We start from the raw sequence: 115,343 nt of genomic DNA, 5'->3' as shown, positions 1-115,343 counted from the left end.
TGTCGACGTATTTATCAACATATTCATTTTAAAAATCGGATCACTTTGAAAAAAATGGTCTAGACAAATGGGTGCATTATACTTGTATGCGTTTTACAATATGAGGAGTAACTAAATACCCTCCAATATCATTGTCATCTCCACTTAGGGTTTTGTGTGATAACCTGTTTTCCATTCCTTTGCGAATATAATCAGAAAAATATTTATCACCTGTATTAAAATCTGTGCTAATCTCTGGGCGTTGAGCTGAAGTTTCAATAAAATCTAAGCGCTCTTTGCAATTATCAATATTACTATTTATCTTGCATAGCTGCTCAGGCCCTTTGCTTTCGATTTCTTTTAGTTTGCGATCATTTATTAATTTAAATTGCTCCCATGATGAAGCGAGTTCATTAACACGGTGAGCGATATCAGTAAGTGACATAATAGCCTCCTTTAAAAATAAAATTAGAATAGTTATTGTAATTTGAAGGTAATCTTTATCAGTAATCTCAGTACCTTTTTGTTGTCATGCAACCTGCATTCAGAAAAAAGACCGGTGAATGGCAGCTTAGTATAACTCAAACGCTTGTTTACAATATGGATCCCAGTGCTGGGAGGCGCCCCCTCATGGTAAACAACGTTCATACAACTGTGACCGTATAATGCTCGTACCTGCCATTCACCGGTCTTTTTTCTGGATTCTAGCATTGGCTTCATGGTAGATACAAATGAACGTAAGCTGCTTGGTAACGGGAGAAAAATGATAATGATTACTTGTTGAAGTAAAAAAAGCAGTGTAGCATTACACCACGCTAAGTATTATACTTAATTGTCAGTACCATACAGCATCCATTTTTTTGTGTCAAGCACTTTTTTTCACTGAGTATCTATTCAGGAGAATGTGCAAATAAAGTACGTAGCCGTATAAAGCTGGGATCCATTTTTCTATCATCACCAGAAACGTTGATTACTTTTATACCTGTAAATTTAACTGGATCCCAGTTTCAGGGCACTGGGATGACAGAAGAAAAAGGCCTGTATCGGCTACTTCGATGACACTCACAGCCCTGTCATTCCAGTGCGTGACGCTGGAATCCAGAAAAAAAAAGAAAAATGGTCAAGCACTGGGATGACACCCATTTAGTTATCTTTTCTCGTCTACCTTGTTTTGCCACCCTGCTGAACGGATACATACCGTTTGTTGCTTTTACCCTATGCTACCTTATCTGCCCTGCTTCAATCAATAAAAGATTTCAATATTAATTCTGCACTACTTGCGGGATCACCACTTTTTATGATTGGTCTACCAATTACGACATAATCAGCTCCTGAATTTATTGCTTCTTTTGGTGTTGCTGTCCTTTTTTGATCATCATGACCTCGATTCATACGGATTCCTGGAGTAATAATTTTAAAGTCTTTACCACATTCTTGGTGCACCTCTTGAGCCTCTAGTGCAGAGCAAACTATTCCATGTAGACCAATCTTTTTTGCAAGCTTTGCCAGCAAAATTACCTGTGATTTTGTTTCTCTTGCCACTCCAAGCTCACTTAGATCTTTATTACTCATGCTAGTTAATACTGTTACTCCAATTAGCTTTATTTTAGTGCCTTGCACTATACTTAGCGCTTCTTGAAGCATTTTTGTTCCACCACTGATATGCAATGTTAGCATTTCAACATCTAGAATCTTGATTGCTTCAATCGTTCTAGCAACAGTGTTTGGAATATCATGCAATTTCAGATCTAAAAAAATTGGTATATTGCATTTTGCAACTTCTCTCACTCCAGAAGGGCCATGTGCAGCAAAAAATTCTAACCCAAGCTTTACCATGCCAACCTTATCACGCAGAGCATTAGCTAAAGATATAGCTTTATTCAAATCTTGTGTATCCAGTGCGCATATTATTGGGTTCATTATCTTGTATAATTTTTTTTATAATAAGAGTAATTGTTGCATTTTACAATCCATATTCAGGGATTGGTCCACTTGCAATGCTTTGTACAGACACTGAACCCGATAATCTGGTCGGAGTGGGTGAACGACTGGCATATCCAAGATCTTCCTGTAAAGAATCAGACGTTTCCTCCGATGTTTTGGAACCGTTAACTGGAGTGAATTGTGCAAGTTCCCCTAATATAAATTTTATTTTCTGAGTCTCCCCTAATATTATTTTTTTGCTATAATCTTTAATTGTTTCATTTTCTCTTATCGATTCTTCTATCTTATCTATCACATATTGAAGTTGTTTTATTTGACTGTCTCGCTCTAAAAGTGAATTTCTTAAATTTTTCACTTCGTTATTACAATCTTGTCTTATTCTGTCTAACTCAAAAGACTGATTTTTAATTAAACCATCTGCTTTATCTAGCTCTTCAAATTTCCTTTTTAACTCTTGAGATAAGTTTTTATTTTTTTGATTAATTTCTTTAAATTTACATTGTAATTCACCTAATTCTACACAAAGTTCTTCTTGCCTTTTATATAATTCTTCTTTTTGTGTATATAGCATATGTTTCTCTTTACGTAATTTATCTATTTCCTTAGATAACTCCTCGTTTTCTTTGGATAATTTTTCTATTTCCTTATGCAATTCTTCATATTTATCATTATCTATTTTTCTTTTCAATTCCGTTATGCACTTTTCCCCCTCAGCTAGATTAGCTTCTTTTTCCTGTAACTGTTTACACAAATACGAGATTTTATGGAGTAGTTCTTTTTCTTGTGCAGCAAGCTCATCTTTCTCCTTTGTTACTTTTTCTAATTCGTCTGTTATTCCAATTATACGGTTCATTTTTGCTTCTAATACCAATTCTCATTGTTGTGGAGTCAAATAGGAAACAGAGCAGAGTTGTTTAATTGTAGAAGTAGCAAGAGAGGTAAGAAATTTGCATAAAGTGCTCTCAAGCAAAGCAATAGTACTGTATATTTTATTGCGCAAAATGTTCTGTTTTATATATAACCAAAGCCTCTCAACAGGATTAAGTTCAGGTGAATATGGAGGTAGGTATATAATCTCAATGTTTTTAGGTACCTTTAAATTTTTTGACTTATGCCAACTAGCACAGTCCATAACAAGAACAGCTTCTCTTGTCCCTAGATATTGCAACATTTGCTCAAGAAATATATTCATGCAATCAGTGTTAACATTTGGTGCAAATAAGCTAAAACTCTCTCCATTTTTAGGATTAACTGCACTGTAGAGATAAAAATTATGCCTACCTAACTTTATTTTAACCCGAGTTCTAGTACCTTTTTTAAACCATCCATGCCCAACTTTCGAATGTGTGCCAAACCTTGATTCATCAAAGAAAAATAGCTCTTTTTCAGGATACTTTCCAATAACTTCATTGAGATTTTTTTTTGAATTCCTCTTGTTTACTTTTATCTTGTACGTTGTGTACTGGTCTTGGTGTAATATATGAAAATTTCATCTTTTGCATATGGCGGTGTACTGTAGATTTGCTAATATTTAAGTCGAACTTTTCCTGTATTCTTATTCTCATTTCTTTAATGGTAATATTAGGGTTTTCTTCTATCCATGCTTCAATTTGCTGTAGTTGAGCCTGATTTAATTTAGTTTTTCTTCGGCGTGATCGAGGAGCAAACAGTTTTTCTTCTCTGCCAAATTTCAAGAGTTTTATCCACGAAGTTAGTGCCTTTCTTGAAATGCAATATATTTTTGCTACAGACGTTATACTGTACTTTTTTGCTGCAATTACAGCGTTTAGTTTTTTTGAAACATATGCATTATTCCTTACTTTCTTCAGCATCTCTTTTGCTGATTTTACTACTTCTTCATCCAATAATTTTGATCTGAGTGCCATTTATACCTAAACTATTTCACTTATTTCATTATGGCTTTTCTTCCATTATTGTCTATCTGTTTCCCGTGTAACGGGAATTGGTATAACCAAGCGAAAGAACGCTCGACAACCCATCTCTTTGGCAGTACAGCAAAAGAATGTAACTCAGTGCGCTTTAATGTGTAATAGTTTAGACTTGATCTGACAGATTAACAAAGTAAGATAAAAATATAAATAAATTTTAAAGGAGTGTCAGATATGAGTAAAACACAAGAAAAAATACTAAAACCAAAGTTGGGGTTGCTAGAACTTGTAAAGCAATTAGGAAATGTATCACAGGCGTGTAGAGTAATGAAGGGATACATTTTACCGCTTCAAAGAGCTGTATGAAACAGGAGGGGAAAAAGCATTATACGAGATAAACAAAAGCAAACCATTACTTGCCAATAGAGTACCAAAGGATACAGAAGAAGCAGTAGTTAGTAGAGTTTCCAGCATATGGACAAGAAAGAGCAGCTAATGAATTAAAGAAAAAAGGAATTCTAATATCTGCTAGCGGCATAAGGTCAATATGGCAAACTCGAAAATTTTAAAAAGAGATTGAAAGCCCTGGAAGCAAAGGTGGTCCAAGACGGTATAATTTTAACAGAGGAGCAAGTTGCTGCTTTAGAAAAAACTAAGGAACAAAAAGAAGCCAATGGCGAAATTGAGACACAACACCCTGGATACTTAGGTAGTCAAGATACCTATTATGTAGGCAATATCAAAGGTATTGTATCAACAAACTTTTATTGACACCTACTCTAGAGTGGCTTTCGCTAAGCTTTATACGGAGAAAACTGCTATCACAGCTGCAGATCTTCTCAATATACCATTTTTTGATGAACAGAAAGTTCCATTGCTACGCATTTTAACTGATAGGGGTACAGAGTATTGTGGCAAACCAGGGAATCATGCGTACCAGTTATATTTGGGAGTAGAAAATATTGATCATTCTAGAACCAAAGCTTATTCTCCACAGACTAATGGTATATGTGAAAGGTTTCATAGAACTATGCAAGATGAATGTTACAATATTATCTTCAGGAAAAAGATTTATAGTACTTTGGAGGAGCTTCAGTTAGATTGGCTGCATTCTTACAACAGAACTAGACCTCATTCCGGTAAGTACTGCTATGCAGACCTTTTTTGATAGTATGCATATTGCTTACCAAAAAAATGTGGAAGACCAACACTTAAAGCTGCAACTGGAGCTAAAAAACCAATGTAAGGAGCTACAGCAAATACTCCTGATGCCAATAAAGCTGCAGTGGCCAAAGTACCACTCACAAGATAAGGTGCATTAGCTTTATTAAATATACTTTTTATTATATACCTCTCTATAGTTAATTTACTATTTTAATAATAATATAAATAAAAATAGAATGCAATATTTTAAATTAATTAATAAACTAGACCTGCAAATTTAAAGAAAAACAGTTTCCATGATCTTTGGTTTTTATTGCTGTCAATGGTTATATTATTTGGGTTTTTACTAACGTACATTAAAGAGTTAATACTAATTCATTTGGAAATAATAGAAAAACTTATGATTATTTTATAATTTATTATAAATATATATTGATAAGTTATTTAGTTTTATGTATTATTAGAATATTAACATTGTATTTTAAGGGTAAAAACATGTTACATCCATCTACACAAATATTCACAAAATTTGATGAAAATTCAAAAAAGAGAAATATAGAAGGGCTAGAAAAGACTTACTTTGGGAGTCTGCTGTCAATTGAATTAAATAGCAAAACCTCTAAAATTGCGAAGGACATTAAAGAAAAAATAGAAAGTTTGTTGAGTAGCAATGAAGATGAAGTAAAGAATACAGTAAAAATAGGTGAAAGAGAAATTGGTGTAACTTTAACGAAGAAGGAAGAAGGTATATACAGTATTAAATTTGATGAAAGTGATCCTTCTTCGGTAGATATTAAAGATACGAAAGATTACACTGCCGAGGATCTACTTACTTTGTGCGCACAGCATGAGTTAATAATCAGCAGAGATAAGAAAGATAATCACCATTATAGTGTAACAATCAAAGGTAAAGAAAAAAGTGCAACAGTAGGTGGGCCTGGTAAAATTGTAATATTTCCACAACATTTATCTTACATCAAAGAAACAATAGAGCACTTGAAAGAAGGTAAGATTCCAACGAAAGAGTTTGCACTTGCAACAGGAACTGGAAAAACATTCATAGAACTACTTGTTGAATATTTGCCTGCTAGGCTAATGGGTGTACTTTATATATCCCTAGCACCTAATGAAGATCTTGTAACGCAGAAACGCGATGATTGGAAAAAAGTATTATCTGATTCCGATATTGAAGATATTGAGTTGAAAGAGATAAGCGGTAATAAAGGGTGCTCTATATTGAGTAGCGAAAGTTTGATGAAAAATTGGAGTCAATTTTTAGAGGCAATAGGTCTTCGACAGCTTCCTAATATTATAAAAGTTCTCAACATTGGAGATAAAGAATTTAAAATAAAAAATGGGAAAATAAATATAGATGGCAAAGATTTTTTAATTCTTACAGATAAAATTCAATTTGGAGATAAGGAATATAAAATTCAAGATGGTAAAGTTGCAATTGATGATCAAGAATTTGAGCTAAATATTGAAAAATCTATATCTCTATCCTTTGATGAGGAGCACCGAGTGGCAGAGCAGGAGTTGTATAAACACCGTATGGGAATCTTATCTGCACTTGTGCCTACGCTGTTTTTAAGTGCAACGCCTTCAATAAGCACTCATAGATATATTAGAGAAAATGATGGTTTACTTAAAACTCTTTCTTTGACAGATAAAATGAAGTCAGGTGTATATGGAGCTTTAAATCTACAAGTTCATACAAAAGTAAAAAGTAAGGATCTAGCAAAAGAATACTCTAATGGCGTTGAAGAGTATGTAGATTTTAAGCCGGAAGAAAACGACAAATATAGCAATGCAAATTTAACAGACGATGAGTTAAAAAAAGAAGTAGAGAATTATCTGTATAGAAATGTTCAAAGCGTAATTGGTGAACCAGCATTGATTTTAGCTGAGTCAAATAAGCAGATAGATAATCTAAAAAAAATATTGAAATATGGTAGAAACGAAACCTTACCGAACCCTGCTGGATCAAAGGTTCTTGATTTCTTAGAGCGAATGTTCGAACCCAAACCAGAATATAAGTTAATAACTCAATCAAAAAAGTTTGCTCTTATAACGGAGCAAGTTGCTAAGCGGTTCAATATTACAAAGGAAAAAGCATCTAAAATTGTAAAAGAATGTTATGACTTTAGTGGTATTGCTGATTATTCTGCATTTCGCGTAATGCATGGAATAATTGAGAATACACTTTCATGCTTAACGGGTCTAAACAGACACGAGCTTGATGAAAAGAGGTGTACAGATTTGAAAGGCTTAGTAGAAGAAGTTAAAGCAGCATTAGACAATAATTATGATTTAGAAACATACGTTAAAGACCAAGGTGTTCAAAGCGATAAATTGAAGAAAGAGCTTGTTCAGCATATGAAATGTGTAATTGATGCTCTAAAAGAAAATAAAGACTCTGATTTGTTTATAAGATTGATAAGAAACTGGAACCAAGATAAAAAACTTCACCTCTTGATGCCATCTAATACCAATTCCCGTTACACGGGAAACAGATAGACAATAATGGAAGAAAAGCCATAATGAAATAAGTGAAATAGTTTAGGTATAAATGGCACTCAGATCAAAATTATTGGATGAAGAAGTAGTAAAATCAGCAAAAGAGATGCTGAAGAAAGTAAGGAATAATGCATATGTTTCAAAAAAACTAAACGCTGTAATTGCAGCAAAAAAGTACAGTATAACGTCTGTAGCAAAAATATATTGCATTTCAAGAAAGGCACTAACTTCGTGGATAAAACTCTTGAAATTTGGCAGAGAAGAAAAACTGTTTGCTTCTCGATCACGCCGAAGAAAAACTAAATTAAATCAGGCTCAACTACAGCAAATTGAAGCATGGATAGAAGAAAACCCTAATATTACCATTAAAGAAATGAGAATAAGAATACAGGAAAAGTTCGACTTAAATATTAGCAAATCTACAGTACACCGCCATATGCAAAAGATGAAATTTTCATATATTACACCAAGACCAGTACACAACGTACAAGATAAAAGTAAACAAGAGGAATTCAAAAAAAAATCTCAATGAAGTTATTGGAAAGTATCCTGAAAAAGAGCTATTTTTCTTTGATGAATCAAGGTTTGGCACACATTCGAAAGTTGGGCATGGATGGTTTAAAAAAGGTACTAGAACTCGGGTTAAAATAAAGTTAGGTAGGCATAATTTTTATCTCTACAGTGCAGTTAATCCTAAAAATGGAGAGAGTTTTAGCTTATTTGCACCAAATGTTAACACTGATTGCATGAATATATTTCTTGAGCAAATGTTGCAATATCTAGGGACAAGAGAAGCTGTTCTTGTTATGGACTGTGCTAGTTGGCATAAGTCAAAAAATTTAAAGGTACCTAAAAACATTGAGATTATATACCTACCTCCATATTCACCTGAACTTAATCCTGTTGAGAGGCTTTGGTTATATATAAAACAGAACATTTTGCGCAATAAAATATACAGTACTATTGCTTTGCTTGAGAGCACTTTATGCAAATTTCTTACCTCTCTTGCTACTTCTACAATTAAACAACTCTGCTCTGTTTCCTATTTGACTCCACAACAATGAGAATTGGTATTAGGTGATCATCGAATCTATTGTGGTATAATGCACCCATTTGTCTAGACCATTTTTTTCAAAGTGATCCGATTTTTAAAATGAATATGTTGATAAATACGTCGACACACATTTAAAGTATTTATCAATATATTCATTTACTGTTTATGATAATAAAGATCAGCAGGAACTTTATAATGTAGAGTCTGATGTCGCCTTCTATAGTTATACCAAGCAACAAAATCATTTATTATAAGATTTAAATCTCTGATACTATTTGGTCTATAATAATATATAGCTTCTTGCTTTAAAGTTCTCCATAAGCGCTCAACAAATATATTGTCGAAGCAACGTCCTTTATGGTCCATACTGATTTTAATATTAGCACGCTCTAATTCCATAATAAAGTTGTAGCTAGTAAACTGCACCCCCTGATCACTATTAAAAATCTCAGGTTTACCTTGTTTTAGAGCTTCTTTGAGAGTATAAAGGCAAAATCCAGCATCGAGATATGGTGATAATGAATGAGCAATAATATAGCGACTATACAAGTCCATTATTGCCACAAAATAGATAAACTTACCTTCTACCATAATATATGTTATATCAGTAGCCCATACCTGATTAACTCTACAAATAATCAAATCTTTGAGTAAATAAGGATATATTTTATGCTTTTTTTCTTTAATACTTGTATTACATCTTTTTCTACAATACAGCCCACTAATCTTCATTTTTTTCATAATTCTTAAGATTTTTTTGTGATTGACTACTACTCCACTCGCTATGATTTCAGCAGTAATTTTACGATATCCATAACGGCAATCAGAAGCCAAATATACTTCTTGAATCAAATTTGCTACTTCACTTTCGTTATTAATTATAGGCCTATAATATAGGCTAGATCTGCAAATCCCCAATAAATCAGCCTGTTTCCTAATTGACAGATCAGAATCTTTTTCTATAAACCTTACTCTATCTTTTTTGCTTATTTCAGTAATTTTTTTTTCAAATAGCTATTTTCCACTGTCAATTCTCCTATTACTTTATGTAAACTTTCTATTTCTTGCGCTAAGATTCTTTGTTTTCTCGCACTTTCACTTTCTTCAACAAATAGGTCTTTTAACCTTGCCAATACTCTATCACGCCAATCATATAGATTTGTTGATGGTATTTTATATTCACTACATATCTCAGCTGTGCTTTTTTGATTTTTTATTGCTTCCAAAGCTATCTTTGCTTTTAACTCTGGTTCATATTTTTTTGTTGCCATACTTTTACCCCTTTACCTTCCTACTCGGATCAACCATTTTTTTTTGGTCTAGTTTATGGGGTGCATTATATGAATGAAAATGAAGTAACAACGATAATTCATCAAAATGGCTATAGGCTTTGGGGAAATAGAACATGTTCAAACGATTCGAAATGGGCTTTTCTATCAGTGAGAAGAACTGCAGATTTAATTAACGATAGTCTGCTGCGAGCTCATCTCTGGGCAGTTGATCGAAATATCACCAAAACTTACATAGATGATGTGATTGAGGGGGTGAATTCTTATTTGGCCAATTTAAAAGCGCAAGGAGCGATTATCAGTGGAAAATGTTATGCAACTTCAGAATTAAACACACCAGCAAATATTGCAAGTGGAAAAGTATACTTTGATTTTGAGTTTACACCACCATATCCAGCAGAACAGATTACTTTTCGTTCACGGCTGGTGAATAGTGAAATATCGTAAATTTTATTAAGGGAAAAAAGGAAGAAAGATGCTACCAAAGATTTTAAAGAATTTTAATGTGTTCGTAGATGGTCGGGGTTATGCAGGAAAAATAGATGAAATTACGCTGCCAAAGCTTACCATAAAAACTGAAGAATATAGAGCTGGTGGTATGGATATTCCAGTAAATATTGATATGGGCATGGAAAAGCTTGAAGCAGATTTCACTTTTTCTGAATACGATACAGAACTCTTTCGGCTATTTGGGTTGATAAATGGAAATTCAGTAGCTTTGACACTCAGAGGTGGAATGCAAGGGAGTGGTAGTAACGATATTGAAGGAGTAATAATCAACCTTAGGGGCATATTCAGAGAATTTGATTTTGGTAGCTGGAAACCTGCTGAAAAAGCAACGCTGAAGTGTACTGTAGCTGCTCATTACTATAAACTTACTATCGGTAGTAATGAATTAATAGAAATCGATGCTGAGAACATGATCCGTAAGATTAACGGTGTTGATCAAATGGCCTTGCTGCAAACGATTTTAGGGATTTAATGGAATAGATGGATGCCTTTTCATATAACCACTTTTTTATTGAAAAATTACTGATAATACTGTATAATTATTAATGTTTTTTAAGCATTTGTGCTATGGCTTTATCTAAATTTCTCGACCCTAAAAATGATATAGCATTTCGCCGTATCTTTGGTACAGAAAAGAATAAAGACATCCTCATTCACTTCCTCAATGATATTTTGAGCTTTACTGGCAAAAATGCAATACAGGATATAGAGTTTTTAAGTACTATTCAAGATCCCGAAATTGCCGCTAAAAAGCAAAGTATTGTTGATGTGCTATGTAAAGATTCAACAGGAGTACAATGGATAATTGAGATGCAGGTTGCTAAAACCAAAGGCTTTGAAAAACGTGCCCAATATTACGCTGCTAAAGCCTATTCAAGACAAGCAGATAAAGGTGATCAATACCATGACCTTAAGGAAATTATCTTTATTGCTATAGCAGACTGTATACTATTTCCGGATAAGTCTGAGTATAAATCAAAACACACCATTCGGGATGAAGATACTAATGAACATGATCTAAAAGATTTTTACTTTGTATTTATTGAACTGCCTAAATTTTCCAAAACTAAAGAAGATCAGCTTTCAAATATAGTTGAGAAGTGGGTGTATTTTTTTAAGTACGCTGATGAAACAAGTGAAGAAGAATTGGAAAGAATAACAGGAAGTGACGTAATAATCAAAAAAGCGTACGAAGAGCTAAACAGGTTTAACTGGTCAGAAAAAGAGTTTATAGCATATGAACAGGAGACCAAGCGTATTCGTGATGAACAGGCTGTCCTTGCTCAAAAACTTGATGATGCCAAAAAAGAAGGAAAGATTGAAGGAAAGATTGAAGGAAAGATTGAAGGAAAGATTGAAGGAAAGATTGAAGGAAAGATTGAAGGAAAGATTGAAGGAAAGATTGAAGGAAAGATTGAAGGAAAGATTGAAGTTGCAAAAGCGATGTTGACTAATAATGTTGATATTAGCACTATTGTCAAGTGTACAGGTCTTTCTGTCGATAAAGTTCAAGAATTAATTCAAGTTGAGGAAAAATAAACCCTACTATCATCTTTATATTGAGAAATTTAGTATGAAGGATCGTTAATCAAACACAAAAACTATAGTAAAAAAAATTAGTTATGTAAAAGCCGATATAGACTTTTATTTAATTAACTTTTTAAGGAGGAACATGCAAGCTATAACACTTAATAACCCAATAACAGTTGATGGAATTTCTGTTTCAGAACTTACCATTAGACGTCCAAAAGTTAGAGACTATTTGGCAATAGAACGCATTAATGGTAGTGACCTAAATAAGGAAGTGACTTTGACTGCCAACCTGACATCAGTTGCAAAAGAAGCAATTGAAGAGTTAGATATTGCTGATTATGTGAAAATTCAAGAGGTATTAAAGGATTTTTTTTCACCAATTATCCAAAAAACTTGAGATTAGAAGTACTCGTGCTTAGCTCTATCATAGGTGGTGGAGTTGAGCACATTCTTGATATGGAATTTAACGAATTTATCTTATGGGAAGAAACAGCAAAGAGGTCTAAATGTCAACGTTATCTATAAAAATCGGAGCAGTCTTAGATGGCAGTTTTAATACTGTAATAAAAGGAAGTAGCAGTCAACTTACTCGTCTTGGTGAGAATATAAGAAAGCTTGATTCATCTTTAAAATCAGTATCAAAATTTAAGCAGTTGGGTAGTGATGTTTTGACTAGCAGGGGGTCGTGGAAGGGCTTTGAAGATCAAGTAAAATCTTTAGCTAAACAAATGAAAGCAATAGAGAAACCAAGCAAAACTTTAAAAGCAGAATTTGACAAGGCCAAAACCTCCGCAATAAAAGCAAAAGAAGCATATTTGAAAAAGAGAGATGCTTTGCATTCATTTAATGAAGAAGTAAGAAAAAGTGGAAGAAATATTAAGTCATTAGTAAGCGACCAATATAAACTTGGCTCGTCCATTGAAGCGCTGAAAGGCAAGTATGGTAAGCTTGGATCTGCAATACGTAGTCACCAAAGTTTTTTAGCAAGCAAAGCACATTTTAAGTCACAAATTATAGAGACTATTGGACTAGGTCTTTCGCTTGCAGCGCCAATTAAAGTTGCTATTGATTTTGAATCGGCCATGGCTGATGTAAAGAAAGTAGTAAGGTTTGATAGTAAAAAAAATGAAGCTAGTAAATTTGCTCAAGAGCTCAAAAAGTTATCTCGTGAAATACCTTTGTCAGCTGCAGAATTAGCACAAATAGCTGCAAGCGGTGGTCAACTTGGTATTGACAAAAATGATCTTATGAAGTTTACAACAGTAGTTGCCAAAATGACCACAGCGTTTGATATGTCGGCAGAAGAAGCTGGTAATGCTATTGCAAAAATATCCAATGTCTATGGAATTAAAGTTGATGGTATGGAAAATGTAGGTAACATAATAAACCATCTTTCAGATAATACTGCTGCCAAAGCAAAGGAAATGGTTCTTACACTGAATAGAATTGGTGGTAATGCTAAACAGTTTGGTTTAGAAATTGATCAAGCAAGTAGCTTAGCAAGTGCATTCATAAGTTTAGGTAAACAACCTGAAAAAGCAGCAACTGCTATAAATAACTTTCTTAGTAAACTACAGACCGCAAGAGAGCAAAGTCCTGAATTTCACGATGCATTAGATGAGATGGGAACAAGTATAGAAGAGCTCGAACAAACTATTAAAAAAAATCCTCAAGAGGCAATATTGCAATTCCTTGAAACTTTAAAAAGAATAGACGATCAAGAGCGTGCTGGTATTCTTATGAATTTGTTTGGCTCTGGGTTTCAAGATGACATTGCTCTTTTAGTAGGAAGCTTAGACATTTACAAGAAAGCTATTGAACATTTAGCTGATAAAGAAAAATATAACGCTTCAATGCAGGACGAATTTAACAATCGGGCAAATACTACAGCTAATAAATTACAATTACTTAAAAATGCAGTATTTGAAGCTGGCATGAATCTAGGGTCAGTAATGTTGCCTACTTTAAATTATGTAGCTGGAAGTTTGAAAGCAATAACAGAGCGTATAGCTTCTTTTGCAGAAAAATATCCAACTTTAACTACGGCAATCATGAGTACTTTAGCAGCTTTGATAAGTTTGAAAGTCTTAGTAGTGGGATTAGGCTATGGAATTACTTTATTAGGAAGTACAATTTTTGGTCTTAAAGCAACAATACTGACAACATTTTCATCTTTATCAAGTATAGTTTTTCCTGCAGTAATAACAGGGCTAAGAGCAATAACACTAGCTGTAATGACTAACCCAATTGGACTTTTAATAGCGAGTCTTGTTTCTGGTGCAGCTTATGTTCTCACTAACTGGCAAAAAGTGAAAGACTTTTTCTCTAGCTTTTGGAAATCACTCATTGAACCTATAGGAAAAGCTTTTTCATGGATGAGAAATACAGTTAGTAGCATATTTGCTGAGAATAGCCCGATTAGAAAATTTGAAAATAATGGAAATGTTGTTAATAGGCTTTCTAAAAATAGCATTTTCAGTAACGGAAACCCATTGACAAGTAATAGTGCTATTAAACAATTTTCAGAAAATAGTAAAGGCAATTTTGAGAGTTTTAAAGTTAAAGGTGTTATAGAAGAAAAAAGAGCTATGGAACAAGAAGAAATTGAGAAAGCATTCAAGAAAAGTAGATATGAAAATAGGGAATCTAAAGTATATAACCAAGCATTCTATCAAACGTTTAATATCAACATTAAGTCTGAAGATGTCCGCAGCGTTGCTGATGCAGTAATAGAACGATTTAGAGAACAAGCACGTGGGGCACTTTTTGATATAGTTGAAGAGTTACATTGATGTTGCTTGGAAAATGTAAGCTTGAACCAATAAGCCTAAGATACAGTAAAGAAAAAAGGTGGTATACAATTGAATGTATTGAAAAAACGTCGCTACAAAACATTGGCTCAGGAATTGAATGTATTGATCTGACAGGAGTGATTTATCCACATTATCAGAGTAATGGCTTAGAACAGCTAAAAAATATACGTAACACTCAAGAACCACACGTTCTAGTTGATAATTCAGGAAATATACTTGGGAATTTTGTCATTATTAATGTAGAAGAAAAACAGATATTATTTTTTCCTGATGGAAAACCGAGAAAAGTTGAGTTTATTTTGAAGTTAAAAAGTTACAGTAAGTGATTTATTATTACACGAAAGAAAACGAAATGTTGGATTACATTTGCTGGAAACATTATGGATACAGTAGTGGAGCAGTGGAGGAAGTATTGCTTAAAAATCCAGGACTTGTAGAACATGGAAGTTTTTTGCCCGCTGGATTAAAAATTAAGCTTCCTAAAATTCAGAGAATATTGAAAGAATCTGTTATAAATATTTTAGATGAATGACACCAGATTTTGATATAGTAGCAAAAAATAACCCAGTAACAGAGGTTTTAAAAAAGAGTTTAATATCACTACGTGTAACTGATGGATCCGGTACTACAAGTGACGAAGCTGAGATATGCATTAATTATAGCTCTAGCGCTTTAGAACTTAAGGGTAATTTACAGGTTTTTCTAGGATATAAAGAAACAGGTTTATTACCTATGGGGGTATATAAGGCAAATCAAATTACAATACAAAGTCCACCACAAACTTTAAGAATAAAATGTGACGCTGCAAGTTTAAGAGGATCATTAAAGGAAAGAAAATCAAAGGAATGGAAAGACATTACCTTGGGAGATTTGATTAAAGAAATAGCACAAGAACATGGGTATGAAGGTAAAGTCGCTGAAAGATTTGAAAATATATTTATACCACATACCATTCAAGCAGATGAAAGCGACATGAGTTTTTTGGAAGGATTAGGCAAAAAATATGATGCACTAGTAAAACCAGCAGGAGGATATATAATTTTTATTCCGAAGGGAGAAGCAAGATCAGCGACTGGAAAGATGTTAGGTACAACAGTACTTACACCTAAAGATATTATAAATTGGGAGGTAAATTTTAATGTGCGTAACAAATATAGATCTTTTATTGCAAAATGGCACAGTTATGAAAAGGGAGAAACTATAGAAGAGAAAGTGGGAAATGAGGGTCCAAGTTATACCCTGCAAACGCTTTACTCTACCGCAGAATCAGCAATTAGTGCAGCAGCAGCTAAGTTAAAACAACTAAAACGTAGTACATCAAATTTAAATGTAACTGTTCCTGGTAATCCAGAATTATTTGCAGAAGCTAAGATCAGCCTTTCAGGATTTTGTCAGGAAATTGAAGGTGAATGGGTAATTAGCAAGGCAGAACATATTCTGAATAACAGAGGATATCAAACTATAGTAGAAGCAACAGTGAGCAAAGCTGTTTAAGTGAAACTTAAGCAAATGGTTATTTAATTCTAAAAAAATGTTAGACATGAACAAAATAAGTAAGAACATTAAGATAAATTTTCTATGGCTGATGATAACAGTTATATGTGTTGTCGTTACATGTTGTTATACAAAGAGTAAAGCTGTGAGTAATTATAAAACAGTACTACAAATTGCTTCTGAAAATTGTAACTTAGAGGTTGTAAAATTTTTGGTAGAAAATCTATTAGATGTTAATGTGCAGGTTCCTAAATTAACAGCATTACATTATGCTTCAGAGGCAGGTTGTTTAGAAGTCGTGAAGTTTCTAGTACAAAAAGGAGCTGATGTAAGTGCTTCTGACGGATACGAGCGATGGACACCGCTGCATTATGCTGCAGATCAAGGACGTTTGGAAATTGTTAAATTTTTATTAGACAAAGGAGCAGATCCTAGTGCTGTAGCTAAAGATGGAAGAACACCTAGAAGCATGGCTGTAATATCAGAAGAACGTAATAAAGATAAAAACAAGCAATACAGAGAAGTAATAAAACTACTTTCCAATGCAGAAGGCTCGCTAAAAAATAGCAAATAAGATCAAAGATATATTGGAGTCATAAGGATCTGCAGAAGAGCAATACGAATTCAAATAGTGACTACCACAGCAAAATATAGAAACTGAACATATTTCTTCTTTTATCAGTAATTTGCAATTATTTTATAACCAGTAAAAAATATGCTAAAAAAAATCCCAATTACAGTAATTATTACCATATTAATACAAACAGTAGCATTTATATGGTGGTTATCCAAGCTAGACTCAAGGGTACAATTTCACGATAAACTTATTGAATATGGTTTAATGGAAAAAGTGTTAGTACTTGAGGAAAGGGTAAAAAATCTTTCTGAGGAATTGGATGAGTTTAAATTACACGTTCTAAGCGGAAAAATTAAATCTTAATACCTTTACCCAAATTCACAATGATTAAATATATTTTATCCGTTGATGGAGGTGGCATTAGAGGCATCATACCAGCCATTATTCTAGCAGAAATAGAGCAAAGGACAAGAAAACCGATAGCTGAAATCTTTGATCTTATGGCAGGGACCTCAACCGGTGGAATTGTTGTAGCTGGATTATGTAAAAAAGATAAACCTCAATATTCTGCTAATGATTTAGTCGAGTTCTATCGGGAATATGGACCATATATTTTCAAGTCTTCATTTTTTAGGCGATCAATATTATCTTGGTTTAACTGTGCACAATACCCATATAAAAATATTGAATTTGTATTGGACAAATATTTTGGTGATGATACTCTACAAAACACTTTAAATAATGTACTGCTTACCAGTTACGACATTCAGAATAATTGCCCATTTTTCTTCAAAAGCTGGAAAGAAGGTAATATTAAGCTGAAAGATGCACTCAGAGCTGCAACGGCTGCACCTACTTACTTTGCACCTAAATATTTAAAAGTCAACCAAAAGGAAATGGTATTAGTGGATGGAGGGGTGTTTGCCAATAATCCAGCGGCTTGTGCATATGCAAGTGGTAAGAGATTATTTCCAAATGATGATATTCTACTGTTATCGGTAGGTACTGGCAGAACAGATAGAAGCATAGCCAATTCAAAGAGATTGGGAAAAATAGGCTGGATAAAGCCACTACTACATGTGATGTTTGCCTCAAGTTTAGATGCAGTAAATTACCAACTTGATCAAGTTATAGCTGATAAATATATACGCGTACAATCGCAACTAAAAATAGCATCACCTGACATGGATAATATTACATCAAAAAATATCAAATCTCTTCAGCAAGAGGCAAATGCAATGATAGAGGACAATCAGAAAGTGATAGAAAAATTCTGTATAGAAATATTAAATATATAACTATCTTTACTTACATCTTAATATATTGTTTAACACAATTCAATTTTCACACTCATCAGCAGTTAGGCCACTTGCTCGCAAAATAATATCAATAGCAACACCTTCCTTAACTAGATCTTTTGCAATTTTGATTTTCTCTGCTTTTTTAACCTTTTCTTTACCAGTTTGCATTCCTTCAGATAAAGATCTAGCTACCGTATCCAGTAATTCTTGATCCTCAATTTTTTCGCATTTACCTACAAATCTCAAAACTGGCTCATTTTCATGTTCTGTTAGTCCAAGAGCTTTAATGTTAACTGATAATGTCTTTGCTATCTTATATAATATTTCAATTGGAATGTCTGTATATCCTCGTTCATAGTCATGTATTTCTTTAGGTGTTGAACCGATTTTATTTGCCAAGTCCTCCTGAGTGTATTCCCGTATTAATCTCTCCTCTTTTATCCTTTTCCCTACTTTGTAGAGTATAGAATCAGTACAAATTTCTTTCTCTATATCATCATATTCATAAGTAGATAAGCGAGTCACTTGGGAAATAATATCAACTGAAACTCCTTCTTGCACTAGATTCTTTGCTACTTCTATTTTCGCTTCTTCTTGATTAATTTTTTCGCTAATATGAACAAACCTGACTAATGAAGGTACTATTTTGCCTAACTTTTGATTCTCGTATATTTTTGTTAGATAGAGTATTTCCTCATCTTCATCTTTATATTCTCTTACTACTACTGATTCAGGTAGTAGATCTGTAACACTAGCTGATAATGCTTTTGCTATTATATATAATACTTCAATTGGAATAGAAATATACCCATTTTCATAGCTGTTTACTTCTTGGTATGTTAAACCTATTTGACTTGCTAATCCTATTTGAGTATGCCCTCGCATTAACCTACAATTTTCTATTCTTTGCCCTATTCCGTAACTAACATTGCTTGCAGAAACAAACATTTATCCTCCATTTAAGAAAAAAACTTTATTGCTGTAATTTTTTTACGAGCTATCCATCTAAAACTACATCAACAGGTAAACCTACCGCTTGCAAAATAATATCAATAGAAATTCCACCTTTTACTAGATCCTTTGCAACTTTAATCCTTTCTATCTCTCTCACTTTCTCCTCACAAATACGTATTCCCTCAAACATAGATTTTATTAGTGCATTACGTAGTTCTTGATTTTCAATCTTTTTGTATTCTTCAATTAAATTCGGTAATTCATTTCCTACTCTTTCATCTGCATCTTCTGCTGGTTCAAGTAGATCCACGATATTAATCGATAACGCCTCTGCCATTTCATATAATTTATCAAGTGGAACAGCAACCCTTCCTTGCTCATAGTTATACCAATTCCCGTTATACGGGAAACAGATAGACAATAATGGAAGAAAAGCCATAATGAAATAAGTGAAATAGTTTAGGTATAAATGGCACTCAGATCAAAATTATTGGATGAAGAAGTAGTAAAATCAGCAAAAGAGATGCTGAAGAAAGTAAGGAATAATGCATATGTTTCAAAAAAACTAAACGCTGTAATTGCAGCAAAAAAGTACAGTATAACGTCTGTAGCAAAAATATATTGCATTTCAAGAAAGGCACTAACTTCGTGGATAAAACTCTTGAAATTTGGCAGAGAAGAAAAACTGTTTGCTCCTCGATCACGCCGAAGAAAAACTAAATTAAATCAGGCTCAACTACAGCAAATTGAAGCATGGATAGAAGAAAACCCTAATATTACCATTAAAGAAATGAGAATAAGAATACAGGAAAAGTTCGACTTAAATATTAGCAAATCTACAGTACACCGCCATATGCAAAAGATGAAATTTTCATATATTACACCAAGACCAGTACACAACGTACAAGATAAAAGTAAACAAGAGGAATTCAAAAAAAAATCTCAATGAAGTTATTGGAAAGTATCCTGAAAAAGAGCTATTTTTCTTTGATGAATCAAGGTTTGGCACACATTCGAAAGTTGGGCATGGATGGTTTAAAAAAGGTACTAGAACTCGGGTTAAAATAAAGTTAGGTAGGCATAATTTTTATCTCTACAGTGCAGTTAATCCTAAAAATGGAGAGAGTTTTAGCTTATTTGCACCAAATGTTAACACTGATTGCATGAATATATTTCTTGAGCAAATGTTGCAATATCTAGGGACAAGAGAAGCTGTTCTTGTTATGGACTGTGCTAGTTGGCATAAGTCAAAAAATTTAAAGGTACCTAAAAACATTGAGATTATATACCTACCTCCATATTCACCTGAACTTAATCCTGTTGAGAGGCTTTGGTTATATATAAAACAGAACATTTTGCGCAATAAAATATACAGTACTATTGCTTTGCTTGAGAGCACTTTATGCAAATTTCTTACCTCTCTTGCTACTTCTACAATTAAACAACTCTGCTCTGTTTCCTATTTGACTCCACAACAATGAGAATTGGTATTACTTATTTCATCACGTGTTGTAGTCATTTTCTCTGCTAAATCCTTTTGAGTGCACTCTCTTACCAGTCTCCATTCCTTTATCTTTTTCCCTATTTTGTAGTAGATAGAACCTATTTTTTCTTCAACACATTCATCAGCAGAGAGACCAATTGTTTTTGCAACAATATCAACAGAAACTCCTCCTTTAACCAGACCCTTTGCAATTTTTATTTTCTCTGCTTTTTTACTACTTTTCTCACTAATTTGAACAAACTTGGTTAGTAAACAAAATATCTTACGTAACTCTTGATCATTAATCTTTTTATATTCTCTTACTAGATTTAATATTTCCTCTCCCTTATCTTCAAAACAGATTTTTTCATTTGATACAGGAATGAGATCCGTAATAGGAAGTATGGATTTAAATGTTCTCAGAAAAAAGATCGCATCAATCTGTAAAAGATACAGCATAAAATGCATCTACATTGACTACTTGCAGCTACTCAGAGGATCAGGAAAAACGGAAAACAGAACTCTTGAGGTAACAGAAATCAGCAGAACATTAAAGAACATCGCCAAGGATTTTGAAGTTCCTGTTGTCGCGCTATCACAAATTAGTCGCAGAGTAGAAGAAAGGCAAAACAAAAGACCGCAACTAGCAGACCTGCGAGTATAATGCACCCATTTGTCTAGACCATTTTTTTCAAAGTGATCCGATTTTTAAAATGAATATGTTGATAAATACGTCGACACACATTTAAAGTATTTATCAATATATTCATTTACTGTTTATGATAATAAAGATCAGCAGGAACTTTATAATGTAGAGTCTGATGTCGCCTTCTATAGTTATACCAAGCAACAAAATCATTTATTATAAGATTTAAATCTCTGATACTATTTGGTCTATAATAATATATAGCTTCTTGCTTTAAAGTTCTCCATAAGCGCTCAACAAATATATTGTCGAAGCAACGTCCTTTATGGTCCATACTGATTTTAATATTAGCACGCTCTAATTCCATAATAAAGTTGTAGCTAGTAAACTGCACCCCCTGATCACTATTAAAAATCTCAGGTTTACCTTGTTTTAGAGCTTCTTTGAGAGTATAAAGGCAAAATCCAGCATCGAGATATGGTGATAATGAATGAGCAATAATATAGCGACTATACAAGTCCATTATTGCCACAAAATAGATAAACTTACCTTCTACCATAATATATGTTATATCAGTAGCCCATACCTGATTAACTCTACAAATAATCAAATCTTTGAGTAAATAAGGATATATTTTATGCTTTTTTTCTTTAATACTTGTATTACATCTTTTTCTACAATACAGCCCACTAATCTTCATTTTTTTCATAATTCTTAAGATTTTTTTGTGATTGACTACTACTCCACTCGCTATGATTTCAGCAGTAATTTTACGATATCCATAACGGCAATCAGAAGCCAAATATACTTCTTGAATCAAATTTGCTACTTCACTTTCGTTATTAATTATAGGCCTATAATATAGGCTAGATCTGCAAATCCCCAATAAATCAGCCTGTTTCCTAATTGACAGATCAGAATCTTTTTCTATAAACCTTACTCTATCTTTTTTGCTTATTTCAGTAATTTTTTTTTCAAATAGCTATTTTCCACTGTCAATTCTCTTATTACTTTATGTAAACTTTCTATTTCTTGCGCTAAGATTCTTTGTTTTCTCGCACTTTCACTTTCTTCAACAAATAGGTCTTTTAACCTTGCCAATACTCTATCACGCCAATCATATAGATTTGTTGATGGTATTTTATATTCACTACATATCTCAGCTGTGCTTTTTTGATTTTTTATTGCTTCCAAAGCTATCTTTGCTTTTAACTCTGGTTCATATTTTTTTGTTGCCATACTTTTACCCCTTTACCTTCCTACTCGGATCAACCATTTTTTTTTGGTCTAGTTTATGGGGTGCATTATAGTTTTACTATCTCTTCTACCTCTACTTTTTCTTTTTCTACTTTCCTCTTTTCTTTCTCTGCTACATCCCTTGCTTGTACTACTCTCGTTACTATGCTCAGCTTTAATCTATCAATCTCTTGGTCTTTGCATTCTGGTACATTCTCTCTTTCTTTCTTCTCGCCTTCAATAAAACTTCTGCTTAGCTTCTCAAACTTATCTACAAGCTTTGATAATCTTTCAAAGTCAGGCTCTTTTATTTCTCTCTTCAACTCTCTATACTCTTTACATAGGTTCTTAAATTTTGTTGTATAACCTTCATTTAAAACCAGAAAAGTATATTGGCACTCTAAAAACTTCTGCACTTCCTTATTTTGTTTTATTCTTTTTCTTGATATGTCTTGATCATCTGCTTCATCGTATAGTAGATTAAGAGCTTTTGTTTTTGCTTCTGCTTCTTCTGCTCTTCTTTCTGATATTTCATTCTTACTTCTTAACTGCTCAATTTCTTTTCTAGTTTCTACTGATTTTTTCTTTATACCAATTCTCATTGTTGTGGAGTCAAATAGGAAACAGAGCAGAGTTGTTTAATTGTAGAAGTAGCAAGAGAGGTAAGAAATTTGCATAAAGTGCTCTCAAGCAAAGCAATAGTACTGTATATTTTATTGCGCAAAATGTTCTGTTTTATATATAACCAAAGCCTCTCAACAGGATTAAGTTCAGGTGAATATGGAGGTAGGTATATAATCTCAATGTTTTTAGGTACCTTTAAATTTTTTGACTTATGCCAACTAGCACAGTCCATAACAAGAACAGCTTCTCTTGTCCCTAGATATTGCAACATTTGCTCAAGAAATATATTCATGCAATCAGTGTTAACATTTGGTGCAAATAAGCTAAAACTCTCTCCATTTTTAGGATTAACTGCACTGTAGAGATAAAAATTATGCCTACCTAACTTTATTTTAACCCGAGTTCTAGTACCTTTTTTAAACCATCCATGCCCAACTTTCGAATGTGTGCCAAACCTTGATTCATCAAAGAAAAATAGCTCTTTTTCAGGATACTTTCCAATAACTTCATTGAGATTTTTTTTTGAATTCCTCTTGTTTACTTTTATCTTGTACGTTGTGTACTGGTCTTGGTGTAATATATGAAAATTTCATCTTTTGCATATGGCGGTGTACTGTAGATTTGCTAATATTTAAGTCGAACTTTTCCTGTATTCTTATTCTCATTTCTTTAATGGTAATATTAGGGTTTTCTTCTATCCATGCTTCAATTTGCTGTAGTTGAGCCTGATTTAATTTAGTTTTTCTTCGGCGTGATCGAGGAGCAAACAGTTTTTCTTCTCTGCCAAATTTCAAGAGTTTTATCCACGAAGTTAGTGCCTTTCTTGAAATGCAATATATTTTTGCTACAGACGTTATACTGTACTTTTTTGCTGCAATTACAGCGTTTAGTTTTTTTGAAACATATGCATTATTCCTTACTTTCTTCAGCATCTCTTTTGCTGATTTTACTACTTCTTCATCCAATAATTTTGATCTGAGTGCCATTTATACCTAAACTATTTCACTTATTTCATTATGGCTTTTCTTCCATTATTGTCTATCTGTTTCCCGTGTAACGGGAATTGGTATTAGATCCTTAGTCGTTAATAAGTTCTCTTTCATAAATAGCATGTCCTCTTCACTCAACTCTACCTCCTTTAACATTTTTTTCTTATTTGCTTCTCGTAAAATCTCTACCATTTTATACCTTTTTTACTCCTGTTAACCTGCGAAATTTTTCATCATCTAACTCTTCTGCTATTTTCACCTTTTCCCTCACTCAAAACCCACCATTTTACTCTCTTTTTAACTTTATTCTAGTTTCGAAAGAGGTTCATTGACGCAAGAGTCTGGAATCCTTCATTTCATTAAATTTAGCATAAGCTCAGTTTGCTTGTAAATTTTTCTGGATGCCAGTGTCCGGACACTGGCATGACATTATAGAAGCTGAAATTCCAGTGTCAGCTACTTAGATAACACCAAAGGGGCTACTCGCATTTTTTAGGCCTAAATCACAGTTCTCATACAGTAAGCACTGACCATTTTTCGTATAAGTTACCTTTATAAACAAATGTTTGTACAGCTGTAACACCCACCTTAAAAACTTCAGAAAAACTGGCCTATCGTTTTTAACCTATTTAAATTTCCAAAATTAATCTATTTGGATCTTCTATGTAATTTTTTATTTTAACAAGGAAAGTCACTGCTCCTTTACCGTCAACTATTCTATGATCGTAAGAGAGAGCAATATACATCATCGGTCTGATTTCAATTGAGCTACCTATAGCAACTGGTCTATTTTGTATTGAGTGCATGCCAAGTATTCCAGATTGTGGAGGGTTGATTATTGGAGTAGAAAGGAGTGAGCCGTATACGCCACCGTTTGAGATAGTAAATGTTGCACCTTCCATTTCCGATACTTGCAGCTTACCTTCTCGTGCTTTTTTGCCAAGGGCAACTAAAGTTAGTTCAATTTCAGCAAATGACATTTGATCAGCATCACGAATAACTGGTACAACAAGACCTTTGTCAGTGCCAACAGCAACACCTATGTCATAGTAATTTTTATATACAATTTCATCACCTGAAATCTCAGCGTTAATCTCACGAATTTCTTTTAGTGCTTGCACTGCTGCCTTTATAAAAAACGACATGAAACCCAGTTTTATTCCATATTTCTTTTCAAAAGTTTCTTTATACTTTGCCCTCAGATCCATGACGTTTTTCATGTCAATTTCATTGAACGTGGTCAGTATTGCAGCAGTATTTTGCGATGCTTTCAAACGAGCAGCTATTACTTGCCTTATTTTGCTCATTTTCACTCGCTCTTCTCTTCTCTCTCCACTTACTACACTTTTTGGCGATTCATATTGTTTTACCGGAGGTTGTTCAGCTTTACTCATATGGTCTATCACATCCGCTTTAGTTATTCTGCCTCCCATGCCAGTTCCTTTTACATTTTCTGCACTAATTGCATTTTCTTCCATAATTTTACGAGCTGAAGGGGCATCTTTTTTATCAGGGCTTTCGCCTTTATCTTCTTTTTTCACTTCTTCTTTTACTTCTCCTACAGCAAGTTTTGCCAGTAATTGATCAGGGCTAATTACATCATCTTCTTTCACAAAAAATTCAGTTATTTGTCCTGAAGCTTCTGCAGTTAGTTCTAGCGCCGTTTTATCAGTTTCAATTTCAAAGATCAAGTCATCTACTTTTACTGCTTCGCCGATATTTTTCTTTATTTTTACTATACCTTCCGTAACTGATTCACCACCAAGAGTTTTTGGCGCTCTGATTTCTATAATTTTGCTCATAAAATAACTTCTACATAAAACTTTCTATAAATTTATACATGAAAAGAAACATAAATAAACTAATAAATTCATTAGGCCTTTTATTATAATGCTTGATTATTTCCTCCTAATACATGCAAAATTAAAATACTAAGTAAATTGAAATAAGATTATGGCTTTTGATAAAGTAGGCAACTCAGAAGATTTAGATAATGAAAAACTTCAACTGATATGTAAGGCTTATAGTGGAGAATTACTATCAAATCAAAGAATTGTTGATAGCATTAATTCAATGGATTACAGTAAACTTAAAGTCTTATGCAAGTATAGCATCATATGTAGAAGAAATCTATGACCATAAAATATCTGCAGCAGAGATATCTGGAATTACAGATAAATTACTACCTATAATCAATGAATGGTGTAGTCGTCCACTACAATCAATATATCCGATAGTATTCATGGTTTTTTAAGGTGAAAGAAGACGGTTGTTGTGTAAGTAAGTGCATGTATAACATATTGGGTATAGATCAAGAAGGCAAAAAGGATGTATTGGGTTTTTATTTTTTCTTTGTTTGTTAAAAATTTAGATTTTTGGTAATCGTGATTTAGAATTACTTCTAAAATAATAAAAGCATCTTTGTCATTATGCTATATACTAGTAAATAGTAACCTGTCGCTGTCACTTAATTTAGCTCGAAAATATTTAACATCTCCATCGCCTTTTATTAATTTTATACCTCCCAGGTTTGTATATTTATTTTCCTCTAAATCTTTAATGATTTCATTGAGCTTTTCCCTTAAAGGAGTTTTACCATTATCTAAATCATGATCATTAAACTCATCACAATAAAATACATCACTCATACTTCTCACCTCACTTTAATCTTAATGGTTGAATTTCATTCTTAGCTTATCATAATATCTCTAATTTCGCCAATAATTTAACTATTTCTATTTCAGTTACCATTTCGTATGTGAATTTTGTAGCATTAATGTATTGTTAGCATTGTAATGCCAATATAGATGTAGGTTATACTTTTGGTAACAATATGCCTACTTTTAAAGAATGCTTAAAAGGTATAGTAAGTGATGAAAAACTGGAAAATGCTATTACTTTTTTTCAAGGACCCTTGATTGACTTTGTTAATAAGCATAAGAGTCATTATTTTAAACTTCACGTTCTAGAAGGAAAACCTAGGGAATTTTATAATTTTGACCCATTATATTGGATTATACCTAATTGGATAAAAAGTAATTATTCATTAAGTAGCTTGTATTTACGTATGTTTGTGGAAGTGTTATCAGACTTTAGTATGTCGAAAGAAAAGGGATATATAAGAGGACTATGTGAGATATTGTGTGACTGGGTGATAAAAAATGATTATTTGCGGAATAGCGTGGCTTTTAGCAAAGTTTTTGTTAATCAACAAAAAAAACTTACAAATGATGAGAAAAAAAAGTTATTAGATATGATTTCTTCTGATGCATCATTTTTTCGACGAGAGAGATGGTATAGAGAAAGGTTATTTTATGAGCGTCATGGTTGCTACCCTAATGATTATGTTTCATGTGAAGACCATAAATGTATTATGGTTCAAGATAGAACGACAGGAAAATATAAAATAAACAGCGCAATACTTAGCAAAAATCTAGATAAAGTAAAACCTGGATACTATGCAACTCTATATTTTACTCGTCTAAATGGTAGTGGACATGCAATGTTAGTAAGGCGAAATAGTGACATTAAAGAAAGCTTTTCACTTTTTGACCCTAATTGTATAGCACTTTTTGATATTACAAAGGAAGAAGTATCTAACTCTGCTGCAGAAATTTTAGAACTACTTTATTTTGATGTTAACTTTGAGGATTTAGGCATTATCGAAAGGAGAAAAGGTATTTCTGAAAGTTTAGCTACGAAAAACAAATCAGTTGCAAAATTTACTGAGAAAGAAGTTCGGGAATTATTGGAAGATTCAAATATTTCTATGCTTACATATAGGAAACTAGAAGGTTAATTTAGAATCCCTCGTTTCATGTAAAGAAAATTCAAAATCAATATAATAATAAATTAAAAAGTTGTATTGTTAAAATTGATTGACTGATAAAAAGAAATAGGATCTTTGCTATTGCCAAAAGTTTTACTTTTAATAACATCCAAAATAAACAAAATCATACTCAAATTGTCTACAATCAGGTATATATGGTTGTTTTCGTGAGTAATCGCTAGCAGCTGTAATGATGGCAAATATCTCTATAAGGTACAAAATAGCACAAAAAATAAGAAGCTGGAGGTTAAAATAAAAGTATACCCTAAAAGATTTAGTAGAGAAAAAAGGCATAAAGTATCACACTGGGATGAAGTTATGGAATTTGGGCTCCAGTATCAGCTACTTAAATGACACCTGATTATAAAAGAAATCTAATGATTTACATAAATCCCATAGCGTGGCAAATGAAGCGTTTTTTAAGAAAATCTGAATTTTCAACTACCATTAAACCAAATGCTCTAGCGCAGAATATTCTATTGGAAAATATCCTATTTAATCCATCAGTTGCAAGTGCCATAGTAAAATTATCAAAGTATCTATCACGTGAAATTTTCTTCAATAGATAGTTACTACCAACATCAATGCCAGAGGATTTTGCAGCAGTTATTTGTCTAATAACACTCTCTAAATCTCTCATTCCAAGGTTAAGTCCTTGACCTGCAACCGGGTGGATTGAATGTGCTGCATCGCCAATCAGCAAAATTCTGCTTTTATGCAGCTTTCTTGCAAAAGAAAAACTCAAAGGATAGAATCTTCTTTCACCCTCTAATTCAATTTCTCCCAAATAAGAACCAAATCTTTTTTTGAGTTCTATGACAAATTCCTCTTCGGATAAGCTCATCAGCATTTTTGAAATTTCGCATTTTTCTGTCCAAACTATTGAAGAAGTATAGCCACCTTTCATTGGCAAAATTGCAAATGGACCACCAGGAAAAAACCGCTCTACAGCTAAGTTTTGGTGATGTAGTTCATGTTTTACATTAAATACAATGCTATTTTGTTTATAACCAAATTTTATCATTGGTATAGAAAACAGCTCTGGCAGCTTAGAGTTTTTACCTTCAGCACAGATAAATAGCGATGATATCAATTTTTGATCATTATCAAGAGTAACTTCCATGTATCCTTCGTCACAAGAAATTGTTTTATAGGAACGTGGAGAATATATATTGAGTTTATGCAAAAAATTGTTATTGATTGCATTCCATATAATAGCGCTCTTGATTACATAACCCATTGGTTCTTCACCGACCATTTTATGATCATAATGCACAGTAAATGGGCTATTTCCATCTAATATGCATATATCAAGTATTGGTTCAGCTTCGCCTTCTAAGAGCCTCCAAATCCCTAATTTTTCTAGTATTTTTTTTGATCCTTGAGAAATGGCAAATGCTCGATTATCATCAACTGTACGTGGTAAACTATTTTTCTCAATTACGGCTACAGATACAGAGTCATTACTCAGGCCAATAGCAGTAATAAGACCAATTAGCCCACCACCTGAAATGATTACATCGTAATTCATTTTATTTACCTAAAATTACATTTTATTCGTTTTGAAAATAGTTTAAACAAACTTTGTAGATGCTGGACTTCTTATCACTACCTTAGTATACCTCAGATTAGTAATAAAGTATTAATTATTTTATGCTAAAATAGGCTTTAATTTTATTAAAGGAAACAGCTTATGACTACAGATTGTAAAGAAGAAATGAGAAACTGTATCTCTAAATATAGAGAAGAACTTGCAGAAAATAAAGCAGCAATTAAACAAACCGTAACTGGCAATAATAAAATCAATATAAGCGATTACTTTTATCAGGGTGATAAAATCTGTAACAAAGAGCTGTTTAACATAGGAAGTGAGTGTCAAGATACAAAATATGGTAGTCGACAAGAATATACGTATGATGAGTGGAAGGAAAAAATTGAAAAACCTCATGCTAAAGATTTGCTAAAGACGTTACAAAATGAAGTAAAAGGTAAAATATTAAAAAGTTTTAAAGATTATGAAAAATATCATAAAAATGCTACTGAAGATATAAAAAGAGAATTAGACATAGATTCAAAATTAAAGGCAATACTCAAAGAAAAGCAACAACCAGAAACTGATGAAACTCGAGCATATTATGACGTTATACGAGGTTTATATGAAAATGGAGACATGCGCTCTCAACTAAAGTGCAATGATCTTGATTGTTTTAATAGAACAATAGAAGATAATCTATCTCAAAAACAATCCGAGCTAGCTGCTATAAAGGATGACTTTTTGGATAATACGCAAAATATTTTTCAACATATTCAAGTTGAAGATAGTATTTTTTAGAGAAATAAGATTATGCTATTTTTTTAATGAAATTTCTTAAGTGGTAGATTATTTTTTACAGCTACAGCTGAGGTAGCTGTCACTACCTGAAATGTAACAAATAAAATACCAATCTTAAATATTGCTATATTTCACGATAGTTTCTCAACTTGACGCACATGCTTTTGGAACATTCTCATTTGTCAAATAGTTTCTGTCATGCTACACAATCTGTAATGCAGGTTTTAACTTACTTTTACGCAATATTGATCATTCTTGAAAAGCAATCTAACATTTTCTATTCCTTGATTACGAAGCTTTGATGCAGCTGATTTAGCTACCTGAGCGTTTACAAAAAATGCTACATATCCCTTACTTTCTGCATTGTTTTGTTTTGGGTGACGTTTTTGCATTTCTTTTTCATATTGCCTTTTGTAATGAGGAGTATTTTGTATCAATTGTTCTGACCTCTTTCTTAAGTACTCGACTTTTACCTTCGCAAGCCCAGACTTATGAAGTCCTAAAACTTGTGCTGCTTTTTCTGACAAGTCTATTATTCTACCTTCAACAAATGGCCCTCTATCATTAACTCTTATAACAAGCTTTCTTCCATTTTCTAAATTAGTAACACGAACAAAGCAGGGTAGGGGCAAGGTCTTATGTGCTGCAGAAATCAAGTGACGATTAAACACTTCACCGTTAGCTGTAATTGTGCCATGATCTTCTATTCCATACCACGATGCTATTCCTACTTCCTCATAACAGCTACAGTATTTTGGGTGGTAGGTGATACCATTTATTGTATAGCTATTGCCAATTTTATAATGACCTGCGGTGTGATTACACCTATTGCTAAAACTACAACTACTCATCAAAACGAATATTAGACATAGAAAGGCTAGTTTTTTTATCATTGTACTTAGTGAAATGGTTCGATACCATGAGGATTTTAAATTATACTATAATAAATTTAGTAATAAGTAAACGTCTACTGCCAAATATGCACAGCACTAAAAAAGAAGTAATACATATAATCGGTATAGGTGGAATTGGAATGAGCGCAATTGCTGAAATTCTTCATAATTCCAGTTATAAAGTTCAAGGCAGTGATACGCGATCAAACGACAATATAGATAGGTTACAAAAATTAGGTATAGAGGTCTATATTGGTCACGATGCAAGTAGTATTAGACAAGCTCAAATAGTTGTACATTCTTCCGCAATAAAACCTGATAATGTGGAGCTAGTTGCAGCAAGAAATAACAATAAAACCGTTTTGCATAGGTCAGACATGCTGGTTAAAATTATGAAAGGTAAATATGTGATAGCAGTTTCAGGTTCAAGTGGCAAGACGACGACGACAGCTATGATTGCTTCCATTTTTGATCATTCTGGTGCTGACGCCACTGTAATTGTTGGAGGAATATTAAATTCCTATCAGAGTAATGCAAAACTTGGCAAAAGTGACATTTTCTTAATTGAGGCTGATGAGTCTGATGGAACTATGTTAAAAATTCCTGCAGATATTGCTGTTGTAACAAGTATTAATGACGACCATATAGACCATTACGGTACATTTAACGACATCAAAAATGCGTTTTCTAGATTTGTAAACAACGCGAATTTTGCTATTTTACCTGATTCTGCAGACATCAATCATGATGCGAGTAATTCTATAAAGTTTTGGTTTGGAAATGGTAAAATTAGAGCTAGCAACATCAAACAACACAATAATAGCATAGAATTTGACGTGCTGATTAGTATAAACGAAAGTAATCGTATTCCATTGTCCACTACTCGAGTAGTTGAGAGGGGTGGAATAAAAGCAGCCCTTTCTTCATCACCTCAATGCTTGAAACTGGATTCTCGTTTCAATGTTAAACAAGATACTATAGAATTTAAGAGGACAATCCCTAGAAAATCTCTACATTCAAAAAAAGTAAATCGTACTAATGCTATTTGAACAAGCTAGCGTAAAAGTAAGCTAAATTTTTTAAGGTACAAAAATAGCAAGAAACAGTTGTTTGAAAAAAATTGGAATTTGATTGGATTGCTGAAAATTGGCTCTCAAACTTTAGGCGCATGAGCAAGATAATACTCTTTAACTAATATAGATTAGTGATTTGGAAGAGATACATCTAGAGCAGCCGGCAAAGTTACAATACATATTACCGCAATAACTAGAAATGAGAAGGATCTATATGGTGATTATAGATTTTTCCAGATCTTGAAAACAATAAATAGACAGTAAATTAGAACTACTGCAAAAAAAACAAGAATAGCTACACTGGTTGCTTGACCATCGTAAACGTAGCTTGTTAAGCCGATAAAAATAGCCATGATAGAAGCTCTAATAAATGAAATTGCAGAAGAAGTTGTGCCTTTCATTTCAGGGAAAATATTTAATGATGCATTGAAAATGACTGCTTGACAAATTCCACAGCCAATACAAAAAATAACCATAGACAGCGTTACTAAGTAGTAAGCACTGGGCATGATTATACTGAATATTAAAAGTGATAGGGATCCAATAGCAATTACGCCTGTACCGGAAATTACACACCAAATTGCTCCAAGTTTCTTTAAGATCTTACTGGAAAACAGGCTAATTAGTGAGAAAGACCCAACCATTGCACCTTGATGTAGCGCATAAATAGTGCTGGATAAACCAAAAGTTTCCATATACAAAAAAGGGCCACAAGTAATGAATGACATATAAGCCGCAGAAAAAAGGCTCTGTGCCAAAGACAACACCATAAATTTTGAACTTGATAATAATTTTTTATAGTCTTTCATCATTTTTTTTAGACTAAAAATATCACGGTCCTTTTTTGTTTCTGGTAACAGAAAAAGCAGCAAAACCCAAGAGATGAAACAAAGTATTGCAACACTTGCATAGTTGCCACGCCACCCAACAATTTTGTTGATGAAACTGCCTAATACTGGTGCAATTGCTATGAGAACTGTGATAATAGAATTCATGATTCCAATAAATTTTACTGCTTCGTTGCATTTATAGCTGTCTGCAATAATTGCAAACACAACTACAGATGTGCTAACACCAATGCCTTGAATAAAGCGAGAGATTAAAAGCCAAGAAACTGACAGCGCAAAAACACAGCCAACAGCACCGATGAGTAGCAAAGTGTTGCCTATGATCATCATCCTTCTTCTGCCATAGCATTCAGACAATGGACCAAAAAATAACCCTCCTATGCAAACGCCTAAAAAATTATAAGCAATAGTTAATTGAATTGTGCCTTCCGGTACGTTAAAATAGCGTACTATATCAGGAAAACTAGGTACAGAAATATCAATTTCAATGAACTTAGCAATTAGAGATAGAATTAATAAAAACGGTAGTAACACTTAAAATCTTTAATTAATGAATAAAAATATCACATTTAAAGCGTTGAAAGAAGAACATTTTTCACTATTATTAAAATGGGTAGAAATGCCCCATATAAAGAAGTGGTGGGATACGGATATAAATTGGACACAAGAGTTAATTGAGAAAAAATATAGCAACTACGTTAAAGGATTCAAACGTTTGAAATTTAAGACACAAATTATTGAAAAACCAATGCACGCTTCATTATTAATTGTGATGGAGTTGATATTGGTTATATTCAATATTACAACAAACATGATTTCCCATCTGAACAGATCTATAACACTTTAGAACTTCCAGAAAGTTGTGCTGCTATAGACTGGTATATCGGAGAGCTGAATTATGTAGGTAAAGGAGTTGGTTCACAAGCTTTGAATATATTTTTAAACAAATTTGTCTTTAAAGTTTATGAGAATGCCTTTGTCGACCCAGGTATAGCAAATGTTTGTGCAATCCGTGTTTACGAAAAAGTTGGCTTTAAAAAAATTATGGAAAGTAATAGTGCGATTTTAATGATTAAGGCAAGAATTTCTGATTAAATTATTACAAGTGGTTTACAAAAACATACAAGAGGCTTTATACAAATTTAACATAATTTTATCATAAAAATATTATTCTTAGGTCCTCAAATTTTGGCACTCAGTGAATCTTTTTTTACTAACTATGAGTTTAATCAATTGGAAAATAAATTTTATTTACTTTTACAATACCTTAAAATCTAATATCACTTTATCAGTCAAAGGTATCACAATAGGCTAGTATGTTCTTTACTCTTTTTCTAAAAATATTACCTATTTACATTACAATACTTATTGGTTATTTAGCAGGAAAATACCTTAAAATTGATAGAAACACTATATCCCAAATACTCTTTTATATAGCTAATCCAATAGTGATTTTATACGGAGTATCTCATACAGAAGTTAATTTAAAAGTAATTTCTCTGCCGATTTTGATATGGTTTATAGGTAGTACTATGTCCTTATCAGTGTATTATCTTTCTTCTTTTTTATTTAAGGACAACACGAGAAACATATTAGCGTTTAGCTCGGGCAGCACAAGCATGGGTTATTTTGGTCTACCGATTGCCATGGCTTTATTTGATGAAGATTCAGTGTCTGTGTATGTTGTCTGTTACATAGGAATGGCACTATTTGAAAATAGCTTGGGATTTTATATAGCTGCAAATGGTATCTATACTGCAAAAGAATGCGTATTAAAGTTACTCAAACTTCCTTCATTATATGCGATGATTCTAGGTTTCTTTTTAAGTATATATGATATACAAATACCCACTTTTTTGACAGATGTTATGATAAATATTAGAAGTACATTTATCACATTAGGAATGGTGCTGCTTGGAGTAAGTATTGCACAAATTACAAATTTTAAAGTAGATTGGAAGCTTGCTTTGACCACTATTGTAGCAAAGTACATATTCTGGCCGTTATTTGTTTTGGGAATTGTCTTACTAGACAAGCATGTTACAGGTATATATGATGAAAGCATCTATAAAGCACTGATGTTACTGGCTATTATTCCGATTTCTGGATCCAGTATAATACTTGCTAATATTTTAAATTATCAACCAGATAAAGCTACTTTATTGCTCCTAATTAGTACTGCAGTGGGACTATTTTATGTTCCACTTATAATATCATTATTTTTTACTAAACTTGTCTCTTTTTGAGAGAAAATTATTGATGGAATTTTCGCAATAGCAGTAAGACTGCCTACATCTTTTAACAGGTCCATGGTTGAATTTGGGTGTTCTATAAGCAGCAACAAATAAATGTAACTTGCCTTTTTCTATATGATACTATTCACCGAATAGGTATTGGCTTGACATTTCTATATCTTTGTTATCATTAGTAATACTAAAAGGAAAACTAAACTTAATAAGATTTGGAAGCATATTATTGTTCCATGATTCACGTAATGCTGTTATGCCTTCATTGCAGACATTGTCATAAAGTAAATTAAATTCTTTAATATTTGAAAAACTACCATCCCTTAGTGCATTCATTAATATTATTCCACCTTCAACATCAATATCATTAGAAATTAAATCAAGTTTAACAAGATTTGGAAAGTTACCATTCTTTAACAATTTAGTGATTGCTATCGAACCTTCTGCGCCAATAATGCTAGAAGTTAATTTACACTCAGTAATATTTGGAAGATTAATATTTTCTAATGCTTCATTTAAAACTTCTCCGCACTGAGCATCAATATAGCAATTAGATAAAGTCAAGCTTGTAATATTTTGCTTTTTCTGTAAAAAGTTTACTAGCTTTTCCATATATATATATAGATTATTTAACCCTAAGGTGTTACTATTAACATATTGATTAAAGTCAACTTCCATGGTTTTTATAAGTTATAGAGATTCTAATTATAGTATAATTTAAATAATTGTCAACCGTATGAACAACTAACTTTACTTCTTTTTAACCTGATACCTATGCTTTACTTCAAATTCCCTTCAAAGAGTGACGTTACCCCCTCCAGCCAACCTTTCTGCTTCATTTCGTGAAATCAATGCCTCAATAAATTCATCTAGTTCACCTTCTTTTATAATCTGTTCTAATCGATGTGAAGTCAGATTAATTCTATGGTCTGTAATTCTTGATTGTGGAAAGTTATAAGTTCTTATACGCTCAGAGCGATCTCCAGAACCAATTTGGCTTTTCCTCATTGTTGACCTTTCCATTTCTTTTTTTTGTCTTTCAATTTCGTATAGCCTTGCTCTCAACACTTTGAGCGCTTTAGCCTTATTTTTGTGCTGCGATTTTTCATCTTGCTGTATTACAACTATCCCTGTTGGCAAGTGGGTGACCCTTACTGCGCTGTCAGTTGTATTCACTGATTGCCCTCCAGGACCACTGGATCTATAAACATCTATGCGTAAATCTTTTTCTTCTATTTCAAAGTCAACCTCTTCTACTTCAGGTAATATTGCAACAGTAGCTGCGGAAGTGTGCAATCTTCCTGAGGATTCAGTTTCTGGCACTCTTTGTACTCTGTGCACCCCTGACTCAAATTTCAGTCTTGCAAAAACTTCTGTTCCATTAATGAGTGCAGAAGCTTCCTTATAGCCACCTATACCTGTATTAGAAATACTTATTGGCTCAAACTTCCAATTTCTTCTTTCTGCATATTTTTGATACATACGAAATAACATCGCTGCAAATAATGCTGCTTCTTCTCCTCCTGTGCCTGCTCTAATTTCTAATATTGCATTTCTTGAGTCATCTTCATCTTTTGGCAATAGCGCTAACTTTAGCTTGGCTTTTACTTTTGGTAATAGTATCTTTTGCTTCTCAAGAAGTTCTTCTTTTGCTAACTCTTTTATATCACTCTCGCTGTTCTCATCTTTCATGATTTCTTCTAAATCTGAAATTTCCTCTTTTAATACATTATATTCATCGATTATCTCGATAATTGGTCTGAGTTCAGAGTATTCCTTTGAAAAACTAACGAATTCTTTTTGACTCAAATTGGTAGGGTTTTCCAGATTTCTCTCTACATCAGAAAACTTTTTTTTTAAGTCTTGTAAATTATTCTCTATATCCATATAGTACAGGTCTAGTTTTCAGCTGTTTAAGTAAGTAATATATACTGAAATAAAAAATTTCTTATATCAAGCAATAACACTATAATTGTCTCGAATATTTCTACCTAAGTATAATGGCAAAACAGATAACATCAATCTGCAGCTTCATATTTGGAGCTTCAGACAAAAAATCATTACCAGATGAGTCGGCTCCAGAGATTGCATTTGCTGGTAGATCAAACGTAGGAAAATCAAGTTTAATCAACTTGCTGATAAACAGCAAAAAAGCTGCAAGAGTTTCTTCTAAACCTGGATGCACTAGACAAATAAATTTTTACTCTATGTACAATGATAAGTTTAGGATTGTCGACCTACCGGGTTATGGCTATTCTTGTGCAAGCAAGGAAGAAGCAGTACAATACTTAAACCTAATTGAGTACTATCTAATTCACAGGAGAAATCTAAAAAGAGTGTTTGTGCTTATAGATAGCAAGGTAGGATTAAAAGAAATAGACAAAGACTTTGTTTATTGGTTAATATGTAATAATATTAACTTTAATATTGTGCTAACAAAAATAGATAAAGTGAATCAGGAAAGTCTAGATGCTATTCTAGAAAATACTCAAAAGTGGGTTAATAATGAACATGTATCAATTCATCAAATAAGCATTCGTGTTAAGCATAAAATCACCAAGGTAAGAGATGAGTTTTTCAAATTTACAAGATAAAAAAATGAAAAGTGATGAATCTTTAAATGGTAAGATGCCATTGAAGGAAAAAACAGAAATATTATTTGAAGTTCTGTCTAACATACCTAAATTTGTAGGCGAAACTTTTATCATCAAATGCAGCAGTGTAATAATCTCAGATGAAACGCTGCTTAGTGCTTTTGCGCATAATGTTGTTCTGTTGAAACAGCTTGGTATAAATCCGGTGGTAGTTCATGACGGAGAATATGAAATTAACTTAGTGTTAAAAATGCTAGGTATGAATGATAAGTTTATAAATGGTGTCAGACTTACAGACAAAAGCACTATGAAAATCATTGAAATGGCACTGTGTGGTTCAATTAATAAAAAAATTGTTCAGCATATAAATTCTGCTGGTGGTTCAGCTATTGGACTATGTGGAAAAGATGGCAACCTCATAAAAGCTGAAAAGATAAGCACTACGCTTAGGGAAAATAGATTAAATAATATTGAAAAAATACTAGACATGGGATTTATCGGTAGACCAACTGAAATCAATCCTGATATATTATTCTTTATTGAAGAATCAGATTCTATACCAGTTATTGCACCTATCGGTTATGGAAAAAATGGAGAAACATATCATATTGATACTGATAGCACTGCAAGTGCAATTGCACTTGCAGTTTACGCATCTAAAATGATAATCTTGAGTGATACAGATGAAGAAATAAACAAAGTTGGCAATGGAAGAGTCTTGATTAAAAATTTAAAAGAATCGATTGATTGTGGAAAAATTAAAGGAGAAAAATTTGTTGAAAGGCTTATGTCATATACTAAAATGGTAGAAGAATGTGCAGGGGTTGTTCACATAGTTGATGGTAGAGTACCTAACATTATACTTGATTTATTTACTGAGAATAATTCAGGTATATCAATAATGGATGATTAATAGCTGTACTGCTTATAACCATATGAACGTTGAAAATTTAGGGAAGTTAAAGTAGATACTCTAGTTTTTCTGTACTTGTCTTTTAATGAAAATCATGACCAAGTTATTGTAATCTTTTTAAGAAAAATTTTCAAACTATTAACTCTATTCTTTAGTGCTAAAAATAACTCTCTAATCCGCCTTTTTAGCTCAATAAATGCCTTTGTTAAACTGAGTTCTGTATTCTTTTTTAATTTTGTACAACTCATGAAATATGAGAATTGCACATAATTTAGCATATAATTCACACAATACTCTGTGTGGCTTCCCTTTTAAGTCTTATGTAGCTCTTGTATAGTTTAAAAACAACTCAATTTGCCACCTTACTCTGTAATACTTGCTCAGCACTAATTTTATCCTCTGGAATATTAGTTTTGACCAGTTCAACAATTTCTGATTCCTTTTGGAAGATCATGTGATTTTGCCAATTTATTAGCTTTTCTTCTTCTGGCTAGAGACTGCTCTTCAGTTAATTTATGACATATCATTCTTACTCTAATCTTTGCTTCTTTTCCCAACAACACCTTCATTTCTAAAAATAGCTTGTCTCCTAAACATTCCAATAATTCCATTTTTTGATTTGTTTCTATAGCATATACATTGGTATCAACGACTTATAAAATAAGCTCCCGTTCCATTGATCTGTTTAAAAGAACTTGAACCAAGGTCAGATATTAGCAACTTCTCCCTATAACCTTCTTACTCCCTCCGTTATGTTAAGTTGATCCAATGTCTGATTTAGGTAATCAAAAACTAATTTTAACTTTATTCCACACTTAGTGTTACTCTCATAACCTTTGTCCATAACCTTTATATAGATTTTCCATGCTGTTAGGCAAAGCTACTATCCAATGCTTTTAAATTGCTGCAAGATTCTACAATCAATTTGCAGGGTATTTTAAATAAAGCCATTGTACATTCTTTTCATAAATTCTACTGCTTCTTTAGTAAACCTGAAATCTAAACCCTGTTTCGTTATTATCACAGATTCTTCATTTAATAATTGGCACATTGTATCTATGATTCAGTTTGTAACCCCTATATTACCCAAAATTATAGCTTTTATGAATCATCAATTACTCAATTTTCTTTTCCTTTTCTGTTTCAATTATTTGCCATTTCATTGAAAAATTTGTTGAGGTAATTTGATAAGCAAGTTATTTTATTCATCATTAGTTCTCTCACTAAAATATATCCGAGAGAATTTTATATCTTCTTATCCTATCTTCTTCATACCTTTATTTCCTTAACTTGACCCTTATGCTTTTTTGAATATTCCACTCTTTGGTTAAAACTGTTGATCTTGGCTGTTTTGTTCCCATATTTACATCTTTAGTGAATGAACGTTTTTTTTCCATTTGACAATAGTTTTTGGATTAAGATTATAGCATTGAGAAAGTTTTGCTATGCTCTCTTGACTATTTTGTATTTTCCTACGCACTGCCTCTGGTGTTCTAGCGCACCCGTGTAAACCCTAGTTATGGATTAGAAAACAGATAAAAGTAGAATTAATAAAGAGGGAAATAGGGTAAACTCGAATATTTTAGCAATAATATTGATACAACTGCAATCGCTGTTTGCCACACAAAAAGGATTTCAAAAATAAAGCTTTCAAAGAGTTAGCAAATATAGGAAAGACTATCTATGGATGGTTTTTAGGTTTTAAATTACATCTGGTAATTAATGAAATAGGCGAAGTTCAAGCTATTACACTAACTAAAGGCAACGTTGATGACAGAAAACCTGTACCAAATTTGACTAAAAATTTGACAGGACTTTTGTTCGGAGATAAGGGCTATATAAAGAAAGAGCTCTTTAAGAAACTCTTCGACAGAGGCCTAAAACTTATCACTAAAGTGAAAAAAGGCATGAAAAACGCATTGATTTTACTAAAAGAGAAGATTTTATTGAGAAAAAGGTCGATTATTGAGACGGTTTTTGGTTGTTTGAAAAACAAATTTGAGCTTACGCCACAGATCGCCAATAAATTTTATGGTACATATTTTTCAACATTAATTTCATATTCCATTCAGTCAAAAAAGCCTTCTATTTCTAAGCTTTATTGCTTTAGTTAATCCATAACTGGGGTTTTAACCATAACTCCTACTTTGATGGTATTTTTTCTCACATTCTATCATACCATCACACTCTGGGACCATACACTAGGAAGTAGGAAAGATTAAAGTGGCAAAATTCACTTAAGGACGGTATCTTGTATCTTGTCAAAAGCATCTGATGTTTTAAGCTTAAGCATTAGGTGGAGAAGGGAAGAACTTTGAATATCTCCTTAGATATAAAATCTGTGTGGTAGACAAGAGTTCCCTTCTCAAAAGTATAGGCTGAACGGTATCGTAGAAAGACCTAAATGGTTATAATTCTGTATCCACAAGGTTAGCCTTACTTTTCATTTTAATAGTAACGTATGGAGTTATATATGATCAACAACTTTTTGGGTATAGACATATCAAAAGATCGCTTTGATGTTTCTCTTTCATTCATAAGCAACAAAGGAAAACGTGAAACCAGGAAAAGGAGTTTCAAGAATAATGATCATGGGTTTCAAGGTTTACTGAGCTTTCTACAAAAGCATAATGTAGAACAAGTAAAAGCCTGCATGGAAGCTACTGGTTGTTATAGTGAAGCCTTAGCTGAATTTCTACACAATACTGGACATTTTGTGAGTGTTGTTAATCCAGCTTGTATAAGATTTTATGCAAAAAGTAAGCTTATACGACAAAAGAATGATCAGACTGATGCAGAGATAATTGCCGATTATTGCCAAAGACAGGAACCTATTCGTTGGGCACCACCTTCTCCTGAGTTAAAGAAATTAAAGCATCTTTATCGTTGCTCGGCTGCGTTAAAAGATGAATTGACATTAGTAAATAACCACTTAGAAAAAAAAGAGAGACTGCCTAAAGAAGTTGCAAATGCTTGGGAAGACCTTGCAATGAACATAAAACAAAAAATAGAAAGAATAAAAAACTCCTTACGTGAACTATTAAATAAACACAAAGAATTGTTGGAAAATTTTCAACTTCTATTGACCATTCCAGGAATAGGAGAAGAATCAGCAGTAGCTATTTTGGCTGAAGTTCCTAACATAAAAGCTTTCAAGGATGCCAGGCAATTGGCAGCATATGCTGGAGCTATACCACGAAATATAACGTCAGGTACGTCTGTACATGCCAAGCCCAGATTAAGTAAATCCGGTTCACGAACATTATGTAAGGCAATGTACTTTCCTGCCATAGTAGCTAAGAATCATAATCCTACTATTATGACTTTTTGCAAAAGGTTAAAAGAGAAAGGCAAGCATAACATGGCCATTGTGGGAGCTGCAATGCGTAAGTTACTCCATATTGTTTTTGGTGTTTTAAGGTCAAAGAAGGCTTTTGATCCAGATCATATCAAAAACTACAGAGCTAGGAGTTTGGCTGAAAGTTTAGTGCTTTAAAATCAAAAAACGCTCCAATTATGTAAAATAGTATCTTACACAAATTTTGTAACTGGTTAGTGAATATGTTGATAAGTAAATTAATTTTATACGTACAAAAAAGCGGAAATTTACTTATCAACATATTCACTAACTATAATCTGTGTACCGTTACACAAAATGTGAATTGGAAGTATTTTTTAATTTTATGATACAGCTTGAACAATTTTTGTAATTTTTTTGTTGACTTGCAAGACGGTATCTTTTGCATCGCAATATTATTTTCAAACTGGCGGTTAGCCTTAGAGCTACCAAAAAGCCAGTCAAACAAATCTCCAAACATCATTCCTCCTTTTTTAAACCAGCAAATAGTCCTGCTATGCTATCTGCTGTGTGATCACATAGCCGCGAAACATTGAGCATTTTTTTAATACGTTCTTTTACAATCTCCTTACGAGCTGTACCAAAACATCTCACTTTAAGTGCGCCACCAAAATAACGTTTAACTTTGCCCTGCCAATGCAAACAAAACAGTCCTTCAGCGATTATTTGCAGCTTTTTGTAATACGACATGTGGCTACCTTTGATGTATTTCTGCTTAAAAAAATACTGATTATCCTCAAGAAGCACTAAATCAAGCTCTGGACTCTCGTGAAGCAAAAGCGCAATCACCCCCTCATATTCATAACTAATTTGGCGCAATGTCTCGCCATTCAGTTTCCACTTTTCCACGCCTAAAACATAGCTGCCACAGTGAAGTATTTCATCTTTCACATAGGCAAAACCATTGCTCTTGCCAAGATCAATGCTCAAAACATTTTCAGGCAGTTTTTTTGCAAGCGAAAATTTTTTAATCTTAAGTTCCATTTTTCTCTCGCAACATTTTTTCTTCGTGATCATTACGCATTTGTTCTCGCAAAACAGCTAACTGTTCTGCTATTAAATCAACTTTGGCTTTTAGTTCTGCAGCTTCTTTTTTTGTTTGAATCTCAAGCAGTTTAATCTCTTGCTCACTTGGCTGCTGCGCCTGCTGCTGCGCTTGTGCTTGCTGCTGCTGACCAATGTTTAGCACCTTATCACGCAAAATCTTACTGCTCACTGTATCTTGATTGAGCAGCATCTCTCCTAAAAGCTCGACACTAATTTGCTGATTATTTGGACCAAGATACTGCATGACATTTAGCATTAGTTCATTGTCCTTTTCACGTTGTTTTTCTAAAGATTCACTTATTTTAATTTTGACATTTGTAGACCTGCTAAAATTAATTAAACTAGTCAATGTCTCATCATCTTGTGCCAACTTATAAGGTAGTAATACCAATTCTCATTGTTGTGGAGTCAAATAGGAAACAGAGCAGAGTTGTTTAATTGTAGAAGTAGCAAGAGAGGTATAATGCACCCCATAAACTAGACCAAAAAAAAATGGTTGATCCGAGTAGGAAGGTAAAGGGGTAAAAGTATGGCAACAAAAAAATATGAACCAGAGTTAAAAGCAAAGATAGCTTTGGAAGCAATAAAAAATCAAAAAAGCACAGCTGAGATATGTAGTGAATATAAAATACCATCAACAAATCTATATGATTGGCGTGATAGAGTATTGGCAAGGTTAAAAGACCTATTTGTTGAAGAAAGTGAAAGTGCGAGAAAACAAAGAATCTTAGCGCAAGAAATAGAAAGTTTACATAAAGTAATAGGAGAATTGACAGTGGAAAATAGCTATTTGAAAAAAAAATTACTGAAATAAGCAAAAAAGATAGAGTAAGGTTTATAGAAAAAGATTCTGATCTGTCAATTAGGAAACAGGCTGATTTATTGGGGATTTGCAGATCTAGCCTATATTATAGGCCTATAATTAATAACGAAAGTGAAGTAGCAAATTTGATTCAAGAAGTATATTTGGCTTCTGATTGCCGTTATGGATATCGTAAAATTACTGCTGAAATCATAGCGAGTGGAGTAGTAGTCAATCACAAAAAAATCTTAAGAATTATGAAAAAAATGAAGATTAGTGGGCTGTATTGTAGAAAAAGATGTAATACAAGTATTAAAGAAAAAAAGCATAAAATATATCCTTATTTACTCAAAGATTTGATTATTTGTAGAGTTAATCAGGTATGGGCTACTGATATAACATATATTATGGTAGAAGGTAAGTTTATCTATTTTGTGGCAATAATGGACTTGTATAGTCGCTATATTATTGCTCATTCATTATCACCATATCTCGATGCTGGATTTTGCCTTTATACTCTCAAAGAAGCTCTAAAACAAGGTAAACCTGAGATTTTTAATAGTGATCAGGGGGTGCAGTTTAGTCTTGGACTTAATCCCATATAGGCTCCAACTGTATAAGATGTTTCAAACCTATGCAGATCATCTATTGCAGCTTTATATGTCATTGCTACTATAATACCAACTCCTGGAACAGTAGTTAATAATTTACAATCCTCATCTTTTTTGCTTTGTTCTGAGAGCATTTTATCAAGTTTTCTTGTTGATTCTTCTATTATTTCTAAACTATGTACTAATGATTCAATTGAGGTTTGGCTAATTTCATCTAGATTATTAACCATTTCTTGCACTTTTAAAGCAAAGTTTGCAGAACTAAGACGTTGATTAACTTTTATCCCGTATATTTTCAGTAATCCCCTTATTGTTCCCGCAATTTGCTCTCTGCAACGTATTAATTGTCTTCTGCTTCCAAGTATTATTTTAACCTGACAAGCTTCGTCTGATTTTACTAATACCTCCTTAAATAGCCCAACTCTCATCATTTGTGCTATGCCTCTTGCATCATTTTTATCATTCTTATTGATTCTCGCAGATAATGCTGCTGCCATATGCCTTGCATCTACACAAGTTACTGGTAATCCAAGATTCCTCAACTCTTTGCACATCGATATTGATAATTGCCCGCTTTCTATTCCTATGGACTCGTATTTTTTGTTTTGACCAAGCAGAAACTCAGCTATTGCACTGCTTTCACTTGCAACAACCCCTTCTTTAACAATTTTTCCTTTCTCATCAATGATACTAATAAAAGTTTCTTTGAGTGAGACATCTAACCCGCTATAATGTTTCATGAGACTACTCCTACTGTAAAAGTTTAAATTATTCTTGAAGAACTAATTCATTGAATTTGTTACTTCGTGCTAAAATAATGGAGTATGTCTCTCCATCATTCAATAGCAATTACAGTATGTACGCCTACACAAACTCAAAGTACTTATACACAGTTACACTGATTTATAGAAGGCTAAATTAAGTTTTTTGTTATTTTTTATCCTTTTTAGCCAAATAATTTATTGACAGTAAAGACAGTATCTTAAAAACAAGCCAGAGAGAATTTTTATTGGTAATTGTTTAACAGGGGGGGAAATTGTTCAACGCAGTAAAAAGTATATTTAAGAAGAGCTATTGCAAAATGCGAAATTTTCTATACTTTCTAGTTTCTGTCTTTATTTTAATAAATATACTAAATCTTAAAAAGTAGTAATCAGAAGAAGAAAATTAAAAGAGTTTTCTTGACAATTTTAAAGAGCAAGTTTTAGCAGATAACTATATGACAGAGGAATTTTTGCACGGAGTAAATGTTATAGAGGTAACCTCTGGAGCAAGGGCAGTACGTACGGCTAAATCATCAGTGATAGGTGTAATTGGTACTGCACCTGAAGCAGATGAGCAAAAATTTCCGCTAAATAAACCAGTGTTAGTTGCAGGAAGCTTTAAAGAAGCGGCAAAACTTGGCAAAAAGGGAACTCTTTTTTCAGCAATAACTGGAGTATTTACCCAAATTGGTGCAACAGTTATAGTAATTAGAGTTGAAGAGAGTGAAAACATCAATCCAAAATTAAAAGAAGAAGAGACGCTGAAAAATATAATTGGCGGTGTTGATAAAGAGACTGGAGAGTATCAAGGGATAGAGGCATTCCTCAGTAGTGAAAGCATAGTTCATGTTGCTCCAAGAATATTAATTGCACCTCAATTTACTCACCAACTACCAGAAGATGGCAAAAATCCAGTGGTTGCAGCATTAATTCCTATAGCAGAAAAGCTGAGAAGCATAATAGTAGCAGATGGACCAAATACTAATGATGAAGAAGCAATAAAATGGAGAAAAAGTGTAGGCAGCTCAAGAGTTTACGTAGTTGATCCATGGGTGAAGGTACTTATTGAAGAAGAAATCTTGCCAGCAAGCCCATTTGTAGCTGGTTTAATAGCAAAAGTAGATAGCGAACAAGGATTTTGGCACTCACCTTCAAATAAAGAGATAAATGGTATTGTTGGAACAAGCAGGCCTATTGATTTTACGCTCGGTAATACAAATTGTAGAGCAAACCACTTGAATGAAAATGAAGTAACAACGATAATTCATCAAAATGGCTATAGGCTTTGGGGAAATAGAACATGTTCAAACGATTCGAAATGGGCTTTTCTATCAGTGAGAAGAACTGCAGATTTAATTAACGATAGTCTGCTGCGAGCTCATCTCTGGGCAGTTGATCGAAATATCACCAAAACTTACATAGATGATGTGATTGAGGGGGTGAATTCTTATTTGGCCAATTTAAAAGCGCAAGGAGCGATTATCAGTGGAAAATGTTATGCAACTTCAGAATTAAACACACCAGCAAATATTGCAAGTGGAAAAGTATACTTTGATTTTGAGTTTACACCACCATATCCAGCAGAACAGATTACTTTTCGTTCACGGCTGGTGAATAGTGAAATATCGTAAATTTTATTAAGGGAAAAAAGGAAGAAAGATGCTACCAAAGATTTTAAAGAATTTTAATGTGTTCGTAGATGGTCGGGGTTATGCAGGAAAAATAGATGAAATTACGCTGCCAAAGCTTACCATAAAAACTGAAGAATATAGAGCTGGTGGTATGGATATTCCAGTAAATATTGATATGGGCATGGAAAAGCTTGAAGCAGATTTCACTTTTTCTGAATACGATACAGAACTCTTTCGGCTATTTGGGTTGATAAATGGAAATTCAGTAGCTTTGACACTCAGAGGTGGAATGCAAGGGAGTGGTAGTAACGATATTGAAGGAGTAATAATCAACCTTAGGGGCATATTCAGAGAATTTGATTTTGGTAGCTGGAAACCTGCTGAAAAAGCAACGCTGAAGTGTACTGTAGCTGCTCATTACTATAAACTTACTATCGGTAGTAATGAATTAATAGAAATCGATGCTGAGAACATGATCCGTAAGATTAACGGTGTTGATCAAATGGCCTTGCTGCAAACGATTTTAGGGATTTAATGGAATAGATGGATGCCTTTTCATATAACCACTTTTTTATTGAAAAATTACTGATAATACTGTATAATTATTAATGTTTTTTAAGCATTTGTGCTATGGCTTTATCTAAATTTCTCGACCCTAAAAATGATATAGCATTTCGCCGTATCTTTGGTACAGAAAAGAATAAAGACATCCTCATTCACTTCCTCAATGATATTTTGAGCTTTACTGGCAAAAATGCAATACAGGATATAGAGTTTTTAAGTACTATTCAAGATCCCGAAATTGCCGCTAAAAAGCAAAGTATTGTTGATGTGCTATGTAAAGATTCAACAGGAGTACAATGGATAATTGAGATGCAGGTTGCTAAAACCAAAGGCTTTGAAAAACGTGCCCAATATTACGCTGCTAAAGCCTATTCAAGACAAGCAGATAAAGGTGATCAATACCATGACCTTAAGGAAATTATCTTTATTGCTATAGCAGACTGTATACTATTTCCGGATAAGTCTGAGTATAAATCAAAACACACCATTCGGGATGAAGATACTAATGAACATGATCTAAAAGATTTTTACTTTGTATTTATTGAACTGCCTAAATTTTCCAAAACTAAAGAAGATCAGCTTTCAAATATAGTTGAGAAGTGGGTGTATTTTTTTAAGTACGCTGATGAAACAAGTGAAGAAGAATTGGAAAGAATAACAGGAAGTGACGTAATAATCAAAAAAGCGTACGAAGAGCTAAACAGGTTTAACTGGTCAGAAAAAGAGTTTATAGCATATGAACAGGAGACCAAGCGTATTCGTGATGAACAGGCTGTCCTTGCTCAAAAACTTGATGATGCCAAAAAAGAAGGAAAGATTGAAGGAAAGATTGAAGGAAAGATTGAAGGAAAGATTGAAGGAAAGATTGAAGGAAAGATTGAAGGAAAGATTGAAGGAAAGATTGAAGTTGCAAAAGCGATGTTGACTAATAATGTTGATATTAGCACTATTGTCAAGTGTACAGGTCTTTCTGTCGATAAAGTTCAAGAATTAATTCAAGTTGAGGAAAAATAAACCCTACTATCATCTTTATATTGAGAAATTTAGTATGAAGGATCGTTAATCAAACACAAAAACTATAGTAAAAAAAATTAGTTATGTAAAAGCCGATATAGACTTTTATTTAATTAACTTTTTAAGGAGGAACATGCAAGCTATAACACTTAATAACCCAATAACAGTTGATGGAATTTCTGTTTCAGAACTTACCATTAGACGTCCAAAAGTTAGAGACTATTTGGCAATAGAACGCATTAATGGTAGTGACCTAAATAAGGAAGTGACTTTGACTGCCAACCTGACATCAGTTGCAAAAGAAGCAATTGAAGAGTTAGATATTGCTGATTATGTGAAAATTCAAGAGGTATTAAAGGATTTTTTTTCACCAATTATCCAAAAAACTTGAGATTAGAAGTACTCGTGCTTAGCTCTATCATAGGTGGTGGAGTTGAGCACATTCTTGATATGGAATTTAACGAATTTATCTTATGGGAAGAAACAGCAAAGAGGTCTAAATGTCAACGTTATCTATAAAAATCGGAGCAGTCTTAGATGGCAGTTTTAATACTGTAATAAAAGGAAGTAGCAGTCAACTTACTCGTCTTGGTGAGAATATAAGAAAGCTTGATTCATCTTTAAAATCAGTATCAAAATTTAAGCAGTTGGGTAGTGATGTTTTGACTAGCAGGGGGTCGTGGAAGGGCTTTGAAGATCAAGTAAAATCTTTAGCTAAACAAATGAAAGCAATAGAGAAACCAAGCAAAACTTTAAAAGCAGAATTTGACAAGGCCAAAACCTCCGCAATAAAAGCAAAAGAAGCATATTTGAAAAAGAGAGATGCTTTGCATTCATTTAATGAAGAAGTAAGAAAAAGTGGAAGAAATATTAAGTCATTAGTAAGCGACCAATATAAACTTGGCTCGTCCATTGAAGCGCTGAAAGGCAAGTATGGTAAGCTTGGATCTGCAATACGTAGTCACCAAAGTTTTTTAGCAAGCAAAGCACATTTTAAGTCACAAATTATAGAGACTATTGGACTAGGTCTTTCGCTTGCAGCGCCAATTAAAGTTGCTATTGATTTTGAATCGGCCATGGCTGATGTAAAGAAAGTAGTAAGGTTTGATAGTAAAAAAAATGAAGCTAGTAAATTTGCTCAAGAGCTCAAAAAGTTATCTCGTGAAATACCTTTGTCAGCTGCAGAATTAGCACAAATAGCTGCAAGCGGTGGTCAACTTGGTATTGACAAAAATGATCTTATGAAGTTTACAACAGTAGTTGCCAAAATGACCACAGCGTTTGATATGTCGGCAGAAGAAGCTGGTAATGCTATTGCAAAAATATCCAATGTCTATGGAATTAAAGTTGATGGTATGGAAAATGTAGGTAACATAATAAACCATCTTTCAGATAATACTGCTGCCAAAGCAAAGGAAATGGTTCTTACACTGAATAGAATTGGTGGTAATGCTAAACAGTTTGGTTTAGAAATTGATCAAGCAAGTAGCTTAGCAAGTGCATTCATAAGTTTAGGTAAACAACCTGAAAAAGCAGCAACTGCTATAAATAACTTTCTTAGTAAACTACAGACCGCAAGAGAGCAAAGTCCTGAATTTCACGATGCATTAGATGAGATGGGAACAAGTATAGAAGAGCTCGAACAAACTATTAAAAAAAATCCTCAAGAGGCAATATTGCAATTCCTTGAAACTTTAAAAAGAATAGACGATCAAGAGCGTGCTGGTATTCTTATGAATTTGTTTGGCTCTGGGTTTCAAGATGACATTGCTCTTTTAGTAGGAAGCTTAGACATTTACAAGAAAGCTATTGAACATTTAGCTGATAAAGAAAAATATAACGCTTCAATGCAGGACGAATTTAACAATCGGGCAAATACTACAGCTAATAAATTACAATTACTTAAAAATGCAGTATTTGAAGCTGGCATGAATCTAGGGTCAGTAATGTTGCCTACTTTAAATTATGTAGCTGGAAGTTTGAAAGCAATAACAGAGCGTATAGCTTCTTTTGCAGAAAAATATCCAACTTTAACTACGGCAATCATGAGTACTTTAGCAGCTTTGATAAGTTTGAAAGTCTTAGTAGTGGGATTAGGCTATGGAATTACTTTATTAGGAAGTACAATTTTTGGTCTTAAAGCAACAATACTGACAACATTTTCATCTTTATCAAGTATAGTTTTTCCTGCAGTAATAACAGGGCTAAGAGCAATAACACTAGCTGTAATGACTAACCCAATTGGACTTTTAATAGCGAGTCTTGTTTCTGGTGCAGCTTATGTTCTCACTAACTGGCAAAAAGTGAAAGACTTTTTCTCTAGCTTTTGGAAATCACTCATTGAACCTATAGGAAAAGCTTTTTCATGGATGAGAAATACAGTTAGTAGCATATTTGCTGAGAATAGCCCGATTAGAAAATTTGAAAATAATGGAAATGTTGTTAATAGGCTTTCTAAAAATAGCATTTTCAGTAACGGAAACCCATTGACAAGTAATAGTGCTATTAAACAATTTTCAGAAAATAGTAAAGGCAATTTTGAGAGTTTTAAAGTTAAAGGTGTTATAGAAGAAAAAAGAGCTATGGAACAAGAAGAAATTGAGAAAGCATTCAAGAAAAGTAGATATGAAAATAGGGAATCTAAAGTATATAACCAAGCATTCTATCAAACGTTTAATATCAACATTAAGTCTGAAGATGTCCGCAGCGTTGCTGATGCAGTAATAGAACGATTTAGAGAACAAGCACGTGGGGCACTTTTTGATATAGTTGAAGAGTTACATTGATGTTGCTTGGAAAATGTAAGCTTGAACCAATAAGCCTAAGATACAGTAAAGAAAAAAGGTGGTATACAATTGAATGTATTGAAAAAACGTCGCTACAAAACATTGGCTCAGGAATTGAATGTATTGATCTGACAGGAGTGATTTATCCACATTATCAGAGTAATGGCTTAGAACAGCTAAAAAATATACGTAACACTCAAGAACCACACGTTCTAGTTGATAATTCAGGAAATATACTTGGGAATTTTGTCATTATTAATGTAGAAGAAAAACAGATATTATTTTTTCCTGATGGAAAACCGAGAAAAGTTGAGTTTATTTTGAAGTTAAAAAGTTACAGTAAGTGATTTATTATTACACGAAAGAAAACGAAATGTTGGATTACATTTGCTGGAAACATTATGGATACAGTAGTGGAGCAGTGGAGGAAGTATTGCTTAAAAATCCAGGACTTGTAGAACATGGAAGTTTTTTGCCCGCTGGATTAAAAATTAAGCTTCCTAAAATTCAGAGAATATTGAAAGAATCTGTTATAAATATTTTAGATGAATGACACCAGATTTTGATATAGTAGCAAAAAATAACCCAGTAACAGAGGTTTTAAAAAAGAGTTTAATATCACTACGTGTAACTGATGGATCCGGTACTACAAGTGACGAAGCTGAGATATGCATTAATTATAGCTCTAGCGCTTTAGAACTTAAGGGTAATTTACAGGTTTTTCTAGGATATAAAGAAACAGGTTTATTACCTATGGGGGTATATAAGGCAAATCAAATTACAATACAAAGTCCACCACAAACTTTAAGAATAAAATGTGACGCTGCAAGTTTAAGAGGATCATTAAAGGAAAGAAAATCAAAGGAATGGAAAGACATTACCTTGGGAGATTTGATTAAAGAAATAGCACAAGAACATGGGTATGAAGGTAAAGTCGCTGAAAGATTTGAAAATATATTTATACCACATACCATTCAAGCAGATGAAAGCGACATGAGTTTTTTGGAAGGATTAGGCAAAAAATATGATGCACTAGTAAAACCAGCAGGAGGATATATAATTTTTATTCCGAAGGGAGAAGCAAGATCAGCGACTGGAAAGATGTTAGGTACAACAGTACTTACACCTAAAGATATTATAAATTGGGAGGTAAATTTTAATGTGCGTAACAAATATAGATCTTTTATTGCAAAATGGCACAGTTATGAAAAGGGAGAAACTATAGAAGAGAAAGTGGGAAATGAGGGTCCAAGTTATACCCTGCAAACGCTTTACTCTACCGCAGAATCAGCAATTAGTGCAGCAGCAGCTAAGTTAAAACAACTAAAACGTAGTACATCAAATTTAAATGTAACTGTTCCTGGTAATCCAGAATTATTTGCAGAAGCTAAGATCAGCCTTTCAGGATTTTGTCAGGAAATTGAAGGTGAATGGGTAATTAGCAAGGCAGAACATATTCTGAATAACAGAGGATATCAAACTATAGTAGAAGCAACAGTGAGCAAAGCTGTTTAAGTGAAACTTAAGCAAATGGTTATTTAATTCTAAAAAAATGTTAGACATGAACAAAATAAGTAAGAACATTAAGATAAATTTTCTATGGCTGATGATAACAGTTATATGTGTTGTCGTTACATGTTGTTATACAAAGAGTAAAGCTGTGTATATATTTATTGTCATTAGGCTAAGTTACCGCTTTTTTTCCATTTTTATACTTCCTGCCCTTGATTAATTTGACCTGCTAACATTTTGTTTACAGAGCCTGCTATTAACTCTGCATAATTTATTCTTATGGTAAAAATTTCTTCTTCACTCTTATTTTTCCTTGACTTGACGCGTATGGTTTATTAAATACTCCCGTCTGTCAAGGAATTTCTACTCATGAAGGTTATGGCTTAGAAGATTACTGAAATTTTGAAAAATGTAGTCTACTTCTATATTCAAATATATCAAGCAGTAATTCAAAATTAGCTATTGTACCTTTTGCACTATTATATGCAAGGTTGAGCAATTCTCTGTCCTCATATAAATCAGCAAATTTAAACTCCATGCACCCTGATTGTTTTGTGCCTAGAATATCTCCGCTACCCCTCAGCATCATATCCTTTTCAGCAATATAAAATCCATCTTGTGACTCACACATAATCTTTAACTTTGAATACGAACTTTTACTGAGATTGTCATATAACAGTACACAAAAAGACGGTTTATTTCCTCGTCCTACTCTACCTCTCAACTGATGTAATTGCGATAACCCAAACTGTTCTGCATTCTCTATAATCATAATAGTTGCATCTGGTACATCTATGCCAACTTCTATCACAGTGGTTGCAACAAGCAGAGAAAATTCATTTCTCTTGAAGGAAAACATGACTTGATCTTTCTGATCTTGAGTTAGTTTTCCGTGTATTATTCCAACTCTATCAAAAAATGTCTTTTGTAACTCCTGAAAGCGTATTTCTGCTGCGGCAACATTGAGTTCTTCATTTTCTTCTATATATGGACAAATCCAATATGCTTTTTCGCCTCTATTTATAGCATCTTTCAGTTTTTGAATAATATCTGATACTTTTTTAACGTTCATAATAACGGTTTTTATTGGCAATCTAGATTTTGGTTTTTCCCTTAAAATAGAACATTCAACATCACCATACATAGCTTGCTGCAAGGTTCTTGGAATGGGAGTTGCAGTAACAAAAAGTATATCGGTATTTTCTCCTTTTCCTACCAACCGATTCCTCTGTATCACTCCAAATCGCTGTTGTTCGTCTATGACTGCGAGTCCTAAATTTTTAAATGTAACGTTGGCTTGAAATAATGCATGAGTACCAATTACTATATTTAAAATACCACTTGCAAGTTCGTTCATAATAATCTTTCTTTCCTTGCGCGCAGTTTTACCGGTAAGCAAAGCAACTTTTATATCAGTACAAGATAGAGCTTCTTCGATCCAATTATAATGTTGCTCAGCCAAGATAGTAGTTGGTGCCATTAGAGCTGCTTGCATGTTATTTTCTACCACATTCAGCATCGCAAAGAGTGCAACTACAGTTTTGCCACTCCCAACGTCACCTTGCAGCAGACTTACCATGCGGTATCTGGATTTTTGTCTTTCTGAGATTTCATCTATCGCTCGAATTTGATCATTTGTTAATTGGAACGGTAATTCATTTAAGACCTGCTCTTTGTATTTACTCAATATTATAAATTCTTTTCCCTCTTTTTTTACATGATTTTCCCTTGCAAGCTTTAGTGCCAACTGGTACGCAAATAGCTCATCATAAGCAAGTCTTTCTCTGCAAACTTCTGCTTCTGCGAGTGAGCTCGGTCTGTGCAATCTTATGATGCTTTCTTTCCAATTCAGCCATTTCTTTTGCTTGATTAATGTTTCATCTATCCACTCTGGCAAATCAGGCAAATCTTTTAGATTAGAACTTATTATGTTTCTAATGCTCTTGTTAGTAATACCGCGACATAATTGGTAAATTGGCTCTATGCAGGCTATTTCTTTAAATTGATTGATATCAGACAACATGTAATCTGGGTGAGTAATTTGCCAATGTTCGGCAAACTTTTCAAGTTTACCACTGATTACTATATCTGTTCCAACTGGAAATAATTTATACAAATATTTAACTGAGTAATTAAAAAAAACTATAAATAAATACTGACTTTCACTTTCAACGATTATTTTATATGGCCTACCTCTAACAGTGGGGCGCTGGTGCTCATACACTTTTGCCACAAAAGTTGTAAATTCTCCCACTTGAGCATCAGGTAGTGATTTACTTCTATCCACATAACTGAGCGGCCTATAAAACAGCAAGTCCATTACTCTGTCTCCACCGCAAAGTTTAGGCAATATTGCGGAATGAAACTTTAGTATATTCTCAATTTTACTATTTAGAAAAGTCAGCACACTTGACTGCTCATCAACATTCATACTGTGTAAAACCGTTTATTCATAATAGAGCCTTACTAAAATCCTGTCACCCTATTATGACTGTCTATGTTAAGTATATTATTGACATATTAACTATTTTTATGTATTATTATACTATCAGCAATTCATATCAAAGTATTAACAATGAACAACTCTATACAGGAAAAAAAGGGAAATCCAGTAGTTACGCTAAAGGCTCAAGCGGAAAAGTTTGATTTTAGCAGGTTAAGGGCTGATAAAACCAATGAGTCAGCAAACACTGGTGAGCAGATGTATGAAGATTTTCGAAGAATGAGATTTGTTATTAACAGCAAAAATCTAGACCAAAGTTTAATTGGTGCATTGATAGACGGAGCTAAGCAATACAATTTTGATGAAGTTTGGGATAGGTATTATAAAAATCAAGGGATACCTTATAATGCACCCATTTGTCTAGACCATTTTTTTCAAAGTGATCCGATTTTTAAAATGAATATGTTGATAAATACGTCGACACACATTTAAAGTATTTATCAATATATTCATTTACTGTTTATGATAATAAAGATCAGCAGGAACTTTATAATGTAGAGTCTGATGTCGCCTTCTATAGTTATACCAAGCAACAAAATCATTTATTATAAGATTTAAATCTCTGATACTATTTGGTCTATAATAATATATAGCTTCTTGCTTTAAAGTTCTCCATAAGCGCTCAACAAATATATTGTCGAAGTAACGTCCTTTATGGTCCATACTGATTTTAATATTAGCACGCTCTAATTCCATAATAAAGTTGTAGCTAGTAAACTGCACCCCCTGATCACTATTAAAAATCTCAGGTTTACCTTGTTTTAGAGCTTCTTTGAGAGTATAAAGGCAAAATCCAGCATCGAGATATGGTGATAATGAATGAGCAATAATATAGCGACTATACAAGTCCATTATTGCCACAAAATAGATAAACTTACCTTCTACCATAATATATGTTATATCAGTAGCCCATACCTGATTAACTCTACAAATAATCAAATCTTTGAGTAAATAAGGATATATTTTATGCTTTTTTTCTTTAATACTTGTATTACATCTTTTTCTACAATACAGCCCACTAATCTTCATTTTTTTCATAATTCTTAAGATTTTTTTGTGATTGACTACTACTCCACTCGCTATGATTTCAGCAGTAATTTTACGATATCCATAACGGCAATCAGAAGCCAAATATACTTCTTGAATCAAATTTGCTACTTCACTTTCGTTATTAATTATAGGCCTATAATATAGGCTAGATCTGCAAATCCCCAATAAATCAGCCTGTTTCCTAATTGACAGATCAGAATCTTTTTCTATAAACCTTACTCTATCTTTTTTGCTTATTTCAGTAATTTTTTTTTCAAATAGCTATTTTCCACTGTCAATTCTCTTATTACTTTATGTAAACTTTCTATTTCTTGCGCTAAGATTCTTTGTTTTCTCGCACTTTCACTTTCTTCAACAAATAGGTCTTTTAACCTTGCCAATACTCTATCACGCCAATCATATAGATTTGTTGATGGTATTTTATATTCACTACATATCTCAGCTGTGCTTTTTTGATTTTTTATTGCTTCCAAAGCTATCTTTGCTTTTAACTCTGGTTCATATTTTTTTGTTGCCATACTTTTACCCCTTTACCTTCCTACTCGGATCAACCATTTTTTTTTGGTCTAGTTTATGGGGTGCATTATAGCTCACTAGAATTCGCACTTGAATCTCAAGATGGGAAAGATGATGTGATATATAAAGATGGCAAATTGTCACTTACTGTACCTCGAAAATTGAGAGATTATAAAACTGATGGCATAAGTTTATTTGATATTATTAAAGAATATTTCTATAAATTCTGCGAGAAGTTAGGGTTCAAGTTTGAAGTAGAAATAGAGCATGATTTAGGTGATCCGATGAGCTACCTCGAAGAGGTAGCTCTGCCCATTCATAGCAATGAACACGAAAATACACCCTAAAACTAACAATTAAAATATCTCAAGTTCTGTTAGCTTATTTGCATAGTCAGTTGTACTAGACGCAACTTAATCTGACAGAAAAACTAATATCAATCTCTATGTTTGATGCTACTAATATTTTTCTAAAAAGCAATATGCTTGCTATCAAGAAAAGTCTGCATAGCAATATTTACCTAAATGAGGCCTTGTCTCAATTCCTAAATATAGCTGTGATTTTCTGGTTTATCATAGCCCATATCAGTCAAAATGCGCGATAATAGCACCATCAAAGAAAGATATATTAAAAAGATTAGCGGCAGTAATTGCAGTTTTCTCTGTTTGCCATAGCAACTCTTGAGTAGGTATCAATAATAATGATAATCTATATATCTGCTATAAAACCTCGAGATCCGTAGAATAGGGCTGACTAAGGTTCTCATACATTCCTGTATGCTGAGAACATAAAAGCTCTTTTGATTCTATTCCTAAATCCTCAAGTATTTGCTCCTGTTCAGCTATAAGTTCTGATAGCCCTGTTCCACTTTCACTTACTTCACTTCGTTCAAGACACATAAGTTCTGTTAACTCTGCTATGTCTTCTCTAGAAAGCTGATTTTTTTCAGAAAAAGTTGCTTCACTCATATGGTCCTCTTTTTGATATAAAGAGTATCTTATACAAGAGAATAACTAAAATAATCTAAACTCTTGTGTCATATTTGTAGCTTGGTGTAGTTATATGGTACATTTCAGATAAGAGTACTGATTATCTAATTGTAGGAGAAGACCTAGTCAAAATATAAAAAAGCAGTGGAATTGGGGGTGGTAAATTCAGAAGTGTCTGAATAACTGTGTGAACTAAGTTCGGAGGAGAATAGTATCAAGAAAGGAGAAAATTATATGGTCTTACCTTTATTGATGTATTAATTGAGAAGAGTTCTTCAAAGTTAATGTTTTGTTAGTTGTTTCATACTGAAATAGGAATATATAAATAATTAGGAGAATGTTATGCGGTCTAATTCCAATTCACTTAATAAATACGGATATGTATCTGATGCAAATGGATTGTCTCACCAACAAATGGGAATGTATGATGATTTAGGAAGATATGAAGTTGCTGATGAAGATATGATGTACCAAAAAAACTATGGTATTATTGGTGATAGTTTAAAAAAAATAACAAATCTGACTGGAGATACAGCAAAGAGTATAGCAGATTACCTTATTAAACCTGTTAGTGATCAGGTTGCAAAGCAAATCGTTGTTCCATTAGGAACGGAGATTATAAGTAAAATTGTCGTACCTATTACAAAGAAAGTTGCAGAACAAAATCAAGACATGATAAAAGAGCTAACAGATAAACTCATGGTTCGCGTGGAAGATTTTGCTCGGTTACAAATAGAAAAATTAAAAGAAGACGTGAAGCAAGAGATAACATCAATACCAGGTAAAGTTTTAGAGAAGATAAAACCTTCTTCATGGCTTCCATGGAAAGCAGAAAGTTTGGATGAAGCTTATTCTGACACTTATGTACCAAATGATATAGATGAATTTGCATGGTAGAGCTTCAAGGTTTAGCAAAATGTTTTTTGGTTTATATTCGCTTGAGGTTAACATCATTGGCATTAAGCTTTTTTTATGGAATATAATAGATTTCTTGCATAACCAGCCAGCTTGGTATCCAATAAGAAAATCTTGATTCCAGCGTCACGAGCTGGAACTCTTTGAATTCCAGTTATGCAAGAAATCTAATACCAAAATGTTAAATGATCTTACTGTATATCTACAAATTCTTCCTGTGATTTTCAACTCTAGAGGTTATGTTTAAATTATAATATCTACCAAAAAAATAGTCATTTTGCTTGGATATTTGATATAATTTAGATCTATTAAAGCAAAAGCATGAATGAAGTAATAACATTTGGTTGTCGTCTAAATTTCTACGAGAGTGAGTTAATCAAAGAAGCATTAAAAAAAGCAAAGAGAGAAAATGTTGTTGTAGTGCATAGCTGTGCAGTGACAAACGAAGCAGAACGCCAAGTGAAGCAAAAAATACGTAAGATCTATAAAAACGACCCAAGTAAAGAAATTATCGTAGTTGGCTGTGCCGTTCAATTAGATCCTAAATCATATAGTGATATTCCTGGTGTAAGTAAAGTGCTAGGTAATCAAGACAAGCTAAGAGCTGAAAATTATCTACTAAATAATGATGAAATCTTAGTCAGTGATAACCAAGTAGAACCTATTCTCATTAATGGATTTGAAGATAAATCAAGGGCATTTATTGAAATTCAAAATGGTTGTAATCATAGCTGCACATTTTGCTCAATTACTGAGGCAAGAGGGAATAATCGATCTGTGCCAGTAAACAATATTATAGAGCAAATTAAGATTTTTATAGAAAATGGGTATCAGGAAGTGGTGTTTACAGGTGTTGATATTACTGATTTTGGTACAGATTTGTTTGGTAAGCAATCACTTGGTTCAATGATTAGAAGAGTTTTAAAGGATATACCACAGTTAAAGAGGCTAAGACTTTCCTCTATTGATGTTGCTGAAGTTGATGATGAACTAATGGATTTAATAGCTAATGAGTCAAGACTTATGCCTCACTTACACTTGAGTCTACAGTCTGGTAATAATTTAATACTAAAGAGAATGAAACGTCGTCACAATAGAGAACAAGTGATAGAATTTTATCATAGAATGAAGAGTTTAAGACCTAATATAGCATTTGGTGCTGATATTATTGCTGGATTTCCAACAGAAACTGACGAAATGTTTCAGGATACAGTTGATTTACTGAAAAAAACAAATATAGTTTACCTACATGCTTTTCCATATTCAGAGCGGAAGAACACACCTGCTGCACGGATGCCACAAATACCAGAGAATGTGCGTAAAGAACGAGTAAAGCATCTAAGAGAAATAAATAAAGAAATGATGAGCAGTTTTTATCAATCTTTGCTCGGCACTGAGCAAAGCGTTTTGGTTGAGCAGAATAATATTGGTAGAACAGAAAATTTTGCATTAATAAAACTTACATCAAGAGTTCAAGCTAAAAGTATTGTGAAAGCTCATGTTAAAGGAGTGGAAAATAATTGTTTAATTGGAAATATTATTTCTTAATTTTTGTACATTAAAGGAATATATGATATAGTAGTTATACTATAAGTGATAATTCATTTATGATAATTAGAATATCTATTGCTTTATTTTTCATCTTCATTCCGTGTATCTATTTTTTTATTACTTATATCAGTAACAATACACACATTGAGCAAGTACAATCCTTAAAATTAGAAACAGACAATAATGAAAGTGTAATACGTTCTGAAGAGGTTGCTGAAAAAGAAATACCAATAAAATATCAAGAACTTGAAAGTAATTCACCTTCTATTTTCCAAGCAGCTGATCAGAAAAATATGTGGCCAAGTATTGCAGATCAAACTGAACCTACAAAGGAAAAATCAAAAAAACTTGATTTTTATGTTAGTGCTAACGGTGGTAAGATATACCATGATAACTCAGACACATTTGTAAAGGGTATAAAGGCAATAGGAGAAAGGTTTATTCGTTTAATCAATACAGATGATTCTGATCTTTCTTGGCTAGAAATTCAGATGTTAAGGCTTGTCAAAACTGGATTAGTAAATGAAATTAAGAGTATAGAGAAATTTAACGGCAAAATTGATTTCCAGTGGCTTAGGAGCGTATCTTTAGGTTACTATGCTGGGGAAAATGGCCGAGTTGATTTTGAAGCTATGTATTCTACAGCCAATATTGAAGATAGTAACTCTCCTCCGTTATTTGATAAATCAGCAAGCGTGTTTGCATTTTTATTAAACTTCTATTATAACTCCAGTATTCGAGATACACAATTTGCTCCTTATATTGGTCTTGGTATAGGGCCAACAGTTTTTAGATTAAAAAAGATTAATGGATCACCAGAAAATTCAATGCCACTGAATGTTCCTTGGTTTGCTTATCAAATAAAGCTTGGTGTTAATTATTTAATAATTCCAGAAGTTAAAACCTTTTTCGGCTATCGTTACTTTAGTATCCCAATACCTATTGCAGATGATATATCCACTCATAATATTGAAGTTGGTTTGATGTTTAATTTTTAGTAATAATATCTGTTCAAGGGCATCTTAAGCAAAAGTGGTCAGTGCTTCTTTTCTTGCCATTAGACTTCTTGGATAACTTAAGAAACAAGTAGTAGAAGCAATATTAGGGAAGGTATAAATTTTGAGCAGGTAAGTAAACTTGATGAAGAGAAGCTTCGAAGACTAAGAGGAGTAAAAAGAAAAACATTGGAAAAATAATAGAAATTTTAATAGAGGAAGAGGCCAAGAAAAAGGTAAGAGGAGGAAAACCAAATAAACAATGCATGTTTGTTAATAGCACTAGGCTCTGTGGAATTTACTATGAGGCTGCATATAGAGTATCAAAGTACTCATTAAGTAATGAGTTAGATGATATTGATATTAGCAGCTATAGCATGCTTGTAACAACTAATTCTGTACATTAGGAGCACCATGGCAGTGTTTGTATTTATGCCCGGAATGACAAGGGCACTTGTCATTTCTTGAAACTTTGGTAAAATTATCTTTTTTAGTAGGGTATAATCTGTTGCTTATCTCTTGGTTATTTACCAACTTAAAGTGCGCTAGGCGATAAATGGTTAGCTCTTTCCATTTTTCAAGCATCGACTCAAACATTAAGAAAGCTTCGCGTTTAAATTCATTTAATGGGTCTTTTTGCCCCATGGCACGCAAATTTATGCTTTGTCTTAGGCTTTCCAAAACCGAGAGGTGTTCCCTCCATAAATGATCAAGTGTCATGATCATAACTTGTTTCACTATCGTATTCCACAAATCTGTAGTTTGTTGACTATTGAAATATTTTTCTTTTTCAGTAAAAAATTCTTGTATCTTACCATTTACATAATTCAAGGCTTCTTGTTTATTCAAAAACTCTGCTAGGGCTTCCTTATTAAGCGTTACCCCGTACCTTGTGTAGAATTCTTTTGCAATATCTTCAACGTAATCTTCGTAGTAATCACTTCGTACTATACCTTCTATTACACTCTCATTTACTTCGCTATATACTTCAACTAAATCATTGACTTCATTGTTTAAAATATGATTTCTCTGCTTAAAAATAACCTTACGTTGATTGTTGATTACATCATCAAACTTCAGCAAAGACTTCCGCACATCATAATTTCTAGCTTCAACTTTTTTCTGTGCTTTCTCAAGTGCTTTATTAATCCATGGATGATGAATAGCCTCATTGTTCTTTAGTCCCACTCTTTGTAAAAAATTCCTCATTCTATCAGAGCCAAATATCCTCATTAAATCATCCTCAAGTGATAAAAAGAACTTAGAAAGCCCAGGGTCACCCTGACGACCAGAACGGCCACGTAGTTGATCATCTATTCTCCTGCTTTCATGCCTTTCGGTTCCGATAACACATAAGCCACCAGCTTTTATAGCAATTTCCTTATCTTTTTTTACTCTTTCGACTATTTCTTGATATTTTTTTTCTCTTTCATCAGCATTTTTTATTTTCTTGAGCTCTATTTTTGCAATCATTTCAACATTTCCACCAAGCTGAATATCAGTTCCACGTCCTGCCATGTTTGTTGCTATAGTAATGCTTCCTGGCACCCCAGCTTGAGCTATTATGTATGCCTCTTGTTCATGATAGCGAGCATTCAATACTGAATGCTTAAGAGAATAGCTTTGCAAAAGCGCAGAAAGTTTTTCAGAGTTTTCAATACTTACCGTACCAACAAGGACTGGTTGTAGGCGTTTGTGGCATTCCTCTATAAACTTCAATACAGCACTAAATTTTTCTTTTTCTGTGCCATAAATTTCATCATCAACATCTATTCTTTTAACAGGCACATTAGTTGGAATTTTTACTACATTTAATCTATATATATCACGAAATTCTTCTGCCTCTGTTGCTGCTGTTCCTGTCATACCAGAAAGTTTGTTGTACATACGAAAGTAGTTCTGAAATGTGACTGATGCTAAAGTTTGACTTTCATACTGAATTTCAAGATTCTCCTTTGCCTCCAGTGCCTGGTGAAGACCATCAGAATATCTCCTACCTTCCATCATGCGCCCAGTAAACTCATCAATAATTACCACCTTACCGTTTTTCACTATATAATCTTTATCAGCAGTAAACAGCTTATGTGCACGAAGTGCTTGATCTATATAATGAGTCAGTATAATATTGCTAGTATCATAGAGCGAGGAATTTCCAGGAATGAGGTTATACGATTTTAGTAATTCCTCCACTCGTGAAATGCCATTTTCAGTGAGGAACACTGCTCTACTCTTTTCATCGACTTCATAGTCAGAATCAACTAATTTGATTACTATTTTATTGATATGCTTATATATCTGATTATTTTCCTCAAGTGGGCCAGAAATAATGAGCGGAGTACGCGCTTCATCAATCAGTATAGAGTCTACTTCGTCTACTATCGCGTAATTGAAGCCTCTCTGAACCATATCTTCTTGAGAAAATTTCATATTATCTCGTAGATAATCAAAGGCAAGTTCATTATTTGTTGAGTATACGATATCTGCGCTATAAGCCTTTTTTCTCTCGTCGTCTGTCAAATTATTTGTAATAAATGCAACAGAAACTCCAAGAGAATTATATAATTTACTCATCCACTCTGTATCTCGTTTTGCAAGATAGTCGTTAACAGTTACGACGTGCACACCTTTTCCTTCTAAAGAATTTAGATACGCAGCTAAAGTTGCGACGAGTGTCTTTCCTTCTCCTGTTTTCATTTCTGATATCATGCCATTATGGAGAACCATGCCACCAATTAGCTGAACGTCGAAATGCCTCATGTTAAGGAATCTCCGTGATGCTTCTCGTACAACCGCAAATGCAGGTACGAGAAGGTCATTTAGTGTTTTTCCATTTTTCAGTTCTTGTTTTAATTCCGCAGTTTTACTAGCAAGATCCTCATCAGATAAGCTCTGCATTTCTTGCTCTAGCGCATTAATCTGCTGAGCAATTTTTCTGAAGGATTTTATTATCTTCTTGTTCGTTGATCCAAATATCCTTTTTATAAAAAAAAGTGACAACGTAAAGATGAAGAATATAAGAATAGTTGTTAAAACTAACGTAGAGTCTGGCATAAACTTAGGTAAAGTTTTATTTAATATGAGATTATATTACTAAACGTAACCTGCGGCAATTAGATTCAGAAAATCTTTATTTACAAACTAAGGAAAAGATTCTTGCAGATGAAATGTAAAAGAGTCTATTTATTTTATTAAATATTATAATTAATAATTAAACTTTCTTAATAAATTATTAAAATAGTGTTAAGCTACATGTATAAAACGGTTAGTGGAGTTACAATGTTAAGCAATATTATAAAAGTAAAATTAGAGAAAAATAGTTGTCCTTTTGAAGAATTAGAAGAATTTTTTGCTTCATTAAAATTTGGTACAAAAGGGTTTAAAGATTCTTAAATAAAATTAGTTTGCCAAGTATTGGAAGATTTCACCTTAATTCTACCAAGAGAGGCAGTACCTAATTCTTTCGCTTTGAAGCTTTTATCTTTGCTAATACCAATTCCCGTTACACGGGAAACAGATAGACAATAATGGAAGAAAAGCCATAATGAAATAAGTGAAATAGTTTAGGTATAAATGGCACTCAGATCAAAATTATTGGATGAAGAAGTAGTAAAATCAGCAAAAGAGATGCTGAAGAAAGTAAGGAATAATGCATATGTTTCAAAAAAACTAAACGCTGTAATTGCAGCAAAAAAGTACAGTATAACGTCTGTAGCAAAAATATATTGCATTTCAAGAAAGGCACTAACTTCGTGGATAAAACTCTTGAAATTTGGCAGAGAAGAAAAACTGTTTGCTTCTCGATCACGCCGAAGAAAAACTAAATTAAATCAGGCTCAACTACAGCAAATTGAAGCATGGATAGAAGAAAACCCTAATATTACCATTAAAGAAATGAGAATAAGAATACAGGAAAAGTTCGACTTAAATATTAGCAAATCTACAGTACACCGCCATATGCAAAAGATGAAATTTTCATATATTACACCAAGACCAGTACACAACGTACAAGATAAAAGTAAACAAGAGGAATTCAAAAAAAAATCTCAATGAAGTTATTGGAAAGTATCCTGAAAAAGAGCTATTTTTCTTTGATGAATCAAGGTTTGGCACACATTCGAAAGTTGGGCATGGATGGTTTAAAAAAGGTACTAGAACTCGGGTTAAAATAAAGTTAGGTAGGCATAATTTTTATCTCTACAGTGCAGTTAATCCTAAAAATGGAGAGAGTTTTAGCTTATTTGCACCAAATGTTAACACTGATTGCATGAATATATTTCTTGAGCAAATGTTGCAATATCTAGGGACAAGAGAAGCTGTTCTTGTTATGGACTGTGCTAGTTGGCATAAGTCAAAAAATTTAAAGGTACCTAAAAACATTGAGATTATATACCTACCTCCATATTCACCTGAACTTAATCCTGTTGAGAGGCTTTGGTTATATATAAAACAGAACATTTTGCGCAATAAAATATACAGTACTATTGCTTTGCTTGAGAGCACTTTATGCAAATTTCTTACCTCTCTTGCTACTTCTACAATTAAACAACTCTGCTCTGTTTCCTATTTGACTCCACAACAATGAGAATTGGTATAAGTTCTACACAATATAAGAATTGTTTTTTATTTCTATTAAGCTTATATTAAAAATTTAAGCTTAACTATGAGGTTACTGATCAAACTATTTTCATTATTATTCGTGGTAGGGAGTGTCAATGCTAGGGTAATTCTGGATAAGGAGATGTTTTATGCAGAACTAGATGGAAAAATAGATTTAAGATTTGGCTACGCTTTCAACAGAGATTCTTTTAGCTCTACAAAAGACAAGACCTCAAGTTATTCAGACCTGCGCTTTCTTTATTTGCAGCAAGTTTATCCCAATACGCAAATGGGGTTTAATGTTAAGGCAGGAGTTTCTGCTATTGCAAACCTAAAAGCATTAGACATAGAAAAATTAGAAATGGAGAAGTGCTATTTTATCATAAAGAACCAGGAGTTTGGATCAGTTGAATATGGTAAAGGAAGTTTAGTTAGTCAGAGTATGTTAATTAACACTTCAAAAATTTACACAGCTGCTGGAGGAATAAATGGTCATTGGACAGATTATGCAAATTTGCGCGGTAATAAAAAAAAAGATGATGGTTCTGGGTATGATAAGGGTAAGGTATTTTGGGTCAAGCCTAATATTTATAGCGACTATAATAGACTAGAACTAAAGTTAAAACAACCAACGTTAAACTATATCTCTCCTAAAATCTATAACTTTCAACTTGGATTTAGTTATGTTCCAGGTAAAAATAATTTACAATATAACAATCTAATAGCCGCTGGTCTTTCGTATGAAAATGGCCTATCAGATGATATAAGTTTTACTACTGCCTTGGCTGGTGAGTTTGCAAGGGAAAATTTAACTGACTGCTCGGATGGTACTTCTCAAAATTATGAATGCCGTAATCAATTACTACACTGGAATTTTGGATTGAAGCTAAAACTTTTTGAACTTGATTGCATTTTTTCGTACGGTAATGGCGGTAAATCTGGTGAGAAGCGTAGTCCTGAAACAAATAATATGCATTATGTAAATGCAGGTGTTGCTTATCATTCTGATTCTCGTAAAGTGAGCTTAACATATTTTAATAGTGTTAGGTATATTGCAGGTAAAGGTACAAACGAATTCACATCACAGGCTTTCAGTCTTGAATATCCATTAGCTCTTGGCACTTCATACTACTTCGATATTGTAAAATTTAGTACTCAGGAACCTGTAGTAAAAGATAACAACTACGGGTATGTGCTTTTGGCCGGATTGAAGCTAAGTTTTTAGTGAAGTAACTGGTATGTAAGTATTGTAGTAATGAGAGTAAAATTGAGTTGTTAATATATTTGATATTATAAAAATAACTATTACATAAGATTTTCAATAAAAAGACATTCTGTTACTAATCCAAGTGTAGGAGAAAACGGTTATTAATTAGCAAACCAAGCTCTTCAGTAAGCGCATCTCTTCAGGTGCTCTTTTTTTCTTTTTTATATATAAAAAAATTAGATAGTATTGTGAGTGCGGTTTTTTCTGTGTTCTGATGCTTTTCAATTCTATAGCTTTTGTATTGAATTTCCTTTTTTTACTACTATTTCTCTATATTGTTGTAAGAAAGAACAGAAAATTTAGTGAGAATCTTGAGAAGAATTTACTTAAAGTAGAACATGAACTTCAAGAGGCAAAACAGGCTTTAGTAGATAAAAATAAGGAAATAGTTGATTTGAAAGTGAGGAACGCAGAACTTCAAGTAATTCTTCAGAAAGAGCGTGAAGAAAAGAAAAAGGAAATAGAATTACTAACAAAAGCAGAGGAGAGGCTTACGAACACTTTTAAAGCACTTTCTCTTGATGCTCTTCAGGTAAACAATAATAATTTTCTGAACTTAGCAAAAGAAGTGATCGATAATAAGCTAAAAGAAACAGAAAGTGACTTCAAAAAAAGGCAAGCAACGATCAACGAAGTTATCACTCCAATAAAAGAAAAATTAGAAAAATTCGACAGTGAAATACGTGAGCTAGAGAAAGAGAGGGTAGGGGCCTACGAAGGTTTAAGGGAGCAAATTGGAGCATTAATGAACCAAACTTCTAGCCTTGCTAACGCCTTGAGGAAACCTCACATTAGAGGTAAGTGGGGTGAAATGCAGCTCAAAAGAGTGATAGAGATGGCGGGAATGATTGAATATTGCGATTTTTTTACTCAAGCCTCAGTGATTGATAAAAACGAGGACAATTTGTTGCGTCCTGATTTAATAGTAAAAATGCCATCAGGAAAGCAAATAATAATAGATGCTAAAGTACCACTTGATTCTTACATGGATGCTATGTCGCAAAATGATTTACAGATACAAAAGGAAAAATTGAAGAATCATTCTCTGGCAATAAAAAAACATATAAATGATCTAGGCAGAAAGGAATATTGGAACCAATTTGAAAATACGCCAGAGTTTGTGGTGCTTTTTTTAACAGGAGAAGGGGTTTTCAGCGCAGCACTAGAATGTGAACCAGCTTTGATAGAAATTGGAATAGAAAAAAAAGTAATTATTGCAACACCAATCACTTTAATTGCGCTACTTAGGGCAGTAGCCTATGGATGGAAGCAAGAGATGATAGCTGAAAATGCAAAGAAAATAAGTGAACTAGGCCATATTTTATATGAGCGAATCTGCACAATGGGCGAAAATTTTGATAATTTACGCAGAAGCTTAAAAAGTGCTGTTGATCATTACAATAAAACTGCTGGTTCGCTTGAGGTAAGAGTGTTTCCTGCTGCCCGAGAATTCAATAAGCTTGGTATACATGCAAAAAATAAAGAACTCACTGCTGCAAAAGAGTTGGAATCTTTACCACGCAGTTTACATGCTGAGAGGTTGAAAGTAGATTAGTATTTCAGGTCTCCTTAACTTACATTTGCTGATTAAAACAACTTTCTAAAAATTTTTTTTATATAGCTCAATTCCTGCACATCATTTGCTGCATAAACAGGTATAGTTTTTTGCTCAGTACCAGGTATTTCTACAAAAATTTTGCCCACTTCTTGACCTTTTTTAATTGGTGCGGGTACCATATCTTTATACTCAATACGCACTTTAATTTTATCATGTAATCTGCGGTTATAAGTTATGGTAACATCGTTTGCAACTGTAACGGGCACTTTTTTATCTTTTCCATAAACAATATTTATTTCTTCAACTACGCTATCCTTAGCAAATATTTTCTTGGTATTAAAATGATTTAAGGAATATTGTATTAGTCTTTTTGCTTCCTCTATTCGCTCTTTCTCGGTGTCCAAACCATTCACAACAGCAAAAATTCTCCTATCGTTCCGTTTTGCAGATACTATAATTCCATAACCACCAGCACTCGTATGACCTGTCTTTAGACCATCAACTCCAATATCATGGAAAAGTAAAAGATTTTTATTTTTTTGTACAATATCGTTATATGTCAAATATTGTTCAGAGAATAGATCATAGTATTCAGGAAAATCGGTGAAAATTCTTTTTGCCAGTGTTACCAAGTCTTTTGCGCTCATAAAATGGTTTTCATCTGGCCATCCACTTGAGTTAACAAAATGACTATCATTAAGATTCAAATCTTGTGCAACTTCATTCATTTCAGCAACAAAATTCTCTTCTGATCCTGCGATACCCTCGGCTAGCACTATGCATGCATCATTACCTGAGGCAATTGTAATTCCTTCAAGCAGTTCTTTTACAGTAACAAATTGACCTTCTTTCAAAAACATAGAAGAGCCTTTCCTTTCCCATGCTTTTCTACTTACTCGAAATTTATCTTCCATTTTTATTATTCCAGCTTTTAGATAATCGAAGGCCACATATAAAGTCATTAACTTGCTCATTGAAGATGGGGCCATTTTTTCACTGGAATTATGGTCAAAAATGAAAGAGTCTGAAGCTAAATCTAAAACAACTGCTTGCTTTGCTTTAGTTCTAAACTGATATGAGTACGAATTAAAAGGGAGTATAAAAATTAATAGCAAAGTTACTAATTTGCTTAACATATTTATAATTTTAAATTTATAATGTGCTAAATTAATAGTATGATTTTGCACGAGCATTTCAATAGATCTCTTGCATAAAACTTCCTTGACAAACTGCGCCAGCCCCCTTATTATGACAATAAGAGTATTTATCCTTGTTTTCGATCCGCGCGGGTTCAACAACAAAAATTCAGTAAAAAACTCAGATATTTATTGGCAAATTACATAAAAATTATAGCGGCTGCATGTCTTTTTTATTTTTTCTACATTCAGCCAAAACGCGCTTATTTTAAGCGTTAGCACATTATTACAGCGCCAATTTACATTATTATAGGGTCAAAACTCGTTACACGGGGATTTTTTTGCCTTTTTTTTCGCTTGGTAAATTTATTAATATTTGAGGTGTCATTCCAGTGCTTGACACTGGAATCCAGGAAAGTTTAGCTTATGAGCAAGCAAACTAGCATAGAAAGTGGTTGCAACATTTTCGGTGAGATTTCAGAAAGGCTAGATTCCAGTGTCAAGCACTGGAATGACACCCTCTTGGATGGAGGACAGTGTCAGCTACTTTCATGACACCATTTGCTGTCTTCAAAAATTTACAATTATGCTTCATGTGTTTTATTAAATATTTTACTTAAAAATTCAATTTCTTATTATAAGAGATAAGCAATTCATGAATAATGAAAGATTACAAAAAAGGTCATAGAAAGCGCCTAAGAGAGAGAATTATTTTAGATAACGGACAATCATTGCTTGATTATGAGATTTTAGAACACATTTTATATTCAGCATATAGTAGAATCGATGTAAAGCCAGTAGCAAAGAGTTTGATAGAAAATTTGGGCAGTTTAAATAAAGTTTTTAATGCCGATTTAGAAGCACTGCAAAATATTGAAGGAGTTAATAATGCAGCCATATCTGCTATCTTTTGTGTGAAACAGGCTTTTGTTCGTTCTGCACGAGAAGAAATAAAGGACTTACCTATAATCAATAATTGGAAAAAATTGCTTGATTATTTAAAAGCAAGTATAGGAAGCCTTAATAAAGAAAATTTTCGCGTTATCTATATGAATAAAAGATATCGTCTAATAGCGGAAGATCTGCAGAACTTTGGTACAGTAGATCAAACTCCTATTTACGTTAGAGAGATCATAAGACGCGCTCTTTTGATTGGCTCAACATCGATTGTAATATCCCACAATCACCCAAGTGGAGATATACAACCTTCAAGTAGCGATATGTTTCTCACCAGACAGCTTGCAGAAGCTTGCAAAAGCATAGGAATAGAATTAATAGATCATATTATTATCACGTTTAGTAGCTATTTTAGTTTCAAGGAAAATAGGCTTTTATTAGAGTAGATCTAAAATTACTTTTGCCATTTTTCTTATTATGGAAGTAAAGCTATACATGAGGTGGTTGCCAGTGGAACAAAAATTTTCCTTCTGGAAGACAATGTGTGATTTAGGTAGTGGCAAATTGAAAGAAATACATGGTATTTGCCACTATTAGAAATCTCCTGTTTTGATAAGACTTATGAGGTCTTTGTTGGTTTTTTGAATTTTGTTGAAGCACTCACATGCTTACTCTAATATTTTGTTCACAGAGCCTAGTTAGCTCAATTTCAAAGTTAATTTGTGAAGCTCTGAGTTCTGTTAGGGGATTTTCTGGTTGAATATCTAGCTTATTCTGTATGTTCGGTAAACAAATTAAAGCCGAATCAAAAATTTTATCATACTGCTCTGCTTCATGTGCGCAATTGATTATTTCTTCGAATTCTTCCACATCTTGCGGCGTATCTTTTAATATTGCGCTTATTTGGTTTAGGTTTTGACAAATTTTTTCCTGATATCCAACAATTCTCTCTTGATATATATCAATCATTTTTTGACATGAGGTGCCTCTAAATGGGTGTTCTGCTTTTTCCTTTATGTAGGAGCTCTGAAAATTTTTGCAACTAAGGACTGCTTCTCTACATTTTTTTATGTCACTAATTATACTGGTTATTGACTTACTTGCTTTCTCCTGCTCTTCTTTTTTGATTATACATTCATTCTTTGTTTGGCTCATTTTATCATACAGATTTCTGCATTCTTTATAGGATGCCAGCGGTTGTAATATTCCTTCTTTTACACCTTTATCATAAAAATTCTTCAACTCATCGCTTGATAGTATTCGTATAGCATCTTCCCTTTTACCTTGTGATTTAGGATACTTTTTGTTCAGTGAACTAATATAATTTAATAGGAAACTCTTAGTTAAATCTTCCTTTTTAACTTCTGATAATTTTTCTAGTGTTTCTATATATTTCAAAGTTTCCGCAAAAAGCTGCGCACCAGATGTAGCAAATCCTGGCAGTGGTTTGCTCTGCGCCTTATAAAAATCGGTTTGTAAAAAATCTTCGGCTTGTTTTTTTATTACTGAAAGTTCATTGAAGGCTTTTTCTGGATTGATTTTTTTTAAAATACTAGTAGCTTTTTTAATCGCTCTTTCTCTCTTTTTATTATCTTGTTTTTCGTTTAAGATTAAGCTTTCAGCTTCAGTAAAAGCATTCCCTTGGGCACTTTTGGCAATATTACAAACAACGTTTTTTACAACTTGCTTAGTTGCTACATAATCTATTTCCTTTGTAAAGCAATCAATAAATAGCTGCCAAATTTTTTTGTTAACGGACTTACTTGTCTTATGTTCGAAATCTTCTACATCTTTGAATCCTAAAATAGTATAGAGATTTTTTTCAATTATTGGTTCAGCATGTTGTTTTGCCACTTTACCTTTTATATTGAATAGAAATTCACTAATCTTAGTTGTGCCCATAATATTACCTCACAATATTAATGTTATATAATATAAAGTATAAAAGCTTAATACTTAATTTTTACTTACTATTAATATAATTGAAGATTAGCTTTGTTCCTATATTAAAACTTTAACTCCCAATTTATTATTAGTAATATCATTATATGAATCTTATGCCTGAATTTGGGAATATATCGCTACTCATAGCCTGTTTGTTATCTTTAACGTATTTGTTTCTACCGCTTAGTTTTTACCGATTCGTCTCCTCTGTCATATTTTTTTGTGTATCAACATCGATGGCTATTTTGATCTACTGCCACATTACAAATGATTTCTCACTCGAAAACGTATATTACCACTCACACACAACAAAACCTTTGATCTATAAGATTTGTGGAGTTTGGGGAAATAAAGAAGGGTCTATGTTGCTTTGGACCTTAGTGCTTGTCATGTATTTATTACTAATGGATATTTATATACCTTCTGTCATCCCAGTGCTTGACTACTTGGATCCAGACAATTTAATTGCAAATGAGTACATCAAATGGCAGTGTAATAAAAACTGGATTCCAGAATCATGCGCCAATGTTAAACAAAGTACTATAGAATTCAAGAAGACAATTTCCAGAAAGTTCCTAGACCCAAAAAAAGGTAAGTCATGTTAATGTTATTTGAAAAGGATAAGCTAAATTTTTTAATCTATAAAATGGAAAAATATAATTGATTAAAGATAATGATTGAAAGGTTGGAAAAATAAATTAAAGAAAAGATTAATCGATATTATGCCTTATAAGGTAGCGCTTCATAAGCAATTTTTGCGTTCTACTCCCCAACGGCAGATTACACGATGGCAAGGCATCAAGTAGGCAATTGCATTTGTATCTGAAAATTTTTGAAACATTTGTTGCCAATCAGAAGTATCATTGTCAAATTCGACAGCGCTTTTCTGTTTGTGAACTGCAACAACATTTTTAAATTTTCCGATGTCAATGCCAATAAAATTTTGATAAGACGTAATCATAATAACTTCGATAGTTTTAATTGATTTAAGATTGTAAACGGGTGCATATTTATGTCCCACACAACTATTCAAACATATCGAGAGATGGGCTAGTGTACCTTGATCCGAACGGTTATAATACCAATAGTTGGTCAGTCGCACACGCCCGTGATAGCCCTATTTTCTTATAAAGATAGGACTATCTTCCCTCTTATCTTCTTTATATCATATTTTTAACTTACAATAGTTGAAGATTAGGAGAAATAAATTCGTGCTTTTCAGTTAGTAGTATAGAGGAAAGAGGAAATAAATTTCTATTGGAAAACGATAAGCTTTCAGGGCAACGTTGGAATTTAAAACACAAACCAATTTTAGAAAGGTTTAGCGTTACCCATGATTACAAAGTAGAAAATTATACTGATCAAAAGATCACAAAATATGTTTTAGCAGAACACAACATTTACTATAAAAATGATTTAGAGCAGAAAGACTCAATACACGAATTAGAAAATCACATTTTAGTGTTTTATCCAGGAGTACTGAAATGGCACGAACATCGACATTTGCACAGAAGTTGGAAAGATAGTCAAATAATATCTCTAATAAGTTAAGTACTTATATTTAGATCATCATGTATTATATTGATAATAGGTTAAAATGTATGAAATAAAAAGAAAAGGACTTGCTTTCTCATGCTAAAAAAGACATGACTTGAATAGCAGCAGGTAAATATAAGAAATTTGTCTGGCGCTAGGTTTGTGAGGTATGAAATGAGTTTTAGCAAGAGTAAGTTTTTTAAAGAAGTATCAAGTAACGGATTTAAAAATATTAACAAAAAAAATGAAGAAGGAGAGACGATATTACATCAAGCAGTAGAAATCTCTGATTACAAAACAGTGAGGTTATTAATAAAAAAAGGGGCAGAGGTTAATGCAAGAGATAAAAATGGTTATACACCACTACACTGTGCAGTATTCGCAAAAAGTTTAGAAAATGTAAAAGTGCTACTAAGGGAAGGAGCAGAAGTAAATGCCACTCAATATGTTACTGGATGTACGCCACTGCAATCTGCATGCAAGATAGGAGGAGCAGGAGTTGAAATAATAAAAGATCTAGTAAAGGCAGGAGCTGCAAAGATGCAAATGTATAAATCAGCAATACCTGCACCAGATAGTGCCTGCACAATTCGCATACCGTTAGCAAACTTAGGCCTAGTATGCACCCAATTTGCAGCATAAAGTAAACTAATGCCAAATATCAGACCTAGAATAATACGTACATTTGGCCCAAGTAGCCCTATTTCAATAGAATACTTAACCATAAAAAAGCCAGCAAGCGCTAAAGCGATAGCACCTATCCACTTGTAGTATTACCTGATACGTTACACTGATTTTCTTCGCTAAATCTTTTTGAGTATATCCCTTTGATAACCTAAAACTTCTTGCCTTCTTTCTCACTTCGTGATCTAAAGAATTAGTATAGCTAACGGTCATTCTTTTTCATAACCTGCCATTTTAAAAGTTTTAGATAGAAATTTTGCTAGCATATGTTACCTTTGTTGAGAACTAGTATATTAAATGCCTATGCTATGACAAGCTAAGAAGTTCACACTTTAAATAGGTATCTTTGGAGGCTGACTAAATCATGAATCCATTTGTTGGTCTTTTAGTGTACCTTATAGAAGAATTAATAAAAAGATCTACAAAAGGACATCTAAGGTGCGCAGTAGTATTCTAGGATCATCTATAAAGTTATTTTTTTCCAATTTTGTAAATTTAGCTAACTTTAATAGACCTACACATAAAAACGTTGAATATTTCTTCAGAATTGTGTATAATAATTAATGCTTTTTATCTTAACTTTCTCATGGCTCTTTCCAAGTTCCTTGATGCTCGCAATGATATAGCTTTTCGCCGTATCTTTGGTACCGAAAAAAATAAAGATATTCTTATTCACTTTCTTAACGATATACTAGGTCTTACTGATGACAATAAGATTAAAGATGTCTCCTTTCTCAGTCCCATTCAAGACCCTGTCATTTCTCTCAAAAGCAAAGTATTGTTGATGTTCTCTGTGTTGATTCTACAGGGGTCAAAACTATAATCGAGATGCAAGTTGCTAAAACTACTGGCTTTGAAAAACGTGCCCAATACTATGCCGCCAAGGCCTATTCAAGTCAAGCTGATGTAGGTGATCAGTATCATGATCTTAAAGGGGTTATCTTTATTGCCATTGCCGACTTTATCTTATTTCCTAATAAGCTAGCTTATAAGTCTGATCATGTTACTTTTGATAAGATAACTTTTGAACATGATCTCAAAGACTTTAGTTTTACTTTTATAGAGTTACCTAAATTTAAAAAAAGAGAAGATCAATTAGAAAATATAGTAGAGAAATGGTGTTATTTTTTTAAACACGCCGGTGAAACAAGTGAAGAGGATCTAAAAAAAATAATAGGAAGTGATTTAATTATTGGCAGGGCTTATGATGAGCTGAACCAATATAATTGGAGTAAAGAAGAACGCCTTGCTTATGATCAAGCTAAGAAACGTACCGATGATTATTTATCTAGTCTTGAAGAAAAACTTCATGAAGGCATCCAAATCGGCCATGAAAAAGGTAAAATTGAAGTAGCCAAAAACTCACTCAAGGCCGGTGTCTCTATTGATGTCATCTCTGAAACCAGTGGCCTTTCGGTAGATGAGATTAAGAAATTGATTTAACCTTATCCCGAGTCAAATGGCCCTGAATAAAAGTGTTATTCAAATAACTTTGAGGCTCTAAGCTCACTTGCTGTTCTTCTAAACCTAACTTATCATTTCCTTTGTCCAAGATCTTATAATGCACCCATTTGTCTAGACCATTTTTTTCAAAGTGATCCGATTTTTAAAATGAATATGTTGATAAATACGTCGACACACATTTAAAGTATTTATCAATATATTCATTTACTGTTTATGATAATAAAGATCAGCAGGAACTTTATAATGTAGAGTCTGATGTCGCCTTCTATAGTTATACCAAGCAACAAAATCATTTATTATAAGATTTAAATCTCTGATACTATTTGGTCTATAATAATATATAGCTTCTTGCTTTAAAGTTCTCCATAAGCGCTCAACAAATATATTGTCGAAGCAACGTCCTTTATGGTCCATACTGATTTTAATATTAGCACGCTCTAATTCCATAATAAAGTTGTAGCTAGTAAACTGCACCCCCTGATCACTATTAAAAATCTCAGGTTTACCTTGTTTTAGAGCTTCTTTGAGAGTATAAAGGCAAAATCCAGCATCGAGATATGGTGATAATGAATGAGCAATAATATAGCGACTATACAAGTCCATTATTGCCACAAAATAGATAAACTTACCTTCTACCATAATATATGTTATATCAGTAGCCCATACCTGATTAACTCTACAAATAATCAAATCTTTGAGTAAATAAGGATATATTTTATGCTTTTTTTCTTTAATACTTGTATTACATCTTTTTCTACAATACAGCCCACTAATCTTCATTTTTTTCATAATTCTTAAGATTTTTTTGTGATTGACTACTACTCCACTCGCTATGATTTCAGCAGTAATTTTACGATATCCATAACGGCAATCAGAAGCCAAATATACTTCTTGAATCAAATTTGCTACTTCACTTTCGTTATTAATTATAGGCCTATAATATAGGCTAGATCTGCAAATCCCCAATAAATCAGCCTGTTTCCTAATTGACAGATCAGAATCTTTTTCTATAAACCTTACTCTATCTTTTTTGCTTATTTCAGTAATTTTTTTTTCAAATAGCTATTTTCCACTGTCAATTCTCCTATTACTTTATGTAAACTTTCTATTTCTTGCGCTAAGATTCTTTGTTTTCTCGCACTTTCACTTTCTTCAACAAATAGGTCTTTTAACCTTGCCAATACTCTATCACGCCAATCATATAGATTTGTTGATGGTATTTTATATTCACTACATATCTCAGCTGTGCTTTTTTGATTTTTTATTGCTTCCAAAGCTATCTTTGCTTTTAACTCTGGTTCATATTTTTTTGTTGCCATACTTTTACCCCTTTACCTTCCTACTCGGATCAACCATTTTTTTTTGGTCTAGTTTATGGGGTGCATTATACTTAGGCTTTTTTCTTGAGTTGTTCAATTTCATCTATCGAAAGGCCGGTAGACTCAGCTATTAAGTTAACAGATACGCTAGCTTTCAGTAAGTTTTTTGCAACTTCAATTTTACCTTCAATTTTACCTTTTTGATGGCCGATTTGGATTCCTTCATGTTTAGCATCATCGAGTTTTTGAGCAAGGACAGCCTGTTCATCACGAATACGCTTAGTCTCCTGTTCATAAGCTATAAACTCTTTTTCTGACCAGTTAAACCTGTTTAGCTCTTCATACGCTTTTTTGATTATTACGTCACTTCCTGTTATCCTTTCCAATTCTTCTTCACTTGTTTCATCAGCGTACTTAAAAAAATACACCCACTTCTCAACTATATTTGAAAGCTGATCTTCTTTAGTTTTGGAAAATTTAGGCAGTTCAATAAATACAAAGTAAAAATCTTTTAGATCATGTTCATTAGTATCTTCATCCCGAATGGTGTGTTTTGATTTATACTCAGACTTATCCGGAAATAGTATACAATCTGCTATAGCAATAAAGATAATTTCCTTAAGGTCATGGTATTGATCGCCCTTGTTAGCTTGTCTTGAATAGGCTTTAGCGGCATAGTACTGAGCTCGTTTCTCAAAGCCTTTGGTTTTAGCGACCTGCATCTCAATTATCCATTGCACTCCTGTTGAATCTCTACATAGCACATCAACAATACTTTGCTTTTTAGATGCAATATCAGGATCTTGAATAGTACTTAAAAACTCTATATCCTGTATTGCATTTTTGCCAGTAAAGCTCAAAATATCATTTAGAAAGTGAATGAGGATATCTTTATTCTTTTCTGTACCAAAGATACGACGAAACGCAACATCATTTTTTGGATCGAGAAATTTAGAAAAAGCCATGATAAATTAACCTAAAAAGCATTAATAATTATACACAATTGTGAAGAAATATTCAACTAAAATTGAAACGTAGAAGTTTTTGTATATCTTTATTTGGTAGTATTAACCTGTATAATATTTATGGCAAATACCTTGATAAAGTATCAGATAGCACAAAAAGTAAGGAGCTGGAGGTTAAAGCGAGGTTATACTCAAAAAGATTTAGCGGGAAAAATTGGCGTAACGTATCAAATAGTACTACAATATGAAAAAGGAACACGTAAAATTTCGATTGAGAAATTGTATGCTATAGCAGAAGTGTTATCGGTTGGCATCATAGATCTTATTCCTGTATCAAATGAAAAAATTTGCCTTAAAAACGAAGAACTAAATCTAGTAAGAGAATATAAAAAGATTAACGGTCAGGAGTTACGTAGAATGTTTTGTTTACTAACCAAATTTGTTCAAGTTAGTGAGAAAAATAGTAAAAAAACGGAGAGAATAAAAATTGCAAAAGGTCTGGTTAAAGCAGGAGTTTCTGTTGATATTGTTGCAAAAACAATTGGTCTCTCTGCTGATGAATGTGTTGAAGAAAAAGGAGGTTCTATTTACTGCCAAATAGGAAAGAAGATAAAAGAATGGAGACTAGTGAGAGAGTATACTCAAAAGGATTTGGCTGAGAAAATGGTTACAACACGTGATGAAATAAGCAACTATGAGCAAGGACGTGTGGCCATTCCACTGGAAAAATTATATGCAATAGCAGAAACATTATCGATTAGTATTACAGATCTACTAATAGAGGAAGATGAAGGTAGTAGAGTGGAAAATGAGCTACCTGATTTGATTAAAGAATACAAAGAAATTGAGAGCCAAGAACTACGTAATGCACTAATAAAATCTTTGTTTGAAGGCATACGGATTTGTGAAGAAAAAGTGAGGAAAGCGGAAAGAATCAAAGTTGCAAAGGATTTAGTAAAAGGAGGAATTTCTATTGATATTATTTTGCAAGCGGTAGGCATCTCTTTAGACGAAATTCAACAAGTTTAAAATAAAAAAATCACCATATATTAATATCTTCACCTATTCATGAAAAAATAAGTAAAAAAGATTGAGAAATTGATTTGACTTCACTCGAAAGCTATGGCTTTATGCCAATGCTGATAAAAAACAGCAGTAAATATCTAAAAAAAGTTTGTTGTTAGTGAAGGGTAAATTATATGAATAAAAGTAAAGAAGAAATCGAATTCAGAATATTAGAAAGCAAAGGCAAAGCACTACTTGATCGTGAAATAATGGAAACATTTTTAAGTGCAGTACATGAAAGGCCACAAGCTCAAGAAATTGCTAAAAATCTGGTGAATACTTATGCAGGAGTAGGAAGGATTTTAGGTCGAGAAATGGATGACCTGAAAGTCATAGAAGGAGTAACTGATTCTGCAGTAGCAATGATTATGTGCGTTAAGGAAACACTAGAAAGGGTACTGAGAGAAAAGCTCAAGGGAGAACCAATCATGGACTTACAAGGGCTAGTAGAATACTTGAACGTAAGTATAGGTCATGCAGAGAGGGAATGTGTAAAAATACTGTACTTGAATAAAAGGCGCCAACTAATCGGAGAAGAATCCTATATTGGTGAAATGGAAAAAGCACCAGTGTACATAAAGGAAATTATAAGAAAAGCATTAATAAAGAATGCAACATTAGTAATAATGTCACACAACCATCCTGGGGGACGCTTAGAACCATCAGAAGAAGATCAAGAAGTAACGAAGAGCTTAGCAGCAGCATGTAGTACTGTAAGCGTAAAATTGTTTGACCATATTATCATCACAAGTGGAGGCTATTTCAGCTTTCGAGAAAACGGATTGTTATAGTAGAAAGTATTTGCAAATCTACTCACTATAATTTATAATGAGTAGTAGAGTGTATAACAACTATACACTTAAAAAGTATATTTAATAGCGGAGGCTAATATGGGTAATAAGATAATTGTACCTTTTAATGATAAAAAGGGAGGTACTTATACCAATTCCCGTTACACGGGAAACAGATAGACAATAATGGAAGAAAAGCCATAATGAAATAAGTGAAATAGTTTAGGTATAAATGGCACTCAGATCAAAATTATTGGATGAAGAAGTAGTAAAATCAGCAAAAGAGATGCTGAAGAAAGTAAGGAATAATGCATATGTTTCAAAAAAACTAAACGCTGTAATTGCAGCAAAAAAGTACAGTATAACGTCTGTAGCAAAAATATATTGCATTTCAAGAAAGGCACTAACTTCGTGGATAAAACTCTTGAAATTTGGCAGAGAAGAAAAACTGTTTGCTCCTCGATCACGCCGAAGAAAAACTAAATTAAATCAGGCTCAACTACAGCAAATTGAAGCATGGATAGAAGAAAACCCTAATATTACCATTAAAGAAATGAGAATAAGAATACAGGAAAAGTTCGACTTAAATATTAGCAAATCTACAGTACACCGCCATATGCAAAAGATGAAATTTTCATATATTACACCAAGACCAGTACACAACGTACAAGATAAAAGTAAACAAGAGGAATTCAAAAAAAAATCTCAATGAAGTTATTGGAAAGTATCCTGAAAAAGAGCTATTTTTCTTTGATGAATCAAGGTTTGGCACACATTCGAAAGTTGGGCATGGATGGTTTAAAAAAGGTACTAGAACTCGGGTTAAAATAAAGTTAGGTAGGCATAATTTTTATCTCTACAGTGCAGTTAATCCTAAAAATGGAGAGAGTTTTAGCTTATTTGCACCAAATGTTAACACTGATTGCATGAATATATTTCTTGAGCAAATGTTGCAATATCTAGGGACAAGAGAAGCTGTTCTTGTTATGGACTGTGCTAGTTGGCATAAGTCAAAAAATTTAAAGGTACCTAAAAACATTGAGATTATATACCTACCTCCATATTCACCTGAACTTAATCCTGTTGAGAGGCTTTGGTTATATATAAAACAGAACATTTTGCGCAATAAAATATACAGTACTATTGCTTTGCTTGAGAGCACTTTATGCAAATTTCTTACCTCTCTTGCTACTTCTACAATTAAACAACTCTGCTCTGTTTCCTATTTGACTCCACAACAATGAGAATTGGTATTACGAATTAAACATTGATCTTGATAAATTATCAAAAGGTGAGATGTTGAATGCTATTATAGGAATTGGTCGTGCTAAAGAGCAGTCCACTTTTGTAAGCAAAATTAATAAGGCTAAAAAACCTGGAGAAGTGCCCTTCCCTAATAGAGACGTTCAAATCAACTACGGAAAGGGACTTGATTACATATATGGCACAAAACCTATAAGTGATCAAGAAGATAAAAATCCATTTACCTCTGCCTTGCAAAAAATAAAGCCAAGTATAAGCGAAAGCGAAAAATTGAGCTGGTTTAAAAGTGCTGTGGTAAGAGCAAAAAGTCCAAATGAACTGCACAAGGTTGTAGACGAAGCACTAGCTGCTGGAGCAAGGCTAAATGCATGTAATGATGGGGAATGGAGTTTCGCAGAGTATGTAGTATTAGGTACACATTTTCATAAATTTGATAAGGTTGATCGTAAAAAGGTAATACGTAAATTAATGTTAAGCGGTGCAGAGTTTCATGATACTCTACTACAGAATAAACTGATAGGTGAAATCTATAATGAGCTACAACCAGAAGTTCAGCCACAGATAGATAGGCAGCTAGAAGAACTAGAGAAGGCTAGCGAAAGTGCTGTGCAAGAAGGAGAATTAATAGATATCGAGATAGACAATGCAACATTATATATAGAATTTTCTGAGGACAGTAAAGTAGAGGTTGCCAAAATACTGAGAGAGTTAGGAAGTAATATTTTAAAAATTGGTAATGATGCAGTTGAGGTTAAAAGTGAGAAAGGAGGTGTAAGAAACTATACCGATATGTCAAATGGCAGCTCTGTCATGTTAGAGTTTCCTACGAGCATTGGTAAGCTAAATGTTATATTGTACCACGATGTAAAAAAATATGATCAAGTACAAGTCAGAGTAGAAAACAAGGAAATGTGGGCTGAGTTACAAAAAAGAGGCGAAGAAATTGGAAAAAATTGCCTCTTTGGGGGAGTGAAGCTTAAGGAAGTGGTAGAAAGAGGTAATTTCACTAGATGTGGCATATGGAATGAAAAGTATGCTATAAAAGAGATTAGCAATGATGAAGTATTGTCTTCATGGGTAAATAGGGTATGTGGAGGTAGTAAAGAAACCTTTAGGGAACTTTAATGCGTCTACAGCAAACTTTAAGGTTCCAGAGGTTTTTTCTACCGTTATATCTGAGCTATAGTAGAAAATATTATACGCATGGTTGTTTTCGTGGAAAAAAGTCTAGACTGTGAAGTAGGGGAAAAAGTGAAAAGTTGGAGGTTAGAGAGGGGGTATACTCAGAAAGATTTAGCTGAGAAAATTGGTGTAAAATACTGGGTGATATTGCAATATGAGAAAGGGAATCGTAGAATTTCAATTGAAAGGTTATATGCTATAGCTGAGGCACTATCAATCAGTATTACGGATCTTATTCCTGTATCAAAAAGCTGTCTTGAAGATGAGGGAGAAGAAATATTAAATCTAGTAAGAGAATATAAAAAGATTAATGATCAGGAGTTACGTAAGATGTTTTGTTTACTAACCAATTTTGTCCAAATTAGTGAAAAAAGTAGTAAAAAAGCAGAGAAAATAAAGATTGCAAAAGGTTTGGTTAAAGCAGGAGTTTCTGTTGATATTGTTGCAAAAACAATTGGTCTGTCTGCTGATGAATGTGTTGAAGAAAAAGTTGGTTCTATATACTACCAAATAGGCAAAAAGATAAAGGAATGGAGATTAGTGAGAGAATATACTCAAAAGGATTTAGCGGAGAAAATGAGTACAACACGTGACGAAGTAAGCAACTATGAACAAGGAAGGACTGCTGTTCCACTTGATAAATTATATGAAATGGCAGAAGCGTTATCGATTAATATTACAGATCTATTAATAGAAGAAGATGAAGGTAGTAAAGTGGAAAATGAGCTACAGGATTTGATTAAAGAATACAAAGAAATTGAAAGCCAAGAACTACGTAATGCATTAATAAAATCTTTGTTTGAGGGGATACGGATTTGTGAGGAGAAAGTGAGAGAGGCAGAAAGGATCAAAGTTGCAAAGAATTTAGTAAAAGGGGGAATTTCTATTGATATTATTTTGCAAGCGGTAGGTTTACCTGTTGATCTAGTTTTAGATGAGTAGCTAGTGGAAAAATTATAGTCATAGAGTTTTTTTCTTAAATGGAGGTATATGTGTTTGTTTCTGCAAGCAATGTTAGCTATGGAATAGGGCAAAAAATAGAAGATTGTAGGTTAATGCGAGGTCATACTCAAATAGGATTAGCAGGTCAAATAGGTTTAACATGCCAAGAAGTGAACAGCTATGAAAATGGGTATAGTTCTATTCCAATTGAAGTACTATATTTAATAGCAAGAGTACTGTCAGTTAATGTTGTAGATCTATTACCTAAACCAATAACAGTAAGAGAGTATGAAGATGAAGACGAAGAAATACTCTATCTAACAAAAATATACGAGAATCGAAAATTAGGTAAAATAGTACCTTCATTAATCAGGTTTGTTCATATCAGCGAAAAAATCAATCAAGAAGAGGCAAGGTTGGAAATAGCAAAAAATCTAGTGAAAGAAGGGGTTTCAGTTGACATAATTTCCCAAGCAACCGGCTTATCTATTTACGAGTATGATAATACAGAGAGAGAAATCTGCACTGATTCTATATATTACAGAGTAGGGCAAAGAATAAGAGAATGGAGATTGATAAGAAGGTATACTCAAAAAGATTTGGCGGATAAAGTTGGTTTAACACTCAAAGAAATACACGAGTATGAAAAAGGATACACTGCCATATCATTTGATAAATTATATCAAATAGCAGAAGGATTATCAGTGAATATTAAAGTTCTGCTACCTAAAACAAGAGAAAGCAAAAAGCTATTGAGTTTAATGGATGAGTACGGAGAACAAGAATCATTAGTCAAATCTCTATCTGAAGATATGAAAAGTGGCAAGGAAAAAGTTAAAAAAGCAGAGAAAATCAAGATTGCGAAAGATCTAGCAAAGGCAGGTGTTGCTAGTGATATTATTGTGCGAGCAAGTGGCCTAACTGCTGATGAGTGTGAAAATTGAATTGTGTTAAATAATATATTAAGATACAAGTAAAAGTAGTTATATACTTAATATAGATAAAGGTTGCAAATAATCTACTTATGCTGGACATTTCTATCGAGGAGCTTGAAAATCATGCTTTCAAAACTTAACCTGGATTAAAGATTTCAGTAGTTTACTTACTCATAAATAATACATTAAAATATCAATAAAAAATAATTATATATTTAATATATCTAAATTACTGAATGAAATTCTTGTGCTTGTGTATTTAATATATAATGTTCAAATAGATTGAAGTGAATTAACTAAATTATACCAATTCTCATTGTTGTGGAGTCAAATAGGAAACAGAGCAGAGTTGTTTAATTGTAGAAGTAGCAAGAGAGGTAAGAAATTTGCATAAAGTGCTCTCAAGCAAAGCAATAGTACTGTATATTTTATTGCGCAAAATGTTCTGTTTTATATATAACCAAAGCCTCTCAACAGGATTAAGTTCAGGTGAATATGGAGGTAGGTATATAATCTCAATGTTTTTAGGTACCTTTAAATTTTTTGACTTATGCCAACTAGCACAGTCCATAACAAGAACAGCTTCTCTTGTCCCTAGATATTGCAACATTTGCTCAAGAAATATATTCATGCAATCAGTGTTAACATTTGGTGCAAATAAGCTAAAACTCTCTCCATTTTTAGGATTAACTGCACTGTAGAGATAAAAATTATGCCTACCTAACTTTATTTTAACCCGAGTTCTAGTACCTTTTTTAAACCATCCATGCCCAACTTTCGAATGTGTGCCAAACCTTGATTCATCAAAGAAAAATAGCTCTTTTTCAGGATACTTTCCAATAACTTCATTGAGATTTTTTTTTGAATTCCTCTTGTTTACTTTTATCTTGTACGTTGTGTACTGGTCTTGGTGTAATATATGAAAATTTCATCTTTTGCATATGGCGGTGTACTGTAGATTTGCTAATATTTAAGTCGAACTTTTCCTGTATTCTTATTCTCATTTCTTTAATGGTAATATTAGGGTTTTCTTCTATCCATGCTTCAATTTGCTGTAGTTGAGCCTGATTTAATTTAGTTTTTCTTCGGCGTGATCGAGGAGCAAACAGTTTTTCTTCTCTGCCAAATTTCAAGAGTTTTATCCACGAAGTTAGTGCCTTTCTTGAAATGCAATATATTTTTGCTACAGACGTTATACTGTACTTTTTTGCTGCAATTACAGCGTTTAGTTTTTTTGAAACATATGCATTATTCCTTACTTTCTTCAGCATCTCTTTTGCTGATTTTACTACTTCTTCATCCAATAATTTTGATCTGAGTGCCATTTATACCTAAACTATTTCACTTATTTCATTATGGCTTTTCTTCCATTATTGTCTATCTGTTTCCCGTGTAACGGGAATTGGTATTAGGGGAATAATTAAGTGCAAAAGCTGTGATGTAAATATGACGCTAACGTACTCAAAAAAAGAGAATAAAAGGTATCGATACTACATATGTAATAATCACTTAAGGGGGAAGAATTGTGAATCAGTAAATCGAACAGTAGTAGCAGGAGAAATAGAAAAAGAAGTAATGGGAAAAACAGAGCAGCTATATGAAAAATGGGGAGAAAAAGCGGAAGAGTGGAAAAATTTAAGTTTTGGAAGACAGAAAGAAGTAGTGAAAAAGTTAATAAAAGGAGTAATGGTAAAAGAAGATGAAATAGAAGTGTGTTTAGAGGATAAGGTGGAATTTATACCAATGTGGTTAAAAAAGAAAGGAAACAAATGCACAGTAGTAGAGCCAGAAGGAAAAACAAACAATGCATTACTGAAAGCAGTGGTGAGAGCCCATTCCTGGAAACGGCAATTAGAAGAAGGAAAATATAGAAGTGTGAAAGAGCTGAGTGCCAAAATTAGTATAGGTACAAGACGTATACAGCAAATTTTAAGGTTGAATTATTTAGCTCCGAAGATTAAAGAAGATATAGTAAAGGGGAGGCAGCCAAGAGGTTTGAAGCTATCTGACTTGAGGGAAATACCAATGCTATGGAGTGAGCAATTAGAGAAGTTTTATGGTCTTGATTGCATTGTTTAACAAGAGGAGATGAAAACATCAAAAAGAATAGGAAAAGCTGTTGCAAAAAAACTCAAGGATTTATAAGGAAACCACTATTGCAAAATATGAAGGACTTCTAATGCACCCGCAGAGGTTGAAGAGGTTAAAAATAGTCTTGACGTAAACCAGTGTTACAAAAACTGACATTAAATCATATGAGTATATTAATATAAATAGTAAAAATTTTCAATTTACATATGAAACCAGAGCAAACTATTGAGCAAGAGTCAAACTCACATAACAACCCTTTTCTGCTAAAATAGAACCATGTTTTTATAGTGAAGGAAATCCTATATACGAAAAGTCATCAAGTAAAACTTTTAAATTAGGTAATTTCTTCTCATTTGAGCTTATAGAGCATACTTTTTTAACCATGAGCATGATTATTGCTCCGGACGGGGATGTTCAAAAAAGTGTGTCAAACCGAGAAGTAAAATATAATTGAGATAAAAATGGAGGTTTGACATGAGTCAAAGAATAGCAGATAGAACTACTGGTTTGGTAGATTATAAAGAATTAGAAACAAATATCTTGTCATCTATACGAGAAAGTAGACCATTAATGGGAAAAGATGGTGCATTAACGCCATTTGTAAAAAGGCTACTTGAAGCAAGCTTGGAGGGTGAAATAGAACATCATTTATCTACTGAAAGCGAAGAAAACAATCGTAGAAACGGAAGGAATGGAAAAACTTTGAAAACAAGTGCAGGTTCATTTGAACTATTGACACCAAGAGACAGAGAGGGAAGTTTTGAACCACAGATAGTGAAAAAAAGGCAAACAACAGAACTTGAAACAAAGGTCTTGAACATGTTTGCAAGTGGTGTGGGATACAGAGATATAGCATCATATGTGGAAGAAATTTATGACCATAAAATATCTGCAGCAGAGATATCTGGAATTACAGATAAATTACTACCTATAATCAATGAATGGCGTAGCCGTCCACTGCAATCAGTGTATCCAATAGTATTTATGGATGGGATGTTTTTTAAGGTAAAAGAAGACGGTCGCTGTGTAAGTAAGTGCATGTATAACATATTAGGAATAGACCAAAATGGCAGAAAAGAAGTACTGGGTTTTTACTTAGCAGAAAGCGAGGGAGCTAGCTTCTGGTTAGGCGTATTAAATGACTTGAAAGAGAGAGGAATAGAAGACATTTTGATAGCTTGTGTCGATGGCCTAAAAAGCTTTCCTGCAGCTATAAATAGCGTATTTCCTAATGTGGAAGTACAGCTATGTGTAGTGCATCAAATACGGAACTCTCTGAAATACGTATCAAGCAAAGATGTAAAAGTTTTCATGAATGATTTGAAAAAAATATACCGCGCTACAAGTAAAGAAATTGCAGAAAATTATTTGCTTGAGCTGGAGGAAAAATGGGGCGAAAAGTATCCATTAGTTGTGAAATCTTGGCAGAACAATTGGGAAAGTTTATCTGGTTACTTCAAGTATTCAGGTCCTGTTAGAAGGCTAATTTATACCACTAATCCCATCGAGGGGCTACACAGGCAAATTAGGAAATTTACCAAGACCAAAGGCGCATTCAGCAGCATAAATGCCTTGTACAAGCTGGTATATTGTGCTATAAGAAAGGTGGAGGAGAAATGGACGATGCCTGTACATGATTGGGCATTATCTATATCTCAACTCGATATTTTTTTCCCTAGTAGGTTAAAGATTGAGTTGAATTAAAAATTCGGTTTGACACACTTTTTTGAACATCCCCTACAACTCCTTAATGTGTAAATTATAGTAGTTTATATTTAAATAATAATCTTCAACTTTTATGATCTACCTATCCCGAAAATCAGGACCTCTTCTTGAATCCTTATCTATACGTTCTACCCATGAACCCTTCTGCTTATTGGATTCACTTATAACTTCAGGACGCATTAATCCACCAGATCTTTCAAAATATCCCTGTTCAATAGCATCGTAGACCCAGTAGTTACCAAGCTCGCAATCATTACCTAACTCTTCTTCGCGACCTTTGAATTTTTCTAATATTTCTTCTCTATTACTCACTTCTACTATAATTTTGCTTTTATTCTGTATGTCAGGATACAGCCTAACGTCTACATTTCCCAAACTAGTATAGAAAGTTAATATTACATCGCTGCCTTCTGTAAGATCTGTGTAATTCCTTATGCCATCTTCAATTTTAATTTCTACTTCACTATTACCGATCTTTACTATATTTCTTCCACACTTTACATCTCCATCTGTTAGACCTAAATCCCTTGCCCCATCTGTTATCTTTATAATGTCTATTTTACTATCTTTAGAATATTCTAAGTAAAAAACGGAGTTGTCTACTCTTGCATCTTTTAGCTCGCTATTGGTTGCACTTTTTGCGATTTCAATAAACTTATGAGAATTGCTAATATAATCTCTATAAGCTTTTTTTAGGTTAGTTTTATGCTCTTTAAATTCTGATGTCAGTGTGTTAGCATCAACTGTATTACCAAACACTGCCCCTTTTGATACTAATTGACATATTATATTACTAGCAACTTTAGGATTTTTTTCTAATTCACTGATTTTTTTCATCACATAATCGGTAAAAGTGTACTCATTACCTGAAAAGAAATCTTGCGAAAGAGAATAGTTTAATCGTACACCAGACTTTATAGCATCGTTTACAATCTTTTCAAGTTCAGCCATATTTTGAGCATGAAACACCTTATCAGAAAACTCATTTAACTTTTCCTTTTGATTTGAGGTTAAATTAACGAGTAATTTACTGACCTGTCGTTTCTTTTGGTGAGAATAATTGATATTTATACGATAATCTAATGCTCCTGCTTTTAGAAATATTTTTCTTAACTCTTGAGCAAGATCTTCATTATCCCAAGCAAAACGATCAACATACGAAAACACTTTTGATTCACCCATTCCTTGCCGAATATTTAGCACTACTTTTAGGTCTAAGTCTCTTTTATGCTTACTTAAAAACTCCTTTAAATTTTTAGTGCAGTCTGAATCACACACAAGTAAGTCATACAATTCCTTATTCAACTTTTTCTGTTTATCAGTTAAAAATAATTCTTCTATATTATAGCAGAGTTTATTAGTTGCTATTTGTTGTGGAGTTTTGCCCTTTCTACTTGTTATATTAGGGTTAGCTCCTTTCAAGAGAAGAGAGTTTGCATTATCGTAATGACCTGTGGCAGCAGCAAGGTATAGTGGTGTTTTTCCTTTATTATCTTGTATGTTAGGATCTGCGCCTGCTTCTAAGAGTAAATCTATAGCCTGATTTCCTGTGCGACGAAATCCACCAATCTTTGCTCCTGCAATTGCATGCAATACTGTTGATTGAGATTCTCCTCTTCTGAGGTTAAGAATTACTTTTAAATCTTTATTGTTTTTATTATCATGTAAGAATTCTTCAAGGGGCTCAGTATTATCAAATGAACCACAGTTAGAAGCTAAACATTTTAGAGCACTAAGTAACTTTTTGTTTAAATTTTTTTGACTTGGTGTAAGATCATGATCTAGAGCAAACCAAACACAAATCTGTTCACTTAATCCAAGTTTGCTATCTATCAAAGATGATGGTTCATTATAGTTTCTAACTGATGGTAAATCTCCTGAGTACCACATATCATTCATCAGTTCATTTAATAAATGCTCTTTAGATGATAAATGTTCTATAATGGATTCATATTCAAAATCAGATGGTTCTGGTTTTGATAGATTGATGATAGATTTTACTATCCCAGTAGACTTACCCATACTTGCCCCTTAAGCTAAGATATATGATATATTGTATGCGATATGTAACATTAAGTCAATAACCATAATCTTTTTACTACTCATATCGTTAAGCTTTTGTTAAGTTTTTATGGTGAGTAATAATGGAGTATATAGAAGTTAAGAGTTGTTTATGACTCCAAGTTTTAGCCAGTTTTACTATAGATCAACAAATTTGAGAAGCACTAGCGATATTTAATATATAGGAATATGATGCTTTAAAGGAGTGCAAAAACTGCTGAAGCTTATACAGTAACCTGCGGAGCCACTTCAGCAGAATAAACAAACACATGCCAGTATTAGTAGAGAATTATTTATAAGTCAACTAACTTTTTAAAAAAATATTTTAGTGAAGATACCATGCTAGCTAGTGTTATAAGGAATTGAATTATTGACTCTTCCTAAGATTGCAAAAAAGGTCGTATATTTGTGAGAACAAGCCGCGTAAAAATAAGGTTATAAAAATAGAAGATTTAAATTATTTCTATAAGCTTGAGCAAATTAGTTCGTATGTAGATATGGATGAAATGGGCTAATGTGGCTAGTTTTAGCGTACAATAAAATTACCATATTAAAAAGTTCGTATGTATCGATTGGTAGACCATAAGATCCCAAAACAAACTCTTCTCACCGACCTTGGTTTTGAGCCTGAAAATGGCTGATTTTCTTGAGATATTAATAATATAGTTTACTGGATTAATAGTAATTCATTTAAGAATAAAAAGAAAAATTTATGATAATTTTACATTTCAAATAGATATTGTTCTTTTTATAAAAAATATTCCTATACTGTGCAAGGTCAAGTTTTAACCACATCAATTTTTCTTTCAAATTAAATCTTATCTTTTACAATGGGTCTTACGTTTAAATTATTTGATACCCAAATTAAGGAAGCCATCTTAAACGGCACACAACCTCAGCATCTAAAACTAGCTGATTTGAAGGAAATATCACTTTCATGAAAGGAGCAAATGAAGGTGCTTTACGGACAAGAGTCTTAATAATAATCAATCAGTATCATAGATCTACTTCCCGAATCAGATGAGGATAGTGAAGCGGAAGAAAAGCTATCAAACTTGATAGAAGAATACAAAAAGATTGAGAGTCGAGAATTACGCGATATGCTAATCAAGTCTTTATTTAAAGGTATACATGTTTGTAGAGAAAAGGTCAGAGAGGAAAAGAAGATTGAAGTTGCAAGGAATTTAGTGAAAGAAGGAATTTCTGTTGATATTATCTTGCAAACGACAGGCTTATCAAATTATATGATTGAGAAATTTTTGTGATTTCATAAAAACTTAGCCAATAGTGGATTTTTTTGTGATAGAATATATGTTTGCTTCTGTAGGAAAAACAGCTTTTAGAGGATTTATCTATGATAATTCAGAGCATATTGGCTCAGCAAGCTACGAGCTGGGGAAAAAAATAGAAGGTTGTAGGATAGTACAAGGGTATACTCAGGCAAAATTAGCAAGCAAAATTGGTTTAACACATAAGGAAATACATAACTTTGAACTAGGGTGCAAGGCTATTACAATCAAAGAATCGTATATAATAGCAGGAGCATTGTCAGTTAATGTTATAGATCTACTTCCAGGACCAACAGTACTAAGAGAATATAAAGATGAAGATGAGGAAATACTCTATCTAACAAAAATATACGAGAATCAAAAGTTAGGCAAAATAGTACCTTCATTAGTCAGGTTTGTTCATATTAGCGAAAAAATTAATCAAGAAGAAGCGAAAATAGAAGTAGCAAAGAATCTAGTGCAAGAAGGAGTTTCAGTTGATATTATTTCCCAAGTGACTCGCTTATCTACTTATGAATATGATGATATAGAGAAAGAAATTTGTACTGATTCTATACTCTACAAAGTAGGGAAAAGGATAAAAGAGGAGAGATTAATACGGGAATACACTCAGGAGGACTTGGCAAATAAAATCGGTTCAACACCTAAAGAAATACATGACTATGAACGAGGATATACAGACATTCCAATTGAAATATTATATAAGATAGCAAAGACATTATCAGTTAACATTAAAGCTCTTGGACTAACAGAACATGAAAATGAGCCAGTTTTGAGATTTGTAGGTAAATGCGAAAAAATTGAGGATCAAGAATTACTGGATACGGTAGCTAGATCTTTATCTGAAGGAATGCAAACTGGTAAAGAAAAGGTTAAAAAAGCAGAGAAAATCAAAATTGCAAAAGATCTAGTTAAGGAAGGTGTTGCTATTGATATTATTTTGCGAGCAAGTGGCCTAACTGCTGATGAGTGTGAAAATTGAATTGTGTTAAACAATATATTAAGATGTAAGTAAAGATAGTTATATATTTAATATTTCTATACAGAATTTTTCTATCACTTTCTGATTGTCCTCTATCATTGCATTTGCCTCTTGCTGAAGAGATTTGATATTTTTTGATGTAATATTATCCATGTCAGGTGATGCTATTTTTAGTTGCGATTGTACGCGTATATATTTATCAGCTATAACTTGATCAAGTTGGTAATTTACTGCATCTAAACTTGAGGCAAACATCACATGTAGTAGTGGCTTTATCCAGCCTATTTTTCCCAATCTCTTTGAATTGGCTATGCTTCTATCTGTTCTGCCAGTACCTACCGATAACAGTAGAATATCATCATTTGGAAATAATCTCTTACCACTTGCATATGCACAAGCCGCTGGATTATTGGCAAACACCCCTCCATCCACTAATACCATTTCCTTTTGGTTGACTTTTAAATATTTAGGTGCAAAGTAAGTAGGTGCAGCCGTTGCAGCTCTGAGTGCATCTTTCAGCTTAATATTACCTTCTTTCCAGCTTTTGAAGAAAAATGGGCAATTATTCTGAATGTCGTAACTGGTAAGCAGTACATTATTTAAAGTGTTTTGTAGAGTATCATCACCAAAATATTTGTCCAATACAAATTCAATATTTTTATATGGGTATTGTGCACAGTTAAACCAAGATAATATTGATCGCCTAAAAAATGAAGACTTGAAAATATATGGTCCATATTCCCGATAGAACTCGACTAAATCATTAGCAGAATATTGAGGTTTATCTTTTTTACATAATCCAGCTACAACAATTCCACCGGTTGAGGTCCCTGCCATAAGATCAAAGATTTCAGCTATCGGTTTTCTTGTCCTTTGCTCTATTTCTGCTAGAATAATGGCTGGTATGATGCCTCTAATGCCACCTCCATCAACGGATAAAATATATTTAATCATTGTGAATTTGGGTAAAGGTATTAAGATTTAATTTTTCCGCTTAGAACGTGTAATTTAAACTCATCCAATTCCTCAGAAAGATTTTTTACCCTTTCCTCAAGTACTAACACTTTTTCCATTAAACCATATTCAATAAGTTTATCGTGAAATTGTACCCTTGAGTCTAGCTTGGATAACCACCATATAAATGCTACTGTTTGTATTAATATGGTAATAATTACTGTAATTGGGATTTTTTTTAGCATATTTTTTACTGGTTATAAAATAATTGCAAATTACTGATAAAAGAAGAAATATGTTCAGTTTCTATATTTTGCTGTGGTAGTCACTATTTGAATTCGTATTGCTCTTCTGCAGATCCTTATGACTCCAATATATCTTTGATCTTATTTGCTATTTTTTAGCGAGCCTTCTGCATTGGAAAGTAGTTTTATTACTTCTCTGTATTGCTTGTTTTTATCTTTATTACGTTCTTCTGATATTACAGCCATGCTTCTAGGTGTTCTTCCATCTTTAGCTACAGCACTAGGATCTGCTCCTTTGTCTAATAAAAATTTAACAATTTCCAAACGTCCTTGATCTGCAGCATAATGCAGCGGTGTCCATCGCTCGTATCCGTCAGAAGCACTTACATCAGCTCCTTTTTGTACTAGAAACTTCACGACTTCTAAACAACCTGCCTCTGAAGCATAATGTAATGCTGTTAATTTAGGAACCTGCACATTAACATCTAATAGATTTTCTACCAAAAATTTTACAACCTCTAAGTTACAATTTTCAGAAGCAATTTGTAGTACTGTTTTATAATTACTCACTATAATGCACCCCATAAACTAGACCAAAAAAAAATGGTTGATCCGAGTAGGAAGGTAAAGGGGTAAAAGTATGGCAACAAAAAAATATGAACCAGAGTTAAAAGCAAAGATAGCTTTGGAAGCAATAAAAAATCAAAAAAGCACAGCTGAGATATGTAGTGAATATAAAATACCATCAACAAATCTATATGATTGGCGTGATAGAGTATTGGCAAGGTTAAAAGACCTATTTGTTGAAGAAAGTGAAAGTGCGAGAAAACAAAGAATCTTAGCGCAAGAAATAGAAAGTTTACATAAAGTAATAGGAGAATTGACAGTGGAAAATAGCTATTTGAAAAAAAAATTACTGAAATAAGCAAAAAAGATAGAGTAAGGTTTATAGAAAAAGATTCTGATCTGTCAATTAGGAAACAGGCTGATTTATTGGGGATTTGCAGATCTAGCCTATATTATAGGCCTATAATTAATAACGAAAGTGAAGTAGCAAATTTGATTCAAGAAGTATATTTGGCTTCTGATTGCCGTTATGGATATCGTAAAATTACTGCTGAAATCATAGCGAGTGGAGTAGTAGTCAATCACAAAAAAATCTTAAGAATTATGAAAAAAATGAAGATTAGTGGGCTGTATTGTAGAAAAAGATGTAATACAAGTATTAAAGAAAAAAAGCATAAAATATATCCTTATTTACTCAAAGATTTGATTATTTGTAGAGTTAATCAGGTATGGGCTACTGATATAACATATATTATGGTAGAAGGTAAGTTTATCTATTTTGTGGCAATAATGGACTTGTATAGTCGCTATATTATTGCTCATTCATTATCACCATATCTCGATGCTGGATTTTGCCTTTATACTCTCAAAGAAGCTCTAAAACAAGGTAAACCTGAGATTTTTAATAGTGATCAGGGGGTGCAGTTTACTAGCTACAACTTTATTATGGAATTAGAGCGTGCTAATATTAAAATCAGTATGGACCATAAAGGACGTTGCTTCGACAATATATTTGTTGAGCGCTTATGGAGAACTTTAAAGCAAGAAGCTATATATTATTATAGACCAAATAGTATCAGAGATTTAAATCTTATAATAAATGATTTTGTTGCTTGGTATAACTATAGAAGGCGACATCAGACTCTACATTATAAAGTTCCTGCTGATCTTTATTATCATAAACAGTAAATGAATATATTGATAAATACTTTAAATGTGTGTCGACGTATTTATCAACATATTCATTTTAAAAATCGGATCACTTTGAAAAAAATGGTCTAGACAAATGGGTGCATTATAGTAAAAGCGAGGAGAAGTTGAGAATATGTATGGAAGCAGTGTGGAGAAGTGGCTGCCAATGATCAAAAATTTACCACAATTACAGAAGTATACACAAGAGGTTTAAAAGGTGATGCAAAAAGGGAATTTTGGCAAAATGACTTAAGTATGAACAACAAGATCCAGATTTGCATAATTGATGATCAGATGTCATTCATGCTCAGCCTATATATAGAAAAAATTCTCAAGCTCAAGAGGGCTTAGGGTGGAATGTTCAAAAAAGTGAGTCAAACCAAAAAAAAGTAATAAATTAATATAAAAAAATGTAGGTTTGACTCACTTTTTTGAACATTCCCAATAGCTATTGCAAATTTATCCATATCAATATCAGTGAACTTATTGAGCAAAATATTACTTAATTCTTGAAAATTATGTTTTTGGACATACATTAATCATTTATTTTCAAAGCCTCAATAAAAGCATTTTGTGGGATGTTTATGTTTCCCACAGAATGCAATCTTTTCTTACCTTTCTTCTGCTTTTCAAGCAGCTTCATCCTTCGTGTGACGTCTCCACCATAGAGCTTGGCTGTTACATCTTTTCTATACGGGTTAATCGTTTCTCTAGCAATAATTTTTCCGCCTACTGCCGCTTGAATCGCGATTTTATATTGCTGGCGTGGTATCAAGTCTTTCAAACGTGCACATATTTCACGGCCTCTTTTTTCTGCCCTGCTTTTATGAACAATGCAGGCTAACGCATCCACAGGTTCTCCATTAACTAAAAAACTTAATTTATCTATCTGACTTTCCTGATAATTGGATATTTCCCAATCTAAACTTGCATATCCCTTGGAAATTGATTTTAGTCTATCGTAAAAATCAAAAACAACCTCAGACAGCGGTAATTTATACTTCAGTAGTGCTGTTGTCGTATTACCAACATAAGATAAATCCTGCTGTTCTCCTCTCCTCTCTTCACACAGAGATAGAATCTCTCCTAAATATTGATCAGGTACCATTATAGTTGCAGTGATCCATGGTTCTTCCACTATTTCAATTTTTGTAGGGTCTGGCATATCGCTTGGGTTATGGATATTTAAAACTTTACCATTTTGTGTTGCAACTTTATATATAACACTCGGTGCAGTTGCTGTTAGATCTAAATCAAATTCTCTTTCGAGTCTTTCTTGAATGACTTCAAGATGTAGCATTCCTAAGAAACCGCAACGAAATCCATAACCTAGCGCATTTGACGTTTCAGCATCAAATGTAAAACTAGCATCATTTAAATGTAATTTTTCTAGTGCTTCCCTTAAATATTTAAAATCATCTGTGTTATTGGGAAAAATACTGCAAAATACTACAGGATGTACTTCTTTAAAGCCAGGTAATGCCTTGCTGCACGGCCTTTTCTCTTCAGTAATAGTGTCTCCTACTTTGCAGTCTGCTACTTCTTTCATTGAAGCAGTTATAAAACCAACTTCACCTGCTGAAAGTTCACCAGTCATAACTTTTTTAGGAGTGAAAATACCGATATTATCGACCTGATATGTAGCATTATTAGACATCATAACGATTCTCATGCCTTTTTTTAGTACTCCATTTTTAACTCGCACTAAAATTACTACTCCTAGGTAAGGATCATACCAACTATCAACTAAAATTGCTTGCAGTGGAGCATTTGTATCACCTTGAGGAGCGGGAAGTTTTGTCACTATAGCTTCAAGTACATCCTTTATCCCAAGACCAGTTTTTGCCGATATCAAAATTGACTCAGTTGCATCAATTCCGATTACCTCTTCAATCTGAAGCTTTATCCTTTCTGGATCTGCAGCAGGAAGATCGACTTTATTAAGCACAACTATTATCTCATGATTATTGTCAATTGCCTTGTAGACATTTGCCAGAGTCTGAGCTTCAACTCCTTGGCTGCTATCTACTACCAAAAGTGAGCCTTCACATGCGGCTAAGCTTCGGCTGACTTCATATGAAAAGTCAACATGACCTGGTGTGTCCATGAGGTTGAGGCAATATTTATTACCATTATTTGCAGTGTAATTGAGTTTTACCGTTTGTGCTTTGATTGTAATTCCACGTTCACGCTCTATATCCATTGAGTCAAGTACCTGATTGGTCATTTCCCTTGTCTCAAGACCGTTACATTCTTCTATCAAACGATCAGCAAGAGTTGACTTCCCATGATCTATATGTGCTATTATTGCAAAATTTCTTATATTGTTCATAGATCTACTTATTTAAGTAGATCTATTTTACATTTTAAGTATTACAAGAGCAATTACTTATATCTCTCTTTGCTAAAAACATTAAGCTGTCCTTGCCAATGGACGGCAATGCTCATTAGCTGATGCTTGCTTCACTGTGCTACTTGGATCTTCTTGCTGTCTACACGTTTTTACTGCATCAGCAAGGCTTAGGTAAGCATCACCAACTTTAATCTTTACATCTTTATTTTTTTCTAAATCCGCATCAGTTGGTCTATCACTTATTATTCTAATACTATCATCACTGTTAGCACCTAATGTAATGCTACATTCCTTTCCGTCTACATACCAGTTAAACTTTATTCCATATTGAACTGTGGTACCTATATGATAATATCTAATCCCCTCATGTATTTTACCACTGATAAATTCTTTTTGATCTCCACTTGAAAGAAGAAAACCGGCAATATTGTTTTCTTTACAAAAATCACTATTTAAAAATTCTCTTACTTTAATATCTGTGCTTTTATTGTCTTCTTTTAGCTTAATTATTGTATAAAGAAGATCTGAATTACTATCCCTTTTGATTGACATCGCATCAATAGTGCCGTTTTCTATATACTTGCTAAACTCTGCTTTAGCTTTCTCTTCTAACTCTTTTTTCCTTGCTGCACTTTGTTCTTGTTGTTGCATGTTTTCTAGCACTTCTTTCATTTTTTTTTGGAGTGATTCGATATCCTGGATTAACCCGGATTCATCAAAGTCGAAGATCACGAATGCTTGGCCCAATCTTGTCTTCAATTCTTTAATTATGTTTACTATCTTTAAGATAGACTCTAAGTTTTGATAATGTACAATAATTTTTTGAGCATTTAGGCTACCCTTATTGCCACCCCAGTCAGAACTAATGTTATCAAATATTGAATTAAGTCCTTTATAAATGGTTATCAATTCATTTGATTCCTCTTCGCCTATTCCATTACTTTTAATACTGCTAATACAATTATTGAATAACTCTATCTCTTTAGAATCTGCAAATAATACACCATACAATTTTTTATGTGCTACTGCATCTTGTATCTTTTGTTTTAGTTTCTTTAATTCTTCTAATTCATCACTATTCATACATTTTACCTCATAAAACTATTCAATATTATATACATAAACATTAGGGAATGTTAGCACTTTCTATATGCTTGCGCACTTCCTATTATTCCTTTAACATAGCTGACACTTTTTTTGAATGAGAAATCACTTTATTAATCATATAATTCTCATGATTGTTATCTATTTTAGGCAGCTCGTACAGATAATTCACCATTATTCCGGCTGACTGACTAATGCCTTTTTCAGAAGTATCAGCCATCCAGTTGATTTGTTTGATTGATGCACCATTGCTTAAATGAAAGTGTGCTACTGGATCATAAGCACCCCCACCACTGCTTTTAACCTTTAGCAAATAATGTGCACAAAGTTTCAGTAGGGACTGTTTTTCGCATTCAATGTTAGTTTTTATGCTTTCTAAAATTTCTATACCTGATTGTTTTATATTAAGCTTACCTAATAAAGCTACGTCTTGATTTTTTAGCCATTTTGTAAATCCAGGAACTGGAGAAAGAGTTGCATACACTTTTACGCTTTTAAATTCTTGCGATAGTTTTTCTACGACTCTCTTTATTAAAAAGTTACCGAGGCTAATTCCAGATAAACCAGTTTGAGTGTTTGATATTGAATAGAATATAGCAGTACTTGCACTGCTTGGGTCACTTGAAGGAACTGACTCGTCCAAAACGTGTTGAATACTATCTGCAATCTCATTCATCAGTGCAACCTCTACAAAAATTAAAGGTTCATTTGGTATTTTGTAATGAAAGAAAGCAAAACAGAGATGATCAGAATCTAGTCTGTTTTTTAAGTCACCCCAAGAGGAAATTTTATGTACAGCTTCGTATTTTATAAGTTTTTCCAACAATGATGCAGGTGAATCCCAGGTGATTTGATGAAGATCAAGTAGATCAACATCAACCAAAGTACAAAGTATACTTTTTAATTCGTTTTCTAGTGGACTTAGACTTTTATATTGATTCTTCAGCTTGAGTACATCAGAACGCATATCAACAATAAACTTAAGGCCCTCCGGTAAGGAGATAAACTGCTTCAATATTTTAGAGCGTGGTGATTCAAGGACTTTTATTAAGTCTTGTTCAAACTTATAGCTCGACTCAGAATCTTGATTTTTCTTATATACTTTTATTTCTTCATCTATTTTCGTTTTATCCGGATTGAACTTTTCTGCCAGGGTTTGTAAAAATTTTATTTGACCTGCCTCTGATAAACTCAAGTACAAATTACCAAGAGATACGGTGTTCTTACGTGCTGAGACTTCACCCCCCTTTGGGTTTAAGCATTCGTTCATCTTCAAGACTAAACTATCGACATCGCGACTACTACTTAAATCAGGGCCAATATTGCCAACCCATGACCTTACAGCATCTGCTACTTCACCTAATATTTTAAAAAAGCCCTTTGTTGCTTTCTTATCTTCAACTTTTACTATATCAGTTTTTGCTAATGATTCTTTTATCATATGTTCCTTTTATCGTGTATCTATCTTAATTTAAAGAAAAATCTTAGTCTACAAAGAAGGCATATATTTTCATGGCACAACTATTTTGCAATCTATTAAAATTTTCGTAAAGAGAGTTAGATTTTTAATTTCATTATTTCTCTTACAAAAGTACTTTTATTATAAAAATGCCCTTTTGCCTCTTTCTTTTCCGGGTAAGGCTGATTTTTTAATTACCTAGTCGAAGTTACTTAATTTTTACACATCTATTGTAAAGTACAAAATCTGACTTTGGAATGAAAATGCTAGCTGATGCTTGGACTTTATTGATACTTACGCTACTTGAAACTATACTTGGTATAGACAATTTAATCTTTATTTCTCTAGCAATAGATAAGGTGCCAAATCTGCTGAGAGAAAGAGCCCGCCTGATAGGTTTTGGCTTGGCGCTATTGATGCGTTTTGTAATACTATTTTTTATATCACATATATTATCAATGGAAAAGCCTATATTTCACTCTGTATCACTAGATATTTCAGTAAAAGATTTGCTTATGATTGCAGGAGGGTTATTCCTTATTGTTAAAAGTTCTATGGAGTTATGGAGCGAAATTTTTGTACATAAGGAGAACAAAACAAAGGCAAACGTTAAATCACAATTTTTTTTAGTTGTGCTACAAATTATATTAATAGATTTAGTTTTTTCTGTTGATTCAATATTAACTGCTATAGCATTAACTCATAATATGATAATCATTGCTATAGCATTTACATTTTCCATATTAGCAATGCTATTTTCATCAAGTTATACCGCTCAGTTAATAAAATCCAGCCCAAGCTTAAAAGTAATTGCCATTCTATTTATTTTACTCATCGGTATATATTTAATACTTGAAGGACTTCACATAGAGCTACCAAAAGCATGTTTGTATTCTTCATTCATGTTTGCATTGCTTGTGGAAGCTATAAGCAAAATAAAGACAATGCGGCCTTGAAATTATTTTCTACAAAGCAAAAGTCTAATTTTTATTCCGGTGTGTGACGAATATCTGTACGAACATTTCGATGTCATCCGAGTAGCTGACACAGGTTCTTTTTTTCTGGATTCCAGCGTCACGCGCTGGAATGACATTAAATAGTTTTCCTTAAAATTTGAGTTATGCAAGCAGCCTCTTTGCTGTGATTCGAGTAGCTGAAACTGGAATGAAATTACTGCTACTCCCACTCAATAGTTGCTGGTGGTTTGGAAGTTAAATCATACACAACTCGATTTACTCCGGAAACTTTGTTAACAATTATACTACTGACGTCTTGCAAAAACCTCCAAAATACTAACGAATGTTGATCTTTATTTTCAAATGGAAATGCATCAGCTGTCATGCCATCAGATGAAGTCACAGCCCTTAAAGCGCAAACATATCCGTATGTACGATTATCTCCCATAACTCCCACAGTTTTTACTGGTAACAGTACAGCAAAAGCCTGCCATATTTTATCATACAGATCATAATTTTTCATTGTGTTGATATATATTTCATCTACTTCTTGCAATATTCGTACCTTTTCTTCATCAACCTCACCTATGATCCTCACTGCAAGTCCAGGTCCAGGAAATGGATGTTGAAATATTATCTCATCTGAAAGCCCAATTTCTTTGCCAAGCAGCCTTACTTCATCTTTAAAGAGATAGCGTAAAGGTTCTACTAGTTTCAGATTCATTTTTTCTGGCAACCCACCAACATTGTGATGAGATTTAATTGTACTAGTGTTTCCTGAAGCGTGACCTGATTCAACTACATCAGAGTAAATGGTGCCTTGCATTAAAAAATCCACATCACCTATTTTTTTTGCCTCTTCTTCAAATACTTCGATAAAAGTATTGCCGATAATTTTTCGCTTTTCTTCCGGATCAGTTATTCCCTTTAACCTACTTAAAAACAAGTTTGATTTATCAACGTAATTTATTGGAATTTCTTTTAACATAGCAGTGGTCTGGCTCTTACGCAATAACCCAGTATCGATAAAAATACAGTTTAATTGTTTTCCTATAGCTTTGTGTGTAAGAACTGCTGCAACACTTGAATCAACCCCCCCACTTACTGCAGCAATTACTTTTTTCTCCCCTACTAAGTTTTGAATTTTTTCCTTCTGTTTTTCAATGAATGACTTCATTGTCCAATCTCTCTCACAATTTGCAATATCTAAGAAATTAGAGAGAAGTTTACTACCATTTGTCGTAGGCTTAACTTCAGGATGGAACTGAGTACAGTAAATCTTCCGCTGTTCGTTGGCAATTATTGCGATTGTTTGATTTATTATACCTGAGGCAATAGCAGTAAATCCTTGCGGTATAGTTTCGACACTGTCTGCATGGTTCATTAGCACATCGACTTCGGAATTAACGTCCCAAGTATCCTTTATAATTGGGGATTCTTTTAGTATCTTGATTTTAGTTTTGCCAAATTCCTGATTGAATTCTTTTCTTACCTTTGCCCCGAAATAATGACAAATGAGTTGCTGTCCATAACATATTCCAAGTATAGGAGTGTTTATTGTTTCGTTAAGTTTTATAATTTTATGTGCTACTTCACTTACTTCAGAGCAATTGTCATTTACAGATTGCGGTCCTCCAGAAAAAATAAATCCATTGAATTTTGATACTGTTTCGAAATCGATATTGCTTGGAAATATTTCACAGTAAACGCCCATTTCCCTGATTTGTCTTGCAATAAGCTGTGTAAACTGTGAACCAAAATCAATAACGGCAATTGCTGACAATGTGCTCCTCCATATTATTTAAAGCAATATTTGATAATAAAGAAAACAATAAAGTAAGTAAACTAAGACCTGTTTAAAAACTTTAATATATGACTAAAGTAACTTAAATTTACCGCAACAGATTTATGATTAAGCTGTCTTAATTATCATTCTGATACTCTCTTCTTATCATAATAGCAACCCCAACATCTTTCCTTAAGTTGATACCATTGCCTGAACGGATACGTTTAATATATATATAAATTCCTATCTTTTATATCTAATAAACCAAGTGTTGGTACGATTGTTGCTTTCAGGAAGATGACGGTTTCTACTGTCTTAGCCAGTTTTTTTGACTTTTGATGCAATAAGTTTTGGTTATCTTTTCTATGCTCTATAAGCCCACCAATTACCATAACTTCGCCGCTCTTAATTTTTAACGTAGAGTGCATTTCTCTGGTTTCAATAATTGGAATGTCACTATTTAATTTCATTTTATTCTGTTGTGCGACATATTCTATATTTGGGTCTTTAGTGTAATTGTTAATTCTTGATAAGGTTGGGTGTATATCCATAAATATTTCGTTAGTATCAATGTTAATGCTTGGGTGGATTATTAACACCACACCTATTGGAGTGCTATTCATCTTGGTAATTAAGGCATGATTGGAGTTTCCGGTATCTTTCTGTATATCGGAAGTAAAATAGATATGGTTTTTAGTAAATGAAATCATTGCTTGCTGATTATTTATAGCATGTACTCTAGGGCTTGAAATTACGGTTGAAGTGCCAAACTTGTCTAAAGTTTTTACTAAATTTTCTAAATCAGAGTTCATTACCAGGCTAGTAATGGAACTATCTTGATTTGTTATAGATTTTGTTTCATTATGCAAATCATTTAAGTTGATACCAGAAAGGTATTTATCGTCTAATACAACTTCAACTATTTTGGCCTCTATCATTACTTGAGAAGACGCCAGTCTCTTAACTTTATTAATATATTCTTCAACAGCTTTATGAATATCCTTCCTGGCATTCAGAATAATGACACCAGCTTCTCTGTTGGATGAAAGAAATTCACCATCATCCACTCCATTAACATCCATTATTGCATTTAAGCCTTTTTCTAATGAACTCCATAAGTCACTGCTATATTGAGACTTTCTAACATTCCTGTCAGCATCGCTGCTTGTAACATTGCCACTAACGACAAAATTGCTTTGAGCAGAGTGTTGAATATTGATGAAGTCTACGTAATAATTTTGTGCGTATGGCAAATCCTGTTCAATTCTAATTACACCATTATTCATTGAGTAACGCAATTTGGCGCTGTTGGCTATACTCTGAATTACTTCATTTATATTCTTATCCTTTAGCTTTAAAATAATATTACCTGATATCTGGGGATCTATGTCTAAGTTAACGTCAGAAAGTTTTCCTATCTCAATCAGTAAATCCTTTACTGGCACTTTTTCATCAACATTAATCGAAAGAAACTGATTACTGGTTGTAAGATCGGGAAACTCTACCGGTAAAGGTATCATTTCTGGTATTGCTGGTTCGTTATTCTTCAAAGGAGTATTATATTGTTGCAACGAATAATCGTGCTTATAATTGTCTATATTAACAGAATGTTGCTTGTTAGGTAGATGTGTACAAGAAATAATGAAAAGGAGTATTAAACATTTTAAAATAGCCATGAGGGCAGCATACAAATCTATACTAATAGTTTTCTATAAAAATGTTAAAAATGTATTTAATTGTATCCGTTCAGGGGAGTGGTTTAAGAAATGATAGATAGGAGATTATGAAAAAGGTTTAGCCGCATGGAAGTGGGATGAAAAGAAGCACTGGTTTCACATGCGTCTGAACAGACACCATTTTACAGCATTTTAAATTTGTCCTGTGAAATGTTTGTACAGTTGCGATAAAAATTACTTGACAAATTTTGACAGCTTTGTTATTTTGATAGTGAAGATATTCTAGAGCTCGAAATCTATCTTCGTCTGCAGACTTTTCAACTTCATTAATTTATAACCTCTAGTTAAAGTATATTGTACTTATGTATAGATAACTTCTATCATAGCTATATACATTTTTCTGAGTTTTTTTGTATTACTTAGGAGGATCATCATGTTTAAAATCATGGATTACGCATATCATTGACATAAATGCCTTAAAAGGACAGATGGTACCTATGTCCTCTTTATATAGATTATGTATCTGTTCAGATACGATTAAGCTGCGTCTAGTGCAGAAAAGACTAGATAACATTCAACCTTATATAGGATAATTATCAACGGAAACAAAATTATCCTCATTGTCATAATAGTAAAGTATAATGCACCCATTTGTCTAGACCATTTTTTTCAAAGTGATCCGATTTTTAAAATGAATATGTTGATAAATACGTCGACACACATTTAAAGTATTTATCAATATATTCATTTACTGTTTATGATAATAAAGATCAGCAGGAACTTTATAATGTAGAGTCTGATGTCGCCTTCTATAGTTATACCAAGCAACAAAATCATTTATTATAAGATTTAAATCTCTGATACTATTTGGTCTATAATAATATATAGCTTCTTGCTTTAAAGTTCTCCATAAGCGCTCAACAAATATATTGTCGAAGCAACGTCCTTTATGGTCCATACTGATTTTAATATTAGCACGCTCTAATTCCATAATAAAGTTGTAGCTAGTAAACTGCACCCCCTGATCACTATTAAAAATCTCAGGTTTACCTTGTTTTAGAGCTTCTTTGAGAGTATAAAGGCAAAATCCAGCATCGAGATATGGTGATAATGAATGAGCAATAATATAGCGACTATACAAGTCCATTATTGCCACAAAATAGATAAACTTACCTTCTACCATAATATATGTTATATCAGTAGCCCATACCTGATTAACTCTACAAATAATCAAATCTTTGAGTAAATAAGGATATATTTTATGCTTTTTTTCTTTAATACTTGTATTACATCTTTTTCTACAATACAGCCCACTAATCTTCATTTTTTTCATAATTCTTAAGATTTTTTTGTGATTGACTACTACTCCACTCGCTATGATTTCAGCAGTAATTTTACGATATCCATAACGGCAATCAGAAGCCAAATATACTTCTTGAATCAAATTTGCTACTTCACTTTCGTTATTAATTATAGGCCTATAATATAGGCTAGATCTGCAAATCCCCAATAAATCAGCCTGTTTCCTAATTGACAGATCAGAATCTTTTTCTATAAACCTTACTCTATCTTTTTTGCTTATTTCAGTAATTTTTTTTTCAAATAGCTATTTTCCACTGTCAATTCTCCTATTACTTTATGTAAACTTTCTATTTCTTGCGCTAAGATTCTTTGTTTTCTCGCACTTTCACTTTCTTCAACAAATAGGTCTTTTAACCTTGCCAATACTCTATCACGCCAATCATATAGATTTGTTGATGGTATTTTATATTCACTACATATCTCAGCTGTGCTTTTTTGATTTTTTATTGCTTCCAAAGCTATCTTTGCTTTTAACTCTGGTTCATATTTTTTTGTTGCCATACTTTTACCCCTTTACCTTCCTACTCGGATCAACCATTTTTTTTTGGTCTAGTTTATGGGGTGCATTATACTTTTCATTAGTGTTAATTTAATTTTTTCATATACAATAATAATAAGTGGGAATAAATTAAAAAAAATTATGAACGATGAGGATCTTTTCGAAGAAGGTGATGATAATGTTGAAGAGAATAGCGATGACAGAAGAGAAAGGAATTTGAAGAATGAAAATCAGCTCGAAGAGCAATTTAAAGAGTATTTAAAACCTTTCGAGGATATTTTAAGTCAAATTGATGAAGGAGTTGATAATTTAGATAGTTACGAAAGGACTATGCAAGTAAAGCGAAGTATAGATAGGCTCATAGAAACCTTATATAGCCAAGCAGCATCTGAGGATATTGATGTAGAACTTGAAACCACAAAACACACTCGCGATAAATCAGAGTCCAAGAAAAGAGTTCTGGAAAAGAGAAAGAAACAACTGATGGAAGAGATCTTAAGTTTTCAACAACAAAAGGAGCTAATGAATAGTAGGGAAAAACATGAAGTAGCAAGTGATGGGGATGTTCAGAAGGCAAAAGCACGAGTGAAGTCTTCAATTAGGGGGGTGTTGTTTTCAGTTATTGCTCATAGAATGGATCCACGAAGGAGGGCAGGGGAAACTGCTGATGACAATGAAAAGCAAGCTCGTATGTACGGTAGAGAAGCAGTTGGTGGAGTTTTAGGTGGATTGTTCAAGGCGTTTTTAACTGCAGTTGCTGCTGTTGTGCGCGAAATTGCTAAACCACTTCAACATATGAATACACAAGAGACGTCTTTTGCAAAACAAGTTGAAGAAAGCAGAAACCAGGATTCACAGAAAGGTCGATCTGTGTAGGTCAAAGTATAATTTCAAAAAAATTTTTGAAATCGTATGTACTAAACAATATCTACTCAACGCAAATTACAACAAACGCAGTAGCATAATCTTGATCATCACTTAGAGAAAGGTGTATCTTGTAGTCTTTCGAGATGAAATCCTTTGTGATAGCAAGATGTGGTTTTCCCCTAATATTACTGTATATTTCTATATCTTTCATTATAATTCCTTGGCTGAATCCAGTGCCTAGCGCTTTAACAAAAGCTTCCTTTGCAGCAAAGCGTTTAGCAAAATATTTTGCTCTTACTTCTTGTCTATTATATTTTTTGCTTATCTCTATCTCCTTCTTAGTATAGACTTTATTGAGAAATTTTTCCCCGTATTTTTGTGATATTCTCAATATTCTGGGTATATATACTATGTCAGTGCCAATACCGTATATCATTTTGCGCTAAAACGATTTATTGCTTCTTCAACTTGTATTTCCTCTACCTCTCCAGTTGCCCTATTTTTTACTTCAACTATATTTGAAGTTACTGCTTTCTTTCCAATAATTATTTGCCACGGCAAGCCTATCAGATCCATTCTGGCAAATTTCACTCCTACACTTTCGTCCGTATCATCATAAAGCACTTTATCGCTTTTCAAAGCTTTGTATATTTTATCTGCAGCCTCCGTTACTTTTGTTTGTAAATTGATCAAACCAACTTTAAAAGGAGCTACTGCCTCTGGCCAGATAATTCCTTTATCATCATGGAAAGCTTCTATTATTGCGCCAACAAGCCTTGAAACTCCAATACCATACGAACCCATATGCATGTTAACATTTTTTCCATCTTGAGAAGTAACACTTGCCTTCATAGGCTTTGAATATTTGTCGCCAAAATAAAAAATATGCCCTATTTCAATACCTTTACTAACATTTAACTGTTCTTGCGGTATAGGACAAATTTTAGGATCATGCATATCGTCTGCAACTGCATATATGCTCTTCAGGCTTTCAATATCTTCGCTTTCTAGTAATTCAAAAAGTTTATTGTCATAATATAGAGTGCTCTCACCGGTGTTTGCCAATATATGAAATTCATGACTTAAATTTCCTCCAATTGGTCCTGTATCTGCCCTCACTCCAATTGGAGTAAGCCCCATTCGTTTGAAGATTTTTATGTAAGTTTTATACATCAAATTATATGAATTCAGTGCACCTTCGTAATCTACATCAAAACTGTATGCATCCTTCATCAGAAATTCCCTGCCTCTCATAACGCCATAACGAGGTCTTACTTCGTCACGAAACTTCCACTGAATTTGATATAAACAAAGTGGTAAATCTTTGTAACTTTTTACCGTATTTCTAATCAAATCAGTTACCACCTCCTCATGTGTTGGACCAAAAAGCATATCGCTTTCATGCCTATCTTTAATACGTAGCATTTCTTTGCCGTAATCATCGTAACGTCCTGACTCTCGCCAAAGACTTGCTGGCTGCACACAAGGCATCAACACTTCAATTGCACCAATTTCATCTCTGATAATATTTTCAATATTTTTAAGTACCAAAAGGCCAAGCGGCAGCCAAGAATAAATTCCAGATGCTGTCTGCTTGATTAAGCCTGCACGTAATAAATATTGATGAGAAATAATTTCAGCACCAGCAGGGGTTTCTTTTAAAGTTGGCAGGTAATATTGAGATAAACGCATTTCATAAATCTGATTGTACTAAGCAATCTTAGTACAATCAGACCTTTGGGTAAACTTATTTTAAAAAGGAAGGAAAGTGTATGGTGCTTTTCTTGACATTTTCTTATTATTCAAATTTCTTTCGGCAGTCCTTAACAGAAACAGTAAATGGTTCTTGCATATCACTACTTGCTAGCTCCACATTATTCATTTTTGTTGGAGAAGAAGCTGAGCAATTATGATTATGCCTATCCTTCATTTTCTCTCCAAGGTAAATGTAAGGTATAGAATGTGGCTGTGTTTCCCAATCTTCATCATCAGGTACATTAGCACTATTGCTCGATAAATTATTAATAGGGCTTTCTAGTGGTGAAAATTTACTTAATGGTATATTCGAGAGTATTAATAATGCTGCGTCTGGCTTTCGTGTGCAGTTCTCTTGCTCTTTCTTGACCGCTTTACATTGTTCTTCTTCAAGAGAAAAAAAAGAATCATATTGTCCGTCTAAGGAATCTAGCTGTTCATCTTGAACATCACTTTTTACTCTTTGTTTTTGAATTGCTATTGCAAGACTATTCATTTATAATGCACCCCATAAACTAGACCAAAAAAAAATGGTTGATCCGAGTAGGAAGGTAAAGGGGTAAAAGTATGGCAACAAAAAAATATGAACCAGAGTTAAAAGCAAAGATAGCTTTGGAAGCAATAAAAAATCAAAAAAGCACAGCTGAGATATGTAGTGAATATAAAATACCATCAACAAATCTATATGATTGGCGTGATAGAGTATTGGCAAGGTTAAAAGACCTATTTGTTGAAGAAAGTGAAAGTGCGAGAAAACAAAGAATCTTAGCGCAAGAAATAGAAAGTTTACATAAAGTAATAAGAGAATTGACAGTGGAAAATAGCTATTTGAAAAAAAAATTACTGAAATAAGCAAAAAAGATAGAGTAAGGTTTATAGAAAAAGATTCTGATCTGTCAATTAGGAAACAGGCTGATTTATTGGGGATTTGCAGATCTAGCCTATATTATAGGCCTATAATTAATAACGAAAGTGAAGTAGCAAATTTGATTCAAGAAGTATATTTGGCTTCTGATTGCCGTTATGGATATCGTAAAATTACTGCTGAAATCATAGCGAGTGGAGTAGTAGTCAATCACAAAAAAATCTTAAGAATTATGAAAAAAATGAAGATTAGTGGGCTGTATTGTAGAAAAAGATGTAATACAAGTATTAAAGAAAAAAAGCATAAAATATATCCTTATTTACTCAAAGATTTGATTATTTGTAGAGTTAATCAGGTATGGGCTACTGATATAACATATATTATGGTAGAAGGTAAGTTTATCTATTTTGTGGCAATAATGGACTTGTATAGTCGCTATATTATTGCTCATTCATTATCACCATATCTCGATGCTGGATTTTGCCTTTATACTCTCAAAGAAGCTCTAAAACAAGGTAAACCTGAGATTTTTAATAGTGATCAGGGGGTGCAGTTTACTAGCTACAACTTTATTATGGAATTAGAGCGTGCTAATATTAAAATCAGTATGGACCATAAAGGACGTTGCTTCGACAATATATTTGTTGAGCGCTTATGGAGAACTTTAAAGCAAGAAGCTATATATTATTATAGACCAAATAGTATCAGAGATTTAAATCTTATAATAAATGATTTTGTTGCTTGGTATAACTATAGAAGGCGACATCAGACTCTACATTATAAAGTTCCTGCTGATCTTTATTATCATAAACAGTAAATGAATATATTGATAAATACTTTAAATGTGTGTCGACGTATTTATCAACATATTCATTTTAAAAATCGGATCACTTTGAAAAAAATGGTCTAGACAAATGGGTGCATTATAGTTAAAATTATACCGTCTTGGACCACCTTTGCTTCCAGGGCTTTCAATCTCTTTTTAAAATTTTCGAGTTTGCCATATTGACCTTATGCCGCTAGCAGATATTAGAATTCCTTTTTTCTTTAATTCATTAGCTGCTCTTTCTTGTCCATATGCTGGAAACTCTACTAACTACTGCTTCTTCTGTATCCTTTGGTACTCTATTGGCAAGTAATGGTTTGCTTTTGTTTATCTCGTATAATGCTTTTTCCCCTCCTGTTTCATACAGCTCTTTGAAGCGGTAAAATGTATCCCTTCATTACTCTACACGCCTGTGATACATTTCCTAATTGCTTTGCAAGTTCTAGCAACCCCAACTTTGGTTTTAGTATTTTTTCTTGTGTTTTACTCATATCTGACACTCCTTTAAAATTTATTTATATTTTTATCTTACTTTGTTAATCTGTCAGATCAAGTCTAAACTATTACAACCTTAATAAGTTAAAGACCTTGCTTGAGACTACAGAGGTATAATATTGGCTCCAACCCCTAATTATTGGATTAAGCTCTTTTATTACAGCTTCTTGTGGTGCTGCTTGCAACTCTTTAAGCTTATGTTTAATAGATAACAAGTGTTGACTTATAGATTTACGACTTGGTTTACTTGTAACCTCTCTTATTTTGACGTGTTTGATAATGCCTTATTGAAAATCCAAGAAAATCAAATCCTGGCTTTTCCCCATTTAGGGATTTCAGTGTATGTACAATTCTTGTCTTTGATGACTTTAATTCTAATCCAACGGGTTTTAGCCATTTTTCAATTAGAACCTTTGCCTTCATCACAAGTTCCTCGCTCTCGTGTAAAACCACAAAATCATCGGCGTACGTAATTACACTAACTGAATTTTGCGCCTGCTTGCGAGACGCCCTACCATATTTCTTTTTCGCATATTGGAAAAGTTCTTCCTTAAGCTCTTCTTTGATATTCTGTTCTAGTCCATATAGTGCTACACATGCAAGTAATGGAGAAATTATTCCACCTTGAATTGTGCCACGTTTGGTGGGACTAAACTTTCTATCTTCGATAATGCCTGCTTTCAACCATCCTTTTATAATTCTCTTTAGAGTTGGTGTGGTATTGAGTTTTTCTAACAGTGCGTTATGATCGATGTTATCAAAACATCCGGAAATATCAGCATCCATATAATGCACCCATTTGTCTAGACCATTTTTTTCAAAGTGATCCGATTTTTAAAATGAATATGTTGATAAATACGTCGACACACATTTAAGATACTTAGGTAGTCAAGATACCTATTATGTAGGCAATATCAAAGGTATTGTATCAACAAACTTTTATTGACACCTACTCTAGAGTGGCTTTCGCTAAGCTTTATACGGAGAAAACTGCTATCACAGCTGCAGATCTTCTCAATATACCATTTTTTGATGAACAGAAAGTTCCATTGCTACGCATTTTAACTGATAGGGGTACAGAGTATTGTGGCAAACCAGGGAATCATGCGTACCAGTTATATTTGGGAGTAGAAAATATTGATCATTCTAGAACCAAAGCTTATTCTCCACAGACTAATGGTATATGTGAAAGGTTTCATAGAACTATGCAAGATGAATGTTACAATATTATCTTCAGGAAAAAGATTTATAGTACTTTGGAGGAGCTTCAGTTAGATTGGCTGCATTCTTACAACAGAACTAGACCTCATTCCGGTAAGTACTGCTATGCAGACCTTTTTTGATAGTATGCATATTGCTTACCAAAAAAATATTGATAACATTAAAATAGATTCTGATATCGGTTTTGACTTCGTCGATTCTTCTGTCAGTTAATTCATGCCTGTCAGATCAAGTCTAAACTATTACAAAAATGTTGTCATTCGAGTAGCTGACACTGGACTCCAATGTCAATTACTCGGATAACAAAAAAACACAGGCTTCACATGCATCTGCAGTACTGTATTAGTCTACTATCTTCATTCCCACAACATTATACCCTGAATCAACATGTAAAATTTCTCCAGTTGTACCACTACTCAGGTCGCTTAATAAGTATAGTGCTGCCTTGCCAACATCTTCTATTGTAACATTGCGTCTAAGTGGAGAATTACTTCTATTCCATTCCGATATGGAGTGAAAGTCACTTATTCCAGAAGATGCCAAAGTTCTGATTGGACCAGCAGAAATTGCATTTACTCTGACGTTCTGTGGTCCGAGATCACATGCTATATATTTTACACTTGCTTCAAGTGCTGCTTTACATAAACCCATCACATTATAATTTGGCATAACTTTTTCAGCACCATAGTAAGATAAAGTAAGTAAACTACCGCCATTTAACATCATTTTTTCCGCTCTTTGCGCTAAAGCAGTAAAAGAATAGCACGATATATGCATTGCATTAATAAAGTTGTTTAGTGAAGTATTGACATATTTACCATTTAGCTCATTTTTATCGGAGAATGCTATTGCATGTACCAAAAAGTCAAGAGTATTCCATTCTTTCTTTATTTCCTCAAAAGCATTATCTATGGTTTCCTCATTTGAAACATCACAGTGTAATGTTAACTCCACATTTAATTCATTTGCTATTGGTAATAATTTTTCTTTTATTGTTTCATTTTGATAAGTGATTGCAAGCTCAGCTCCATGTTCTGAGAGGGTCTTTGCTATACCATATGCTATTGACCTCTTATTTATTATTCCGGTTATTAACCCTTTTTTGCCCTGCAATATCATAGAATTATTTGCCTTTTTTATAATTTGAAATATTAACTAGGCAAAGTCAATTATGTTTTAACTGTAGCTAACGTATAAAAATTACTTCCGCATATTTCCAACCTCATTATAATTACAATTAGAGATATTTTAAGAGCTCAAAATCTATCTTTAGTCTGCAGACTTTTTTTTTATTAAACAATCAAATTCATCAAAAAATGTAGTGTATCTTCTTCAGTGTACGTGGGTGCACACACATACTTATCTGTAATAGTTTAGACTTAATCTGACAGGATAACAAAGTAAGATAAAAATATAAATAAATTTTAAAGGAGTGTCAGATATGAGTAAAACACAAGAAAAAATACTAAAACCAAAGTTGGGGTTGCTAGAACTTGCAAAGCAATTAGGAAATGTATCACAGGTGTGTAAAGTAATGAAGGGATACATTTTACCGCTTCAAAGAGCTGTATGAAGCAGGAGGGGAAAAAGCATTATACGAGATAAACAAAAGCAAACCATTACTTGCCAATAGAGTACCAAAGGATACAGAAGAAGCAGTAGTTATACCAATTCTCATTGTTGTGGAGTCAAATAGGAAACAGAGCAGAGTTGTTTAATTGTAGAAGTAGCAAGAGAGGTAAGAAATTTGCATAAAGTGCTCTCAAGCAAAGCAATAGTACTGTATATTTTATTGCGCAAAATGTTCTGTTTTATATATAACCAAAGCCTCTCAACAGGATTAAGTTCAGGTGAATATGGAGGTAGGTATATAATCTCAATGTTTTTAGGTACCTTTAAATTTTTTGACTTATGCCAACTAGCACAGTCCATAACAAGAACAGCTTCTCTTGTCCCTAGATATTGCAACATTTGCTCAAGAAATATATTCATGCAATCAGTGTTAACATTTGGTGCAAATAAGCTAAAACTCTCTCCATTTTTAGGATTAACTGCACTGTAGAGATAAAAATTATGCCTACCTAACTTTATTTTAACCCGAGTTCTAGTACCTTTTTTAAACCATCCATGCCCAACTT

At 33.1% G+C, this 115,343-nt stretch carries 100 protein-coding genes and 23 pseudogenes (1 of these 123 running past the window's edge); 69 read left to right on the top strand and 54 right to left on the bottom strand.

All coding sequences use genetic code 11. The features are described 5' to 3' along the window. Positions 1-85: 85 nt before the first annotated feature. The 4 genes and pseudogenes from OOK99_RS03675 to OOK99_RS03660 all read right to left on the bottom strand — a co-directional run. A pseudogene (locus OOK99_RS03675) lies at positions 86-424 on the bottom strand (phage major capsid protein); the annotation flags it as partial. A 794-nt stretch (positions 425-1,218) separates the two neighbouring features. After that, on the bottom strand, positions 1,219-1,899 hold the full coding sequence (gene pyrF, locus OOK99_RS03670) for an orotidine-5'-phosphate decarboxylase (protein ID WP_264336731.1): 681 nt from the start codon (positions 1,897-1,899) through the stop codon (positions 1,219-1,221). A 43-nt stretch (positions 1,900-1,942) separates the two neighbouring features. After that, complete coding sequence (locus tag OOK99_RS03665; protein ID WP_264719409.1) at positions 1,943-2,776, bottom strand: hypothetical protein; 834 nt, start codon at positions 2,774-2,776, stop codon at positions 1,943-1,945. A gap of 21 nt (positions 2,777-2,797) precedes the next feature. Further along, positions 2,798-3,809, bottom strand: a protein-coding gene (locus OOK99_RS03660; protein ID WP_264719384.1) for an IS630 family transposase whose coding sequence is annotated in 2 segments (ribosomal slippage) — positions 2,798-3,346 and positions 3,348-3,809 — 1,011 coding nt in all. Because the reading frame shifts where the segments join, the coding sequence is not laid out codon by codon here. A 30-nt stretch (positions 3,810-3,839) separates the two neighbouring features. Here OOK99_RS03660 and OOK99_RS03655 point away from each other — a divergent pair. Together OOK99_RS03655 and OOK99_RS03650 are read left to right on the top strand one after the other, a co-directional pair. Next, positions 3,840-3,974 (top strand): hypothetical protein, encoded by a 135-nt coding sequence (locus tag OOK99_RS03655; RefSeq protein ID WP_264719408.1) that lies wholly within the window; start codon positions 3,840-3,842, stop codon positions 3,972-3,974. 72 nt (positions 3,975-4,046) lie between these two features. Beyond that, positions 4,047-4,962, top strand: a pseudogene (locus OOK99_RS03650) (IS481 family transposase); the annotation flags it as partial. Here OOK99_RS03650 and OOK99_RS07150 read toward each other — a convergent pair. Further along, positions 4,962-5,117: a hypothetical protein gene (locus OOK99_RS07150; protein WP_458694686.1), complete on the bottom strand. Its 156-nt coding sequence runs from the start codon at positions 5,115-5,117 to the stop codon at positions 4,962-4,964. The pseudogene OOK99_RS03650 and the gene OOK99_RS07150 overlap by 1 nt on opposite strands. A gap of 354 nt (positions 5,118-5,471) precedes the next feature. Between OOK99_RS07150 and OOK99_RS03645 the strand changes: the two genes are divergently transcribed. Both OOK99_RS03645 and OOK99_RS03640 read left to right on the top strand, forming a co-directional pair. Continuing rightward, the gene (locus OOK99_RS03645; RefSeq protein ID WP_264719405.1) at positions 5,472-7,493 is read left to right on the top strand and encodes a DEAD/DEAH box helicase family protein; all 2,022 of its coding nucleotides are present in this window, start codon (positions 5,472-5,474) and stop codon (positions 7,491-7,493) included. A gap of 52 nt (positions 7,494-7,545) precedes the next feature. Continuing rightward, a protein-coding gene (locus tag OOK99_RS03640; RefSeq protein WP_264719402.1) for an IS630 family transposase occupies positions 7,546-8,557 on the top strand; the annotation gives its coding sequence in 2 pieces (ribosomal slippage) (positions 7,546-8,007 and positions 8,009-8,557; 1,011 coding nt in all). Between the two features lie 146 nt (positions 8,558-8,703). On the opposite strand, the gene OOK99_RS03635 is transcribed toward OOK99_RS03640, so the two are convergent. Then, a protein-coding gene (locus OOK99_RS03635) for an IS3-like element ISWpi17 family transposase (protein WP_214303219.1) occupies positions 8,704-9,818 on the bottom strand; the annotation gives its coding sequence in 2 pieces (ribosomal slippage) (positions 8,704-9,545 and positions 9,545-9,818; 1,116 coding nt in all). Between the two features lie 63 nt (positions 9,819-9,881). Between OOK99_RS03635 and OOK99_RS03630 the strand changes: the two are divergent. The 12 genes and pseudogenes from OOK99_RS03630 to OOK99_RS03575 form a co-directional block, all read left to right on the top strand. Continuing rightward, positions 9,882-10,283 (top strand): annotated as a pseudogene (locus OOK99_RS03630) (phage tail sheath family protein); the annotation flags it as partial. A 28-nt stretch (positions 10,284-10,311) separates the two neighbouring features. Beyond that, positions 10,312-10,818 carry a phage major tail tube protein gene (locus OOK99_RS03625; protein WP_264719400.1) on the top strand — a complete coding sequence of 169 codons (507 nt, stop codon included), beginning with the start codon at positions 10,312-10,314 and terminating at the stop codon, positions 10,816-10,818. A 95-nt stretch (positions 10,819-10,913) separates the two neighbouring features. Beyond that, positions 10,914-11,885 (top strand): Rpn family recombination-promoting nuclease/putative transposase, encoded by a 972-nt coding sequence (locus tag OOK99_RS03620; RefSeq protein ID WP_264719399.1) that lies wholly within the window; start codon positions 10,914-10,916, stop codon positions 11,883-11,885. A gap of 133 nt (positions 11,886-12,018) precedes the next feature. Continuing rightward, positions 12,019-12,276, top strand: coding sequence for a phage tail assembly protein (locus tag OOK99_RS03615; RefSeq protein ID WP_017532593.1), 258 nt, complete (start codon positions 12,019-12,021; stop codon positions 12,274-12,276). Beyond that, positions 12,273-12,404, top strand: a complete 132-nt coding sequence (locus OOK99_RS03610; RefSeq protein ID WP_017532594.1) for a hypothetical protein — start codon at positions 12,273-12,275, stop codon at positions 12,402-12,404. The genes OOK99_RS03615 and OOK99_RS03610 overlap by 4 nt, the downstream gene beginning before the upstream one ends. Further along, a complete protein-coding gene (locus tag OOK99_RS03605) occupies positions 12,386-14,671 on the top strand; it encodes a phage tail tape measure protein (protein WP_264719398.1) in 2,286 nt (761 codons plus the stop codon). The genes OOK99_RS03610 and OOK99_RS03605 overlap by 19 nt, the downstream gene beginning before the upstream one ends. Further along, positions 14,671-15,018 carry a phage tail protein gene (locus OOK99_RS03600; RefSeq protein ID WP_264719396.1) on the top strand — a complete coding sequence of 116 codons (348 nt, stop codon included), beginning with the start codon at positions 14,671-14,673 and terminating at the stop codon, positions 15,016-15,018. The genes OOK99_RS03605 and OOK99_RS03600 overlap by 1 nt, the downstream gene beginning before the upstream one ends. 26 nt (positions 15,019-15,044) lie before the next feature. Beyond that, the gene (locus tag OOK99_RS03595) at positions 15,045-15,224 is read left to right on the top strand and encodes a tail protein X (protein WP_264719395.1); all 180 of its coding nucleotides are present in this window, start codon (positions 15,045-15,047) and stop codon (positions 15,222-15,224) included. Beyond that, on the top strand, positions 15,221-16,186 hold the full coding sequence (locus OOK99_RS03590; protein WP_264719393.1) for a phage late control D family protein: 966 nt from the start codon (positions 15,221-15,223) through the stop codon (positions 16,184-16,186). The genes OOK99_RS03595 and OOK99_RS03590 overlap by 4 nt, the downstream gene beginning before the upstream one ends. A gap of 145 nt (positions 16,187-16,331) precedes the next feature. Further along, a complete protein-coding gene (locus OOK99_RS03585) occupies positions 16,332-16,760 on the top strand; it encodes an ankyrin repeat domain-containing protein (RefSeq protein ID WP_319803424.1) in 429 nt (142 codons plus the stop codon). 141 nt (positions 16,761-16,901) lie between these two features. Beyond that, positions 16,902-17,126, top strand: coding sequence for a hypothetical protein (locus OOK99_RS03580; protein WP_264719392.1), 225 nt, complete (start codon positions 16,902-16,904; stop codon positions 17,124-17,126). 20 nt (positions 17,127-17,146) lie between these two features. Next, positions 17,147-18,061 carry a patatin-like phospholipase family protein gene (locus OOK99_RS03575; protein WP_264719390.1) on the top strand — a complete coding sequence of 305 codons (915 nt, stop codon included), beginning with the start codon at positions 17,147-17,149 and terminating at the stop codon, positions 18,059-18,061. 39 nt (positions 18,062-18,100) lie between these two features. On the opposite strand, the gene wmk (OOK99_RS03570) is transcribed toward OOK99_RS03575, so the two are convergent. Beyond that, positions 18,101-19,012, bottom strand: a complete 912-nt coding sequence (wmk, locus tag OOK99_RS03570) for a WO male-killing family protein Wmk (protein WP_264719388.1) — start codon at positions 19,010-19,012, stop codon at positions 18,101-18,103. 49 nt (positions 19,013-19,061) lie between these two features. Then, positions 19,062-19,403 (bottom strand): annotated as a pseudogene (locus tag OOK99_RS03565) (WO male-killing family protein Wmk); the annotation flags it as partial. A gap of 84 nt (positions 19,404-19,487) precedes the next feature. Between OOK99_RS03565 and OOK99_RS03560 the strand changes: the two are divergent. Beyond that, positions 19,488-20,499 (top strand): IS630 family transposase gene (locus OOK99_RS03560; RefSeq protein WP_264719384.1). Its coding sequence is split into 2 segments (ribosomal slippage): positions 19,488-19,949 and positions 19,951-20,499, totalling 1,011 coding nucleotides; the frame shifts between segments, so codons are not numbered across the junction. An 8-nt stretch (positions 20,500-20,507) separates the two neighbouring features. Here the strand turns inward: OOK99_RS03560 and OOK99_RS03555 are convergent. Next, positions 20,508-20,900 (bottom strand): annotated as a pseudogene (locus tag OOK99_RS03555) (WO male-killing family protein Wmk); the annotation flags it as partial. Between OOK99_RS03555 and OOK99_RS03550 the strand changes: the two are divergent. Beyond that, positions 20,884-21,165, top strand: coding sequence for a DnaB-like helicase C-terminal domain-containing protein (locus OOK99_RS03550; protein ID WP_319803423.1), 282 nt, complete (start codon positions 20,884-20,886; stop codon positions 21,163-21,165). The pseudogene OOK99_RS03555 and the gene OOK99_RS03550 overlap by 17 nt on opposite strands. Before the next feature lie 106 nt (positions 21,166-21,271). Here the strand turns inward: OOK99_RS03550 and OOK99_RS03545 are convergent. The 5 genes from OOK99_RS03545 to odhB form a co-directional block, all read right to left on the bottom strand. After that, positions 21,272-22,386 (bottom strand): IS3 family transposase gene (locus OOK99_RS03545; protein WP_264719386.1). Its coding sequence is split into 2 segments (ribosomal slippage): positions 21,272-22,113 and positions 22,113-22,386, totalling 1,116 coding nucleotides; the frame shifts between segments, so codons are not numbered across the junction. A gap of 65 nt (positions 22,387-22,451) precedes the next feature. Continuing rightward, the gene (locus tag OOK99_RS03540) at positions 22,452-22,985 is read right to left on the bottom strand and encodes a hypothetical protein (protein WP_264719385.1); all 534 of its coding nucleotides are present in this window, start codon (positions 22,983-22,985) and stop codon (positions 22,452-22,454) included. Further along, positions 22,982-23,993, bottom strand: a protein-coding gene (locus tag OOK99_RS03535; RefSeq protein WP_264719384.1) for an IS630 family transposase whose coding sequence is annotated in 2 segments (ribosomal slippage) — positions 22,982-23,530 and positions 23,532-23,993 — 1,011 coding nt in all. Because the reading frame shifts where the segments join, the coding sequence is not laid out codon by codon here. The genes OOK99_RS03540 and OOK99_RS03535 overlap by 4 nt, the downstream gene beginning before the upstream one ends. Positions 23,994-24,038: 45 nt before the next feature. After that, positions 24,039-24,188: a hypothetical protein gene (locus OOK99_RS03530; RefSeq protein ID WP_264719383.1), complete on the bottom strand. Its 150-nt coding sequence runs from the start codon at positions 24,186-24,188 to the stop codon at positions 24,039-24,041. A gap of 437 nt (positions 24,189-24,625) precedes the next feature. After that, positions 24,626-25,798, bottom strand: coding sequence for a 2-oxoglutarate dehydrogenase complex dihydrolipoyllysine-residue succinyltransferase (gene odhB, locus OOK99_RS03525; RefSeq protein WP_264719382.1), 1,173 nt, complete (start codon positions 25,796-25,798; stop codon positions 24,626-24,628). Positions 25,799-25,949: 151 nt separating this feature from the next. Here odhB and OOK99_RS03520 point away from each other — a divergent pair, with 151 nt between their 5' ends. Both OOK99_RS03520 and OOK99_RS03515 read left to right on the top strand, forming a co-directional pair. Then, the gene (locus OOK99_RS03520; RefSeq protein ID WP_264337287.1) at positions 25,950-26,132 is read left to right on the top strand and encodes a hypothetical protein; all 183 of its coding nucleotides are present in this window, start codon (positions 25,950-25,952) and stop codon (positions 26,130-26,132) included. Then, positions 26,050-26,341 (top strand): annotated as a pseudogene (locus OOK99_RS03515) (transposase); the annotation flags it as partial. The gene OOK99_RS03520 and the pseudogene OOK99_RS03515, both read left to right, overlap by 83 nt. Positions 26,342-26,428: 87 nt before the next feature. Here OOK99_RS03515 and OOK99_RS03510 read toward each other — a convergent pair. Next, the gene (locus tag OOK99_RS03510) at positions 26,429-26,644 is read right to left on the bottom strand and encodes a hypothetical protein (protein WP_264336975.1); all 216 of its coding nucleotides are present in this window, start codon (positions 26,642-26,644) and stop codon (positions 26,429-26,431) included. A gap of 185 nt (positions 26,645-26,829) precedes the next feature. Here OOK99_RS03510 and OOK99_RS03505 point away from each other — a divergent pair, with 185 nt between their 5' ends. After that, positions 26,830-27,795, top strand: coding sequence for a hypothetical protein (locus tag OOK99_RS03505; RefSeq protein ID WP_264719381.1), 966 nt, complete (start codon positions 26,830-26,832; stop codon positions 27,793-27,795). A gap of 412 nt (positions 27,796-28,207) precedes the next feature. On the opposite strand, the gene ubiH is transcribed toward OOK99_RS03505, so the two are convergent. After that, a complete protein-coding gene (gene ubiH, locus OOK99_RS03500) occupies positions 28,208-29,356 on the bottom strand; it encodes a 2-octaprenyl-6-methoxyphenyl hydroxylase (RefSeq protein ID WP_264719379.1) in 1,149 nt (382 codons plus the stop codon). A gap of 186 nt (positions 29,357-29,542) precedes the next feature. Between ubiH and OOK99_RS03495 the strand changes: the two genes are divergently transcribed. Then, the gene (locus tag OOK99_RS03495) at positions 29,543-30,157 is read left to right on the top strand and encodes a hypothetical protein (protein WP_264719378.1); all 615 of its coding nucleotides are present in this window, start codon (positions 29,543-29,545) and stop codon (positions 30,155-30,157) included. A 224-nt stretch (positions 30,158-30,381) separates the two neighbouring features. Here the strand turns inward: OOK99_RS03495 and OOK99_RS03490 are convergent, their stop codons facing one another. After that, on the bottom strand, positions 30,382-31,050 hold the full coding sequence (locus OOK99_RS03490; protein WP_012481726.1) for a septal ring lytic transglycosylase RlpA family protein: 669 nt from the start codon (positions 31,048-31,050) through the stop codon (positions 30,382-30,384). 26 nt (positions 31,051-31,076) lie between these two features. Between OOK99_RS03490 and OOK99_RS03485 the strand changes: the two are divergent. Continuing rightward, positions 31,077-31,905, top strand: a pseudogene (locus tag OOK99_RS03485) (Mur ligase domain-containing protein); the annotation flags it as partial. A 439-nt stretch (positions 31,906-32,344) separates the two neighbouring features. Here OOK99_RS03485 and OOK99_RS03480 read toward each other — a convergent pair. After that, entirely contained in the window at positions 32,345-33,505 is a 1,161-nt protein-coding gene (locus tag OOK99_RS03480; protein WP_264719377.1) for a multidrug effflux MFS transporter, read from the bottom strand. A 16-nt stretch (positions 33,506-33,521) separates the two neighbouring features. On the opposite strand from OOK99_RS03480, the pseudogene OOK99_RS07145 reads away from it, so the two are divergent. Both OOK99_RS07145 and OOK99_RS03465 read left to right on the top strand, forming a co-directional pair. Next, positions 33,522-34,066, top strand: a pseudogene (locus OOK99_RS07145) (GNAT family N-acetyltransferase). Positions 34,067-34,287: 221 nt separating this feature from the next. Beyond that, positions 34,288-35,217 carry an AEC family transporter gene (locus OOK99_RS03465; RefSeq protein WP_143689094.1) on the top strand — a complete coding sequence of 310 codons (930 nt, stop codon included), beginning with the start codon at positions 34,288-34,290 and terminating at the stop codon, positions 35,215-35,217. A 129-nt stretch (positions 35,218-35,346) separates the two neighbouring features. On the opposite strand, the gene OOK99_RS03460 is transcribed toward OOK99_RS03465, so the two are convergent. Further along, a complete protein-coding gene (locus OOK99_RS03460) occupies positions 35,347-35,829 on the bottom strand; it encodes a leucine-rich repeat domain-containing protein (RefSeq protein WP_264719375.1) in 483 nt (160 codons plus the stop codon). 183 nt (positions 35,830-36,012) lie between these two features. Continuing rightward, the gene (prfA, locus tag OOK99_RS03455; protein ID WP_264719374.1) at positions 36,013-37,104 is read right to left on the bottom strand and encodes a peptide chain release factor 1; all 1,092 of its coding nucleotides are present in this window, start codon (positions 37,102-37,104) and stop codon (positions 36,013-36,015) included. A 110-nt stretch (positions 37,105-37,214) separates the two neighbouring features. On the opposite strand from prfA, the gene yihA reads away from it, so the two are divergent. After that, the gene (gene yihA, locus OOK99_RS03450) at positions 37,215-37,811 is read left to right on the top strand and encodes a ribosome biogenesis GTP-binding protein YihA/YsxC (protein WP_369800778.1); all 597 of its coding nucleotides are present in this window, start codon (positions 37,215-37,217) and stop codon (positions 37,809-37,811) included. Between the two features lie 4 nt (positions 37,812-37,815). Beyond that, entirely contained in the window at positions 37,816-38,724 is a 909-nt protein-coding gene (gene argB / locus OOK99_RS03445) for an acetylglutamate kinase (protein WP_040754531.1), read from the top strand. Here the strand turns inward: argB and OOK99_RS03440 are convergent. Both OOK99_RS03440 and OOK99_RS03435 read right to left on the bottom strand, forming a co-directional pair. Beyond that, a pseudogene (locus tag OOK99_RS03440) lies at positions 38,721-39,933 on the bottom strand (IS4 family transposase). The gene argB and the pseudogene OOK99_RS03440 sit on opposite strands and share 4 nt — an antisense overlap. Before the next feature lie 71 nt (positions 39,934-40,004). Further along, positions 40,005-40,204 (bottom strand): annotated as a pseudogene (locus OOK99_RS03435) (IS481 family transposase); the annotation flags it as partial. 113 nt (positions 40,205-40,317) lie between these two features. On the opposite strand from OOK99_RS03435, the pseudogene OOK99_RS03430 reads away from it, so the two are divergent. Both OOK99_RS03430 and OOK99_RS03425 read left to right on the top strand, forming a co-directional pair. Beyond that, a pseudogene (locus tag OOK99_RS03430) lies at positions 40,318-40,838 on the top strand (IS982 family transposase); the annotation flags it as partial. A 359-nt stretch (positions 40,839-41,197) separates the two neighbouring features. Then, complete coding sequence (locus OOK99_RS03425; protein ID WP_070357039.1) at positions 41,198-42,220, top strand: IS110 family RNA-guided transposase; 1,023 nt, start codon at positions 41,198-41,200, stop codon at positions 42,218-42,220. A 321-nt stretch (positions 42,221-42,541) separates the two neighbouring features. Here OOK99_RS03425 and OOK99_RS03420 read toward each other — a convergent pair whose 3' ends face one another. Beyond that, on the bottom strand, positions 42,542-43,099 hold the full coding sequence (locus OOK99_RS03420) for a hypothetical protein (protein ID WP_264719373.1): 558 nt from the start codon (positions 43,097-43,099) through the stop codon (positions 42,542-42,544). After that, complete coding sequence (locus OOK99_RS03415; protein ID WP_264719372.1) at positions 43,056-43,499, bottom strand: hypothetical protein; 444 nt, start codon at positions 43,497-43,499, stop codon at positions 43,056-43,058. The genes OOK99_RS03420 and OOK99_RS03415 overlap by 44 nt, the downstream gene beginning before the upstream one ends. A 159-nt stretch (positions 43,500-43,658) precedes the next feature. Here OOK99_RS03415 and OOK99_RS03410 point away from each other — a divergent pair. After that, positions 43,659-44,515: pseudogene (locus OOK99_RS03410) on the top strand (IS3 family transposase); the annotation flags it as partial. Here OOK99_RS03410 and OOK99_RS03405 read toward each other — a convergent pair. Next, complete coding sequence (locus OOK99_RS03405; protein WP_264719371.1) at positions 44,497-45,282, bottom strand: IS110 family RNA-guided transposase; 786 nt, start codon at positions 45,280-45,282, stop codon at positions 44,497-44,499. The pseudogene OOK99_RS03410 and the gene OOK99_RS03405 sit on opposite strands and share 19 nt — an antisense overlap. A 479-nt stretch (positions 45,283-45,761) precedes the next feature. Between OOK99_RS03405 and OOK99_RS03400 the strand changes: the two genes are divergently transcribed. The 9 genes from OOK99_RS03400 (at position 45,762) to OOK99_RS03360 (ending at position 52,816) form a co-directional block, all read left to right on the top strand. Further along, on the top strand, positions 45,762-46,937 hold the full coding sequence (locus tag OOK99_RS03400; RefSeq protein WP_264720199.1) for a phage tail sheath subtilisin-like domain-containing protein: 1,176 nt from the start codon (positions 45,762-45,764) through the stop codon (positions 46,935-46,937). A 28-nt stretch (positions 46,938-46,965) separates the two neighbouring features. Continuing rightward, positions 46,966-47,472, top strand: coding sequence for a phage major tail tube protein (locus OOK99_RS03395; RefSeq protein WP_264719400.1), 507 nt, complete (start codon positions 46,966-46,968; stop codon positions 47,470-47,472). 95 nt (positions 47,473-47,567) lie between these two features. Then, positions 47,568-48,515, top strand: a complete 948-nt coding sequence (locus tag OOK99_RS03390; RefSeq protein ID WP_264720198.1) for an Rpn family recombination-promoting nuclease/putative transposase — start codon at positions 47,568-47,570, stop codon at positions 48,513-48,515. A 133-nt stretch (positions 48,516-48,648) separates the two neighbouring features. After that, complete coding sequence (locus OOK99_RS03385; protein WP_017532593.1) at positions 48,649-48,906, top strand: phage tail assembly protein; 258 nt, start codon at positions 48,649-48,651, stop codon at positions 48,904-48,906. Next, positions 48,903-49,034 carry a hypothetical protein gene (locus tag OOK99_RS03380; protein WP_017532594.1) on the top strand — a complete coding sequence of 44 codons (132 nt, stop codon included), beginning with the start codon at positions 48,903-48,905 and terminating at the stop codon, positions 49,032-49,034. The genes OOK99_RS03385 and OOK99_RS03380 overlap by 4 nt, the downstream gene beginning before the upstream one ends. After that, a complete protein-coding gene (locus tag OOK99_RS03375; protein WP_264719398.1) occupies positions 49,016-51,301 on the top strand; it encodes a phage tail tape measure protein in 2,286 nt (761 codons plus the stop codon). The genes OOK99_RS03380 and OOK99_RS03375 overlap by 19 nt, the downstream gene beginning before the upstream one ends. Next, a complete protein-coding gene (locus OOK99_RS03370; protein ID WP_264719396.1) occupies positions 51,301-51,648 on the top strand; it encodes a phage tail protein in 348 nt (115 codons plus the stop codon). The genes OOK99_RS03375 and OOK99_RS03370 overlap by 1 nt, the downstream gene beginning before the upstream one ends. 26 nt (positions 51,649-51,674) lie before the next feature. Beyond that, positions 51,675-51,854 carry a tail protein X gene (locus OOK99_RS03365; RefSeq protein ID WP_264719395.1) on the top strand — a complete coding sequence of 60 codons (180 nt, stop codon included), beginning with the start codon at positions 51,675-51,677 and terminating at the stop codon, positions 51,852-51,854. Beyond that, entirely contained in the window at positions 51,851-52,816 is a 966-nt protein-coding gene (locus tag OOK99_RS03360; protein ID WP_264719393.1) for a phage late control D family protein, read from the top strand. The genes OOK99_RS03365 and OOK99_RS03360 overlap by 4 nt, the downstream gene beginning before the upstream one ends. A 388-nt stretch (positions 52,817-53,204) precedes the next feature. Here the strand turns inward: OOK99_RS03360 and recG are convergent, their stop codons facing one another. Continuing rightward, positions 53,205-55,244: an ATP-dependent DNA helicase RecG gene (recG, locus tag OOK99_RS03355; protein WP_264720196.1), complete on the bottom strand. Its 2,040-nt coding sequence runs from the start codon at positions 55,242-55,244 to the stop codon at positions 53,205-53,207. Positions 55,245-55,388: 144 nt separating this feature from the next. Here recG and OOK99_RS03350 point away from each other — a divergent pair, with 144 nt between their 5' ends. Beyond that, the gene (locus OOK99_RS03350; RefSeq protein WP_264720194.1) at positions 55,389-55,748 is read left to right on the top strand and encodes a hypothetical protein; all 360 of its coding nucleotides are present in this window, start codon (positions 55,389-55,391) and stop codon (positions 55,746-55,748) included. A 21-nt stretch (positions 55,749-55,769) separates the two neighbouring features. Here OOK99_RS03350 and OOK99_RS03345 read toward each other — a convergent pair. Further along, positions 55,770-56,884, bottom strand: a protein-coding gene (locus OOK99_RS03345) for an IS3 family transposase (protein ID WP_264720192.1) whose coding sequence is annotated in 2 segments (ribosomal slippage) — positions 55,770-56,611 and positions 56,611-56,884 — 1,116 coding nt in all. Because the reading frame shifts where the segments join, the coding sequence is not laid out codon by codon here. Positions 56,885-56,953: 69 nt separating this feature from the next. Here OOK99_RS03345 and OOK99_RS03340 point away from each other — a divergent pair. Beyond that, positions 56,954-57,229 (top strand): annotated as a pseudogene (locus OOK99_RS03340) (hypothetical protein); the annotation flags it as partial. Positions 57,230-57,601: 372 nt separating this feature from the next. Here OOK99_RS03340 and OOK99_RS03335 read toward each other — a convergent pair. Further along, entirely contained in the window at positions 57,602-57,850 is a 249-nt protein-coding gene (locus tag OOK99_RS03335; RefSeq protein ID WP_264720191.1) for a hypothetical protein, read from the bottom strand. Between the two features lie 363 nt (positions 57,851-58,213). On the opposite strand from OOK99_RS03335, the gene OOK99_RS03330 reads away from it, so the two are divergent. From OOK99_RS03330 to OOK99_RS03320, 3 genes are all read left to right on the top strand, one after another. Beyond that, positions 58,214-58,768 carry a hypothetical protein gene (locus OOK99_RS03330; protein WP_264377991.1) on the top strand — a complete coding sequence of 185 codons (555 nt, stop codon included), beginning with the start codon at positions 58,214-58,216 and terminating at the stop codon, positions 58,766-58,768. Between the two features lie 339 nt (positions 58,769-59,107). Beyond that, entirely contained in the window at positions 59,108-60,334 is a 1,227-nt protein-coding gene (gene mtaB, locus OOK99_RS03325) for a tRNA (N(6)-L-threonylcarbamoyladenosine(37)-C(2))-methylthiotransferase MtaB (protein WP_264720190.1), read from the top strand. A 59-nt stretch (positions 60,335-60,393) separates the two neighbouring features. Next, the gene (locus OOK99_RS03320; RefSeq protein WP_264720189.1) at positions 60,394-61,335 is read left to right on the top strand and encodes a P44/Msp2 family outer membrane protein; all 942 of its coding nucleotides are present in this window, start codon (positions 60,394-60,396) and stop codon (positions 61,333-61,335) included. 387 nt (positions 61,336-61,722) lie between these two features. On the opposite strand, the gene secA is transcribed toward OOK99_RS03320, so the two are convergent. Then, positions 61,723-64,383, bottom strand: a complete 2,661-nt coding sequence (secA, locus tag OOK99_RS03315) for a preprotein translocase subunit SecA (RefSeq protein WP_264720187.1) — start codon at positions 64,381-64,383, stop codon at positions 61,723-61,725. Positions 64,384-64,902: 519 nt separating this feature from the next. Here secA and OOK99_RS03310 point away from each other — a divergent pair. The 3 genes from OOK99_RS03310 to OOK99_RS03300 all read left to right on the top strand — a co-directional run bounded on the left by OOK99_RS03310 (position 64,903) and on the right by OOK99_RS03300 (position 68,750). Next, positions 64,903-65,914, top strand: a protein-coding gene (locus OOK99_RS03310) for an IS630 family transposase (RefSeq protein ID WP_264719402.1) whose coding sequence is annotated in 2 segments (ribosomal slippage) — positions 64,903-65,364 and positions 65,366-65,914 — 1,011 coding nt in all. Because the reading frame shifts where the segments join, the coding sequence is not laid out codon by codon here. 78 nt (positions 65,915-65,992) lie between these two features. Beyond that, the gene (locus tag OOK99_RS03305; protein WP_264720186.1) at positions 65,993-67,153 is read left to right on the top strand and encodes a porin; all 1,161 of its coding nucleotides are present in this window, start codon (positions 65,993-65,995) and stop codon (positions 67,151-67,153) included. A 256-nt stretch (positions 67,154-67,409) separates the two neighbouring features. Continuing rightward, complete coding sequence (locus tag OOK99_RS03300; RefSeq protein ID WP_264330505.1) at positions 67,410-68,750, top strand: DNA recombination protein RmuC; 1,341 nt, start codon at positions 67,410-67,412, stop codon at positions 68,748-68,750. A gap of 32 nt (positions 68,751-68,782) precedes the next feature. On the opposite strand, the gene OOK99_RS03295 is transcribed toward OOK99_RS03300, so the two are convergent. Further along, positions 68,783-69,889 (bottom strand): D-alanyl-D-alanine carboxypeptidase family protein, encoded by a 1,107-nt coding sequence (locus OOK99_RS03295; RefSeq protein WP_264330504.1) that lies wholly within the window; start codon positions 69,887-69,889, stop codon positions 68,783-68,785. Between the two features lie 662 nt (positions 69,890-70,551). On the opposite strand from OOK99_RS03295, the gene radC reads away from it, so the two are divergent. Continuing rightward, positions 70,552-71,232 carry a RadC family protein gene (radC, locus tag OOK99_RS03290; RefSeq protein WP_264720183.1) on the top strand — a complete coding sequence of 227 codons (681 nt, stop codon included), beginning with the start codon at positions 70,552-70,554 and terminating at the stop codon, positions 71,230-71,232. A 214-nt stretch (positions 71,233-71,446) separates the two neighbouring features. On the opposite strand, the gene OOK99_RS03285 is transcribed toward radC, so the two are convergent. After that, positions 71,447-72,688 carry a hypothetical protein gene (locus OOK99_RS03285; RefSeq protein WP_319803438.1) on the bottom strand — a complete coding sequence of 414 codons (1,242 nt, stop codon included), beginning with the start codon at positions 72,686-72,688 and terminating at the stop codon, positions 71,447-71,449. Positions 72,689-72,843: 155 nt separating this feature from the next. Between OOK99_RS03285 and OOK99_RS03280 the strand changes: the two are divergent. Beyond that, positions 72,844-73,236, top strand: a pseudogene (locus OOK99_RS03280) (WPE palindromic element domain-containing protein); the annotation flags it as partial. Between the two features lie 314 nt (positions 73,237-73,550). Here OOK99_RS03280 and OOK99_RS03275 read toward each other — a convergent pair. Next, a pseudogene (locus tag OOK99_RS03275) lies at positions 73,551-73,691 on the bottom strand (IS110 family transposase); the annotation flags it as partial. A 233-nt stretch (positions 73,692-73,924) separates the two neighbouring features. On the opposite strand from OOK99_RS03275, the pseudogene OOK99_RS03270 reads away from it, so the two are divergent. Both OOK99_RS03270 and OOK99_RS03265 read left to right on the top strand, forming a co-directional pair. Continuing rightward, positions 73,925-74,281, top strand: a pseudogene (locus OOK99_RS03270) (phage tail protein); the annotation flags it as partial. A gap of 159 nt (positions 74,282-74,440) precedes the next feature. Further along, positions 74,441-74,821, top strand: a pseudogene (locus OOK99_RS03265) (ankyrin repeat domain-containing protein); the annotation flags it as partial. Here OOK99_RS03265 and OOK99_RS07060 read toward each other — a convergent pair. Then, positions 74,707-74,991 (bottom strand): DUF2339 domain-containing protein, encoded by a 285-nt coding sequence (locus OOK99_RS07060; protein ID WP_406719356.1) that lies wholly within the window; start codon positions 74,989-74,991, stop codon positions 74,707-74,709. The pseudogene OOK99_RS03265 and the gene OOK99_RS07060 sit on opposite strands and share 115 nt — an antisense overlap. 545 nt (positions 74,992-75,536) lie before the next feature. Between OOK99_RS07060 and OOK99_RS03260 the strand changes: the two are divergent. Beyond that, positions 75,537-76,393, top strand: a pseudogene (locus tag OOK99_RS03260) (Rpn family recombination-promoting nuclease/putative transposase). Positions 76,394-76,618: 225 nt separating this feature from the next. Here OOK99_RS03260 and OOK99_RS03255 read toward each other — a convergent pair. Together OOK99_RS03255 and OOK99_RS03250 are read right to left on the bottom strand one after the other, a co-directional pair. Beyond that, positions 76,619-77,733, bottom strand: a protein-coding gene (locus tag OOK99_RS03255; RefSeq protein ID WP_214303219.1) for an IS3-like element ISWpi17 family transposase whose coding sequence is annotated in 2 segments (ribosomal slippage) — positions 76,619-77,460 and positions 77,460-77,733 — 1,116 coding nt in all. Because the reading frame shifts where the segments join, the coding sequence is not laid out codon by codon here. A gap of 71 nt (positions 77,734-77,804) precedes the next feature. Further along, entirely contained in the window at positions 77,805-78,698 is an 894-nt protein-coding gene (locus OOK99_RS03250) for an Rpn family recombination-promoting nuclease/putative transposase (RefSeq protein WP_264720181.1), read from the bottom strand. Positions 78,699-78,818: 120 nt separating this feature from the next. Here OOK99_RS03250 and wmk (OOK99_RS03245) point away from each other — a divergent pair, with 120 nt between their 5' ends. The 6 genes from wmk (OOK99_RS03245) (at position 78,819) to wmk (OOK99_RS03220) (ending at position 84,885) form a co-directional block, all read left to right on the top strand. Next, positions 78,819-79,727, top strand: coding sequence for a WO male-killing family protein Wmk (gene wmk / locus OOK99_RS03245; RefSeq protein ID WP_264720180.1), 909 nt, complete (start codon positions 78,819-78,821; stop codon positions 79,725-79,727). 170 nt (positions 79,728-79,897) lie between these two features. Then, a complete protein-coding gene (locus OOK99_RS03240; RefSeq protein WP_264719907.1) occupies positions 79,898-80,554 on the top strand; it encodes a JAB domain-containing protein in 657 nt (218 codons plus the stop codon). Positions 80,555-80,786: 232 nt separating this feature from the next. Further along, a protein-coding gene (locus tag OOK99_RS03235; RefSeq protein WP_264719384.1) for an IS630 family transposase occupies positions 80,787-81,798 on the top strand; the annotation gives its coding sequence in 2 pieces (ribosomal slippage) (positions 80,787-81,248 and positions 81,250-81,798; 1,011 coding nt in all). 52 nt (positions 81,799-81,850) lie between these two features. Then, positions 81,851-82,942, top strand: a complete 1,092-nt coding sequence (locus tag OOK99_RS03230; protein ID WP_264720179.1) for a hypothetical protein — start codon at positions 81,851-81,853, stop codon at positions 82,940-82,942. Between the two features lie 78 nt (positions 82,943-83,020). Continuing rightward, on the top strand, positions 83,021-83,941 hold the full coding sequence (gene wmk / locus OOK99_RS03225) for a WO male-killing family protein Wmk (protein WP_264720177.1): 921 nt from the start codon (positions 83,021-83,023) through the stop codon (positions 83,939-83,941). A 38-nt stretch (positions 83,942-83,979) separates the two neighbouring features. Beyond that, positions 83,980-84,885 (top strand): WO male-killing family protein Wmk, encoded by a 906-nt coding sequence (gene wmk, locus OOK99_RS03220; protein WP_406719355.1) that lies wholly within the window; start codon positions 83,980-83,982, stop codon positions 84,883-84,885. Between the two features lie 304 nt (positions 84,886-85,189). Here the strand turns inward: wmk (OOK99_RS03220) and OOK99_RS03215 are convergent. Next, positions 85,190-86,201, bottom strand: a protein-coding gene (locus tag OOK99_RS03215; protein WP_264719384.1) for an IS630 family transposase whose coding sequence is annotated in 2 segments (ribosomal slippage) — positions 85,190-85,738 and positions 85,740-86,201 — 1,011 coding nt in all. Because the reading frame shifts where the segments join, the coding sequence is not laid out codon by codon here. Positions 86,202-86,283: 82 nt separating this feature from the next. Here OOK99_RS03215 and OOK99_RS03210 point away from each other — a divergent pair. Together OOK99_RS03210 and OOK99_RS03205 are read left to right on the top strand one after the other, a co-directional pair. After that, positions 86,284-86,955, top strand: a pseudogene (locus tag OOK99_RS03210) (recombinase zinc ribbon domain-containing protein); the annotation flags it as partial. A gap of 486 nt (positions 86,956-87,441) precedes the next feature. After that, positions 87,442-88,671 (top strand): IS256 family transposase, encoded by a 1,230-nt coding sequence (locus OOK99_RS03205; protein ID WP_264720174.1) that lies wholly within the window; start codon positions 87,442-87,444, stop codon positions 88,669-88,671. Between the two features lie 99 nt (positions 88,672-88,770). Here OOK99_RS03205 and OOK99_RS03200 read toward each other — a convergent pair whose 3' ends face one another. Next, positions 88,771-90,714: an ankyrin repeat domain-containing protein gene (locus OOK99_RS03200; RefSeq protein WP_264720173.1), complete on the bottom strand. Its 1,944-nt coding sequence runs from the start codon at positions 90,712-90,714 to the stop codon at positions 88,771-88,773. Between the two features lie 1,025 nt (positions 90,715-91,739). Here OOK99_RS03200 and OOK99_RS03195 point away from each other — a divergent pair. Both OOK99_RS03195 and wmk (OOK99_RS03190) read left to right on the top strand, forming a co-directional pair. Then, positions 91,740-92,018: pseudogene (locus OOK99_RS03195) on the top strand (WO male-killing family protein Wmk); the annotation flags it as partial. A gap of 46 nt (positions 92,019-92,064) precedes the next feature. After that, a complete protein-coding gene (wmk, locus tag OOK99_RS03190; RefSeq protein WP_264720017.1) occupies positions 92,065-93,024 on the top strand; it encodes a WO male-killing family protein Wmk in 960 nt (319 codons plus the stop codon). 39 nt (positions 93,025-93,063) lie between these two features. Here the strand turns inward: wmk (OOK99_RS03190) and OOK99_RS03185 are convergent, their stop codons facing one another. The 3 genes from OOK99_RS03185 to OOK99_RS03175 form a co-directional block, all read right to left on the bottom strand. Beyond that, positions 93,064-93,978 carry a patatin-like phospholipase family protein gene (locus OOK99_RS03185; RefSeq protein WP_264719390.1) on the bottom strand — a complete coding sequence of 305 codons (915 nt, stop codon included), beginning with the start codon at positions 93,976-93,978 and terminating at the stop codon, positions 93,064-93,066. A 20-nt stretch (positions 93,979-93,998) separates the two neighbouring features. Further along, positions 93,999-94,223, bottom strand: a complete 225-nt coding sequence (locus OOK99_RS03180; RefSeq protein WP_264719392.1) for a hypothetical protein — start codon at positions 94,221-94,223, stop codon at positions 93,999-94,001. Between the two features lie 141 nt (positions 94,224-94,364). Continuing rightward, positions 94,365-94,808: an ankyrin repeat domain-containing protein gene (locus OOK99_RS03175; protein WP_264720172.1), complete on the bottom strand. Its 444-nt coding sequence runs from the start codon at positions 94,806-94,808 to the stop codon at positions 94,365-94,367. A 55-nt stretch (positions 94,809-94,863) separates the two neighbouring features. Between OOK99_RS03175 and OOK99_RS03170 the strand changes: the two genes are divergently transcribed. Further along, positions 94,864-95,978, top strand: a protein-coding gene (locus tag OOK99_RS03170) for an IS3-like element ISWpi17 family transposase (RefSeq protein WP_214303219.1) whose coding sequence is annotated in 2 segments (ribosomal slippage) — positions 94,864-95,137 and positions 95,137-95,978 — 1,116 coding nt in all. Because the reading frame shifts where the segments join, the coding sequence is not laid out codon by codon here. Between the two features lie 159 nt (positions 95,979-96,137). Beyond that, positions 96,138-96,332 (top strand): hypothetical protein, encoded by a 195-nt coding sequence (locus OOK99_RS03165; RefSeq protein WP_264720171.1) that lies wholly within the window; start codon positions 96,138-96,140, stop codon positions 96,330-96,332. Positions 96,333-96,516: 184 nt separating this feature from the next. Here OOK99_RS03165 and lepA read toward each other — a convergent pair whose 3' ends face one another. The 3 genes from lepA to OOK99_RS03150 form a co-directional block, all read right to left on the bottom strand. Then, positions 96,517-98,313 carry a translation elongation factor 4 gene (gene lepA, locus OOK99_RS03160; protein ID WP_264720169.1) on the bottom strand — a complete coding sequence of 599 codons (1,797 nt, stop codon included), beginning with the start codon at positions 98,311-98,313 and terminating at the stop codon, positions 96,517-96,519. 81 nt (positions 98,314-98,394) lie between these two features. Continuing rightward, a complete protein-coding gene (locus OOK99_RS03155; RefSeq protein ID WP_264720168.1) occupies positions 98,395-99,417 on the bottom strand; it encodes a hypothetical protein in 1,023 nt (340 codons plus the stop codon). 85 nt (positions 99,418-99,502) lie between these two features. Then, complete coding sequence (locus OOK99_RS03150; protein WP_264720167.1) at positions 99,503-100,879, bottom strand: malonyl-CoA decarboxylase; 1,377 nt, start codon at positions 100,877-100,879, stop codon at positions 99,503-99,505. Between the two features lie 281 nt (positions 100,880-101,160). Between OOK99_RS03150 and OOK99_RS03145 the strand changes: the two genes are divergently transcribed. Continuing rightward, on the top strand, positions 101,161-101,853 hold the full coding sequence (locus OOK99_RS03145; protein WP_143689513.1) for a TerC family protein: 693 nt from the start codon (positions 101,161-101,163) through the stop codon (positions 101,851-101,853). Positions 101,854-102,073: 220 nt separating this feature from the next. Here the strand turns inward: OOK99_RS03145 and guaA are convergent, their stop codons facing one another. The 3 genes from guaA to OOK99_RS03130 form a co-directional block, all read right to left on the bottom strand. Then, the gene (gene guaA / locus OOK99_RS03140) at positions 102,074-103,636 is read right to left on the bottom strand and encodes a glutamine-hydrolyzing GMP synthase (RefSeq protein ID WP_052265035.1); all 1,563 of its coding nucleotides are present in this window, start codon (positions 103,634-103,636) and stop codon (positions 102,074-102,076) included. 227 nt (positions 103,637-103,863) lie between these two features. After that, positions 103,864-105,330: a type II secretion system protein GspD gene (locus tag OOK99_RS03135; RefSeq protein WP_264331211.1), complete on the bottom strand. Its 1,467-nt coding sequence runs from the start codon at positions 105,328-105,330 to the stop codon at positions 103,864-103,866. A 733-nt stretch (positions 105,331-106,063) separates the two neighbouring features. Beyond that, a protein-coding gene (locus tag OOK99_RS03130; RefSeq protein WP_214303219.1) for an IS3-like element ISWpi17 family transposase occupies positions 106,064-107,178 on the bottom strand; the annotation gives its coding sequence in 2 pieces (ribosomal slippage) (positions 106,064-106,905 and positions 106,905-107,178; 1,116 coding nt in all). Positions 107,179-107,317: 139 nt separating this feature from the next. Between OOK99_RS03130 and OOK99_RS03125 the strand changes: the two genes are divergently transcribed. Then, complete coding sequence (locus OOK99_RS03125) at positions 107,318-108,052, top strand: hypothetical protein (RefSeq protein WP_006013937.1); 735 nt, start codon at positions 107,318-107,320, stop codon at positions 108,050-108,052. A 52-nt stretch (positions 108,053-108,104) separates the two neighbouring features. On the opposite strand, the gene OOK99_RS03120 is transcribed toward OOK99_RS03125, so the two are convergent. From OOK99_RS03120 to OOK99_RS03110, 3 genes are all read right to left on the bottom strand, one after another. Beyond that, entirely contained in the window at positions 108,105-108,479 is a 375-nt protein-coding gene (locus OOK99_RS03120) for a holo-[acyl-carrier-protein] synthase (RefSeq protein ID WP_264720162.1), read from the bottom strand. Further along, positions 108,476-109,735 (bottom strand): proline--tRNA ligase, encoded by a 1,260-nt coding sequence (gene proS, locus OOK99_RS03115; RefSeq protein WP_264720160.1) that lies wholly within the window; start codon positions 109,733-109,735, stop codon positions 108,476-108,478. Before proS ends, OOK99_RS03120 begins: the two co-directional genes overlap by 4 nt. Positions 109,736-109,841: 106 nt before the next feature. After that, positions 109,842-110,294 carry a hypothetical protein gene (locus tag OOK99_RS03110; protein WP_264720159.1) on the bottom strand — a complete coding sequence of 151 codons (453 nt, stop codon included), beginning with the start codon at positions 110,292-110,294 and terminating at the stop codon, positions 109,842-109,844. A 71-nt stretch (positions 110,295-110,365) separates the two neighbouring features. Between OOK99_RS03110 and OOK99_RS03105 the strand changes: the two genes are divergently transcribed. Beyond that, a protein-coding gene (locus tag OOK99_RS03105; protein WP_264719386.1) for an IS3 family transposase occupies positions 110,366-111,480 on the top strand; the annotation gives its coding sequence in 2 pieces (ribosomal slippage) (positions 110,366-110,639 and positions 110,639-111,480; 1,116 coding nt in all). 110 nt (positions 111,481-111,590) lie between these two features. On the opposite strand, the pseudogene OOK99_RS03100 reads toward OOK99_RS03105, so the two are convergent. The 3 genes and pseudogenes from OOK99_RS03100 to OOK99_RS03095 all read right to left on the bottom strand — a co-directional run. Then, positions 111,591-111,980, bottom strand: a pseudogene (locus OOK99_RS03100) (helix-turn-helix domain-containing protein); the annotation flags it as partial. A 72-nt stretch (positions 111,981-112,052) separates the two neighbouring features. Further along, positions 112,053-112,199, bottom strand: coding sequence for a group II intron maturase-specific domain-containing protein (locus OOK99_RS07055; RefSeq protein ID WP_405197042.1), 147 nt, complete (start codon positions 112,197-112,199; stop codon positions 112,053-112,055). Positions 112,200-112,227: 28 nt separating this feature from the next. Then, positions 112,228-112,770: a reverse transcriptase/maturase family protein gene (locus OOK99_RS03095; protein ID WP_264720157.1), complete on the bottom strand. Its 543-nt coding sequence runs from the start codon at positions 112,768-112,770 to the stop codon at positions 112,228-112,230. An 82-nt stretch (positions 112,771-112,852) separates the two neighbouring features. Between OOK99_RS03095 and OOK99_RS03090 the strand changes: the two are divergent. Beyond that, positions 112,853-113,418 (top strand): annotated as a pseudogene (locus OOK99_RS03090) (integrase core domain-containing protein); the annotation flags it as partial. A gap of 129 nt (positions 113,419-113,547) precedes the next feature. On the opposite strand, the gene OOK99_RS03085 reads toward OOK99_RS03090, so the two are convergent. Continuing rightward, entirely contained in the window at positions 113,548-114,324 is a 777-nt protein-coding gene (locus OOK99_RS03085) for an enoyl-ACP reductase FabI (protein WP_264336562.1), read from the bottom strand. A gap of 322 nt (positions 114,325-114,646) precedes the next feature. Here OOK99_RS03085 and OOK99_RS03080 point away from each other — a divergent pair. Next, positions 114,647-114,869: pseudogene (locus tag OOK99_RS03080) on the top strand (helix-turn-helix domain-containing protein); the annotation flags it as partial. Between the two features lie 10 nt (positions 114,870-114,879). Here OOK99_RS03080 and OOK99_RS03075 read toward each other — a convergent pair. Beyond that, positions 114,880-115,343 (bottom strand): IS630 family transposase gene (locus OOK99_RS03075; RefSeq protein ID WP_264719384.1); it runs 548 nt beyond the window's last position. Within the gene, positions 114,880-115,343 belong to an annotated coding region that runs on past the window's edge; the region does not span the whole gene.

The sequence above is a fragment of the Wolbachia endosymbiont (group B) of Eucosma cana genome (assembly GCF_947250645.1).
Classification (GTDB): domain Bacteria; phylum Pseudomonadota; class Alphaproteobacteria; order Rickettsiales; family Anaplasmataceae; genus Wolbachia.
This window is presented reverse-complemented; position numbering and strand designations above follow the sequence as displayed.

Excerpts from the sequence above, each read along its gene's own strand:
- pyrF (WP_264336731.1), bottom strand. The coding sequence starts at position 1,899 with ATGAACCCAATAATATGCGCACTGGATACACAAGATTTGAATAAAGCT.
- OOK99_RS03665 (WP_264719409.1), bottom strand. The coding sequence starts at position 2,776 with ATGAACCGTATAATTGGAATAACAGACGAATTAGAAAAAGTAACAAAG.
- OOK99_RS03655 (WP_264719408.1), top strand. The coding sequence starts at position 3,840 with ATGGCTTTTCTTCCATTATTGTCTATCTGTTTCCCGTGTAACGGGAAT.
- OOK99_RS03645 (WP_264719405.1), top strand. The coding sequence starts at position 5,472 with ATGTTACATCCATCTACACAAATATTCACAAAATTTGATGAAAATTCA.
- OOK99_RS03625 (WP_264719400.1), top strand. The coding sequence starts at position 10,312 with ATGCTACCAAAGATTTTAAAGAATTTTAATGTGTTCGTAGATGGTCGG.
- OOK99_RS03620 (WP_264719399.1), top strand. The coding sequence starts at position 10,914 with ATGGCTTTATCTAAATTTCTCGACCCTAAAAATGATATAGCATTTCGC.
- OOK99_RS03615 (WP_017532593.1), top strand. The coding sequence starts at position 12,019 with ATGCAAGCTATAACACTTAATAACCCAATAACAGTTGATGGAATTTCT.
- OOK99_RS03605 (WP_264719398.1), top strand. The coding sequence starts at position 12,386 with ATGTCAACGTTATCTATAAAAATCGGAGCAGTCTTAGATGGCAGTTTT.
- OOK99_RS03600 (WP_264719396.1), top strand. The coding sequence starts at position 14,671 with ATGTTGCTTGGAAAATGTAAGCTTGAACCAATAAGCCTAAGATACAGT.
- OOK99_RS03595 (WP_264719395.1), top strand. The coding sequence starts at position 15,045 with ATGTTGGATTACATTTGCTGGAAACATTATGGATACAGTAGTGGAGCA.
- OOK99_RS03590 (WP_264719393.1), top strand. The coding sequence starts at position 15,221 with ATGACACCAGATTTTGATATAGTAGCAAAAAATAACCCAGTAACAGAG.
- OOK99_RS03580 (WP_264719392.1), top strand. The coding sequence starts at position 16,902 with ATGCTAAAAAAAATCCCAATTACAGTAATTATTACCATATTAATACAA.
- OOK99_RS03575 (WP_264719390.1), top strand. The coding sequence starts at position 17,147 with ATGATTAAATATATTTTATCCGTTGATGGAGGTGGCATTAGAGGCATC.
- wmk (WP_264719388.1), bottom strand. The coding sequence starts at position 19,012 with ATGTTTGTTTCTGCAAGCAATGTTAGTTACGGAATAGGGCAAAGAATA.
- OOK99_RS03550 (WP_319803423.1), top strand. The coding sequence starts at position 20,884 with ATGAGATCCGTAATAGGAAGTATGGATTTAAATGTTCTCAGAAAAAAG.
- OOK99_RS03540 (WP_264719385.1), bottom strand. The coding sequence starts at position 22,985 with ATGAGAATTGGTATAAAGAAAAAATCAGTAGAAACTAGAAAAGAAATT.
- OOK99_RS03530 (WP_264719383.1), bottom strand. The coding sequence starts at position 24,188 with ATGGTAGAGATTTTACGAGAAGCAAATAAGAAAAAAATGTTAAAGGAG.
- odhB (WP_264719382.1), bottom strand. The coding sequence starts at position 25,798 with ATGAGCAAAATTATAGAAATCAGAGCGCCAAAAACTCTTGGTGGTGAA.
- OOK99_RS03520 (WP_264337287.1), top strand. The coding sequence starts at position 25,950 with ATGGCTTTTGATAAAGTAGGCAACTCAGAAGATTTAGATAATGAAAAA.
- OOK99_RS03510 (WP_264336975.1), bottom strand. The coding sequence starts at position 26,644 with ATGAGTGATGTATTTTATTGTGATGAGTTTAATGATCATGATTTAGAT.
- OOK99_RS03505 (WP_264719381.1), top strand. The coding sequence starts at position 26,830 with ATGCCTACTTTTAAAGAATGCTTAAAAGGTATAGTAAGTGATGAAAAA.
- ubiH (WP_264719379.1), bottom strand. The coding sequence starts at position 29,356 with ATGAATTACGATGTAATCATTTCAGGTGGTGGGCTAATTGGTCTTATT.
- OOK99_RS03495 (WP_264719378.1), top strand. The coding sequence starts at position 29,543 with ATGAGAAACTGTATCTCTAAATATAGAGAAGAACTTGCAGAAAATAAA.
- OOK99_RS03490 (WP_012481726.1), bottom strand. The coding sequence starts at position 31,050 with ATGATAAAAAAACTAGCCTTTCTATGTCTAATATTCGTTTTGATGAGT.
- OOK99_RS03465 (WP_143689094.1), top strand. The coding sequence starts at position 34,288 with ATGTTCTTTACTCTTTTTCTAAAAATATTACCTATTTACATTACAATA.
- OOK99_RS03460 (WP_264719375.1), bottom strand. The coding sequence starts at position 35,829 with ATGGAAAAGCTAGTAAACTTTTTACAGAAAAAGCAAAATATTACAAGC.
- prfA (WP_264719374.1), bottom strand. The coding sequence starts at position 37,104 with ATGGATATAGAGAATAATTTACAAGACTTAAAAAAAAAGTTTTCTGAT.
- argB (WP_040754531.1), top strand. The coding sequence starts at position 37,816 with ATGAAAAGTGATGAATCTTTAAATGGTAAGATGCCATTGAAGGAAAAA.
- OOK99_RS03425 (WP_070357039.1), top strand. The coding sequence starts at position 41,198 with ATGATCAACAACTTTTTGGGTATAGACATATCAAAAGATCGCTTTGAT.
- OOK99_RS03420 (WP_264719373.1), bottom strand. The coding sequence starts at position 43,099 with ATGATCACGAAGAAAAAATGTTGCGAGAGAAAAATGGAACTTAAGATT.
- OOK99_RS03405 (WP_264719371.1), bottom strand. The coding sequence starts at position 45,282 with ATGAAACATTATAGCGGGTTAGATGTCTCACTCAAAGAAACTTTTATT.
- OOK99_RS03400 (WP_264720199.1), top strand. The coding sequence starts at position 45,762 with ATGACAGAGGAATTTTTGCACGGAGTAAATGTTATAGAGGTAACCTCT.
- OOK99_RS03395 (WP_264719400.1), top strand. The coding sequence starts at position 46,966 with ATGCTACCAAAGATTTTAAAGAATTTTAATGTGTTCGTAGATGGTCGG.
- OOK99_RS03390 (WP_264720198.1), top strand. The coding sequence starts at position 47,568 with ATGGCTTTATCTAAATTTCTCGACCCTAAAAATGATATAGCATTTCGC.
- OOK99_RS03385 (WP_017532593.1), top strand. The coding sequence starts at position 48,649 with ATGCAAGCTATAACACTTAATAACCCAATAACAGTTGATGGAATTTCT.
- OOK99_RS03375 (WP_264719398.1), top strand. The coding sequence starts at position 49,016 with ATGTCAACGTTATCTATAAAAATCGGAGCAGTCTTAGATGGCAGTTTT.
- OOK99_RS03370 (WP_264719396.1), top strand. The coding sequence starts at position 51,301 with ATGTTGCTTGGAAAATGTAAGCTTGAACCAATAAGCCTAAGATACAGT.
- OOK99_RS03365 (WP_264719395.1), top strand. The coding sequence starts at position 51,675 with ATGTTGGATTACATTTGCTGGAAACATTATGGATACAGTAGTGGAGCA.
- OOK99_RS03360 (WP_264719393.1), top strand. The coding sequence starts at position 51,851 with ATGACACCAGATTTTGATATAGTAGCAAAAAATAACCCAGTAACAGAG.
- recG (WP_264720196.1), bottom strand. The coding sequence starts at position 55,244 with ATGAATGTTGATGAGCAGTCAAGTGTGCTGACTTTTCTAAATAGTAAA.
- OOK99_RS03350 (WP_264720194.1), top strand. The coding sequence starts at position 55,389 with ATGAACAACTCTATACAGGAAAAAAAGGGAAATCCAGTAGTTACGCTA.
- OOK99_RS03335 (WP_264720191.1), bottom strand. The coding sequence starts at position 57,850 with ATGAGTGAAGCAACTTTTTCTGAAAAAAATCAGCTTTCTAGAGAAGAC.
- OOK99_RS03330 (WP_264377991.1), top strand. The coding sequence starts at position 58,214 with ATGCGGTCTAATTCCAATTCACTTAATAAATACGGATATGTATCTGAT.
- mtaB (WP_264720190.1), top strand. The coding sequence starts at position 59,108 with ATGAATGAAGTAATAACATTTGGTTGTCGTCTAAATTTCTACGAGAGT.
- OOK99_RS03320 (WP_264720189.1), top strand. The coding sequence starts at position 60,394 with ATGATAATTAGAATATCTATTGCTTTATTTTTCATCTTCATTCCGTGT.
- secA (WP_264720187.1), bottom strand. The coding sequence starts at position 64,383 with ATGCCAGACTCTACGTTAGTTTTAACAACTATTCTTATATTCTTCATC.
- OOK99_RS03305 (WP_264720186.1), top strand. The coding sequence starts at position 65,993 with ATGAGGTTACTGATCAAACTATTTTCATTATTATTCGTGGTAGGGAGT.
- OOK99_RS03300 (WP_264330505.1), top strand. The coding sequence starts at position 67,410 with ATGCTTTTCAATTCTATAGCTTTTGTATTGAATTTCCTTTTTTTACTA.
- OOK99_RS03295 (WP_264330504.1), bottom strand. The coding sequence starts at position 69,889 with ATGTTAAGCAAATTAGTAACTTTGCTATTAATTTTTATACTCCCTTTT.
- radC (WP_264720183.1), top strand. The coding sequence starts at position 70,552 with ATGAAAGATTACAAAAAAGGTCATAGAAAGCGCCTAAGAGAGAGAATT.
- OOK99_RS03285 (WP_319803438.1), bottom strand. The coding sequence starts at position 72,688 with ATGGGCACAACTAAGATTAGTGAATTTCTATTCAATATAAAAGGTAAA.
- OOK99_RS07060 (WP_406719356.1), bottom strand. The coding sequence starts at position 74,991 with ATGGTTAAGTATTCTATTGAAATAGGGCTACTTGGGCCAAATGTACGT.
- OOK99_RS03250 (WP_264720181.1), bottom strand. The coding sequence starts at position 78,698 with ATGGCTTTTTCTAAATTTCTCGATCCAAAAAATGATGTTGCGTTTCGT.
- wmk (WP_264720180.1), top strand. The coding sequence starts at position 78,819 with ATGGCAAATACCTTGATAAAGTATCAGATAGCACAAAAAGTAAGGAGC.
- OOK99_RS03240 (WP_264719907.1), top strand. The coding sequence starts at position 79,898 with ATGAATAAAAGTAAAGAAGAAATCGAATTCAGAATATTAGAAAGCAAA.
- OOK99_RS03230 (WP_264720179.1), top strand. The coding sequence starts at position 81,851 with ATGTTGAATGCTATTATAGGAATTGGTCGTGCTAAAGAGCAGTCCACT.
- wmk (WP_264720177.1), top strand. The coding sequence starts at position 83,021 with ATGGTTGTTTTCGTGGAAAAAAGTCTAGACTGTGAAGTAGGGGAAAAA.
- wmk (WP_406719355.1), top strand. The coding sequence starts at position 83,980 with ATGGAGGTATATGTGTTTGTTTCTGCAAGCAATGTTAGCTATGGAATA.
- OOK99_RS03205 (WP_264720174.1), top strand. The coding sequence starts at position 87,442 with ATGAGTCAAAGAATAGCAGATAGAACTACTGGTTTGGTAGATTATAAA.
- OOK99_RS03200 (WP_264720173.1), bottom strand. The coding sequence starts at position 90,714 with ATGGGTAAGTCTACTGGGATAGTAAAATCTATCATCAATCTATCAAAA.
- wmk (WP_264720017.1), top strand. The coding sequence starts at position 92,065 with ATGTTTGCTTCTGTAGGAAAAACAGCTTTTAGAGGATTTATCTATGAT.
- OOK99_RS03185 (WP_264719390.1), bottom strand. The coding sequence starts at position 93,978 with ATGATTAAATATATTTTATCCGTTGATGGAGGTGGCATTAGAGGCATC.
- OOK99_RS03180 (WP_264719392.1), bottom strand. The coding sequence starts at position 94,223 with ATGCTAAAAAAAATCCCAATTACAGTAATTATTACCATATTAATACAA.
- OOK99_RS03175 (WP_264720172.1), bottom strand. The coding sequence starts at position 94,808 with ATGGGGTGCATTATAGTGAGTAATTATAAAACAGTACTACAAATTGCT.
- lepA (WP_264720169.1), bottom strand. The coding sequence starts at position 98,313 with ATGAACAATATAAGAAATTTTGCAATAATAGCACATATAGATCATGGG.
- OOK99_RS03155 (WP_264720168.1), bottom strand. The coding sequence starts at position 99,417 with ATGAATAGTGATGAATTAGAAGAATTAAAGAAACTAAAACAAAAGATA.
- OOK99_RS03150 (WP_264720167.1), bottom strand. The coding sequence starts at position 100,879 with ATGATAAAAGAATCATTAGCAAAAACTGATATAGTAAAAGTTGAAGAT.
- OOK99_RS03145 (WP_143689513.1), top strand. The coding sequence starts at position 101,161 with ATGCTAGCTGATGCTTGGACTTTATTGATACTTACGCTACTTGAAACT.
- OOK99_RS03125 (WP_006013937.1), top strand. The coding sequence starts at position 107,318 with ATGAACGATGAGGATCTTTTCGAAGAAGGTGATGATAATGTTGAAGAG.
- OOK99_RS03120 (WP_264720162.1), bottom strand. The coding sequence starts at position 108,479 with ATGATATACGGTATTGGCACTGACATAGTATATATACCCAGAATATTG.
- proS (WP_264720160.1), bottom strand. The coding sequence starts at position 109,735 with ATGCGTTTATCTCAATATTACCTGCCAACTTTAAAAGAAACCCCTGCT.
- OOK99_RS03110 (WP_264720159.1), bottom strand. The coding sequence starts at position 110,294 with ATGAATAGTCTTGCAATAGCAATTCAAAAACAAAGAGTAAAAAGTGAT.
- OOK99_RS03095 (WP_264720157.1), bottom strand. The coding sequence starts at position 112,770 with ATGGATGCTGATATTTCCGGATGTTTTGATAACATCGATCATAACGCA.
- OOK99_RS03085 (WP_264336562.1), bottom strand. The coding sequence starts at position 114,324 with ATGATATTGCAGGGCAAAAAAGGGTTAATAACCGGAATAATAAATAAG.